Annotated in this window: 122 protein-coding genes and 4 pseudogenes (2 of these 126 cut by a window edge); 32 read left to right on the forward strand and 94 right to left on the reverse strand. The window is 39.1% G+C overall.

Annotation, left to right across the window (positions count from 1 at the left end; genetic code table 11):
* On the reverse strand, positions 1-621 hold the 5' portion of the coding sequence (locus ACFVS1_RS11090) for a LysR family transcriptional regulator (protein ID WP_034313052.1). The gene continues 243 nt to the left of window position 1, outside the view; only the first 621 of its 864 coding nucleotides appear in the window; it begins with the start codon at positions 619-621; its stop codon lies off the left edge, out of view.
* A gap of 145 nt (positions 622-766) precedes the next feature.
* On the opposite strand from ACFVS1_RS11090, the gene ACFVS1_RS11095 reads away from it, so the two are divergent.
* Complete coding sequence (locus tag ACFVS1_RS11095; protein WP_352924538.1) at positions 767-1,894, forward strand: 2-methylaconitate cis-trans isomerase PrpF family protein; 1,128 nt, start codon at positions 767-769, stop codon at positions 1,892-1,894.
* Between the two features lie 51 nt (positions 1,895-1,945).
* Positions 1,946-2,092: a hypothetical protein gene (locus tag ACFVS1_RS11100; RefSeq protein ID WP_352924536.1), complete on the forward strand. Its 147-nt coding sequence runs from the start codon at positions 1,946-1,948 to the stop codon at positions 2,090-2,092.
* Between the two features lie 629 nt (positions 2,093-2,721).
* On the opposite strand, the gene tcuA is transcribed toward ACFVS1_RS11100, so the two are convergent.
* Positions 2,722-4,233 carry an FAD-dependent tricarballylate dehydrogenase TcuA gene (tcuA, locus tag ACFVS1_RS11105; RefSeq protein WP_352924534.1) on the reverse strand — a complete coding sequence of 504 codons (1,512 nt, stop codon included), beginning with the start codon at positions 4,231-4,233 and terminating at the stop codon, positions 2,722-2,724.
* A gap of 266 nt (positions 4,234-4,499) precedes the next feature.
* Here tcuA and ACFVS1_RS11110 point away from each other — a divergent pair, with 266 nt between their 5' ends.
* The 3 genes from ACFVS1_RS11110 (at position 4,500) to ACFVS1_RS11120 (ending at position 8,255) form a co-directional block, all read left to right on the forward strand.
* Positions 4,500-5,360, forward strand: coding sequence for a LysR family transcriptional regulator (locus tag ACFVS1_RS11110; RefSeq protein WP_352924532.1), 861 nt, complete (start codon positions 4,500-4,502; stop codon positions 5,358-5,360).
* A 51-nt stretch (positions 5,361-5,411) separates the two neighbouring features.
* Entirely contained in the window at positions 5,412-6,539 is a 1,128-nt protein-coding gene (locus ACFVS1_RS11115) for an AbrB family transcriptional regulator (RefSeq protein WP_387547287.1), read from the forward strand.
* A gap of 393 nt (positions 6,540-6,932) precedes the next feature.
* Positions 6,933-8,255: a CitMHS family transporter gene (locus ACFVS1_RS11120; RefSeq protein WP_352924529.1), complete on the forward strand. Its 1,323-nt coding sequence runs from the start codon at positions 6,933-6,935 to the stop codon at positions 8,253-8,255.
* A gap of 662 nt (positions 8,256-8,917) precedes the next feature.
* On the opposite strand, the gene ACFVS1_RS11125 is transcribed toward ACFVS1_RS11120, so the two are convergent.
* Positions 8,918-9,238, reverse strand: a complete 321-nt coding sequence (locus ACFVS1_RS11125; protein ID WP_352924527.1) for a hypothetical protein — start codon at positions 9,236-9,238, stop codon at positions 8,918-8,920.
* A gap of 233 nt (positions 9,239-9,471) precedes the next feature.
* Between ACFVS1_RS11125 and ACFVS1_RS11130 the strand changes: the two genes are divergently transcribed.
* Positions 9,472-9,954, forward strand: a complete 483-nt coding sequence (locus ACFVS1_RS11130) for a DUF456 domain-containing protein (RefSeq protein WP_387547291.1) — start codon at positions 9,472-9,474, stop codon at positions 9,952-9,954.
* Between the two features lie 205 nt (positions 9,955-10,159).
* On the opposite strand, the gene ACFVS1_RS11135 is transcribed toward ACFVS1_RS11130, so the two are convergent.
* From ACFVS1_RS11135 to ACFVS1_RS11180, 10 genes are all read right to left on the reverse strand, one after another.
* A complete protein-coding gene (locus ACFVS1_RS11135) occupies positions 10,160-10,939 on the reverse strand; it encodes a sulfite exporter TauE/SafE family protein (RefSeq protein ID WP_352924524.1) in 780 nt (259 codons plus the stop codon).
* Positions 10,940-10,990: 51 nt separating this feature from the next.
* On the reverse strand, positions 10,991-11,218 hold the full coding sequence (locus tag ACFVS1_RS11140) for a sulfurtransferase TusA family protein (RefSeq protein WP_241588927.1): 228 nt from the start codon (positions 11,216-11,218) through the stop codon (positions 10,991-10,993).
* A gap of 42 nt (positions 11,219-11,260) precedes the next feature.
* Positions 11,261-12,388, reverse strand: coding sequence for an MBL fold metallo-hydrolase (locus ACFVS1_RS11145; protein WP_387547294.1), 1,128 nt, complete (start codon positions 12,386-12,388; stop codon positions 11,261-11,263).
* Between the two features lie 47 nt (positions 12,389-12,435).
* Positions 12,436-12,699, reverse strand: coding sequence for a DsrE/DsrF/DrsH-like family protein (locus ACFVS1_RS11150; RefSeq protein WP_387547297.1), 264 nt, complete (start codon positions 12,697-12,699; stop codon positions 12,436-12,438).
* Between the two features lie 11 nt (positions 12,700-12,710).
* Positions 12,711-13,283 carry a sulfurtransferase TusA family protein gene (locus ACFVS1_RS11155; protein ID WP_387547300.1) on the reverse strand — a complete coding sequence of 191 codons (573 nt, stop codon included), beginning with the start codon at positions 13,281-13,283 and terminating at the stop codon, positions 12,711-12,713.
* Between the two features lie 55 nt (positions 13,284-13,338).
* Positions 13,339-13,635 (reverse strand): rhodanese-like domain-containing protein, encoded by a 297-nt coding sequence (locus ACFVS1_RS11160; RefSeq protein WP_241588932.1) that lies wholly within the window; start codon positions 13,633-13,635, stop codon positions 13,339-13,341.
* Between the two features lie 17 nt (positions 13,636-13,652).
* On the reverse strand, positions 13,653-14,012 hold the full coding sequence (locus ACFVS1_RS11165) for a rhodanese-like domain-containing protein (RefSeq protein ID WP_387549306.1): 360 nt from the start codon (positions 14,010-14,012) through the stop codon (positions 13,653-13,655).
* Positions 14,013-14,045: 33 nt separating this feature from the next.
* Positions 14,046-14,525, reverse strand: coding sequence for a DsrE/DsrF/DrsH-like family protein (locus tag ACFVS1_RS11170; protein ID WP_352924510.1), 480 nt, complete (start codon positions 14,523-14,525; stop codon positions 14,046-14,048).
* Positions 14,526-14,642: 117 nt separating this feature from the next.
* Positions 14,643-14,939 (reverse strand): monooxygenase, encoded by a 297-nt coding sequence (locus ACFVS1_RS11175; protein ID WP_387549308.1) that lies wholly within the window; start codon positions 14,937-14,939, stop codon positions 14,643-14,645.
* Between the two features lie 48 nt (positions 14,940-14,987).
* Positions 14,988-15,248, reverse strand: a complete 261-nt coding sequence (locus ACFVS1_RS11180; RefSeq protein ID WP_352924506.1) for a metal-sensitive transcriptional regulator — start codon at positions 15,246-15,248, stop codon at positions 14,988-14,990.
* A 665-nt stretch (positions 15,249-15,913) separates the two neighbouring features.
* Here ACFVS1_RS11180 and ACFVS1_RS11185 point away from each other — a divergent pair.
* On the forward strand, positions 15,914-17,548 hold the full coding sequence (locus ACFVS1_RS11185) for an acetolactate synthase large subunit (protein WP_387547304.1): 1,635 nt from the start codon (positions 15,914-15,916) through the stop codon (positions 17,546-17,548).
* A 28-nt stretch (positions 17,549-17,576) separates the two neighbouring features.
* The gene (locus ACFVS1_RS11190; protein ID WP_352924502.1) at positions 17,577-19,010 is read left to right on the forward strand and encodes an aldehyde dehydrogenase family protein; all 1,434 of its coding nucleotides are present in this window, start codon (positions 17,577-17,579) and stop codon (positions 19,008-19,010) included.
* A 472-nt stretch (positions 19,011-19,482) separates the two neighbouring features.
* On the opposite strand, the gene ACFVS1_RS11195 is transcribed toward ACFVS1_RS11190, so the two are convergent.
* From ACFVS1_RS11195 to ACFVS1_RS11245, 11 genes and pseudogenes are all read right to left on the reverse strand, one after another.
* On the reverse strand, positions 19,483-19,962 hold the full coding sequence (locus ACFVS1_RS11195) for a hypothetical protein (protein WP_387547307.1): 480 nt from the start codon (positions 19,960-19,962) through the stop codon (positions 19,483-19,485).
* Positions 19,963-20,078: 116 nt separating this feature from the next.
* On the reverse strand, positions 20,079-20,216 hold the full coding sequence (locus ACFVS1_RS11200) for a hypothetical protein (RefSeq protein ID WP_387547309.1): 138 nt from the start codon (positions 20,214-20,216) through the stop codon (positions 20,079-20,081).
* Between the two features lie 20 nt (positions 20,217-20,236).
* A complete protein-coding gene (locus ACFVS1_RS11205; RefSeq protein ID WP_387547312.1) occupies positions 20,237-20,443 on the reverse strand; it encodes a hypothetical protein in 207 nt (68 codons plus the stop codon).
* Between the two features lie 36 nt (positions 20,444-20,479).
* The gene (locus tag ACFVS1_RS11210; RefSeq protein WP_387547315.1) at positions 20,480-20,920 is read right to left on the reverse strand and encodes an alpha/beta fold hydrolase; all 441 of its coding nucleotides are present in this window, start codon (positions 20,918-20,920) and stop codon (positions 20,480-20,482) included.
* Between the two features lie 276 nt (positions 20,921-21,196).
* The gene (locus ACFVS1_RS11215; RefSeq protein WP_387547317.1) at positions 21,197-21,658 is read right to left on the reverse strand and encodes a pyridoxamine 5'-phosphate oxidase family protein; all 462 of its coding nucleotides are present in this window, start codon (positions 21,656-21,658) and stop codon (positions 21,197-21,199) included.
* 26 nt (positions 21,659-21,684) lie between these two features.
* Positions 21,685-22,319 (reverse strand): annotated as a pseudogene (locus ACFVS1_RS11220) (UbiX family flavin prenyltransferase).
* A gap of 124 nt (positions 22,320-22,443) precedes the next feature.
* Positions 22,444-23,580, reverse strand: a complete 1,137-nt coding sequence (gene menC / locus ACFVS1_RS11225) for an o-succinylbenzoate synthase (protein WP_387547320.1) — start codon at positions 23,578-23,580, stop codon at positions 22,444-22,446.
* A 96-nt stretch (positions 23,581-23,676) separates the two neighbouring features.
* The gene (locus ACFVS1_RS11230) at positions 23,677-24,507 is read right to left on the reverse strand and encodes a GNAT family N-acetyltransferase (protein WP_387547322.1); all 831 of its coding nucleotides are present in this window, start codon (positions 24,505-24,507) and stop codon (positions 23,677-23,679) included.
* A gap of 145 nt (positions 24,508-24,652) precedes the next feature.
* Positions 24,653-26,137, reverse strand: coding sequence for an amino acid permease (locus ACFVS1_RS11235; RefSeq protein ID WP_387547325.1), 1,485 nt, complete (start codon positions 26,135-26,137; stop codon positions 24,653-24,655).
* Positions 26,138-26,173: 36 nt separating this feature from the next.
* A complete protein-coding gene (locus tag ACFVS1_RS11240; RefSeq protein ID WP_387547328.1) occupies positions 26,174-27,307 on the reverse strand; it encodes an amidohydrolase in 1,134 nt (377 codons plus the stop codon).
* 31 nt (positions 27,308-27,338) lie between these two features.
* On the reverse strand, positions 27,339-28,193 hold the full coding sequence (locus ACFVS1_RS11245; RefSeq protein ID WP_352924465.1) for a MurR/RpiR family transcriptional regulator: 855 nt from the start codon (positions 28,191-28,193) through the stop codon (positions 27,339-27,341).
* 717 nt (positions 28,194-28,910) lie between these two features.
* On the opposite strand from ACFVS1_RS11245, the gene ACFVS1_RS11250 reads away from it, so the two are divergent.
* Positions 28,911-29,327: a PaaI family thioesterase gene (locus ACFVS1_RS11250; protein ID WP_352924464.1), complete on the forward strand. Its 417-nt coding sequence runs from the start codon at positions 28,911-28,913 to the stop codon at positions 29,325-29,327.
* A gap of 158 nt (positions 29,328-29,485) precedes the next feature.
* Here ACFVS1_RS11250 and ACFVS1_RS11255 read toward each other — a convergent pair whose 3' ends face one another.
* Positions 29,486-30,061, reverse strand: a complete 576-nt coding sequence (locus ACFVS1_RS11255) for a hypothetical protein (protein WP_387547332.1) — start codon at positions 30,059-30,061, stop codon at positions 29,486-29,488.
* 473 nt (positions 30,062-30,534) lie between these two features.
* On the opposite strand from ACFVS1_RS11255, the gene ACFVS1_RS11260 reads away from it, so the two are divergent.
* Positions 30,535-31,299 (forward strand): hypothetical protein, encoded by a 765-nt coding sequence (locus ACFVS1_RS11260; protein WP_387547335.1) that lies wholly within the window; start codon positions 30,535-30,537, stop codon positions 31,297-31,299.
* A 94-nt stretch (positions 31,300-31,393) separates the two neighbouring features.
* Here the strand turns inward: ACFVS1_RS11260 and ACFVS1_RS11265 are convergent, their stop codons facing one another.
* The 7 genes from ACFVS1_RS11265 to ACFVS1_RS11295 all read right to left on the reverse strand — a co-directional run bounded on the left by ACFVS1_RS11265 (position 31,394) and on the right by ACFVS1_RS11295 (position 40,329).
* A complete protein-coding gene (locus ACFVS1_RS11265) occupies positions 31,394-33,004 on the reverse strand; it encodes a long-chain-fatty-acid--CoA ligase (RefSeq protein WP_387547337.1) in 1,611 nt (536 codons plus the stop codon).
* Between the two features lie 58 nt (positions 33,005-33,062).
* On the reverse strand, positions 33,063-33,467 hold the full coding sequence (locus ACFVS1_RS11270; protein WP_352924448.1) for a PaaI family thioesterase: 405 nt from the start codon (positions 33,465-33,467) through the stop codon (positions 33,063-33,065).
* Positions 33,468-33,554: 87 nt separating this feature from the next.
* Positions 33,555-34,739 (reverse strand): thiolase family protein, encoded by a 1,185-nt coding sequence (locus tag ACFVS1_RS11275; protein WP_387547339.1) that lies wholly within the window; start codon positions 34,737-34,739, stop codon positions 33,555-33,557.
* Between the two features lie 60 nt (positions 34,740-34,799).
* Complete coding sequence (locus tag ACFVS1_RS11280; RefSeq protein ID WP_387547342.1) at positions 34,800-35,948, reverse strand: acyl-CoA dehydrogenase family protein; 1,149 nt, start codon at positions 35,946-35,948, stop codon at positions 34,800-34,802.
* Positions 35,949-36,093: 145 nt separating this feature from the next.
* Positions 36,094-37,266, reverse strand: coding sequence for a thiolase family protein (locus tag ACFVS1_RS11285; protein ID WP_387547344.1), 1,173 nt, complete (start codon positions 37,264-37,266; stop codon positions 36,094-36,096).
* A gap of 102 nt (positions 37,267-37,368) precedes the next feature.
* Positions 37,369-38,637 (reverse strand): MFS transporter, encoded by a 1,269-nt coding sequence (locus tag ACFVS1_RS11290; protein WP_387547347.1) that lies wholly within the window; start codon positions 38,635-38,637, stop codon positions 37,369-37,371.
* Between the two features lie 93 nt (positions 38,638-38,730).
* Complete coding sequence (locus ACFVS1_RS11295; protein WP_387547350.1) at positions 38,731-40,329, reverse strand: long-chain-fatty-acid--CoA ligase; 1,599 nt, start codon at positions 40,327-40,329, stop codon at positions 38,731-38,733.
* A 698-nt stretch (positions 40,330-41,027) separates the two neighbouring features.
* On the opposite strand from ACFVS1_RS11295, the gene ACFVS1_RS11300 reads away from it, so the two are divergent.
* From ACFVS1_RS11300 to ACFVS1_RS11310, 3 genes and pseudogenes are all read left to right on the forward strand, one after another.
* The gene (locus tag ACFVS1_RS11300) at positions 41,028-41,150 is read left to right on the forward strand and encodes a gamma-type small acid-soluble spore protein (RefSeq protein WP_387547353.1); all 123 of its coding nucleotides are present in this window, start codon (positions 41,028-41,030) and stop codon (positions 41,148-41,150) included.
* A gap of 345 nt (positions 41,151-41,495) precedes the next feature.
* A pseudogene (locus tag ACFVS1_RS11305) lies at positions 41,496-41,642 on the forward strand (IS5/IS1182 family transposase); the annotation flags it as partial.
* A gap of 151 nt (positions 41,643-41,793) precedes the next feature.
* Positions 41,794-42,201, forward strand: coding sequence for an Hsp20 family protein (locus ACFVS1_RS11310; RefSeq protein ID WP_387547355.1), 408 nt, complete (start codon positions 41,794-41,796; stop codon positions 42,199-42,201).
* A gap of 64 nt (positions 42,202-42,265) precedes the next feature.
* Here ACFVS1_RS11310 and ACFVS1_RS11315 read toward each other — a convergent pair whose 3' ends face one another.
* From ACFVS1_RS11315 to ACFVS1_RS11350, 8 genes and pseudogenes are all read right to left on the reverse strand, one after another.
* Complete coding sequence (locus ACFVS1_RS11315; protein ID WP_387547358.1) at positions 42,266-45,397, reverse strand: SbcC/MukB-like Walker B domain-containing protein; 3,132 nt, start codon at positions 45,395-45,397, stop codon at positions 42,266-42,268.
* Complete coding sequence (locus ACFVS1_RS11320; RefSeq protein WP_387547361.1) at positions 45,394-46,539, reverse strand: exonuclease SbcCD subunit D; 1,146 nt, start codon at positions 46,537-46,539, stop codon at positions 45,394-45,396. The genes ACFVS1_RS11315 and ACFVS1_RS11320 overlap by 4 nt, the downstream gene beginning before the upstream one ends.
* Positions 46,540-46,701: 162 nt before the next feature.
* Entirely contained in the window at positions 46,702-47,130 is a 429-nt protein-coding gene (locus ACFVS1_RS11325; protein ID WP_048685984.1) for a DUF2621 domain-containing protein, read from the reverse strand.
* Between the two features lie 80 nt (positions 47,131-47,210).
* On the reverse strand, positions 47,211-47,516 hold the full coding sequence (locus ACFVS1_RS11330) for a DUF3219 family protein (protein WP_352924433.1): 306 nt from the start codon (positions 47,514-47,516) through the stop codon (positions 47,211-47,213).
* Between the two features lie 127 nt (positions 47,517-47,643).
* On the reverse strand, positions 47,644-47,871 hold the full coding sequence (locus tag ACFVS1_RS11335) for a sulfurtransferase TusA family protein (RefSeq protein ID WP_387547365.1): 228 nt from the start codon (positions 47,869-47,871) through the stop codon (positions 47,644-47,646).
* A 41-nt stretch (positions 47,872-47,912) separates the two neighbouring features.
* A pseudogene (locus ACFVS1_RS11340) lies at positions 47,913-48,308 on the reverse strand (YeeE/YedE family protein); the annotation flags it as partial.
* Between the two features lie 34 nt (positions 48,309-48,342).
* Complete coding sequence (locus ACFVS1_RS11345) at positions 48,343-48,819, reverse strand: CcdC family protein (protein ID WP_352924430.1); 477 nt, start codon at positions 48,817-48,819, stop codon at positions 48,343-48,345.
* A gap of 391 nt (positions 48,820-49,210) precedes the next feature.
* The gene (locus tag ACFVS1_RS11350; protein ID WP_352924429.1) at positions 49,211-49,918 is read right to left on the reverse strand and encodes a cytochrome c biogenesis protein CcdA; all 708 of its coding nucleotides are present in this window, start codon (positions 49,916-49,918) and stop codon (positions 49,211-49,213) included.
* 255 nt (positions 49,919-50,173) lie between these two features.
* Between ACFVS1_RS11350 and ACFVS1_RS11355 the strand changes: the two genes are divergently transcribed.
* Positions 50,174-50,347, forward strand: coding sequence for a Spo0E family sporulation regulatory protein-aspartic acid phosphatase (locus ACFVS1_RS11355; RefSeq protein ID WP_352924428.1), 174 nt, complete (start codon positions 50,174-50,176; stop codon positions 50,345-50,347).
* Positions 50,348-50,533: 186 nt separating this feature from the next.
* Here the strand turns inward: ACFVS1_RS11355 and ACFVS1_RS11360 are convergent, their stop codons facing one another.
* Complete coding sequence (locus ACFVS1_RS11360) at positions 50,534-50,746, reverse strand: DUF4183 domain-containing protein (RefSeq protein WP_387549310.1); 213 nt, start codon at positions 50,744-50,746, stop codon at positions 50,534-50,536.
* 303 nt (positions 50,747-51,049) lie between these two features.
* Between ACFVS1_RS11360 and ACFVS1_RS11365 the strand changes: the two genes are divergently transcribed.
* The 4 genes from ACFVS1_RS11365 (at position 51,050) to ACFVS1_RS11380 (ending at position 53,670) form a co-directional block, all read left to right on the forward strand.
* The gene (locus ACFVS1_RS11365) at positions 51,050-51,406 is read left to right on the forward strand and encodes a DUF4183 domain-containing protein (protein WP_387547370.1); all 357 of its coding nucleotides are present in this window, start codon (positions 51,050-51,052) and stop codon (positions 51,404-51,406) included.
* 324 nt (positions 51,407-51,730) lie between these two features.
* Positions 51,731-52,129, forward strand: a complete 399-nt coding sequence (locus ACFVS1_RS11370) for a DoxX family protein (RefSeq protein ID WP_241594264.1) — start codon at positions 51,731-51,733, stop codon at positions 52,127-52,129.
* 738 nt (positions 52,130-52,867) lie between these two features.
* The gene (locus ACFVS1_RS11375; protein WP_387547373.1) at positions 52,868-53,044 is read left to right on the forward strand and encodes a hypothetical protein; all 177 of its coding nucleotides are present in this window, start codon (positions 52,868-52,870) and stop codon (positions 53,042-53,044) included.
* 41 nt (positions 53,045-53,085) lie between these two features.
* Entirely contained in the window at positions 53,086-53,670 is a 585-nt protein-coding gene (locus ACFVS1_RS11380; protein ID WP_387547376.1) for a hypothetical protein, read from the forward strand.
* Between the two features lie 489 nt (positions 53,671-54,159).
* Here the strand turns inward: ACFVS1_RS11380 and ACFVS1_RS11385 are convergent, their stop codons facing one another.
* The 6 genes from ACFVS1_RS11385 to ACFVS1_RS11410 form a co-directional block, all read right to left on the reverse strand.
* Positions 54,160-55,281 carry an NADH-dependent flavin oxidoreductase gene (locus ACFVS1_RS11385; RefSeq protein WP_387547379.1) on the reverse strand — a complete coding sequence of 374 codons (1,122 nt, stop codon included), beginning with the start codon at positions 55,279-55,281 and terminating at the stop codon, positions 54,160-54,162.
* A gap of 69 nt (positions 55,282-55,350) precedes the next feature.
* Complete coding sequence (gene trxA, locus ACFVS1_RS11390) at positions 55,351-55,665, reverse strand: thioredoxin (RefSeq protein ID WP_387547382.1); 315 nt, start codon at positions 55,663-55,665, stop codon at positions 55,351-55,353.
* 51 nt (positions 55,666-55,716) lie between these two features.
* Positions 55,717-56,100: an IDEAL domain-containing protein gene (locus ACFVS1_RS11395; protein WP_387547385.1), complete on the reverse strand. Its 384-nt coding sequence runs from the start codon at positions 56,098-56,100 to the stop codon at positions 55,717-55,719.
* A 100-nt stretch (positions 56,101-56,200) separates the two neighbouring features.
* Entirely contained in the window at positions 56,201-56,620 is a 420-nt protein-coding gene (locus ACFVS1_RS11400; RefSeq protein ID WP_101221650.1) for an RrF2 family transcriptional regulator, read from the reverse strand.
* Positions 56,621-56,799: 179 nt separating this feature from the next.
* Positions 56,800-57,078, reverse strand: coding sequence for a spore coat protein (locus tag ACFVS1_RS11405; protein ID WP_387549312.1), 279 nt, complete (start codon positions 57,076-57,078; stop codon positions 56,800-56,802).
* A 16-nt stretch (positions 57,079-57,094) separates the two neighbouring features.
* Positions 57,095-57,301 (reverse strand): hypothetical protein, encoded by a 207-nt coding sequence (locus ACFVS1_RS11410; protein ID WP_352924415.1) that lies wholly within the window; start codon positions 57,299-57,301, stop codon positions 57,095-57,097.
* A gap of 184 nt (positions 57,302-57,485) precedes the next feature.
* Here ACFVS1_RS11410 and ACFVS1_RS11415 point away from each other — a divergent pair, with 184 nt between their 5' ends.
* The gene (locus ACFVS1_RS11415; RefSeq protein ID WP_387547389.1) at positions 57,486-57,671 is read left to right on the forward strand and encodes a spore coat protein; all 186 of its coding nucleotides are present in this window, start codon (positions 57,486-57,488) and stop codon (positions 57,669-57,671) included.
* A gap of 75 nt (positions 57,672-57,746) precedes the next feature.
* Positions 57,747-58,438, forward strand: a pseudogene (locus ACFVS1_RS11420) (zinc-binding dehydrogenase); the annotation flags it as partial.
* A 323-nt stretch (positions 58,439-58,761) separates the two neighbouring features.
* Here ACFVS1_RS11420 and ACFVS1_RS11425 read toward each other — a convergent pair.
* The 6 genes from ACFVS1_RS11425 to yneA all read right to left on the reverse strand — a co-directional run bounded on the left by ACFVS1_RS11425 (position 58,762) and on the right by yneA (position 63,298).
* Complete coding sequence (locus ACFVS1_RS11425; RefSeq protein WP_034312934.1) at positions 58,762-58,977, reverse strand: YneF family protein; 216 nt, start codon at positions 58,975-58,977, stop codon at positions 58,762-58,764.
* Between the two features lie 84 nt (positions 58,978-59,061).
* Positions 59,062-59,502, reverse strand: a complete 441-nt coding sequence (sirA, locus tag ACFVS1_RS11430; protein WP_352920891.1) for a sporulation inhibitor of replication protein SirA — start codon at positions 59,500-59,502, stop codon at positions 59,062-59,064.
* Between the two features lie 280 nt (positions 59,503-59,782).
* On the reverse strand, positions 59,783-61,786 hold the full coding sequence (tkt, locus tag ACFVS1_RS11435) for a transketolase (protein WP_352920893.1): 2,004 nt from the start codon (positions 61,784-61,786) through the stop codon (positions 59,783-59,785).
* Positions 61,787-62,008: 222 nt separating this feature from the next.
* Positions 62,009-62,245 (reverse strand): DUF896 domain-containing protein, encoded by a 237-nt coding sequence (locus tag ACFVS1_RS11440; RefSeq protein WP_387547394.1) that lies wholly within the window; start codon positions 62,243-62,245, stop codon positions 62,009-62,011.
* A gap of 65 nt (positions 62,246-62,310) precedes the next feature.
* Positions 62,311-62,967 (reverse strand): YneB family resolvase-like protein, encoded by a 657-nt coding sequence (locus tag ACFVS1_RS11445; RefSeq protein ID WP_352920897.1) that lies wholly within the window; start codon positions 62,965-62,967, stop codon positions 62,311-62,313.
* A gap of 19 nt (positions 62,968-62,986) precedes the next feature.
* Complete coding sequence (gene yneA / locus ACFVS1_RS11450) at positions 62,987-63,298, reverse strand: cell division suppressor protein YneA (protein ID WP_101221644.1); 312 nt, start codon at positions 63,296-63,298, stop codon at positions 62,987-62,989.
* A gap of 155 nt (positions 63,299-63,453) precedes the next feature.
* Between yneA and lexA the strand changes: the two genes are divergently transcribed.
* A complete protein-coding gene (lexA, locus tag ACFVS1_RS11455; protein ID WP_101221643.1) occupies positions 63,454-64,077 on the forward strand; it encodes a transcriptional repressor LexA in 624 nt (207 codons plus the stop codon).
* Positions 64,078-64,302: 225 nt separating this feature from the next.
* Here the strand turns inward: lexA and ACFVS1_RS11460 are convergent, their stop codons facing one another.
* A complete protein-coding gene (locus tag ACFVS1_RS11460) occupies positions 64,303-64,917 on the reverse strand; it encodes a glucosaminidase domain-containing protein (RefSeq protein WP_352920899.1) in 615 nt (204 codons plus the stop codon).
* A 363-nt stretch (positions 64,918-65,280) separates the two neighbouring features.
* On the opposite strand from ACFVS1_RS11460, the gene ACFVS1_RS11465 reads away from it, so the two are divergent.
* On the forward strand, positions 65,281-65,568 hold the full coding sequence (locus ACFVS1_RS11465; protein WP_387547400.1) for a hypothetical protein: 288 nt from the start codon (positions 65,281-65,283) through the stop codon (positions 65,566-65,568).
* Positions 65,569-66,063: 495 nt separating this feature from the next.
* Here ACFVS1_RS11465 and ACFVS1_RS11470 read toward each other — a convergent pair whose 3' ends face one another.
* Positions 66,064-67,596 (reverse strand): esterase/lipase family protein, encoded by a 1,533-nt coding sequence (locus ACFVS1_RS11470; RefSeq protein ID WP_387549314.1) that lies wholly within the window; start codon positions 67,594-67,596, stop codon positions 66,064-66,066.
* 757 nt (positions 67,597-68,353) lie between these two features.
* A complete protein-coding gene (locus tag ACFVS1_RS11475) occupies positions 68,354-68,578 on the reverse strand; it encodes a helix-turn-helix transcriptional regulator (RefSeq protein WP_101221641.1) in 225 nt (74 codons plus the stop codon).
* Between the two features lie 134 nt (positions 68,579-68,712).
* On the opposite strand from ACFVS1_RS11475, the gene ACFVS1_RS11480 reads away from it, so the two are divergent.
* Complete coding sequence (locus ACFVS1_RS11480) at positions 68,713-69,351, forward strand: LexA family protein (RefSeq protein ID WP_387547402.1); 639 nt, start codon at positions 68,713-68,715, stop codon at positions 69,349-69,351.
* A gap of 571 nt (positions 69,352-69,922) precedes the next feature.
* Here ACFVS1_RS11480 and ACFVS1_RS11485 read toward each other — a convergent pair.
* From ACFVS1_RS11485 to ACFVS1_RS11495, 3 genes are all read right to left on the reverse strand, one after another.
* Positions 69,923-70,612, reverse strand: coding sequence for an N-acetylmuramoyl-L-alanine amidase family protein (locus ACFVS1_RS11485; protein WP_387547405.1), 690 nt, complete (start codon positions 70,610-70,612; stop codon positions 69,923-69,925).
* A gap of 313 nt (positions 70,613-70,925) precedes the next feature.
* Positions 70,926-71,333 carry a hypothetical protein gene (locus ACFVS1_RS11490; protein WP_387547408.1) on the reverse strand — a complete coding sequence of 136 codons (408 nt, stop codon included), beginning with the start codon at positions 71,331-71,333 and terminating at the stop codon, positions 70,926-70,928.
* A complete protein-coding gene (locus ACFVS1_RS11495; RefSeq protein WP_387547410.1) occupies positions 71,333-71,569 on the reverse strand; it encodes an alpha/beta fold hydrolase in 237 nt (78 codons plus the stop codon). Before ACFVS1_RS11495 ends, ACFVS1_RS11490 begins: the two co-directional genes overlap by 1 nt.
* Positions 71,570-71,820: 251 nt before the next feature.
* On the opposite strand from ACFVS1_RS11495, the gene ACFVS1_RS11500 reads away from it, so the two are divergent.
* Together ACFVS1_RS11500 and ACFVS1_RS11505 are read left to right on the forward strand one after the other, a co-directional pair.
* Entirely contained in the window at positions 71,821-72,741 is a 921-nt protein-coding gene (locus ACFVS1_RS11500; protein ID WP_387547412.1) for an aminoglycoside phosphotransferase family protein, read from the forward strand.
* A 199-nt stretch (positions 72,742-72,940) separates the two neighbouring features.
* Complete coding sequence (locus tag ACFVS1_RS11505) at positions 72,941-73,174, forward strand: spore coat protein (RefSeq protein WP_260357963.1); 234 nt, start codon at positions 72,941-72,943, stop codon at positions 73,172-73,174.
* A 70-nt stretch (positions 73,175-73,244) separates the two neighbouring features.
* Here the strand turns inward: ACFVS1_RS11505 and ACFVS1_RS11510 are convergent, their stop codons facing one another.
* Positions 73,245-73,706 (reverse strand): GNAT family N-acetyltransferase, encoded by a 462-nt coding sequence (locus ACFVS1_RS11510; RefSeq protein WP_352920910.1) that lies wholly within the window; start codon positions 73,704-73,706, stop codon positions 73,245-73,247.
* A gap of 251 nt (positions 73,707-73,957) precedes the next feature.
* Between ACFVS1_RS11510 and ACFVS1_RS11515 the strand changes: the two genes are divergently transcribed.
* On the forward strand, positions 73,958-74,449 hold the full coding sequence (locus tag ACFVS1_RS11515; protein WP_352920912.1) for a DEAD/DEAH box helicase family protein: 492 nt from the start codon (positions 73,958-73,960) through the stop codon (positions 74,447-74,449).
* A 322-nt stretch (positions 74,450-74,771) separates the two neighbouring features.
* On the opposite strand, the gene ACFVS1_RS11520 is transcribed toward ACFVS1_RS11515, so the two are convergent.
* Positions 74,772-74,951 (reverse strand): hypothetical protein, encoded by a 180-nt coding sequence (locus tag ACFVS1_RS11520; protein ID WP_387549317.1) that lies wholly within the window; start codon positions 74,949-74,951, stop codon positions 74,772-74,774.
* 287 nt (positions 74,952-75,238) lie between these two features.
* Here ACFVS1_RS11520 and ACFVS1_RS11525 point away from each other — a divergent pair, with 287 nt between their 5' ends.
* Together ACFVS1_RS11525 and ACFVS1_RS11530 are read left to right on the forward strand one after the other, a co-directional pair.
* On the forward strand, positions 75,239-75,565 hold the full coding sequence (locus ACFVS1_RS11525) for a DMT family transporter (protein ID WP_352920915.1): 327 nt from the start codon (positions 75,239-75,241) through the stop codon (positions 75,563-75,565).
* Between the two features lie 25 nt (positions 75,566-75,590).
* The gene (locus tag ACFVS1_RS11530; protein ID WP_352920916.1) at positions 75,591-75,938 is read left to right on the forward strand and encodes a DMT family transporter; all 348 of its coding nucleotides are present in this window, start codon (positions 75,591-75,593) and stop codon (positions 75,936-75,938) included.
* A gap of 105 nt (positions 75,939-76,043) precedes the next feature.
* Here the strand turns inward: ACFVS1_RS11530 and treR are convergent, their stop codons facing one another.
* From treR to treP, 3 genes are all read right to left on the reverse strand, one after another.
* Positions 76,044-76,757 carry a trehalose operon repressor gene (treR, locus tag ACFVS1_RS11535; protein ID WP_352920918.1) on the reverse strand — a complete coding sequence of 238 codons (714 nt, stop codon included), beginning with the start codon at positions 76,755-76,757 and terminating at the stop codon, positions 76,044-76,046.
* Between the two features lie 31 nt (positions 76,758-76,788).
* Complete coding sequence (gene treC, locus ACFVS1_RS11540) at positions 76,789-78,459, reverse strand: alpha,alpha-phosphotrehalase (protein WP_387547418.1); 1,671 nt, start codon at positions 78,457-78,459, stop codon at positions 76,789-76,791.
* A gap of 80 nt (positions 78,460-78,539) precedes the next feature.
* Positions 78,540-79,991, reverse strand: coding sequence for a PTS system trehalose-specific EIIBC component (gene treP / locus ACFVS1_RS11545; RefSeq protein WP_352920921.1), 1,452 nt, complete (start codon positions 79,989-79,991; stop codon positions 78,540-78,542).
* A 302-nt stretch (positions 79,992-80,293) separates the two neighbouring features.
* On the opposite strand from treP, the gene ACFVS1_RS11550 reads away from it, so the two are divergent.
* Positions 80,294-80,878: a CGNR zinc finger domain-containing protein gene (locus tag ACFVS1_RS11550; protein WP_387547421.1), complete on the forward strand. Its 585-nt coding sequence runs from the start codon at positions 80,294-80,296 to the stop codon at positions 80,876-80,878.
* A gap of 117 nt (positions 80,879-80,995) precedes the next feature.
* Positions 80,996-81,550 (forward strand): HPP family protein, encoded by a 555-nt coding sequence (locus ACFVS1_RS11555; protein ID WP_352920925.1) that lies wholly within the window; start codon positions 80,996-80,998, stop codon positions 81,548-81,550.
* Positions 81,551-81,681: 131 nt separating this feature from the next.
* On the opposite strand, the gene ACFVS1_RS11560 is transcribed toward ACFVS1_RS11555, so the two are convergent.
* The 8 genes from ACFVS1_RS11560 to ACFVS1_RS11595 all read right to left on the reverse strand — a co-directional run bounded on the left by ACFVS1_RS11560 (position 81,682) and on the right by ACFVS1_RS11595 (position 87,998).
* Complete coding sequence (locus tag ACFVS1_RS11560) at positions 81,682-82,806, reverse strand: DNA alkylation repair protein (RefSeq protein WP_387547424.1); 1,125 nt, start codon at positions 82,804-82,806, stop codon at positions 81,682-81,684.
* Between the two features lie 83 nt (positions 82,807-82,889).
* Complete coding sequence (locus ACFVS1_RS11565; RefSeq protein WP_387547427.1) at positions 82,890-83,603, reverse strand: YjjG family noncanonical pyrimidine nucleotidase; 714 nt, start codon at positions 83,601-83,603, stop codon at positions 82,890-82,892.
* 68 nt (positions 83,604-83,671) lie between these two features.
* Complete coding sequence (locus tag ACFVS1_RS11570) at positions 83,672-84,127, reverse strand: DMT family transporter (RefSeq protein WP_387547429.1); 456 nt, start codon at positions 84,125-84,127, stop codon at positions 83,672-83,674.
* A gap of 31 nt (positions 84,128-84,158) precedes the next feature.
* Entirely contained in the window at positions 84,159-84,857 is a 699-nt protein-coding gene (locus tag ACFVS1_RS11575; RefSeq protein ID WP_387549319.1) for a Crp/Fnr family transcriptional regulator, read from the reverse strand.
* A gap of 44 nt (positions 84,858-84,901) precedes the next feature.
* Positions 84,902-85,327 (reverse strand): DMT family transporter, encoded by a 426-nt coding sequence (locus ACFVS1_RS11580; protein ID WP_387547432.1) that lies wholly within the window; start codon positions 85,325-85,327, stop codon positions 84,902-84,904.
* Between the two features lie 928 nt (positions 85,328-86,255).
* Positions 86,256-87,392, reverse strand: a complete 1,137-nt coding sequence (locus tag ACFVS1_RS11585) for a zinc-dependent alcohol dehydrogenase (protein WP_352920933.1) — start codon at positions 87,390-87,392, stop codon at positions 86,256-86,258.
* Positions 87,393-87,407: 15 nt separating this feature from the next.
* Positions 87,408-87,770 (reverse strand): spore coat protein, encoded by a 363-nt coding sequence (locus ACFVS1_RS11590; protein ID WP_241589722.1) that lies wholly within the window; start codon positions 87,768-87,770, stop codon positions 87,408-87,410.
* 12 nt (positions 87,771-87,782) lie between these two features.
* Positions 87,783-87,998 carry a spore coat protein gene (locus ACFVS1_RS11595; RefSeq protein ID WP_352920935.1) on the reverse strand — a complete coding sequence of 72 codons (216 nt, stop codon included), beginning with the start codon at positions 87,996-87,998 and terminating at the stop codon, positions 87,783-87,785.
* A 175-nt stretch (positions 87,999-88,173) separates the two neighbouring features.
* On the opposite strand from ACFVS1_RS11595, the gene ACFVS1_RS11600 reads away from it, so the two are divergent.
* Together ACFVS1_RS11600 and ACFVS1_RS11605 are read left to right on the forward strand one after the other, a co-directional pair.
* Positions 88,174-88,377, forward strand: coding sequence for a hypothetical protein (locus ACFVS1_RS11600; protein ID WP_352920937.1), 204 nt, complete (start codon positions 88,174-88,176; stop codon positions 88,375-88,377).
* Complete coding sequence (locus tag ACFVS1_RS11605; RefSeq protein WP_144529305.1) at positions 88,377-88,676, forward strand: spore coat protein; 300 nt, start codon at positions 88,377-88,379, stop codon at positions 88,674-88,676. Before ACFVS1_RS11600 ends, ACFVS1_RS11605 begins: the two co-directional genes overlap by 1 nt.
* A gap of 205 nt (positions 88,677-88,881) precedes the next feature.
* On the opposite strand, the gene ACFVS1_RS26885 is transcribed toward ACFVS1_RS11605, so the two are convergent.
* The 22 genes from ACFVS1_RS26885 to ACFVS1_RS11710 form a co-directional block, all read right to left on the reverse strand.
* On the reverse strand, positions 88,882-88,992 hold the full coding sequence (locus ACFVS1_RS26885) for a DUF8096 family protein (RefSeq protein WP_483878257.1): 111 nt from the start codon (positions 88,990-88,992) through the stop codon (positions 88,882-88,884).
* Between the two features lie 373 nt (positions 88,993-89,365).
* On the reverse strand, positions 89,366-90,748 hold the full coding sequence (locus ACFVS1_RS11610; RefSeq protein WP_387547436.1) for a sigma-54 interaction domain-containing protein: 1,383 nt from the start codon (positions 90,746-90,748) through the stop codon (positions 89,366-89,368).
* 166 nt (positions 90,749-90,914) lie between these two features.
* The gene (locus ACFVS1_RS11615; protein ID WP_387547438.1) at positions 90,915-92,690 is read right to left on the reverse strand and encodes a sigma 54-interacting transcriptional regulator; all 1,776 of its coding nucleotides are present in this window, start codon (positions 92,688-92,690) and stop codon (positions 90,915-90,917) included.
* A gap of 408 nt (positions 92,691-93,098) precedes the next feature.
* On the reverse strand, positions 93,099-93,890 hold the full coding sequence (locus tag ACFVS1_RS11620; RefSeq protein WP_101225175.1) for an enoyl-CoA hydratase/isomerase family protein: 792 nt from the start codon (positions 93,888-93,890) through the stop codon (positions 93,099-93,101).
* 21 nt (positions 93,891-93,911) lie between these two features.
* Positions 93,912-94,397 (reverse strand): (2Fe-2S)-binding protein, encoded by a 486-nt coding sequence (locus ACFVS1_RS11625; RefSeq protein ID WP_352920947.1) that lies wholly within the window; start codon positions 94,395-94,397, stop codon positions 93,912-93,914.
* A gap of 4 nt (positions 94,398-94,401) precedes the next feature.
* Positions 94,402-95,277 carry an FAD binding domain-containing protein gene (locus tag ACFVS1_RS11630; protein ID WP_144529309.1) on the reverse strand — a complete coding sequence of 292 codons (876 nt, stop codon included), beginning with the start codon at positions 95,275-95,277 and terminating at the stop codon, positions 94,402-94,404.
* Positions 95,278-95,328: 51 nt separating this feature from the next.
* A complete protein-coding gene (locus tag ACFVS1_RS11635) occupies positions 95,329-97,749 on the reverse strand; it encodes a xanthine dehydrogenase family protein molybdopterin-binding subunit (RefSeq protein WP_387547442.1) in 2,421 nt (806 codons plus the stop codon).
* Positions 97,730-98,371 (reverse strand): nucleotidyltransferase family protein, encoded by a 642-nt coding sequence (locus ACFVS1_RS11640; protein ID WP_387547445.1) that lies wholly within the window; start codon positions 98,369-98,371, stop codon positions 97,730-97,732. Before ACFVS1_RS11640 ends, ACFVS1_RS11635 begins: the two co-directional genes overlap by 20 nt.
* Positions 98,358-99,416, reverse strand: coding sequence for an XdhC family protein (locus ACFVS1_RS11645; RefSeq protein ID WP_387547447.1), 1,059 nt, complete (start codon positions 99,414-99,416; stop codon positions 98,358-98,360). Before ACFVS1_RS11645 ends, ACFVS1_RS11640 begins: the two co-directional genes overlap by 14 nt.
* A gap of 31 nt (positions 99,417-99,447) precedes the next feature.
* Complete coding sequence (locus tag ACFVS1_RS11650) at positions 99,448-100,215, reverse strand: response regulator transcription factor (RefSeq protein WP_352920956.1); 768 nt, start codon at positions 100,213-100,215, stop codon at positions 99,448-99,450.
* A gap of 137 nt (positions 100,216-100,352) precedes the next feature.
* Positions 100,353-101,912 (reverse strand): class I adenylate-forming enzyme family protein, encoded by a 1,560-nt coding sequence (locus ACFVS1_RS11655; protein WP_352920958.1) that lies wholly within the window; start codon positions 101,910-101,912, stop codon positions 100,353-100,355.
* A 928-nt stretch (positions 101,913-102,840) separates the two neighbouring features.
* Complete coding sequence (locus ACFVS1_RS11660) at positions 102,841-104,238, reverse strand: UbiD family decarboxylase (protein WP_387547450.1); 1,398 nt, start codon at positions 104,236-104,238, stop codon at positions 102,841-102,843.
* Between the two features lie 73 nt (positions 104,239-104,311).
* Entirely contained in the window at positions 104,312-105,724 is a 1,413-nt protein-coding gene (locus tag ACFVS1_RS11665) for a sodium:solute symporter family protein (protein WP_352920962.1), read from the reverse strand.
* A 174-nt stretch (positions 105,725-105,898) separates the two neighbouring features.
* A complete protein-coding gene (locus ACFVS1_RS11670; RefSeq protein WP_387547454.1) occupies positions 105,899-106,117 on the reverse strand; it encodes a flavoprotein in 219 nt (72 codons plus the stop codon).
* Positions 106,118-106,222: 105 nt separating this feature from the next.
* Positions 106,223-107,071 carry a R2-like ligand-binding oxidase gene (locus ACFVS1_RS11675; RefSeq protein ID WP_352920966.1) on the reverse strand — a complete coding sequence of 283 codons (849 nt, stop codon included), beginning with the start codon at positions 107,069-107,071 and terminating at the stop codon, positions 106,223-106,225.
* A gap of 62 nt (positions 107,072-107,133) precedes the next feature.
* Positions 107,134-108,285: an iron-containing alcohol dehydrogenase gene (locus ACFVS1_RS11680; protein WP_387547457.1), complete on the reverse strand. Its 1,152-nt coding sequence runs from the start codon at positions 108,283-108,285 to the stop codon at positions 107,134-107,136.
* A gap of 13 nt (positions 108,286-108,298) precedes the next feature.
* Entirely contained in the window at positions 108,299-109,756 is a 1,458-nt protein-coding gene (locus ACFVS1_RS11685; protein ID WP_387547460.1) for an aldehyde dehydrogenase family protein, read from the reverse strand.
* Positions 109,757-109,774: 18 nt separating this feature from the next.
* Positions 109,775-111,109, reverse strand: coding sequence for an MFS transporter (locus tag ACFVS1_RS11690; RefSeq protein WP_144529319.1), 1,335 nt, complete (start codon positions 111,107-111,109; stop codon positions 109,775-109,777).
* 82 nt (positions 111,110-111,191) lie between these two features.
* Positions 111,192-111,779 carry a UbiX family flavin prenyltransferase gene (locus tag ACFVS1_RS11695; protein ID WP_387547463.1) on the reverse strand — a complete coding sequence of 196 codons (588 nt, stop codon included), beginning with the start codon at positions 111,777-111,779 and terminating at the stop codon, positions 111,192-111,194.
* An 826-nt stretch (positions 111,780-112,605) separates the two neighbouring features.
* A complete protein-coding gene (locus ACFVS1_RS11700) occupies positions 112,606-113,880 on the reverse strand; it encodes a benzoate/H(+) symporter BenE family transporter (RefSeq protein ID WP_387547466.1) in 1,275 nt (424 codons plus the stop codon).
* Between the two features lie 100 nt (positions 113,881-113,980).
* Positions 113,981-114,772 (reverse strand): enoyl-CoA hydratase/isomerase family protein, encoded by a 792-nt coding sequence (locus tag ACFVS1_RS11705; protein ID WP_101225186.1) that lies wholly within the window; start codon positions 114,770-114,772, stop codon positions 113,981-113,983.
* A 31-nt stretch (positions 114,773-114,803) separates the two neighbouring features.
* Positions 114,804-115,343 carry the 3' portion of an AMP-binding protein gene (locus ACFVS1_RS11710; RefSeq protein ID WP_387547469.1) on the reverse strand. 1,029 nt of this gene lie beyond the right edge of the window, so the window shows 540 of its 1,569 coding nt (coding positions 1,030-1,569); the start codon falls outside the window, past its right edge; the stop codon is at positions 114,804-114,806.

The raw sequence follows: 115,343 nt of genomic DNA on the forward strand, positions 1-115,343 counted from the left end.
TGGTGGCTCAGGGAATCTATCATGCCACCAGCCATTTATTAAGTTCTTTAAAGAACTGTCGGTCTTATAATTTATGAATGGAAGCTCTGGCAAATTATCCAAATCTACCTCTTTCTTAGAAATTAAACAAAGTCTTTCTTTATGCAGTAACGATTTGATTCCATACCATTCATAATTTCCACGCAGAATGCCTAATTGAACACTAGAGGAATCCAGAAGATGCATGATTTCGGTACTCCAGCCCGTATTCACATTAAATTGTACATGAGGATATTGTGTTGAAAACTTTTTCAGTATTTCTGGTAGTTTATATTGGGCAAAGTTGCTGGAAACGCCAAGCCTTAACGTTCCTCTTACCTCATTTTTCATATTCAGCATATAATCTTTCGTTTTTTGCAACTTTTTCACCATTTCTTCCGCATAGCCCGCTAAATGTATCCCTTCTGAAGTGAACTCAATGCCCCCTTTTATTTTGAAGAATAGGTTTGTGCTAAATTCTTTTTCTAAATTCTTAAGCCGGTACGTTAACGCCGGCTGCGATATATATAAACGCTCTGCGGCACGGCTAATGTTTTTTTCTTCATATAGTACCCTTATCGCAATCCAATCTTTTTCGTCCACTTAAGCATCTCCCGTCTTTGGATTATAAGTTTTTTTATCATTTTTATTAAAAAAATATGTATTTTACTTATGATTAAACTTATCATACTATATTTTCAAAGGGAACGGTAGTGCTATTAATTGGTTGAGAAAGGGTGGTTATACAATGAAAGTACCAGTAGTTGTAATGCGCGGCGGGACAAGTAAAGGTGTGTTCCTTAACTTTGAACATATGCCTTCGAATCCCTCAGACTGGGAAAGTTTCTTACTTGACGTGATGGGCAGTCCGGATCGGAGACAGATTGATGGTCTTGGAGGAGCGAATTCATTGACAAGTAAAGCAGCGATTATCAAAAAATCAGATTCACCAGAATTCGATGTGGAATATACATTTGCTCAGATAAGCATCGATAATCAAATGGTTGATTTTAAAGGAAATTGTGGAAATATTTCTTCTGCTGTAGGACCTTACGCCATTGAGCAAGGTTTAGTCCCTGTAAAAGAACCTGTTACAACGGTGAAAATCTTTAACGTGAATACACAAAAACTGATTATTGCAGAAGTAGAGGTTGAAAATGGACAAGTGAAATCAGAAGGCTGCTGCTCAATTCCTGGGGTACCAGGTAAAGGATCACCTATTTATCTTTCTTTTACTCATGCAGAAGGAGCAGTTACAGGAAAACTTTTTCCTACAGGAAACCCGATTGACATGATAAAAACCAAGGATCGGCTGATTCAAGTTTCAATTATAGATGTTGCCAATCCACTTGTTTTCGTAAGGGCACAGGATATTGGTTTAAGCGGAAGCGAATTGCCCTCTGATTATTCACAGGAAAAATTAAATGAACTAGAAGAAATCCGGTCGATTGCAGCTGAAATGTGTCAATTTTCCGATAAGAAATCAGCTACTGTGAAATCTCCTGCTGTGCCTAAAATGACCATAATTGCTCCTCCTATGGATTACGTCGATCTAAACGGAGCTAAAAGAAAAGCGTCAGAGATGGATCTGATGATCAGAATGATGTCGATGCAAAAGCCCCATCAAGCGCTTGCTATTACAGGGGCCATCTGTGCAACAGCAGGGGCTTACTTACAAGAAACGGTTTTATCTGAGATGGTGAACATTAAACACGAAATTTTCCGATTAGCCCATCCTGCGGGGATAATGGAAACAAAGGTTGATTTCTTGGCAGGACACATACGTGCTATTAAAGTGGTACGCACAGCAAGAATCATCTTGGAGGGATACGTGTATACGAAAAAAAATTACGAGCATTCCTATCAATTAGCTTGATTTGAATTGATCTACAGCAAAAAAATTTTCTATCTCCTGGAGGCTTGTCAAATGTGGGTCATCACTGTCTTTTTAAAAGGAAATATTAAAATATTTGAATTTGACACAGAAAAAGAAGCGAAAGAACTATACAAAAATATAAAAGGCACTAAAATTCTTTCCGAAATTGTTTACTTCAATGATCCTTGCTTTGTATAAATGAGTTTTCAATAGAGCCCAGACTTTAATGTACTTAACCTAATCAATGTCTTAAAAATGCAATAATAATCTATGAATGAGAATAAAAAATTTTCCTAGTAAAGCCAAAACTCTTATACAAATTAGGGTATAAATACTGAAACCAGATTTTTAGTGTTACTATGGTATTTAAGAAAAGCTCATTACTATCTATCATCTTGTTTAGAGAAAATACCAATACACAAATCCACTACCCTTCTTCATGCTGAACTTTAGCATCGGAGTGATAAACAGCAAAATATAACTGGTAAATTGATAAGTTAGAACTGATTTCATTCACGTTAATGCCCATCTGATCCATTCCTGCTGGTACTGAACTCGTTTAAAGCTAGTAGTTAAGAATCTTATTGTCTGCCATCAGGACGCTTAAAGCTATACAATCACTCATCTGAAAAAACTCCAATCGATAAACGGTTACTAAGTTTCTATATGATATGAGTTTTAGTCAAAGCATAAAGACTTTTAATCTGTTAAAATAACAAACAGCCAAGGACTTTTTTAAGTCTTGGCTATTTTTCATTCTTCTACTACACGTAACTCGATTATTTTTTGGACACACTCTTATCTAGTAAACCATTCAAGGAAAAGACTCAATGATTATGGATCGTTTCAACCTTTTCTTGAGAATAGCGTGCTGAGGATGATCCAGCTAATTTTCCAAAGACTGCTCCAGACATTAACCCGGATCCACCAGGATAGTTTTCATAAAAAATCCCCCCAATCATTTCACCAGCCGCAAAGAGACCTTTTATCGGTTGTTCTTCTTTGTCTAACACATGGCCCGTAGCATCTACATGCAAACCACCGAACGAGAAAGTGATTCCGCACGTTACAGGAAAAGCATAGAATGGACCTTGCTCAATTCGAAGTGCCCAGTTGGATTTAGGAGGAGTAATTCCTTTCGTTCCTTTGCCATCTTTCTCTGCGGGTCTATACTCGCCATCTTGTACCGCATTGTTATACTCTTCGATCGTTTTAAGAAATTGTGTTTGATTGACCGGCAGTAAACTAGCCAACTCTTCAAGCGTATCTGCTTTATAAATAGTCGCCTCTTCAAGGTCATATTCTTTACGCAGCATCGGGCGTACCTGCGCATCATAAATTTGATAGGCCACATGTCCAGGCTGTTTTAATACCTCACGGCCGTATTTGGCATAGGTGTAATTTCGCAAATCTGCTCCTTCATCAACAAACCGTTTCCCTTCATTATTAAGCATGACGCTGTACGGATAAGAATGCTTTTTAAAAATATCTCCCGGCTTCGTGAAGTCTCCTACTTTTGGGGCATTATAATCTGTTCCAATAGAATGACATCCAGACCACTGCCCAAATTTTTGAGCACCCACTGCCAAAGCCATGGAAATGCCGTCTCCTGTGTTGAACTCGGTTCCACGAACAATAGCCGCTTCCCATTCTTCACCAATATTTTCACTTCTCATTTTCTTATTGGCTTCAAAGCCTCCACAAGCCAAAATCACACCGGATGTCTGAACAGTTACCATTGTATGATCCTTCTCAACAACGATGCCAGTTATTGTGTTATGCTCTGAAACAAGCTCCACAGCACGTGAATCGTACCAAACGTCGATGCCGATTTCTTCAGTCCGCGCGAAGAGCTGTCTCATTAAGCCAACGCCTTTATCCTCCGTTTTGATAGGCAGTCCTCCCCAGAAATTGCGCTTGCCATCTTGTACGAAGGATTGATTTTCATAATTCAATTCAAATTTTATTCCCTGATCACGCATCCACGTAATTGTTTCATACGATCTAGAAACCAGCTGTTTGGCTAACTCTGGATTACTTTGTCCACCTGTTACTCGCATTAGATCATTGTAATAATCTGATTCCGTGTATTCAGGCATTACAAGTAACTCGGATTCTTCATCTGTTAATGCAGGTATTATATTTCTGATTGCGTCTAAATTATTGTATGCAACACGAATGGCCCCATCCGTAAAGAAAGAGTTCCCTCCACGCTTTTCCACTGGTCCCCGTTCTAATACAAGAACTCTAGCACCTCCCTCTTTTGCTGAGATTGCGGCACACAAAGCTGCGTTTCCTGCCCCTACTACAACTACATCATAATTTTGTGTATTTGACATTTTTACCCCTCCTGTTTAGTAGTGATAACTCTTATGTAAATAATAAGTGAAAATAAAGAATAAAAATAATATTGTTTTTTTATTCATTGCCATAGAAAAATTTTATGAAAGAACGTTGAAAACGTAAAATATAGTGAGTCTGTTGATTTACATAAAAAGATAGATTTCTTTTTTCAATAGTTGTATGATACTTTTAGAAATCAAATAAATTATCATTTTTTATAATTAACCATAAATATTTTTTATGGTTAAAGGAGAAAAATTTTATGGATGAAAAAGACTGGCTTATATTAATTACTCTTTACGAAGAAAGAAATATAACAAAGGCAGCACAACGACTATTTATTTCTCAGCCAGCTTTATCCTATCGTATAAAACAGCTGGAAAAAGAGTTCAAAACAAATTTAATCTCTAGAGGCAAAAGAGGGGTCGAGTTTACAGTTGAAGGGGAATACCTCGTTCAATATTCGAAAAATATGCGTAAGCAATTAGGAGCTGCAAAAGAACATATTTCGAATTTGGATAAAAAAGTAAAGGGAACTTTGCGATTGGGTGTATCTGGCTTGTTTGCCCGATATAAACTACCAGTATTATTAAAAGAATTTTTAACCCTATATCCAGAGGTTGAAATCAGTTTGAAAACTGGATGGAGTTCTCAAATTCATCAAATGCTTCAAAAGGAAGAAGCACATCTCGGGATAGTTAGAGGTCCTTACAAATGGCAGGAAAATAAAGTGTTATTTCAAGAAGAAAAGATTTGTATTGCCTCCAGTAAAAAAATTGAATTAAAAGAACTTCCTTTTCTTCCTAGAGTTAATTATCAGACAGACCAATCGTTAAGTAATACTATTGAAAACTGGTGGCAGGAAACATTTGCGTTACCACCTAAGATTTCAATGGAGGTAGATCGGATTGAAACATGTAAGGAACTGGTTCTTAATGGTTTAGGATATGCCATTTTACCAGAAATCTGTATTAAAAATGATGATCCACTGTATACTTTCCCCATTGTATTAAGCGATAATAGTTATTTGCTAAGAGAAACATGGGTTTTTTATCGGGATGTGACTATGGATTTGGCACAAGTAAAAGCATTTATTGATTTTCTTAATGATACTAAACAATGAAACAAGACAAGACGAAACGAAGTAAAACTATTACAAAGGAAGAGAATTATTATGAAAAAGTGGGATTTAAATAATGCAAGCAAGTCAATCCAATTTTCGGCTGCACTTCTAACTGCTTTTATTGGAGGCAGCCTTTTCTCTCTTATCAGGTTTCCAATCCCCTGGCTTCTTGGTCCAATGGCAGCCCTATTAATTGCATCACGCTTCAAAAATGTTAAATTAATTTGGCCCGTTTCGATGAGAAATACTGGGTTAATTATTGTCGGTTATTCAATAGGCATCTCCTTTACCAAGAGCTCACTGTCTGATATGATCAGTCACCTTCCCTCAATGTTGATCCTTACAACCTTAATTGTCCTTGTGTGTGCATGTTCTGCTTTTGTTATGTCAAAATATTCCGGCATTGACTTTCCTACCTCCTTAACGAGTAGTATTCCTGGAGGTTTATCACAAATCGTTGTGTTTGCAGAAGAAATGAAAGGTATTGATATTACGACAGTAACCTTTTTCCATGTTACAAGAGTGATAATGGTTGTTTTCTTAGTTCCCCTTTTAATTATCAGTCCCATTTTTGCAGCGAATAGTACCAATGGTTCCTCTAAAATAATGGATAACGTTATTCCAGAGTGGAGTGATTTATTTCCTCTTATCTTTCTGTTCGCCCTTATTTGTTTTCTCGGAGCAAGAATAGGTAAAATATTCAAATTACCAGCTCCTTATTTTTTAGGACCAGTAATCGTTTCTGCTGCAATAGGTCTTTTAGGTTTGCAGGGACCACCACTTCACCCTACGATTCTTGATATATCTCAATTTATGGTTGGCGGTTATATCGGGTTACTATTAAAACCGGAACAACTTGACAACAAAAGAAAAACCTTACTATTTGCTTTGATGAACGGTCTAATTTTGATTCTTGCCACAATGTTTTTTAGTTTTCTACTGACCCAGTATTATGATTTATCGACTATTACGGGTTTTTTAAGTTTAGCCCCTGGTGGAATGGATCAAATGGGAATCATTGCACAAGAAGTAAATGCTGATGTATCTACTGTTACCAGCTATCAACTATTTCGGATGGCTTTTATTTATGCCGCAGTGCCTCCATTACTAAAATTGGTATTAAAATTAAGTTTAAGAAAAAAAAACAAGAACAGTCATGTAAAACTAAATGTTAAATAAAAAAAGGAGGAAGCTTTGCTCAAGGACAAAGAAAAAGTCTTATCGATAAAGAAAAGATGGTTATCATACACAATATTTAGATGATGACCTTCTTTTTAACACTAAAAATAGCATTGAATTTTTAACAATTTCTTTATTGTATCAATGATCCCTTGGCTTTCTTTGCTCTCCTCCGCAATCTTTTTTTAAGAATAAATTATTTTGATACCAATACAAAAAAAATATGTATTTAACTTATTGTTCTCCCTGTATTACCTTTAATAAAGAAAAGCGCATAAGCACAGTGTAAAACTTATTAGTCTACCAGTTAATTTTTCTGAAGAGTCACAAAATGATTTCTTACATCCAGAAATCATTTGAAAGCGCATTCAAAATATGGGAGGGGATTTAATAATGTTTCTTACAATTTTAGGCATCTCCATGGTTACCGTTTTTACCTATTTAATTATGTCCAAACGTTTATCACCCATTGTTGCTTTAACTTTAGTTCCGATCGTTTTTGCAGTGGTTGGTGGTTTTGGAAGTAAAATTGGCACTATGATGATGGAAGGCATTAAGCTAGTCGCTCCTTCTGCAGCTCTATTATTATTCGCCATATTGTTTTTTGGTATTATGATAGACACGGGCTTATTTGACCCACTTATCAAAAAGCTATTAAAAGTCGTCAAGGGAGATCCTGTCAAAATTTCGATAGGTACCACAATACTTGCCTTACTCGTGGCCCTAGATGGAGATGGTACAACAACGTATATCATTACTGTTTCAGCTATGTATCCACTTTATAAACGAATCGGTATGAATCCATTGGTTTTAGCCACAGTAGCCATGCTAGCTTTAAGTGTTATGAGTGGTATGACCCCCTGGGGTGGACCTGCTACCCGAGCAATAGCAGTATTGGGACTTGATGCATCCGAATTTTTTGTTCCACTTATTCCTACCATGATCGGTGGTGCTCTTTGGGTTATTTTCGTCGCATTTATTTTAGGGAGAAAAGAACGTAAACGACTGGGTGTAATACACATTGAAGAGTTGAAAAATGAAATTGCTGCTACTGTAGAAAATGAAGCCACTGATTCATTTCCTCATATTGACATTAAACGCCCTCGTTTTTTGTGGGTAAACTTACTACTTGTGGCAGGCATTATGGTCATTCTTATTATGGGATTGGTACCCTCCCCTATTTTATTTTTGGTCGGTTTCGCTATTGCTTTAATGATTAACTACCCTAATCTGGAAATGCAAAAAAGACGTATTTTAGCACATTCTGGAAATGCTCTAATTGTTGTTCTACTAGTTTTTGCGGCTGGAGTATTTGCAGGAATCTTTTCCGGTACAAAAATGGTTGATGCTATTGCTAATGGACTGGTTGCGATAATACCTGCTTCATTCGGACCGTTTTTCCCTGTCATTGTTGGCATTACAAGTATGCCATTCACTTTCGTTTTATCGAATGATGCCTATTATTTTGGAGTTCTCCCCATTCTTGCAGAGGCAGCTTCTTCCTATGGTATTAGTCCGTTAGAAATTGCAAGGGCTTCTATATTGGGACAACCCGCTCATTTAATGAGTCCACTTGTTGCATCAACCATTCTATTAGTTGGCATGGTTGATAAAGACCTTGGAGAATATCAGAAATTCGCATACAAATGGGCCATCTTGACATCGTTAATCTTAACTGTATTAGCTATAATCAGTGGCGCTATTTCTTTTTTGTAAATTATAAAAGTTTTTGTAAACTTGTTTGCTAGTAAATATCCACAGGATCCTTTCCAAAAACAAAGACTAAGGATTTTTGATCCATTTCATAATGATGAGGAACTAACAACTCTTGAAAGAATAACTCGGTGGCTTATCAGCAGATACTTACATATTTCTCATTTGGCAACTCTAATACCGCATTTAAAAGACCATGAAGAAGATGAAATTAAACCCACTCTTAAATAAAATAGCCTAAATAGATATAGCATCTAATCATGTTTGGGGTTACTACCTATGGAGGTTTTAAATAATTTAATGGAGGAGCTTTGGGATCGTACGAATGACTACCCAAATATTGAGCATGAAAGCTACTCAATCAAGAATAACCAAAAGAATTAATTGGGAAGAAGCTGTTAGTATCATACAATCCTTCCTTTATTTTATTATTCATGCACTATAAATATTATATTGTTTTGTTATGAAACTGCCCTGAAAGTTGCATAAGGTTGAAGCTGCCTTAAAGACAAGACAGCTTCAACCTTATTGATTGCTCTCAGATGACAACAAGTTGTATTTGAACTATACCGTAAAAAAATTTTTCAAAAGCTAAAAGCAGTTGTGTTTCTTAGATGAAAACAACTGCTTTCATTGTAGTTTTTTTATTTTCCCATATGGAAACCTTACTTAATAAATCCATTAAGAAATTGATATAACTCTTCTAATTCACTTTCTTTTGCCACAATACAGTTAGGGTATTGTTTTATCTCTGCTACGCTGGATAATTTAAAATCATTGGGAGTCGGGAGTCCAGAAGCACAAATCATTAAAAAGTCAGCAAAGTGAATTAACCCAGTCACTGATGACGTTTTTATGGTCATTTGCCCCATTGCTCGCCCTGCGAACAAACCCTTCATTGCACTTTTTCCACTTGTTCTTTCTATTACTATTCTACTTTCGTCTATTATTACTTTTGTTCCTGATTTTAAATCAAAAATCTTCATCTTCTTAAACTCCTACTTTTCCTTTAATATTACAACATCCTTAACTAACCTGCCCAGTTTTTTGAATAAGAAAAAGGATGCCGCAACAACCCTAGTTAAAGTGTTATTATAAGAATTGATCAACAAGTTCTTTTTGGCAATTCACTCAAAAAAAGAATGAATGGTTTTTGTCCCTAAATAGAAATATAATTTAGTAGATATATGATAAGTAAGTAAGAAAAGGTGGAGTTTTATTGGATATTTTATGGTGGGGGTTAACGATCGTCTTATTTGCTTTAAGTTTTGTAGGAATTATTTATCCTATTATTCCTTCGGTTGTTGCTATTTGGGGAGGATTTGCAGTTTATCAATTCCTCATCAATTCTGATGGGTTATCGTTATGGTTCTGGATCAGTATGGTTGTGTTGAGCGGTGTATTAATCGCGGCCGATATTATCGCAAATAGTTATTTTGTTAAAAAGTATGGGGGGTCAAAAACATCCGAGACAATAGCCGCTATTGCCACGATTGTTGGTTCATTTGTCTTCCCTCCTTTTGGAATAATTCTCGTACCATTTTTAGCGGTCCTCGTTTCGGAATTAATCATTCAAAAAGATATAATGAAGGCTACTAAAGTTGGGTTTGCAACTATCATCGGTTTTTTAGGCGGCAGTTTAGCCAAAGTAGTAATTCAATTATTGATGATTGTTTGGTTTATTTTAGCGGTAATTTTTTAATTATTTGTCAACGGCTACAATATGAAAAAGCTGACTTTCTACAGTCAGCTTTTTCTATTAACAGAAGTCCCATTGACTTATCTGGTACAAGTTAATAAGAAAAAAAGTGATGGAGGAAAAGGAATTAGTGAACAATTCTTTAGCGATAGAATTCTTTTTAGAATACTAATATTATTTTCACACCTGCTTCCTTTCGGGTCAAAACTCAAGACATGATCCCCACCCAAGTTTTCACAGCCGTCGCTAATATCAATAAAGCCAGTATGACTTGCAGCACTTTTACATTCATTTTTTTACCAGCCATCGCCCCAAGCGGAGATGCCATTAAACTAGCAACTACCATGATCAATGCCGGATAGAAGTCAACTTGACCCGTTGAGATTTTCCCTGCTGTTGCACCAATGGATGAAATGAAAGTGATTGCTAATGATGATGCAATCGTTACCCTGGTTGGAATTCTTAAAACGATAAGCATGATCGGAACTAATAGAAAGCCCCCTCCGGCACCGACTATCCCGGCACCTAAACCAACGATTAAGGCAAGGATGGCCGCAAGCCATTTGTTGAAGGTTACTTGATCCAAAGGGATATCATCTATCCCTTTCTTAGGAATGAACATCATGACAGCAGCTATCAACGCCAAAATGCCATAGACGATATTCACACCGTTTTCCGACATCGATTGTGATCCGAAACTTCCAACCACGCTTCCGATTAACACACTGATCCCCATATAAAGAATCAGCGTTTTATTTAAATGTCCGCTCTTACGATAGCTCCATATACCTCCGATGGAAGCAAATAAGACTTGTACAGCACTTATACCTGTCACTTCATGGGCACTAAATGCCGCTAAACCGAAGATTGGGGGAATAAACAGCAGCATTGGATAATTTATTATCGAACCGCCGATGCCGAGCATTCCTGAAACGTATGAACCTATAAAACCAATCAAAAAGATGGTCATGATAAAGGTGATATCCATTGTAAGTGCCTCCCTTAAAAGAAGGGAACCCTAATGGTTCCCTTCTCTTTATCAACCTTTTCTAATCCAAAATTTCAGAATATCATTTTCTTCTGCCGTTTCCACCAGTTCATGGCCACCGGATTTAGACCAAGCGGCTAAGTCGGCTTTAGCTCCTTTATCGGTTACATGTATTTCCAGCACTTGCCCGGTTTGCAAATCATTCATCGCTTTTCTCGTTTTAACGATCGGCATAGGACAAGCTAGTCCCTTAGCATCTAACACTTTATCTGAATTCATATTTCATTCCTCCTATTTTCTTCGCTTCTATTTTTATCGGTATTAACGAACCGCACAGCGATTTGGCCCGATTTCCATTTCACGCTGTTTTTCATCATCAGGCTCGATTTTCCCCATATTGGTTTCACGAATTTCTTGATAAGCGTTTGGTTGAGGCGGTAAATTACCTGTTACCAGCTCTCTAAATTCCGCTTCATCCGCAATGTTCAATCCGTGATTTTCAGCAAACAGCGCATCCAACTTTTTAGCGACACTTCCATCTTCATTCAATTCATCAATGATCATGAAATGTGATGGCAATACGATTAACTCGTCTGATAATTCTCTATAACGTGTATACAGTGTTTCTCTCAAGTCGCCGACCCAATCCTCAGCCAGCCCTGCTAGGTCCGGTCTGCCAATCGAATCAATGAATAGTATATCCCCGCTTAGCAAGTATTTTTGATCGACCACAAATGAAGTGGATCCAATGGTATGGCCCGGGGAGTATAATGCTTGGATATCAATTGCTGTATGACCGATCGTTATGACCTTACCGTTTTCTAATGGCTGATATTCATAAGTCACTTCAGCCGCATCTTTTGGCGGCAGCCAGTAAGTTGCATTTGTTACTTCCGCTATTCGTCTTCCACCTGAAATATGATCGGCATGTAAGTGCGTATCCAGAACATGTGTAATTTTCACCCCGATATCATCGGCGAAATCAAGGTAGGCATCAATCATTCTAGTAGAATCAATAACCGCTGCTTCACCATTGGACACGACCATGTAAGATAAACAGCCTTTACCAAGTCGAACAAATTGGTGAATTACGCCCCCGTTGGTCAATTCACCGATTTTCACTGGTTCCAAATGTTCACTCCATGCTTTCATGCCGCCCTTTAAATAAGAAACATCCAATCCAGCTTCAGATAACATTTCAGCTACCATAACGGAAGAGCCTTCCTTTGCACAAACTACCAGTATTTCTTTATTGTCTGGGATTTGATCGAGAATTTCTTCCACGCCTTCTAGTAGATCAAAATAAGGGATATTAATGATTTCAAAATTTTCCCCTTCAATTTTCCAATCATTGTAGTCACTTTCATTTCGAACATCCAAAATAAATAAGTCGGTTTTATTGATTACTTTCTTTGAAACCTCAGCGGCTGTCATTTGCTTATACGCCATTCTATATACCCCCTACAGTATTTGTGATTTCAAAATTTTTTCCTTCATTAAAAGATTAATGTAACATCTGCATTTTTGGCAAACTCCAAAATTGTGACCGTTCCACCTACTTCAATACCGTTAACGAAAGCTTCTTTTTCGATGCCCAAAACGTCCTTGGTCATTTGACACCCTAAAAACTTGACGTCCATTTCCTGTGCCATGAAAACTAATTCTGGTATGGAAGGAACATTGGCCTTTCTAAAGCCTTCGATAGTAAAGAAAATCGCCACTTCTTGATCTGTTGCTGCTGCCGTTGTGATGTTAAACACTTTATACTTTTTTATTCATTCAAAGATTTTTGTGAAGGCCCGTTCCATTGGCTCATGCCTGGTACAACATTGAATACCTGTTCAAAACCGGCCGCCATCAGTTTTTGTGCAGCAAGATCACTTCGGCTGCCAGAACGGCAAATCACGAAAATCTCTGACTCTTTATCAAGTTCATCCATACGTTGTTCCAATTCACCCATTGGAAGGGATTTAGCTTCTGGAATATGATAAAAAGCATACTCTGCCGCTTCTCGTACATCCAGGATAATCATATTCCTGTTTTTTTGCATAAGTTGATGAAGTTCTTCATTTGTAATAATTTTTTCATGCTTCTTCACTGCTGTTTCTTCTCCGCTTGCTTTCCGAAGATAATGTTTTAGTGTGGTTCCTTCTTCAACCGTACCCAAGTATTGGTGACCTGAACTTTCCGCCCAAGCTTTCATATCGGCGGTTGACCCTTTATCAGTTGCTTGAACCTCGAGTACTTCCCCCGCTTCCAAGCCATTCATGGCTTTTTTCGTTTTTACGATTGGCATTGGACAGGCTAAACCTTTAGCATCTAAAACGGAATTTGTTTTAATCATTTTACTTCCTCCTCTTGTATCTTTTATAGGGATGGGGGTATAACTGGATATAAAATTATTCTGTGGGACCTTCCCATTCATTCATACCACCCATCATGTTCAACACCTTATATCCATGATTCTCAAGTAACTGGGCTGCCCTTGAACTTCTGCCCCCTGAACGGCAGACGATGATATATTCTTTTGATTTATCCAAATCCTGCATTCTAAATTCCACCAGACCCAACGGGATGTTCAAAGCATTTGGTATTTTCCCTGCCTTTACTTCATCCACCTCCCGCACATCAATAATATGAACTGGCGAGTTTTCCTTCAATAATGCACTCACTTCATTCGGTAAGATTTCTTTCATTTTTTATAGACCTCCTTTTATTCGCTCCAAGAACTCATGCCGCCTTTTACGTTGGTGACTTCATTAAACCCGAGTTTCTTCAAGACTTTACTCGCATTACTGCTCCTCATCCCGCTTTGGCAGATTACAACCACTTCTTTATCTTTTGAAAGTTCATGTGCCCTTTTGCCAAGTTCGTTTAGAGGTATATTTTTAAAGACCTTAATGTGATTGCCCCTATATTCATTAGGAGTACGGACATCAATGAATTGCTTATTTCCTTTATTATTCAACAAAGCTTTTAACTCCGTCGCATTTATATTTTTTATCCCCTTTGCCGGGACAAAGCGCTTATATAAAAACCAAACGATGAAACCTAATATGATGAGATTAAATATAGTTCCCAATTGGACTCACTCCAGTAACCAAATTTATATAAATAAGTTTACATTTCCATCCTCTGCTTCAGCTAAATAAGCGGCAACACCTGCATACTCAATTCCATCCAATAATTCCTCTTTCTGCAAGCCCAATAAATCCATTGTCATCGTACAGGCAATAAGTTTGATATCCTGTTCTTGGGCCAACTCAATTAAATTTGGGAGTGACATGGCGTTATGCTTTTTCATCACATGTTTGATCATTTTAGGCCCCATCCCAGCAAAGTTCATGTTTGATAGACCCATTTTATCAGAACCACGCGGCATCATTTTTGCAAACATTTTTTCAAGAAAACCTTTTTTTAATGAGTTCGGCTCATCCTTCCTTAAAGCATTCAATCCCCAGAATGTATGGAAGATGGTCACTTCATGATCGTAAGCCGCAGCCCCATTTGCAATGATATAAGCAGCCATAGCCTTATCATAATCACCACTAAATAATATGATCGTCGTTCTTTTCTTTTCAGTCATTATGTTTTCCCCCTGATTTATTTTTATTTCTCCAAAATACCCTACGGGGTATATATTATTCTAAAAAATATAGTTCGTCAACCCACTTCGCTAAAAAAGAATGGAATGGGTTATTCTTTATTTAATTGGTCCATGATTAATTGAAGTCAATCCTTCATTCACTTCGAATATTTTTCCATTAACCTTCTCTATACCAAAACCATTTAACCGAGCTGTGTGCATTTTCAAGTACTTACATGCGGATTCCTTCGTTTTAAACAGGTAAATGCCACCTGTTTCATTTGCCTCACTGTCTTCGGTCCAAATCTTCCAGATCAAGCCTTCTTCATCATTAATACCTTTTGCTAAATCAGTAAATTCATTGACCATTTCGTGGCCAAATGGCCCCTCCATTTTAAAATCCACTTGTAAAATTTAAGACATGAAAAACACTCCTTATTCTACAGTTCAGGTCAAATTCGTTTACCTGCTTTTAATCAGTAAATTAACCGCTTCCTTGACTAAATGATCAGTGCCTTCGCCTTTCTCGACGTTTTCCCGAACGCATTGCTCAAGATTGGCACTTACGATAACACCCATGGTCCTATCGATGGCATTACGTGCAGCCGACAACTGAGTGACGATTTCCCTGCAATCTTTTCCCTGCTCCATCATTCCAAGAACACCCTTGATTTGTCCTTCAATCCGCTTCAAACGATGAATGCTGCTTTTATTATACTCCATAGTCCGCCTCCCATCTATTTACAAATAGTCATAATGAATATTCATAACCCTCATTATCAACAACATTATCGTTCATAAGATTATAAGCCCATTGCCAAATAAATCGCCTTTTACTCGTGAGTTTGAGCATTTTACTCGCGAGTTTGCACGTTTTACTCGTGAATTTGAGTGTTTTACTCGTGAGTTTGTGTTTTCTTAACTTGTGAGTTTATAGTATACCTATGGGGGTATATTGTCAAGCCGTTTTATTCACACTTTCATTTAAAAACAAACGCCACCAAATACCCAAAACAAAACACAAAATGATTTTTTTAAAAACACAAGTTTACAAATACATTCAACTAGTGAAAGCCAAATATAAAAACGTACACATTATTGTTCGAAGTCATCTCTTGAAAATGGCTTTGCTTCAGTTTCCAGATAAATAAATATTGCTGAAATCCGGGCCGGATTTTTAGCGCATCAGTAGTATGGCGTGATGCTTCTGATTTCGGTCAAATATTATTATATAGATTAGAACCGGCTTTCATATTCCCCCCTACTAGTTATGACAATTGTAGAGTTGTAAATGTTCGAAATGGTTTTAATACAGGCATGTACATAATTTCTCATAGGCAAAGCCAACATATAGGAAAGAAATTGTAATGATCCAAGGAGGGAATAAATTGAAGGCATCTGATTTGTTTGTAAGATGTTTAGAGAATGAAGGGGTTCAGTATATTTTTGGGATACCTGGTGAAGAAAATACGGATCTTATTGATTCTCTAATAAACTCTGATATTGAATTTATCTTGGTTCATCATGAACAAGCTGCAGCATTTATGGCAGATATATATGGCCGGCTAACTGGTAAGCCTGGCGTCTGCTTGGGCACATTGGGACCGGGTGCAACTAATTTATTGACTGGAATAGGAAATGCTTATCTGGATTATTCCCCTGTTGTCGCGATTACAGGGCAGGCGGGCCTTGATCGCATTCATAAGGAGTCGCATCAATATGTGGACATTATTGGCGTTTTTGAGGAAGTAACGAAATGGAATCAACAAATTAAGGTACCAAATACTATTCCGGAAATTATCCGTAAATCATTTAAGACAGCTGTCATTGAAAAGCCGGGAGCGGTACATATCGAGCTCCCTGAAGATGTGGCGATGATGGATACAGAAGGTGAACCACTAAGGGTTACTCCAATCCCAAGATCTCGCCCTGCCGAGGAAGAAATCAAAAAAGCCGTAGAATTAATCAATCGCGCTAAAAAGCCGATTATTCTAGCTGGTAATGGCGTAGTTCGCGATGAAGCTGCTGAGGTATTGCGGAAGTTTGCAGAAGAGAAGCAAATTCCCGTTGTAAATTCGTTCATGGCCAAAGGAGTTTTACCTTCTGACCATCCATTGACCCTTTTTACAGTAGGGATGCAAGCAAGGGATTATGTTCTATGCGGGTTTGATTTGGCTGATCTCATTATCACCGTCGGCTATGATTTCGTCGAGTACTTGCCAAAATATTGGAATGATGAGGCAAAGAATCCGATTATTCATATTGATGCTCGACCGGCTGAGATTGATGCTTATTACCCGGTTCAAGCCGAATTGGTCGGTAATGTCACAGAGGCGCTAGAAGCCTTGACTACTGGTGTAGAAGAAAAAGAACTTTGGCCAGAAGTTAAAAGGTTAAGGTCTCAGATTGTTGAAAAGCTTCATTCTTCGGATGAAGTATCAGGAAGCCCTATCATCCCTCAGCGAATTATTGCCGATATAAAAAAGGCGGAAAAAGGGAATGCCATTGTCATTTCGGATGTGGGCGCCCATAAGTTGTGGATTGCCAGGATGTATCAGCCGGAAAAGCCTAATCACACGATCATTTCTAATGGCTTTGCATCAATGGGCATTGCGGTTCCCGGTGCCATTGCGGCCAAATTGGCAAAACCTGATAAACCTGTCATTGCGGTTACAGGGGATGGTGGATTTCTGATGAATGGGGTTGAATTGGCAACTGCCAAACGTCTGGGTCTTGCCTTCGTTATCGTCATTTTCCACGATTCAAAATTTGGCCTTATCGAGTGGAAGCAATTGAATAAATTTGATCGAACGAATGCAATTGAATTTACAGACCCAGACTTTTTAGGATTCGCAAAAAGTTTTGGGGTTAAAGGAGTGAAAGTGACCCACTCCGATGAATTGCTTCATGCATTAGAAGAAGCGATTTCGAGTCAGGAAATTGTCTTGATTGATGTGGATGTGGATTATTCGGAAAATGTAAAGCTATCGAAAACACTAGGTGATTATATTTGTAAACTATAAAGAGCATGTATTATTGGAGGAATGTCAAATGAAGAAAAAGTGGCAATTGTGGATCGGTGGCAAATGGCGGGAGGCTAAATCGTATGAGCCTTTATTCAATCCCCATACAAATGAAGAAATTGCACAAATCGGACAGGCTGAACCAGCGGATGCCATTGAAGCGATTGTTGAGGCAAATGCCGCTTTTCAGAAATACCGATCCTACCCGGCTCATGCACGAGCAGAAATTTTATTTAAAGCTGCAGCAATCATGGAAGAACGCAGTGAAGAACTTGCGAAAATCATTTCTCTAGAGGCGGCGAAAACGATTCGAAATGCTCGTGAAGAAATGAATCGTACGGTTCAGACCTATCGTTTTGCTGCAGAAGCGTCCAAGAACAATTATGGAGAACAAATCCCGATGGATGCGGCAGTGGGCGGGGTAAACCGCTTTGGCTTCACGGTTCGCACCCCGATTGGCGTCGTTACTGCGATTACCCCATTTAACTTTCCCTTTAATCTGGTGGCACATAAAGTTGGGCCAGCTATTGCAGCTGGAAATTCGATTGTGTTAAAACCTGCCGAACAAACCCCGTTGAGTTCACTGGTTCTTGCCGATATTTTTAAAGAAGCAGGGTTGCCAGACGGAGTATTGAACATCATACCGGGCAAAGGGGATGTTTTGAGTGAAGCATTGACCACCCATCCACATGTAAAAAAAGTGACTTTCACAGGCAGTGTAGAGGTCGGACACCTTATTCAGCAGCAGGCAGGCTTCCGTAAGCTCACCCTTGAACTCGGATCTAATTCGCCGTTCATCATTGATGAAGGAGTCGACATCGATAAAATCATTCAAAGAAGTGTAATGGGTTCATTTACGAATAATGGACAGGTATGTATCTCGATTCAACGAATTTATGTCCACCAATCACTATACCAACAATTTTTAGATCGATTCGTCAGTGCAACAAAACAGCTTGTCATCGGCTCACCCCTGGAGGAAGATACAAATATTACTGCGGTTATTTCAAAAAAATCATTGGAGCGGTTACAAAGTTGGATTGACGAGGCAGTACAGGAAGGAGCAAAAATTGAGTGCGGCGGTACAGTGGAAGGCAATGTACTATTGCCTACCGTCTTAACCAATGTAAATCGTGACTCTAAGGTATTTCGTTTCGAAGTATTTGGTCCAATTGTCTGCATTTTCCCATTCGATACGCTGGATGATGCCATCAACGATGCAAATGATTCACGTTACGGATTGAACTCAGGAGTGATGACTCCGAGTATAGAACGAGCTTTTTATGCAGCGGAGCGCTTGGAAACAGGTGGAGTTGTAATCAATGATATCCCAACTTACCGGATTGATAATATGCCTTATGGTGGCTGGAAGGACAGCGGAGTTGGCCGAGAAGGCGTCAAATATGCGATGAATGAAATGATGGAGCAGAAGTTTATCAGCTTTAAAATAAGCGACAATTGAGGAATATTAACGCGTAGTAAATGAGACGGCGATATCTTAAGGATTTCGTCTTCTTGTTTTGTCGTAAAATACTGTTTTTATTGTAGTCTTTGTTCTTAATGGGCGCAATCAGCAATTATTATTCTGAAGTTCTGCACGATCTCGGTCTCAATATGTACTATCGATAAAGATTGGAGCACCTGATTTCAATTTATCCTTTATGGTTCGAGTAGTATCTGCTTCTCTCATTTATCAACAATGAAATGAAGAACCAATATACAACTTGCCGCGTCGAACTTCAAATCCGAAAGTGGTAAGTTTTAAATTATTCCTTGAATGAGTTAGAAGTATTTATATAAACAAGTTATAAACTCTAAAAAATAGGACTCAACGAATGCTGATTCTGAATATATCTTACAAAAACGCTCAGAGTAATTTGTGTACTCTAAGCGTTCTATTTAAGCCCTGGTAGCTGAATACATTGAACTAATTATTAATGATTTAAAGATACGGTTTCTTTAAGCTGCCACCCAAAATAACTATACTTTATATGCACCTCGTGTATTGGCTCAGTATGAACGATACTCATTCCATAAATCTTGTCCTTTTTAGTTGCAGTACCGCTATCCATCTTTTCATACTGTGTTTTTGGGGATGTATTAGTCTCTATAATTACATCCTCTATATTATTTAATCCATATTCTCTTGCTTCTTTATTGAAATTATCTGTTATAACAAAACCTTTTAAGGGATTGCTAACCTGTACTTTTTGATACAAGGGCATTTCATTATTATTTACCAGCACCCTTTTAATCCGGATTTTACTAAAACCTTCATTTCCTATTCCGATCACAACTGCTTTATTCCCACTAGCCGTAGCAACTGTACCACAAACCAAGGGTGGATTTAACTTAGTAAAAATGATAATTCCGATAAATACAATCACTAAAATAAAAAACAATTTCTTCTTCATCATAAAATCCCCTGCCAACGCATTTATGAAATGCCCCTTTATTGAATAACATTTTCTTGTACATATTTTACCATAAAATACTAATTGTCGGGTGTAGTCTACTTAGCAACAATCTTTTAGAAAATAGCCTTTCCATTAATATCCATACCAGAACTTATCAATTTTTCTATTTTTTCTACTTGACCACCATAAATAGCCCATATCATTTCGTTTCTTTCTTTCTTTTTTACTTTTTTTCTTAATCGTTTATTCATTACGCGACCTCCTGTTCAACTCACCAGGCATTAGTAGGTATGGACGGAGATTCAAAGGCACCCAGTCCTATGCGATATGTAATAAGTGACGATATATTGGCGCCAATCATCATGCCGAATAAGGAATAAATGCTATCTTCTGATGATTTATTCTCCCAGTGACCATCCACTTCATGAACCTCATACTCCGCCACTCTTTGCAGGTGATCCGTCCATTTGATACCCAAACGGCTATAGATTTCCTTAATTTCTGCAATATAACTTTATTGAGATTCATATTCTTTACTTAATCGGCCTAGTGATGGTTGTACTATGTCCCTTTGCTGTTGAGAGGAAATGGCCGCACCATCCAATAATATCAAGGCCTGTACCGAGGTTAATTTGCTGGCTACAACGCTTGAGATGAAAGCTACCATTGAATACCCGATCAAAATCGGATTTTTAATCTTTAACTCTTGAATTAACTCAATTACATCTTCTGCATGTTTAAAAAGAGAAGTCTGCATATCTGCCCTCGAACTATTTCCCCTCCCTCTTAAGTCAATCGAGATGACTCTGTACTCGCCTTTTAACATTTCTGCATAATAATGCATTTGCTTATGATTACCCGTTAAACCATGTATGGCGATGATTGGCCCTTTCCTTCCAGGATAATCTGCAATTTGAATTCTTCGGTTCCCCAATTCCTTTACATACATTTCCATAGTGACACCCCTCCATTTCCATGATTATTAACATAAACCAACCAGCATATTTAATAAAAAAAGCTATCTTAACTTCACCATCAAGGCAACTTGATCGAGAAATAAAGATAGCCAGTCCGTTCATTAATTTTCATAAAAAAAGGTCTTTTTTTAATGGTTAATGAATAGGCAAGTTATAAATACATGTAATGATTCCATTTTAAATGAACTTCTATTTATTTCAATCATAATTTGAAAATTTAGATTTCTCATAACTAAAAGTGGTACCTGGGAATTTTATTGAAGGAGATCCTCTATGGTCTCACTCCAACGTTCAACAACTTCTTTAGGGTTTTTCAAGTCGATTTTAATACCAGAGGTTATTTCAGCATACTTAGCCATATCCTCCCGTGCCTCTACTATTTGGGCGTGGAATCTTTCTCTTTTGTATTGGACATTTGGCAGCTCTTTTAATCTCTCTAATGAAAGGCGAATATATTGTGCTTTACCTTTCCAAAACAAAACCAGTGTAGCTTTATGGGTACGAATGACATTGGCTGTAGTCGAAGTATCCGGCCATAGGCCGATCCTTAATTCGTTCCTGCTTACCGCTACGATCTCACCCACGCTAATCATTGCAGTATGTGGCCATCCTTCTTCACTTACCGTCAACAGCATCATGGCTTCATGCTGCTTGTCGACAAGTTCTTTACCATTTAACAAGTCGAATATCTCTTTTGGCATTTTCATCCCATTCATTTTTTCACCTTTTCCCTAGTAATCTGTTATATTTTGGTGTGATATTTCATTCCGTCCCACCGTTGCGCACCGTGAGTATCGATTTCAAATTGATCTAACGCCTGATAAGCAAGATGATCAATGATATCATTAACATTCTCAGGATGATTATAGAAGGCTGGCATCGGAGGGAATATAATGGTCCCCATTTTGGAAAGCGCCGTCATATTCTCCAAATGAATCGTATTCAGAGGGTTTCTCTTGTCATTAGTAATAATTTTTTTCTTTCTTTCAACATGACGTCAGCAGATCGCGTTAATAAATTATCTGCTAGTCCCATGCGAATGGAAGCTAGTGTTTTCATACTGCAAGATGCTACGATCATGCCATCAACCCGGTATGATCCACTTGATATTCTTGCTGCTTGATCTTTGTAAGAATAGAAATGATTAGCTAATCCCTCCACGTCTTTAACTGAATATGATGTTTCATGTTGAATGGTGGCATGTGCCCACGGGGACATGATTAAATGGGTCTCCACTTCACTGCTTTTAAGCATCTGAAGAATCCTAATTCCGAAAATGGCCCCAGTGTCTGAATCGGAGGCATAGCACATGCCTATGGTGATATACGGACCTGCATCTTCCTCTGTATTCGTGGGTGCAGGTATTAATTTTCTGATATCGAAATCGGGATCTTCTGCAAAGTGAACCACTTCTTGAGATTTCGCTTTATCATTCGAAATGGTGATTGGTCAATTGGATTTTTTACAGCTTCATTTAAAAGGAACCCGAGCTCGTAGTACCCTATCCGTTTCTAGCAACATTCTCACTTAAATGATAGGTTTGACTGTGTATAGTATACTTATTGACTTTTTCCATGCTTGGTTCATAGCCGATTCCAGGCAATTCTGGAACACGGATCATTCCGTTTTCCACAGTAACTTCAGCGTCAGTTATATCTTCTGCCCAATAGAGGGAGGAAGCTGCGGTATCGCCGGGAAGAGTGAAGTTCGGCAGTGAAGTGATGGCGATATTATGAGCTCTTCCAATGCCTGATTCCAGCATACCCCCACACCATAGCGGAATGCCATGTTCAAGACATAAATCATGGATTTTCCTGGATTCAGTCAAACCTCCGACACGGCCAATTTTGATATTAATAATTTTACAGCTGCCCAATTTAATAGCTTTCCTTGCATCCTCTAATGAGTGAATGCTTTCGTCCAGGCAAATAGGTGTTTTTAACCTTGACTGTAAATCTGCATGGTCAATGATATCATTATAGGCAAGCGGCTGCTCAATCATCATTAAGTTAAAATCATCCAAGGCGGATAACCGGTCTATATCTTTTAAGGTATAAGCTGAATTTGCATCGGCCATGAGCGGGATTTCAGGATATACTTTTCGTACCTTGTCTATTAATTCAACATCCCAGCCCGGTTTGATTTTTAGTTTAAAGCGTTTATAGCCTTCACCGAGACGGGCTTCAATTATATCCAGGGTCGAATCGATTGAATCCTTTATTCCGATGCTTACCCCCACTTCAATTTTCTTTTTTGTTCCACCTAACACATTTGAAAGAGAAGTACCTTGCTTTTTAGCATACAAATCCCAAACAGCACCCTCTAAAGCGGCTTTTGCCATATAATTTCCGCGAATATGGGTAAAAAATTTTCCGGAAATTTCATCAGGATGCTTGATTTCATTTTTTAGGATTATTGGAATTAAGTAGTCTTCCAATATATGCCAATTTGTTTTTAAGGTCTCTTCATTATACAGAGGGTCGAGCATCGCAACCGATTCAGCCCAGCCGGAAATGCCATCATCGCTTATGGCTTCCACAAGAATAAAATCCCTATCGTATTCCGTCCCAAAGCTAGTTGTAAAAGGTTCAAGCAAGTCTAGCTTAAGATGCCTTAAAATAACTTGTTTAATTTTCACTAGTAGATTCTCCTTTTGGGGATAAACTATTTACCCCAGTCTTTTTCAATAGCTGACACCCGCTTATTGTTAATTCATATTTAAATATAAACTTGCTTATTTCCTTGATAGCACATAAAAATGAACGGGAATTTCCGTCATGGTATTCTTAATAAAATCTGTTACCTGCCATCCTTGCTGAAATAATCCGGTAAAAATGTGCCTGGTTTTCATCCGCCACTCATTGGCAGCTTGAATATTTGTGACTCTTATTGTTCGGAAGTCCTTTGGAAGGGCCACAAAAGCTGTTTCACATTCTTGTTCAGGCAGCGGGCGAGTGAAAGATGGAACAGGCAATCCCTTTTCATTGGTATCCCATTGAATAAGCGAGTTTTCCATCACAAAGTCCAGCGACATTCTCCGTCCGCTAGAAACCGTTTTCTCCTTTTTACCGATATGCCATTCTATAAGAAAGCGGTCAGAAGGAATTCCGCTGTTTAAAAGATCTTCCATTTCACCATAGCAGTTTGCTATATATGTGGAGCATACCCCACCGAGCTTGGCTATATTTAAATACCCATTAACACTTTCTAAAGGATCGTATGTCCAGGTAATAAGGGAATAGCCAAGCTTTAGCGCTTCCTCACGTTGTGCTGACTTTAACTTCTCCCCTATACCTTTGTTGCGAAATTGCTCATCCATGCCTAGTATATGTGAACAAAGATAGGCTGTTTGCCCATTGAAACCCGGAAAGCTGTACTGAAATCCAATCAACTTATCCTCAAAATAAGCTCCTAGAACCAAACCACCGTTTTTCACGGCTGTTAAAGTTTGGTGTGTGGGGATTGAGTCTGTTTCTCCCCAAATGCTGGACTCTAGCTTTCTTACATCCTCCAGCTCTTCAATTCGATGAATAGAACGAATTGCAATTTCCTGTGATTTCATCATGGTTAACCTCCTAGGAATAGCACAAGTGCCTTGATCGACCCAATATAAGATGGGGAAGTCCACAGCTGACTGCTTGTCGTTACGAGGCACCGGAGCTATCATGTTCGTAAAATGAAATACTTTCCTGCTTTTTTTACAAAAGAGGTTATTCCACTTTACTGAAATCAGCCTCTTGCAATGGGGTCATTTTTGTTTTCTTCACTATTTTATAACCTAGAAAAGCCAGTAAAAATAATGGGAGCCCGATATAAGAAATTAAAATTCCATACCAGTCAACCTCAGGACCGAAAAATGCAGAGTAATTTTGTCCCACGATAGCGGTAACACATAAAAATGTCGCTAATATCGGACCGAATGGATACCATTTTGATACATAAGGCAAATCTTTTAAATCCCTTCCTTGTGCTATATATGCCTTCCGGAATCGATAATGTGTAATCGAAATTCCTAGCCAGGATAAAAAGCCGGATAATCCCGCAGCATTCAATAACCAAGTATAAATCGTGCCTTCACCGAAAAGAGAGGTCAGGAAAGCTGCCATTCCAACGATTGTCGAAAAATATACAGCATTCACTGGAATGCCTCCTGAATTCACTTTTTTTAGGAACGAAGGGGCTTTGCCTTCTTTCGCAAGCACCCAAAGCACGCGAGAAGCTCCGTACATGGCGGAATTTCCTGCAGAAAGAACAGAAGTAAGAATGACCACATTCATAACGGATGCAGCGATGGCAAGCCCAGCATTTTGAAAAACTAGTGTAAAGGGACTTACCGCAATATCTTCAATATCCGAGCTTAACAAACGCGGATCATTATAGCTTATTAAAAATCCAATCACGATTATTGCCAATACATAAAACAAGAGCAGTCTCCAGAAGATTTGCTTAATGGCCTTTGGGATATTTTTTCTCGGGTTTTCACTCTCGCCGGCTGCAATTCCTACTAACTCGGTGCCTTGAAAGGCAAACCCGACCACCATAAAGACACTTATAATGGATAAAAAGCCTCCCTTAAACGGTGCCTCCCCTTTGGTGATATTTTCAAAACCTACGGCATCCCCTCCCATGATTCCTACAATCATTAATATCCCTACTGCTATAAAGATGATAATCGTCAAAACCTTTATAATGGCAAACCAGAATTCTGATTCTCCATATCCTTTTACCGATAAAATATTCAGGCCAAATATGAGTGCAAGAAATAATGCGCTCCAAATGATGCCCGGAACAGAAGGCAGCCAATATTTCATAATAAGGGAGGAAGCTGCTAATTCCAACGCGACTACGATTGCATTGTTATACCAATAGTTCCAACCAATCGCAAATCCTAAAGCCGGATCGACAAACCTTGATGTATAGGTACTAAAAGAGCCTGTGATAGGAATAAGGGCAGCCATTTCGGCTAAGCTAGTCATCAGGAAGTAAACCATGATTCCGGCAATGATATAGGCAGCTACAGCTCCCCCAGGACCCGCAGTATGTATAATGGAACCGCTTGCTAAAAATAGCCCTGTTCCAATGGTTCCGCCGATTGCGATCATGGAAAGATGCCTTGGTTTGAGTTTTCGCTCCAGTTGTTTTTCTTCAGCAGCTGTTTGGTCCCCGGTTTGTGATGTTTGTGCGGTATTTTCCATAAAACACCCCTTCAATAATTTTTTTAGTGAAAAATTTTATTCTCCATCCGCCATCATTACTGTGTTAATTAATATTTTCGTTCCATAAATAAGTGCTCTTAAATTAAACATCATATCCGGATGGTGCAGACCGGGCGTTAAATCACAGCCTAACCCGATCATGGTTGCAGTTAATTCAGGATTTTTAGCTGTATAAAAATGAAAATCCTCGCCGCCTTGAGAAACGCAGACCGGAACGACATTTTCCTCCCCAAGGATATCTTCTATTGCGGCCTCAGCCAGCTTTATCGCTTTTTCATGCAAGGTCGCCGCGGGGACATATTCTTCCGCAGACCAGGAGATGGATGTTTCAGTTTGTTCCATTGTCTGGTCAATAGCATCCTTCGTTAAGCGATTCAGTTGATTCATTACATCATTTGACTGGGCTCTGGCATCAATAGCAAAGACAGCTGTTTCCGGGATGACGTTTGATGCTTTATTGTTTGTTTCAAATTGAGTCATTTTGATGGAATAAGGAGTTTCAGTTTCCAGATTAATCTGCTGTAATTTTTGGACAAGCAAAGCTGCTGCCTCGATTACATTTATTCCATCTTGCGGACGGGATGCATGGGCCTGAATGCCTTTGATTGTTCCCCTAATTGTTTCTGCTGAGCCATGGACAATGACGGGGGAAGCCTTCATATAAGGCACCTCTGTACTGGGTCTTACATGTATCCCGAATAAATATGTAACATTCTCCAACGCGCCATCATTGATCATTTGAAGAGCGCCTTCCCCTTTTTCTTCCGCAGGCTGAAATATAAATCGGAGAGTATGTTTAGGCCGGATTCCGCTGGAGGCAATGGCCAATGCTGTATATAAAACCATTGTGCTATGTGCGTCGTGTCCACATGAATGATTTGCCTTTACAACTCCATCTACTTCCTGAACAAGCGCATCCATATCAGCCCTTAATGCCAAAACCTTTTTTGAGATGCCTGGAATCTCGGCAATGATTCCATAATGGCTCTGAAATGTTTTGACGGTTATTCCCGCTTCCCTAAGACATTTTAAAATATAGCTAGACGTTCTTTCCTCCTGCCAGCTTGGCTCGGCCAAGGAATGCAGGTCATGATAGGACTTTAACAATAATCCTTGTTGCTGATCAATATATTGAATCGGGTTCATCATTATCCACCTCCCCTTTTACATGAATTTAAAGTCATTCATTAAACACTTCATAACTTGAATATAGGCCTTCTAATTTTTGCTGATGGGTATATATCCGTTTTGCGTCTTTTTGATGTATGCCTGCAATAACCAAGTCCAATAAGCTAATGACGGAAGCGATTGAATTCGTTCCGGTTTCTGCGTTTTCTTCAGTTGTCAGTGCAATATCAGAGATGCGGCCAACAGGTGACAGGAGGCGGTCTGTAACTGAAATTAAACAGACTCCTTGTTCTTTTGCACACTCCGCAGCTTTTAATGTTTCATTCGCATATCTTGGAAGGGAAAAAACAACTATCACAGACTTGTTAGTGAGATTACAAAACTTTTCATAGAAGTCACCTGTTGGAGAACATAAACTTACATTTTCCCTTAATGAACTTAGCGTATAGGAAAACCAATAGGCAGCGGCATGGGAAATCCGGTGACCTACAATTAATATTTGGTCAGCCTGTATCAGTACATCGACCGCTTTCCATATATCCTGAACGTTCGTATGATCTAATAGATGTCTTAAAATATGAACTTCGTTTTCTATCACTTTGGTAAATGGATCTTGCTTGTCATCAATGCTAAGAGTGGAATCACTATTGGATATATCCGTTTGATTTTGGTTCAGCAGCTGTTTTTGAATTCTGTCCTGCATTTTACTAAACCCTTCAAATCCTAATGAATAGGAAAACCGAATGACAGTCGTTTCACTGACCTCCGCTTCCCTACCAATTTGAAAAGCCGTTTTAAAGGCAGCTTGATCCAAATTTTCAATCAGGTAAGCGGCAACCTTTTTTTGACCTGTGGATAGATGGTCAAATCTTTCTTTCACTAATGATTTAAATGGAAGCTGTTCCACACTATCACTCCTTTCTGATGAATCAAATACTTCTTTTTAATAAAATGACGAATGAAATACTTCTTTGTTTTATACACTATCACAATTTAATTAGAAAAAGAAGCATATTTTTTGATTTTTTTGATAATTATAAACTTCAAATTTCAGCAGCAATTTGCCGTTCAGATATTAAGAAAAAAATTCACGCTGATTTCAGAAATCCGCTCCCTTTCCGCCGACTGTCTGCCGAGCATCCTCGACGCAAACGCCTGTGGGGTCTCGGCTAGCCAGTTTTTCGGCAGGAGTGTCGCAAATTTCTTCAAACTAGTAAGGATTACATAATAACATTAAGGATAATCTAGTCTTGTTTTAAAATCATGGTTCGAAATGAGCCTGATCTGAACCCCCTTTTTGGACAAAAGGGTTTCATCTGGTTTTGGTCAAACGAAGTTGATGGAAACGGAAGGTACGAGACTCCTGCTTAGAAAAGCGCGTCTAGGGAGACCCCGGAGGCACAAGCCGAGGAGGCTCCCGGGATCGCCCGCGGAAAGCGAGTACCTTGAGTGGAAATAACGTTCATATTTTACAAACCTTCAAAAAACATGCCCGTTGAGTTCAGATAATCCGCTCCCTTCTTCAATCTTTAATTACGTTATTTGTAAAGTTAACAACTTCATTGACAACAGGTTATATGTTAGAATATTCAGTAGTTTCAACTTATTCAAGGGGGGCCATTTAATGGGAAAATCATTTAAAGGACACGAACTTTTACAAGTTATAACAGAGGGGAAACAGCCTCCGAATTGTGATTTAACGTTACAGATAGATGCAAATTATGCCCAGGATGGAATTGCAAGGGGACTATGGAAAGTAGATGATAAATTTATAAACGGAAATGGTGTAGCAATGGGGGGATTTGTCACTTCTGCAGCTGATATTATAATGGCTTATGCGATCTCATCTAAATTAAGCATCGGACAATCCTTCGCATCGATTGATTTACATACTACCTTTCATCGACCAGTAAAATTAGGAGACGTACAAGTTGAAGCAAAAGTAGACCGAATCGGAAAAAAAACAGCTTATGTACTGGCAGATTTATTTCAAAATGACAAAAAAGTGGCAAGCGTTGTGTCATCAGTTATGGTCCTTTAAACCGGATAAAAAAGCATGTTGCACAAAAAATGCCTTCGTAACATGCTTCTTTCAATTAAATAATTTGGTAAATCAAGAACAGCTCACAAGATTTACCGCTTCTCCTAATCACTTCATTGTGAGCTCCATTATATATTTACTTAAAGATATCCCCATCATCAAACAAACCATCGCAGCACATGGCCTTTGAGATCCATGGTGAACAGACCGTAATCAATGACGACCATTTCGTCATTCTCGTTATATCCGACATTATCCAAGCGTAAATCTATTGGGATAATCCCGTAAGTCAGGAGTTTTAATTCCAACTTGATCAGTTTCGTATATTCCTTGATAGTAAACGGCACTTTCGTATCCACCTTCTTCATGATAATCCAGCCCGTACCATGCTCCTCAACCGGACAAATATACTTTTTGACTTTCTCATTACAGTTATTATATATATAAGCTTCATTTTCATTGCTTAATAATCCTATTTCCGAAAATGCAACTTTTAATATATATCCATTATTTAAATCATAGACAACTCGGTTAAATCCATGCCCAATGATTTTATACTTGAACTGTAGCGTTTTTTTGGCTGAAGTCATTTTTTGTCCAGATGTTTCAAAAAATTGGAATTTCCCCATTTGAGATATCCAGGACTCAATGGCTTTTATCTCTTGCCGGGACAGCATTGTACTCTTATTCGTCTGATGTATCCTTGCCTTACTATTGTTAATAGGCCATAACATTCCCTAAACGTCTCCTTTTTCAAAATATTTGTTAATAGAGAGAAGGGTTTCCAGGGATGAAAAAACAAGTACATAGAAGAATCAATAATAAGGAAAAGATATTTTATTTGCAGCAGGTTCATGAACGGCAAGAAGTTTCATAAGTAAGGGTATGCTATTTGTCGTTCCTAAACCATATCCATCATCCATGGATCCGTTACCGATCATATTCTCAGTTTTTCAAGATTCCCCTTCGTTATATAGTATGACTTTATTATAAAACGGCTTGTACTGTAGCTGAGAAATCATTATCATGGACAGGGACTTTGAATTATTTGGATAAAAATAGAAGTTATTCTAGTGATCAAAAAAGGTTCAATCTTCAGGCACTCCCCTTTCCTTCTTTTGCAAAAAAAATGGTATATTATCCTTTGACAACAATGGTTTAAGACAAGGAGTGATGAAGTATTCGTAAACGGTGGATCATTTCAGCAATGGTTGGATTATTGCTTATTTGTTTAAGTGTACTTGCCTTCAATTATTTCAAGAGCGATAAAACCGAAAAAGGGAAAAATGCGGAAACCAAGGAATCCAAAATTCCTGAGGTGGAGGACTATGGCGGGATCCATCTTAAAAAAGTCGGCGATAAGGTTCGCCAAAAAAATTGGGGAACATTCATATTACAAGAAACGAAGCCTATTAATGAGTCATTTGAATTGGCACCCATGGTCATCACAGTCAAGGATATCCGTAGGATTCAATTATCATCACTCACAGGTGAAGCAAGGGAGGAGCTCAAGTCCTATACGGGATTGAGTTTTGAAGAGGCCTATTCGATATATTATAAAGAGAATTTATCCATGGAGGAAATCGATCAACAGGCGGCGTTGTCTAAAACGGATATCGATGAAGAGGTTTCTTATCTAGAGATTACTTATTCTGTCGAAAATAATGATTCGAAGGAACTTCAGTTCTTCAGCATGGAAAATGTTACTTTCAATAATGATCTTACATATGATGTGCCTTCTAAAAATTTCATCCATTCCGGGGATACTTTTATAGGGACAAAAAAAGTAAGTCGATCAGATTACCAACCAGGAGAATTGAGAAAAGGCACAATTGGTTTATTGGTTGATCCCGGGGCAAACATAGATCGGCTCGATTCCTTTTCATTCACTACCGATGATATTGCGGATGGTGAGTCTCATGAATTATTAGTGGATGGGACTTCATTTGAAATTCCCCTAAAAGGAAAGTAGTTTAATAGTCTATAAACCCTAAATAAGGGGAACCTCGAAAAAGGTTTCACTTATTTAAGGTTTCATCAGAACTCCCATATTATTACTGATTTGCTTATCTCCCCCCGACAGTAGGGCTCTGCGTTGCTTCCTCCATTAATATTCTGCGCAATATTTTCCCGACAGCTGATTTTGGCAGTTGCTCCCTGAACTCAAAACTTCGCGGCACTTTATATCTGGCCAATCGTTGCATGCAAAACTTCCTGATTTCATGCTCCGAGACTGACTCCTTTCCTCTCTTTAAGACTATAACCGCTTTTATCGTTTCCCCTCGGTAAGAATCCGGCACCCCATATACACAAGTCTCTTTTACGGCTGGATGCTGATATATAATATCCTCGACTTCAATTGGATAAACATTATAACCGCTTGCAATGATCATATCTTTCTTCCTGCCTACGATATAAAAATATCCGTCTTCATCCATCTTCGCGATATCCCCAGTGTAAAGCCATCCATCCCGCAAAGCCGTTGCCGTTTCCTCTGGATTTTTCCAATATCCCTTCATTACTTGGGGACCTTTAATGATCAGTTCACCTGTTTCTCCTGCTGGCAATTCATCGACACCTGTTTTCAGGTCGACGATTTTAGCGTCGGTATTTGGATATGGGATTCCGATACTTCCTGGTTTTTTCTGTCCTATGACTGGATTTCGGTGGGTAGTGGGGGAAGTTTCAGACATTCCAAATCCTTCAAATATAGTAACCCTTAATTTTTTTTCGAACTGTTGAATGATTTCTATCGGGAGCGGGGCAGAACCACAGCTGCAGTACGTTAAGCAGCTTAAATCGTCCGCCGTTAAATCCGGGTGATTCAGTAAAGCAATATACATGGTCGGGACACCAGGAAAAATGGTTGGCCGATGTGTTCGAATCAAATCTACCACTTTATTTATTTCAAATTTCTCTAATGTGATAAAGGTCGATCCGGCATATATGGCACTATTCAATCGTCCATTACCAAACACATGGAATAATGGAGTCAATCCAAGCATCCGTTCCCCAGGCCTTTGGAGTTGATGCGCATTTGCCGTGAAGGCAAAGTCTTGAAATACATTCGAGATCAAATTAAAATGCGTGAGCATGACCCCTTTTGATTTCCCAGTAGTCCCTCCCGTATATTGGAGTACAGCCACAGCTTCCTTGGGGTCGATAGCCAGGGCAGGAAGTTCCTTATCTTTCCTTGATAAATCCGTTCCAGTTTCCATTAATTGCTCGGCTGATATGAAGGTTAACCTATTGGAAAAACTTGTTAGCAATAATTTTCCCCGCTGTTCCTCACGCCCAATGAACCAATTGGCTTCTGAATCCCGTAATATATAATCCAATTCACACGACTGATACAGTGGGTTCACTTGAACAACCATACCTCCCAAACGATGAATGGCGTAATAGGCAATGATATATTCTAGACAATTTGGCAGCATGATTGCTATACGATCGTCTTTTTGAAATCCACGGTTGTCTAAATTCACAGCAAAACAATCTGAGGCATCCTTTAATTCCATAAATGTCATTTCCCGATCCCCATCTATTACGGCTTTGCAGGTTGGGTAAAGTTGGGCTGAACGTTCAAGGAGTCCATATAATGACAATGTTGGAATGTCAATTTCAGCAGGAGTTTCTTTCGGATAAAATCCATGCCAATTTTTAGTCAATTTTTTCACACCTCATTCTTTTCTAATAAAATGGAACATAGGCAAGCCAACTTTGGTCATCCTTTCCTCATTTATCACGAATGATTTTAAAAATCCCCGTGCCCTTTGCAATGATGTTGCCTTCAGTATCTTTTATTTCTCCTTCAGTAAAGGCAATTTTGTATCCTTTTTGAAGGACTTTTGCTTCCGCGAATAGTTCCCCGCTTGAAATGCTGGCTAAATAATGTACAGTCAAGCTTGTCGTCACGACTTTACATTTGGTAACGGAACGAGTCACCATTCCTAGAATGGTATCCAGCATGGTGGCATGAATGCCCCCGTGCAGTGTTCCATTAACATTAAGCAAATGTTCTTCAATGTTGAGCTTTATTGTTACATTCCCTTCTTCAAACCGAATGATTTCAAACCCTATATGTGAAAAGAATGCACTACTTTCGAATTGATTCCGAATATCCTCCACTTCAACTGGCAACCTTTCTCCCCCCTCATATATGCGCGATTCAACCTATATACGGAAAGGAGCAGAAACGTATAGGGTTTCCACTCCTTTATCGTTGGCCTATATCGTTTCAATCATGATAGCCATTCCCTGTCCGCCGCCAACACATAGTGTAGCCACTCCGTATCTTTCTTTCCTTCGAATCAGTTCATATATTAGCGTTGTCACGATCCTGGAGCCCGTCGATCCGACTGGGTGTCCAAGTGCGATCGCTCCCCCATTTACATTCACTTTGTTTTCATCTAGCGATAAATCCCGGATTACTGCCAATGCCTGTGAAGCGAACGCTTCATTTAATTCGAAAAGCCCGATTTCCTCTACTTTTTTCCCGGTGCGCTCCATAAGTTTTCCGACGGCTGGTACTGGACCAATTCCCATCACTTCAGGGGAAACACCCGCGGTCGCCCATTCGACGATCTTTGCAATTGGTTTTATTTGTAACCGTTTCGCTTCACTCGCTTTCATCAATACCAATGCAGCCGCCCCGTCATTACGGCCACAAGCATTCCCTGCAGTGACGGTTCCGTTTTCCCTGAATGCCGGTTTTAAGCTTGAAAGTTTTTCCATTGTGGTTTCCGGACGCGGATATTCATCCGTTTCAATGATAATCGTACTCTTCCTGTCAGAGACCTGAACAGGAACGATCTCAGCTTTGAACTTTCCTTCTTCTATCGCTTGCGCCGCTCTACGTTGACTTTCCACTGAAAAGGCGTCTTGTTCTTCCCTGGAAATGCTGTATCGTTGTGCGACATTTTCAGCGGTAATCCCCATCCCCAAACTTTTTCCGTAAATTTCTTGAGGCTGCTGTCCTGCTTCAGTATTAGAATCCACTAACTTAGTCCTGTCTCCCCCAAAACGGGCACTTCTTAAATAAAGCGGTGCACGGCTCATGTTTTCCGTACCGCCGGCAACGACAATATTTGCTTGACCTGAGCTTATCTGCTGTGCTGCTGAGGTGATGGCCTGCATTCCGGATGCACATAACCGGTTTACCGTAAAAGCCGGTGCAGAATCGGGAATCCCTGAGCGCAGAGCTGCCACTCTCGCGACATTCGAGGATTCGGTCGTTTGCCTAACCTCCCCGAAAATGACTTCATCCACTTGTTCTGCTGCAATATTCGCTCGCTTGATCGCTTCTTTGATGGCTATGCTCGCCAAATGACCGGAACTAATCTCTTTAAATGCTCCACCGTATCTTCCAATCGGTGTTCGAACAGCACTAACGATTACAATATCTTCTCCCATTTTGTTTCTCCCCCTTGAAATTCCAGATTCATACCTGCCCGAATCAAAAAGTTTAAGAAATTAACACTCTTCCAAGACATTCCTTGCTATGATTAAACGTTGGATTTCATTCGTTCCTTCATAGATCTTCGTTATGCGAGCATCCCGATAAAAACGTTCAACTGGATATTCAGCCATATATCCCATTCCGCCATGAATTTGAACCGCTTTATCCGCGACCCGATTAAAAACGTCTGAAGCGAACAGCTTTGCCATTGATGCTTCCTTGATCACTTTTTTTCCTTCATCAATCTTTTGTGCCGCCATCATCGTCAATGCTCTTGCGGCTTCCGTTTCAGTTGCCATATCAGCAAGCATCCATTGAATCGCTTGGTTGTCCGCAATTGGTTTGCCGAATTGAATGCGCTCTTTTGCATATTTTGCTGATAATTCAATCAATTTACCGCTTGATCCCACTGATCTTGCAGCTAAACCTACACGCCCTTCACCTAAAATTTTCAGAGCAGAGATATATCCCATTCCAACTTCGCCGATAACATTTTCTTCAGGTATGATACAATCCTCGAAAATGACCTGTGAGGTATATGATCCCCTTAACCCCATTTTTTTGTCCTTTTTGCCAACAATTAAACCAGGAAAATCTCTTTCTACTAAAAAAGCTGTAATCCCTCCCTTTGCCCCTTTATCTTTATCCGTTAAAGCAAATACGGTATAAACATCAGCTATCGGCCCATTCGTGATGAAATGTTTCGTCCCATTCATCACCCAGTAATCACCCTTCTTTTCTGCACTTGTTGCTAAATTGGTTGCATCCGATCCCGCTCCTGGTTCAGATAAAGCAAAGGCGCCAATTTTCGTGCCTGCTGCCATTTCAGGCAAATATTTATTTTTCAAATGTTCGGATGCAAGCTTAACAAGACCTGTACTGCCAATCCCGGTGTGGGCACTTATTAATGAAACAAATCCATTATGGGTCCTTCCTAACTGCTCTAATACGGTAGCCTTTCCAACAGCATTCAAGCCAATCCCACCGTATTGTTCGGGAATGCTTATTCCGAATAAGCCAAGGTCTTTAGCTTTTTCCACCAAATGCTCCGGGATGGCATCTTCTTCTTCAATTTGTATGGCGAACGGCTCGACTTCCCTTTCAACAAAATTACGGATCATTTCCTTCATTTGCTGCATTTCCTTGGTTAAAGTGATTGTCATGAGTTTATTCCTCCTTAGGTCTGTTCATGAGTAGCCATATACAGGCTTCTTCATAGGGCATATAGGGCATATAGGACTGTTATCATTTAATCATGCAATGGAATTCATTGTATTCTGGTAAATTAGAGTCCTCACTCTTACAAAATCAGGCTTCACGTTCAATTATCGTAGCAATTCCCTGCCCGCCACCAATGCAAGCCGTAATAAGAGCAAACCTTCCGGCAGAACGCTTCAATTCATAAACCGCTTTCGTAATGAGGATGGCACCCGTCGCACCTAGTGGATGTCCATGTGCAATGGCTCCCCCGTTCACATTCACTCTGGCGGGATTCATATCAAGCTCCCGATTGCAAGCAATGACTTGGGCGGCGAATGCTTCATTAATTTCAATGATGTCCATGACATTTAAGGAAAGCCCCGATTTCTCCATTACCTTCCTTATAGCGGGAACAGGTCCTATTCCCATATAATTTGGATCTACCCCTGCAACGGCCTGGGCCCTAATCGTAGCTAAAGGCTTAATCCCCAATTCCACCGCTTTTTCCCTCGACATGATGACCAATGCTGATGCGGCATCATTCAATCCCGAACTATTGCCTGCAGTCACGGACCCGCCTTCTAAAAACGCAGGTGGTAATTTGGCTAGCCCTTCTTTCGTTATTAGCGGTCGTGGATGTTCATCCAACTTAAATTCGATATCGTCCCCTTTTCTGACGGGAATGTAAATAGGCGTAATTTGCTCACTGAAACGGCCCTCTTCCACGGCTCTGGCCATATTTTTTTGGCTTTGCAGAGCGAATTCATCTTGTTCTTCCCTACTGACCTCATATTTTTCCGCTAAGTTTTCAGCCGTGATTCCCATCGGGGGATCGCCGATCGCTTTCGGGGACAACTGGGACTTTCTGAACTGCGGTGGTATTGAACTGTATGGTTTTTCCGGTCGGTCCATCAAGTATGGCGCCCTGCTCATGCTCTCTACCCCACCGGCGATATAGACATCGCCTTCGCCAGCCCAGATCGCTTGTGCAGCCAAGTTGACAGCATTTATTCCCGAGCCACATTGACGGTCGACAGTCAGTCCTGGAAGATGAATCGAGAGGCCAGTTTCGAGTGCGGTTAACCTGGCAATGTTTCCACCCCCGCTTAACACATTCCCCATGATTACATCGTCTATCATTAGAGGTTCGACATTCGCTCGTTTCAAGGCTTCTTTCATCACTTCTGCTCCAAATACATGGGCAGGAACCGATGCAAGTGCACCTCCCTGCTTTCCAATTGCTGTTCGAACTGCAGAAACTATGACGGCTTGTCTATTCATTTCCCATCCGCTCCTTTTCCTTATATTCACACCATAATTTGAAGGCATCCCTTCTCTATTCACTTCACTAGTTTCATTGAATGTAAGCAGGTCCGACCCTGCTTATGAGGACTTAAGGTCAAGGTTATCAGAACTTTTATTTTTAAGTTTCCCGGCCGGTTTAACGAATATCGCAAACAGGATGCCAAAAGCAAGTACAAGGATGGCCATGAACAATATCGATAGGTTATATCCCAATAGTTGATTTCCTCCAGCTAAACTTATGATATAGCCAGTTAATAGAGGTGCAACAATGCCCGCTAGATTTCCTGATGATGTTAAGATGCTTGTCATCAATCCCCCCCGCTCCTGCATTTCATTGATCATGATCGTTGGTCCGATCGGTAGAATGGCATATGTAAGGCCCTTTGCCAAACACATGGCGACTATCACCCAGATTGGATTTTGAAATACCATGATTGAGGAGAAGAACAATGCACCAAGAATCATGGCGCCCGCGACGACGAATACCCTTGATGATCGCCAATTCTGGTTTTTCTTGAATAAATGATCGGACGCCATCGAAACACCCATATAAATACATACGGAAACGACTCCGATTATCGCAATGCTGGTTCCCATTTGACCTGGAGTCATTTTTACGGCTTCCACTAAATAAATCGGGAGCCAAACAGAAAACCAAACAACTAAAATATACGTTGAAAAATAAGCGAGCGTAGTAAACAAAGCAGTAGGTGAAGCCAATAGCAGCAAAAAGTCTTTCACTTTTATTTTTTCCAGTTTTTGTTTCTTTTTCTTTTGTACATTTTCGTATACTTCAACCGGATTTTCCTTTGTTAAAAATTGAAAGAGGAAGAACCAAACAAGGCTTGCTGCACCAAGTGCTGCAAAGGCAACCTTCCAGCCAAATATCGTAATTAAGGAAACGAGGATCGGTGCCACGATCATCGCACCAACGGTTCCTCCGCCAACAACCACCGAATTGGCAAAGCCTTTCAGTTTCGGCGGAAACCACTTATCGGCATGACTGTAAGCAATCGGGCTATAAGGCCCTTCGAATGCACCCAGCAAAATCCTGTATAGAATTAATAATGGAAGAGCGGTGATGGCTAAGACCCCGAATTGCAAGACGGTCCATGTCAGCATTATGAACCCCAGCACTTTTTTAGCCCCCAGCCGATCAGCCCATGCTGCCCCAAAAATCCCTGTTACTGGGTAGAGCCAATAATAACTGCTTCCAACAAGACCCCACTCCGCATAGGTAAGATTGAATTCCTTCATGATGGGAACAGCTGCGAGACCCACGATCGATTTATCTGCAAAATTGATGACGGCTCCAAAGAATAATAGAATGAGAACAACCCAACGCATATGAATCCCTCCTCTTCTTTATTTTTGTTTACAAACTGGCATGACTTCCAACGTAAGCTTCAACTTAGATGTTTGAACCACATTCCCCCTCTTTCAATCCTTTTCTAATTCCTCTTTAATTAACAATCTTTTTAAAAGTTTACCCACTGTATTTCGCGGTAGTTCCTTTCTCAATTCAAATACTTTTGGTACCTTATAAGGCGTCAATTGGGAATAACAATATCCTTCTATTTCTTCAAGATCCACGGAAGCGCTTTCTTTAGGTACGATGAATGCTTTCACTATTTCGCCTTTTTCTTTATGGGGGATGCCAACCACAGCTGCCTCTTTAATGGCCGGATGTTCATACAGAACCCCTTCTACCTCCTGCGGATAAATATTGAATCCGCCGACGATGATCATTTCTTTTTTCCTGCCAACGATATAGAAATATCCTTCATCATCCATCACAGCAAGATCGCCAGTATATAGCCAATCATTCTGTAAGGCCTTTTTGGTTTCCGCTTCGTTATTCCAATAACCCTTCATGATTTGCGGGCCTTTTATGAGCAACTCCCCGACGCATGAGTTAGGCACTTCATTATTTTCATCGTCAATGATCATACAGTCCGTGCCTGGAAATGGGATGCCAATGCTTCCTATTTTCCTTTTTCCGAAGGGCGGATTACGATGAGTGGAGGGTGAAGCCTCCGACAAACCGAAACCCTCTCCGATTTTGGCACCGGTCAGATCCTCAAATCGCTTAATTACTTCAACCGGCAGGGGCGCCGATCCACAAGAACAACTTTTCAAACAATTCAATCCATAGTTTTCAATTCCTGGATGATTGACGAAAGCGTTATACATCTTTGGAACCCCTGGAAAAAAAGTCGGACGATACTTTTTTATTTTTGCAAGTACATCTTCAAGTTCGAATTTAGGAAATAAGAGGATGGCAGCTCCAATATAGATACCTAGATTCATTGCACTTGTCATGGCATAAACATGGTAAAGAGGGGTAGCTGCCAAAATGATTTCTTCCCCAGGCTTCAGGGAATCCCCATACATTTCATAGCTCTGCACGACATTGGAGGTTAAATTATGGTGAGTAAGCATGACACCCTTCATTTTCCCAGTGGTGCCTCCAGTATATTGGATGACCGCAGTATCTTCATGGGGGCTTATCACTACGGGCTTCTTAATCGCATCCCCGGTTTCAATCATCGTTTGAAGGGAATAAGAACCATTTTGATCATTTTCCGCATCAATGCAAACATCAAATTCATATATCGCTTTCGTTTCTTCGATTGTATTTGCAGCTGTTTGGTCAAATACAATATTCTTGGTATTTGAGTCTATTAAAATTTGCAATAGTTCCCGCGGTTTATACATGGGATTAATTTGTACAACCAACAGACCCAGTGCCTGGGCAGCGTAATAACTGATAATGAAATAAGGATGGTTAGCCATCATCAGACCAATCCGTTCACCTTTAACAAAGCCCATTTCTCTCCATTTACCAGCAAGTTTGTCTACCTGCTTTTTTAAATTCTCATAATCCATTGACTGATCTTCATAAATGATGGCTGTATGGTGTGGAAACTTACTTGCTGTTATATCAAGCAGTGAATAGACGGATATTTCCGGTAGCTTCATAGATTTCATACTTTTAACATACCATTGCTCCCATGGTTTATTTATCGTTTTTCGCACCATTATCCCTCCACACATAAACGAATTTCATATCGTGCATGTTTGTTTTATACTTATATGATTATGCAACTAGCATGCCAAGTCCTACTTTTGTGTAAAATCGCTTAGTATCAAAAACATTCAATTCATTAATGAATTTTATTAGCATATAATGCCTTTCTGTAGGGGATTCATCGAAATGCCAATAAATCATTTTTGAATTAAATCAGGCTTTTATAGATTTTCTAACGATTTTTAAAATAGGTTTTTACCATAAAACGAGTACGTTACATGCTTGGATTGAACTCCTTCCGAACATGTAAATGAATTTTTGAAGGACTAGAATCCATGCGTACGATAAAAAGTGACAAACTCTCAGTGGGAATCTGTCCGTCTCTCCCCTAAAAATGGAATTCTGTCAGGGTTTTAGATTTTTATTTTCAAACTATTCTTTTCTTAAACCAGAATCACTTTTGAAACTTTGCAAAACTTTTTGTTTCTTTAACCTTTATTATATTTTTAATTCTAGTTAAGAATTGATATTACAGTATTGTAAAATGAATTTTTTTATCAACAAGGTCAAGATTTTATTAAACACATAATCTGCCCGATAGATAATGTAGAAAAATTCCCAACCCCAATAGATTTATTAAAGGAAAGCTATTTCCGGATACCACCTCAGAATGTTGGTTATGTTACTATCGTGGAGGTGAATTCAAATGCAAAAGAAAAATCAAACAGGTAACTTTAGACAAAACGCTGCTCAATCTGAAACTGAATTTGCAAGTGAAACCAATGCTCAGGAAGTAAGAAAGCAAAATAAACAATCAGAAAGCAGATAAAACAATAATACATGAAATCAGCTCTTCAAATGCTTCATCTGAGTATAAAAAAAGGAAGCCTAGGCTTCCTTTCAGACTGTAGACAAACTCGATGAAAATCGAGTTTGTCTATTTTTATGAGTTGGACAATGTGGCCGTTGATTTCCACTCCAGGCACTCGCTTTCCGCGGGCGGTCGGGGAGCCTCCTCGGCTTTGCCTGCGGTGTCTCCCCTAGACGCGCTTTTCCCGCAGGAGTCTCGTACCTTCCGTTCCTATCAACTTTGTTTTACCTTTTAGATAGAACCCTTTTTGCCTAGAGTCCTTTTTGTTTTAAAATAGAAGTACTAAAACTTGAGGTGATGAGGATACTTTCTAAACATGACTCTATTTTGCGAGATCAACTTGAAATGATTACGTTAGATCAATTAGTGCCGCCGAACCATTTGGTTCATAAAATGGAGGCTGCCATTGACTTCACTTTCATGTATGACTTGGTGAAAGATATGTATTCTGAGGTAGGACGCTAAAGTATTGTAATGCTATTTTCATTTTTTCAACCACGTTTTCGGAAAACTTTTTATCATCATCCATTTTCACTTTTTCATTCACCATTCTTCATGCTCCTAACATATAATACATCAAAGGAAAACCGGGGGTATCAACATGCAAGACAATCAATATGGATCGCAAATGAATGAGGTTGAAAAGTTTGATGAATGGGTAAAAAGTTTTTTTCTGGATCCGGAAACTTGTGCGCTGGATCATCAACTTTTTTCAATTGATATTTACGAAAGTGACGATGAGTATATGGTGGAAGCGGTTTTGGAAAATCATGATGTGAAAGATATAAAAGTTTGCCTATGTGATAATGAGCTATCGATCATCGTTGACGATACTGATAAGCAAATTCTTGAAAAAAAAGAAGATAAACTGCCCACACAGAGAAAAATCCCTTTCCCCTTTTCGATTTGCTCACGCAGAATTACCGCTGAATTCTCGAATCCGATTTTGGTGATTCGCATCCATAAGTTTTCCCCCGGAAAAACAGCTGAAGATATTAACATTGAGTAGTCCGTTCATTAAAAATAAAAAGAATGGCGTGGGGAACCTCCCCTTAGCCATTCTTTTTTCTTGATTACCCAGCAAAATAAAAGGACGTCCGGCTTCCTTTTTGTGTCGAAATAACTTGAAGCTGGGCATCGATTCTTTCTTTCAATTCCGGGACATGGGATATTATCCCGACCAATCTCCCGGTGCTTTGTATATCCATTAATGCTTCAATTGCATGATCAAGAGATTCAGGGTCGAGCGTACCGAAACCTTCATCGATGAACATCGTTTCAAGTGAAATTCCGCCAGCATTCTGCTGAACAACATCCGCAAGACCCAAGGCAAGTGCAAGGGAAGCCTTAAAGCTCTCTCCTCCCGAAAGGGTTTTGACATGCCTCTCTTGTCCAGTATATTGATCATACACAGATAACTCCAGACCGCTCTGGATATTCCTGCGTGTAGGATCAAGCTTTCGCAATAACTGATATCTTCCGCTTGTCATTTTCAGCAGCCTTGAATTGGCTTGTTTTAGGATATCATCTAAAAAGGCTGCCAGTACATATCGTTCAAAAGTTATTTTGAAGGAGTTTTGACCTTTGGAAATCTCAGACAGATGACCAACGATACTGTATCTTTCATCCAAACTTTTCTGTTCTTCCCTAATTTGCGCCAATTTCCCATCGATTTCTTCGTTAGTCCGTTTTTCAGCCTGCAACTCATTCTGATTTAGGCGTAAAGACTCCAATTCTCCATCTATGAAATCGAAAGTCTTTTTCAATCCTTCAAGATCCGGTTTGGTCACATCTTTTAATTTCATTTCCAAATCATGAAACAGACTTAAAACACTTTGCCAATTTTGATTATACTGCTGAACTTGGTCCTCCAGATTTCCAAGAGCTGCTTCCGATTTTTTTGCTGCCGTATATTCTTTATAATTGGAAAAGCCTTGATTGGTCATTTCCGTAATGAACTTTTCGCGCTCCTCTTTCAATTCTGTCTTGAAAGCCTCTATATTTCCACTCAAGGATTCTGTTTTTGCAATGATGGCCGATTCTCTTTCCTTCACCAGTTGAAGGTTTTTTTGTGCATCTTCCAAGGCCGATTGTAAGCGTTTCTGTGTTTTTACAGCCATTTGGTAAGCAGCATTATATTCTCCCTCTGTCCGTATTCCGTCTGGCAGGGAATCGGTTAATCCTGTTAGTTTTGTAGAGTTTTCAATATACCTCGTTTTCCCTTCGTCCTCTTTTCTTTCTAAAGAGATCAGATTCTCCTTAAGCTGGGATGCTTTCTCTTTTAAATCCAGCAACCTTTTTTCCAGATCATTGAATACAGACTTTTTCCGCATCAATTCTTTAAGATGCTCTTGCAGCACTTTTCCTTTTTGTACAAACTGTATCAAATGCTCTTCAATATCCTCAGACCTAAACTCCGGCATGTCATTTTGTAAGTCACTAAGCTTTTCTTGTAAAGACTCTTCCAAAGCATCATATTTGGATTTCGCTTGATAATATTCACTTTCCGCTTGGCTTTTTTGTTGTTCCGCAGACTTCAGTTTGTTTTCTTGCTCTTTCAGTTCCAAATCTGTCGGCATATGCTCATGCATTTGCGCAGGTTTTGGATGACTTTGCGAACCGCAAACAGGACAGTTTTCTCCAGAGTGGAGCATGGAGGCAAGCATCCCCGCTTGGCCTGATCGCCAGTTTCGATTCAGGGTTTCCAGTTTTTCCTTCTCCTGATTTTGTATTCTTTGTAACTCATGGAACCGATTATTCTTTTCATCCAGAACCTGTTTCGTATTAGTGATTTCATTAAGAACTTCTTGAAGCTTTTTAATTTTCGATAACGATGAATTATTTCTTTCTGCTTCAATTTCCTGCTCACGATAAAGGACAGCGGCTTTTTCCGCTTCTGTTTTTTCTTGAGCGACTTTCTCTGCTTCCGCTTCAATCGACAGATGTTCCGAAACAGTTTTTTCACGAAGTCGTTTACTGGTTTGCCACTCTTTTTCGTCTAAAGTAACCTGTGCTTTCAAGCTTGCAAAAGTCATGACAGCCTCTTTTACCTGCTCAAGCTGATGAACAGTTCGGATTGCCTGCTCTCTTTCATTTTCCTTCAGCATTTCTTTATCATAGGAATCCTGCTTCTCAATGCGCTCAGCCCGTAACTTATCGGACTGCTCACTTAACTTTTGAAGTTCGGCATTAGCATCTTGTACTTGTTTGCCGATACGCAAATAGTATTGTTCCTGCTTTTCAAGCGATGCCGCTTTGTGTGCCATTTTTATTTGGACCTTCACTCGTTCCATTTCTGGCAGCTTTGCTTCAAGAGCTTCCTTTTCTTTTCGCAGTGTTTCTTTTTCCGAAAATCGATTTAATAAATCGACAGCTTTTGAAAGTTCTTGATTTACTTGATCACGAGCTTTTTGCTTTTCCTGTATTTGTTTATTTATATACTCATTTTTTTCTGTTGCTTGCAAAATGACTTCCTGTAACAAAGGCAATACCTGCTGTTCATTAGGCTCTTCCCCTTGTAATTGCGCCAGCAATTCTCCATGATTGCCAGGCTGGATGCTTTTCATTAATTCCATTCTTCGTTGAGCACTTTTTTCACTTTGCTTTCTTAGGACGGAAGCTTCTTCTTTTAATTTTTCTTCTATTCGTTTATAAAGTTCAGTATGAAATAATTTCTGAAGAATCTGTTCCTTATCCTTGCTGTCGGAAGTTAACAGTTTTCGGAATTCATTCTGAGGAATCATCAGGATTTGCCGGAATTGATTCGCATCAAGACCAATGAGTACCTTTATTTTTTCTTCAACTTCTCGCACATTTGCACCGAGCAATTTTTTTCCTTCTGCCAATATCTCATATAATTCTGCCTTCGCTCCAACCGTAGTTGTTCCTTCACCTGCCTTTTTCTTGCGTTCCTGCTGCGGCGACCGGGTCACCAAATACGTTTTTCCACGCAGGGTAAATTGTAAGGAGACTTCTGTCAACATATCATCTTCTGCAAACTGACTTCGCAAATCTTGTCCGCTACGATCTTCACCGCTGGCTTTACCATATATCGCAAAACTAATCCCATCAAATATCGTTGTTTTCCCTGCGCCTGTCTTTCCAGAAATGACAAACATGGTCCGTTCTCCAAGGGAATTAAAATCAATGGTTTCCCTTCCTGCATATGGCCCGAATGCCTGCATCGTTAAAATATCCGGTCTCATTTTAAAGCCTCCTCTTTCTTAACAGCTTCAATTACCGAAACCATCAAATCCTGCTTTTTGGAATCAAAGTCCCGATCTGTCATTTCTTGATAAAACGTCTCGAACAGGTCCAATTCTGATTTCCGTTCATCTTTTACAGAAGAGAAGGAATTTTTTCTCCTAAGGTCGGTCAAATCCCATTTACGTTCTAGATGTAGTACGTTCGGATAAATCTGGCGCAATCGATTAATGGGATCGATGAGTGCCCCCTCATCATTTAGTGTTATTTTTAAATAGTCATCCATTTTTTGCGATTGATAAAAAGCGGGATCAAGCAACTCTTCCATCGATCCGGATATTTCCCTCATATCGAACTTGGGTTCCAAAGAACGATAGCGTAAATCAAAGCTTCCATCTTCTTTCATATCGACGATGGAAAGCGACTTATTCTGCTTGGCCTCGGAAAAAGAATATTTTAATAGTGATCCAGAGTAAAACACCTTAGGATGACGTATCGCGTCTGGACTATGTAAATGCCCAAGTGCGGTATAATCGAACGCATCGAATAAGTCGGATGAAACACAGCCAGAACCACCCACCGACAAGACCCTTTCCGAATCGCTCGTTTTTCCGCCTAATACAAAAGCATGTCCTACGAAGACATTCGGCTCATCCTTATTGAAATTCTCAGCAATCGTTCCGGTTATCCGCTTCATCGCTTCTTGATGGGAATGGATACGATCATCTTCAAAAAGATGGCGAACCGTTCCGGGTTCTGCATATGGAACACAATAAAAGTTCACTCCCTTGATGCGAACCGGCTCACAAGTTTTTGTCAATTTCCCATGAATGTATAACTGACTATGACGATACCATGATGAACCGAATGAAAGTCTTTCCGCAGAATCATGGTTTCCCGATATCGCAACGATCGGTGTATTCATTTTCACATTAATCGTATAAAGGATTTCATCAAGAAGTTCCACCGCTTCAGTCGGCGGAACGGACCGATCATATAGATCACCGGCAATCACAACGGCATCCGGTTTTTCTTCTTCGACAATTTCTATGAATTGCAAGAGCGCATGCCTTTGGTCATCTGTCATATGTACCCCGTGAACGATTTTCCCTAAATGCCAATCAGCCGTATGGATAAATTTCATAGTTTCACTCCGTCCTAATTTTTACTTACTATTATTATATCAAAAATTTTACGAATAGCATGGTTTGGGTACAGACGTTCTAATTTTTACCACACTGCACCTTTCTTTTGAAAGATTCAGAATAAAAAAAGCAAACTCCAAAAGAGTCTGCTTTTTTCATCATTAGCTGAATAAGTGTTCATATGGAACCATATTCACCTTTCTTTCAGCTAATTTTTTTTGTAAAAATTTATGGTCACGTTTTGGTGTGGCTATGATATAGCCGCGTATCACTAAATCTTCCGTAATATCGCCCGCTTTTTCCTTTAACGCCAGCTCTCCGATTTTCCCTGCGATTTTATGACGTGCAACGTCACGAAAAAGTTCTGGCACAGGGCTCACTAAATCCTCTAATAATTCCTTTTGCTGCTTTGACCATAAGTGCTTTGTTTGCTCCAAATAGTATTCTTCCCAATCCATATCGGATTTCCCATCTTCTTTGGGAAATCTTTTCAGGAACTTTCGAAACATGAAAAAGCCACCTATGCTCATCAATATAATTAAAAGGGCTACCCAAAATAGAATAAACCATAAAAACCATCCGCTAAGCAAAGTACCACCTCTTATGTATAGAATGATCGTCACTATCATTATAGACAGTAACCCATATCTTTACAAGACTGGCAATGCAATCAATCCTGACCGTTCACTTCCAGCAAGACAAGCGAAAAATCCCCCACCGCATTTTCTTCATATAGATTCGTGACCGAAGTTGCATAGTTAAAGATCTCTGCACGAAACTCCTCGTTTGACTGCGGAATCTTTAAATCAAATACCATTTGATAAAGCAGTGTTGTAATATCATGATATTCACTATGTGTAACCTTGAAATTAAAACTGACTTTTCTGCTTTCCTTACCTTCGGAATCCTTTACAGTTTCAGAAACAAAATCAGTAACATGCAGTGGAACATCGTTTAAAATGACCTCGTCTACCATTATCAACATCTCCTTAATAAAGTGGTTAAAGATATGTTATCACTAGAAGCTTTCAGAGCCAATCATTCAGCTTAAAAAAATGAAAAAACATGCAAAGGAAACCCGAGCACGTTTTCTTCGTATCAATTTACTTTCCCTTTTTCACGATTATACGCCATTTAGCGTCATCGATTTGCTCAAACTCCGTGATTTCATGACCTTCAGTAGCAGCCCAACGCGGAATGCTCTCCGTTGCTTGTGTGCAATTGAAATTAATGATCAATTCCTCTCCTTTTGCCATGTCCACTATCGCTTCTTTTGCTTCCACTAAAGGGAATGGACATACCATCCCAGTCGTTTCCAATACCTTTGCCATTTATATTCCACTCCTTGATTAAAAAGTTTTTGACTCGTATCTTAAGCCGCTTTGGGTGCAGCGGCTGTTTGTTTTTGCTTACGGATAATCGTGAAATAAGTTGCTACCCATGTACCCAGCAGGAAAAAGACAATCGCGATCCAACCCTGCCAAGCAAATAGTGCCGAGTTCACCAGACCATTTCCGATTGTGCATCCCCCGGCAACACTTGCACCGAATCCCATGGTAACACCGCCAATTGCATTGTTACGTAACGTCCTCATATCTGGCAAACGCCAACGGAATTCCCCGCTCCCCTTGGCAGCAATGAAAGCACCGAGGAAAATGCCCAATACTAAAAACGTTCCCCAATCGATTAACGCATCATCACCTGTTATTAGGAAAGTTAAAATGTTCGCGGAAGGCGCTGTAATTCCCCAAGCAAATAAAAAACCCGAGTCTCATGAATGTCGACTCGGGTTTTTTAGATTATCACACCATACTGCTTCCGCCGAAACTGGCTGCTTTAACTTTTTTATATTGGTATAGCATGGCAATTCTCCACGGAACGATCATCGCAAAAGCTAGTAAGAAAAACATACCGCTCAACACACCTATTTCAATCGTGCTTCCAAGCATCAGTTTTGCCACCAGTCGAATTACCATGAGACCAATCAATATAAATATGAACGCCTTAGAGCGCAGAATATAAATTTTTTCATCTCTTACTTCAAATTTAGATGTTTTAATCAATAAGATGGAAAATAGCATCCCTGCAACAATAGCCTCCAGCAATTCGTATCGAGTCACACGGAACATCGGGAAAATAAACATTAAAGCACCCGTACTCATAAACAGCGGCGGTAAGATGATTTTTTTTTCATTCACCGGTTTTTTCGTTTCCTTCATCCGTAATATAAAAACACCTATAGCCATCACAATCGCTATACCTGTTGATAAATATATCATCTCTTAACCATCCCTTTTAACTAAAAATAGGTAAGTACCATTAAAAATTATATATGACTTCAATTTATAAACAAAGTATATATTACCTATTTGAGATAAACAAGGTGGTGTTATTAATTAAGCTCCCTATTGATGCTTCCACTGCCCCGTCCTCATTAAAAGGCTTGAAGAAAAATCTTGCACCCCAGCCTCTATAGACTTCGATAACCCTATTTCATATTTATGCTGTCCATCCGGCCTGAAATTCCTTATTAATTTCTTTGGTCAGGATTTAATTTTGATATACCGACAACTTAGTGACTGACCTTCGATCCAAAATCAACGAAATTGACACCCTCAGACCTAATAGTAGGCAATCAACTAGAATATTGAAAAAATAACTTATTATGGACTAAAAACCCGTGAAGCCACCGAATAGTCTAGACAGGACTGCAATTATTTTGGTCATCCAATCAAAAAACAAAATCACACCCATTACAATCATTAAATATCCGCCAGCCTTCATGATGTATTGGCTGTACTTTTTGATCCATTTCAATTTTCCGACAAAGAAGGATAATATGAAAAACGGTATAGCAAATCCTAAAATATAGGCAGTCATATAGCTCATGGCTGCACTAGGATTAGTTGCACCCAGTGAAATGACAGCGCCTAATAGAGGACCAGCACAAGGGGTCCATCCAGCCGCAAAGGCAAGTCCGATAAGAATGGAACCTATATATCCGCTAGGTCGGTTCTTGAATTCAAAGCGGCTGTCTTTCATCAAAGATTTCGGCTGAAAGATTCCTACAATGAATAAACCAAAAATGATAATCAGGATGGCGCCAATCTGACGAATTAATTCTTTGTAATCCGAGAAGAAAGAACCTAGGTATGATGTGCTAAAACCTATTGCAATAAAAACCAGAGAAAACCCAAGCAGGAAGAATAAAGTATGCAGCATGCTTCTTCTTTGGAGCATGGCGTTATCGGATTTGATTTCACCAACACTCATACCAGTGATATAAGATAAAAAGGCCGGATATAGCGGTAAGCAGCATGGCGAAATAAAACTCAGGAATCCCGCACCAAAAGCTAAAAACATATTAATATCATTCAAATAAGCTCACTCCTATGTATGTCAACCTATAAACATTGTAACAAATAAGATAAAAAAATACATTTATGGAACTTTGAATATTTCATGACAGCCAATTACTAAAACGGAATGGGGCGAAGGTTTAATGTTCCATAAGATAACTTATTTGAATTCATTAGTCCAAGCCGATATAATTGTTATATTCATACAGATTTTACAACGAACACATAAATTAAGGGTACCATAAAAAAATGTTGGGGCCAGAAAGGAAATATAATGGCTAAAAAGAATGAATTTCTCGAACAGATTGAATTGAAGAGAAATGAACTTATCAAGATTGTCGCTAAAGATGGTTTGAACTCACATGTTGCCGTTGAATACAGCCAGCAACTTGATCAATTATTAAATAAATATAATGAACTTTTTTATAATACCGGTACAAATTTTTAACCCAGTACCTCCCCCATTGATAACCACATATGTAATTATATGATTTATTTATGCTGTCAATCTCCCCTTTATATATTCTTTCTCAATTAGAATACATAGGCATGACTTTTGCTATATAAAAAAACAGGCAAGCGCTTTGGGCACTGCCTGTTTTCCTGTTTTTTCATTTAAAGTAATGCATAGAAATCACGTTGCTATATCAACATCGGATGTCGGTGCAAAGTTTGTCACAACAAGAACAATAGGAGATCCAGCTAAGATGGAAGAACCGTCCGGAACAGTGATTACAAGACTTCCTACCCCAGTGGCACCTGGTGTGTATGCTGTTAAATCCTCCATTTGCAGCACCCCATTAATAAACACCTCATACGAACTGTTTTCAGCACTTAATGCAGGCAGTACAGTTGCAGGATCACCAGTATCCGAGAAAAGCTTGCTGGATCAATTGAAAGCGTGGTTGGACCAGTCGATGTGGCAGTCGCCTCATAAAATAATCGGGTGACCAATGGATTCACATTGATCACCGAGGTAGCCGCAATCGCTAACTTCATTATTTTTAACGGCAAAATATTTACCTCTCTTCTCTCCATGCTATGACTTTGCGAAAGGAATTGTATAGACAATTTCCAAAAATGCTCCTCACGATAATCTGTACTTTTTATAAAATGTATAGGAGATAAGAATAGGGGAGAGTTTTTAGAAATGGACAATAAATATTGCCGATTCAAAGAGGATACTGAAATCCCGAGACCTTTGTTGTTTTTCCCTATGTGCTCTCCCAACGAAGTTCGCACAAGAATCCCCAAAAGAATCATTTCTTATGAATTTTACGCCATTGCAAATGGCTGCCAACGGATCTATGAAGAAAAAGACGGAATAACTGACATAGAAAATCAGGTAATACTGGATCGATCAAAGGTATCCTATATGAATTTATTCATAAATGGCGTATTGCAGCCCCATGATAATTACACCGTTGAAAAAGGAAAACTTAAATTGAATACGATTGATATCCCAATAAAAGGGACACCAATCATACTGCAAATGTTCATTATTTAAATGAACTGCCTGTTCCTAAACGATTCCTTAATTCCAGGTCGACTCCTTCAATATAAGTGAAATTGAATTTCATATACAGATCTTGTTAATTTGAGTAATTTAGAGTAATTGCGACTGTGAAACTCATGCTGAATCTCACCTGTTTTCTAAACCCTCCCTATTGAAATACGCCTTAAGAGATAAAATTATGTTTGACAAATCACTAAAATTATATTATCTTTAATTAAAGATAAATTAATTCGAGATAAAACCTCTTGTTTTTTTGGCATGAATCTCGAATTAAAGATATCTAAATTCAAAATAAAATTCCAGGAGGAATCATAAATGATTGGTATAGGTTTATTAGTTATACGTGTAGTAATCGGGTTATCGTTTGTTGGTCATGGGGCTCAAAAATTATTTGGATGGTTTGGCGGCCATGGCTTGAAAGGTACGGGAGGCTGGTTTGATTCGATTGGCATGAAGCCAGGAGTTACCATGGCCCTATTTGCTGGTCTTTCAGAGCTTATTGGCGGAGCTTTATTTGCTTTAGGACTCTTTACACCCCTTGCAGGTATATTAATTGCACTTACAATGCTCGTTGCGATCGTTAAAGTCCATGGAGCTAATGGCTACTGGGCAACTCAAAACGGTTATGAATATAATCTTGCCATTCTTGCAGTGGCGATTGGCGTTGCTTTAACAGGAGCTGGCCCATACTCACTTGATTCCTTTCTATTTTAAGGAAATCGCTTGGGTTTGCTAAATCTATACATTACGGATAACACGGAGTTGGTTTAATCCACTCCGTGTTTTTTTTGATCAGAAATCTTTATATTGGTTATCAAAGCTTAAAACTCGAGAAATGGATATTTCGATTATAGTGTTGAGGAAATAGGAACATAAGTTGTCCCATCTTTAAATAAGATGGTTTCAATATTGAAATGCAAACTACCCGTGATATCACTGCTGCACAGTAATTTTCACAAATGAGTTGGAAAAATGCCATTAAATTATAGAGTACCATCGAATCCTATTCTTTCTGTTCCTCCAAAAGAAAATTTTGGACGGAAAACAATATGTTCCTAATTTGAAATATCATGTCTAAAAACTAAGACTCATAATCAGGAATAATAGAGTAGTAATAATGAGAATGATCATAACCTCATGTTTTTTGTGTGTCCTCAATGAATCAAAAGAAACGCTAATTTTATAGAACTAAGTTATTTATATTCCCTCAGAGACCGTTAAAGTGCTCCTATCCCATCCTGAAGATAATAGAAATGGTAATTCAATTCACTCCTATGGCTTTCAGTATACAAACGATAGATATTTTGACTCTAGTACCCCGAGTGATGACATAATCATGTACTCTCTCATAAACCTTACTTCGATGAATATTCCTTAACACTTGAAGACAGAAAAATACTGTAATAAAAAGATCAATGAAAAAGGGGGCAAAATAAATGAGGTTTTTATCTTTTGTGTGACAGTATTTTTATTTCTTTTAGTCTTGCTGCAACAGGATTTGCCGAGGAAAATAGTACAAACGTTAGCGAAGAAAGACTGACACCAGAAGATTTGGATTATCTTGTAAATGAAGTCGGCAATACTCAAGAAGAATCCGAGATTTACCTGTTGAAGTTTCAAGACGATTAATTGAAGAGGAGGCTAAAGTTATAGATTCTGGATCGGAATTTATGGCTATATTTGATTCAGAAGTTACTAAACCAGGGCAAATCAGCACTTTTGCATCATTTGCTGCAACAACTTTAAATATGGGGGGAACTGTATATAAAGTAAAAAGTGATCGTTCAAAAGAAGATAAATTTTATATATACGGTAACTTTCAATGGCTAAAAACACCTTCATATACATTAGTTGATAAAATGACGATTGGTTTCCCTTCAAGTTCAGGACTGTACCTGCCAACTAGCGGAGGGAAAGTAAAACAACACCAGCATAGATATTCTCAAGATCAACAAGGAAATGGACGTTGGATTGATTATGCAATCAAGTATTCTCCAAGTAATTGGGAACCAAGTGCTGGTGTGGCTGGTTCATATGATATTAGGGCTTCTACTAGTAAAACCAAGCATAAAGGGTATAATGGACAATATGTATATGTTCCCACATCCAAAAATGGTAAAATAAACATTAAAATAACGTATGGTCATAGAAGAATTGCTGGTACGCCTTCTGTGTCAGTTTATCCGGCCGGTTTATCTATTACACCAACAACAGCTACAGATACAAGGTCATATGCATTGACGCTGACTTATTGATCTGTTGTTAGAATGGGGGGGCCATGAGGCAAGTCATTATTAATTTCATTTGCATTCTAATAATATCAGTGATCTTATTTTTTATCCTTAGCTATGATGCATCTTTAGATGAACATTTTATATTGTCTCTTTTACTTATCATTTCTCTGCAAATATCTTTGATATTAGCAATTCTGTTAAAAAGAAGGTAACATCAGAAAGCAGCCTTTAATTCATGATTGCTCTTTTGGCGTTACCTAACGTCCTTCCTAACCTTTTTCACGCGTTCCGTAAAGAAAGCCCCTTTCCTAACCAAAATTTCCGAATGTATCTGCCGTCGAGACTTAATTGTTGGTCAATGAAAATCCTTAATCTTTCTCCTGTTTTATTTTCCAAAAAGCTTAGAAATAGAATCATGCCACTTCCATTAACATAAAAACCCCGGTTAAGGAACACTTTATATGTGTTCCTTAACCGGGGTTATTTGAAAACCATCATGCATTTTTTACTTTATTCGACCCCTGGAAACCATCCTGGAGTGTGGATGATCGCTTGCCATAATGGATCTGGAATATCAAGTTGCAGCTGTTTATCTTTGTTAATTTTTGTCACGATTTCTGCTTCCCTGCCTTGTTCCACTTTTTGTACCCATTCAGGATCGATTATGATTTCACGCCCTAATGCGATTAATGGAATCCCGGATTGCAGTGCCTTGATCGCATCATCCGCTGTATAGATGGAACCAACACCAATTAAGGGAACTTGCTCTCCGATACGTTCTTTAATAATTTCCATTCGAGGTCGGTCAACGTCAGCTCCCCGTCTTGCTTTTGACCAGAAATCCATTAGTGAAACATGAAGATAATCCAAATCCTTTGTTACAAGACCATCAATTAATGCTAGTGTATCATCCATGGTGATTCCTGGTGTTTCCGGCTCCTCCGGTGAAAAACGATATCCTACGATGAACGGCTCCTTGGCATGTTCAGCAACAGCCTTTTTCACTTCATCCACAACCGCTAATGGAAAGGTCAGGCGCTTTTCAAGGGAACCGCCCCACTTGTCTTCACGACGGTTTGAATGAGGCGAAAAGAATTGCTGAAGCAAGTAACCATTAGCACCGTGAATTTCTACACCGTCAAATCCAGCTTCAATGGCACGTCGGGTGGTTTCACCAAAATCGAGAATGATCGATTCTATTTCCTTTTCAGAAAGTTGGCGCGGAACTGCTTTCCCTTCGCCTTCTGACGGGATATTGCTCGCACTGACAACATCGCCATTAACTAATTCCGGCGGAACCTCTCGGCCGCCATGAAAAATCTGGAGAATTGCCTTTGCCCCTTTCGCTTTAATCGCTGATGCCAAACGACTTAGACTAGGTATCAATTCATCCTGATCTCCGCCAAATTCCCCATGAAAACCTTTTCCATTTGCCGTCACGTAAGTACAAGCCGTTATAACCATGCCGACCCCGCTTGACCGACGTTCATAATAATTAACCTCTGCGTCGGTGACAGTTCCGTCAGGATTTGAAGAGAAATTTGTCATGGGCGCCATCACCAATCGATTTTTCAATTCTGTTCCTTTTCCTAAATTGAACGATTCAAATAATGGTGTATAATTAGAATTCATTTAGTAATCCTCCATTTTGTAACCCTCAGGTTTGTATAATAAATCGAAATCCGCAAACTCATTTAAATATCATGCATACTTTGTGATTAAGGCCGAAATGGCTTCTTTGGGCTGGAAACCAATAGCTTGATCTACCTTTTCTCCATCTTTGAATAAAATAAGTGCTGGAATTCCCATCACTCCATATTCGCTTGTTGTATTTGAATTTTCATCCACATTAAGTTTTACGATCTTAACCTGATCACCCATTTCCTCATCGATTTCATTAAGAACAGGGGCAATCATTTTGCACGGACCGCACCACGGTGCCCAAAAATCAACCAATACCAAACCTTCCTTGATTTCACTAGCAAAATTATCATCTGTAACATGTTCTATTGTCATGATCATTTCCTCCTTATATTATCCGAAATATTTATGGTCTTTACTCACCTTCTATTTAAAATCAAGTTTTGCGATTCTATTTCCCGGGATAAAAACCTCAGATTTCCTCGCATTCATTTTCGGATGGATTTTGATGGATTCCAATTTACCGGATAACTCCATAAACCATGTTTCATCTTTAGAAAGTAAAGCCAAATCAATTAAGGCCAAAAGATGAGTTTCGTTACTGATTTCTAGATCCGGCAGTTTTTCAGTCCATTTTCTTGGAATCCAAATCGATTTCCCAACCGCTTTTTCATTATCACTTTCCACCACGTTCACTTTAATAATTTCACGATTATCGCTCACATTTTCAACGAAGCCATGGATAAGTTCTCCATCTCTTGATTTTCCTTGTACCCAATCGCCATTTTTGAACAGATTGTTTTCAACCATTTCCTTAACACCCCGTTTATGTTCATTTAATATTAAAACTATAGTTATTAACTGTATTAATAAAATATACATTTTGTGTAAAGAAAAAACTAAATCAATATCACGGACATTGTTTAATTTTTTCCAAAAAGGTGCTGAGAGTTATATCTTCCAAATATTTTTCAAAATACAATTCTGCTTCATCGAATATTTGATCCATGACTACCTGGGTATTGGAAGATATGACACATTTTTTCTCCGGATCACCTGTACACCATTTCGGTTTCAAGGTTCCATGTGAGACCGTTATATAAATATCTGCCAAACTTACCTCTTCAGGATTACAGTCTAGAATATAGCCTCCGCCCACACCTTCTTTCGTTTTAACAAATCCCTTTTTTCTTAAGCAGCTCATCATTTTCCGAATCCTTGCCGAGTTTGTACAAACGTTTTCTGCGATGGACTCACTGCTTGCCATATGATCTGGTAGATAAGCTAAATAGACCAAACTATGCACAGCTATTGTAAAATCACTATTCACTTTTCGCATCCTCCTCAAGGAGATTACTGTAATTTTAATGTTTACAGTTGATAAAGTCAACTCAAAAAACTCAACAGAGTCCTCCACTTTGTTGATTACTTTATGATTGCAATGAAATTCCCTCCTATACACAAACGATTGAGGGAATTTCATTCATCTAATTTTGCAAACCGATAATATCATCGTTGAGAGAGATTCAAGGCCGTATTAGCTGCTTTCAGATTCACTTTCGATTGCTCACTTATATCCAGAGGATGATAATAACCTTTTGAAACCATGTAATCACTTATTAACCCATGTGTTTCTACAGCTGACCTCAGCTGTTCCCGTAATACAGCCCTCAATTCAGGAGAAGCTGTTTCTGTTATGGCGAAAGCCGTATTTCTTATTCCTGATTTGGCAGAATTCAGAAAGTCAGTAGCAATCACTTGATCGGTCATACCACCCACACTTGCCATATTTTGCAAAAATCAGTCATTGTCCTCCCTCCCCTTGGTTTACCAGGATTTCCTGTAATTTTTGAATATGCTCTCTTCCGTTGCTCATGTCTTGTAAAAGAATGTTTTTTAATTCCGTATCTTGGACCAACCCATTCATTGTAGAAGCTTTTGATAGACAAAGGCTTTTGAAGTTCAATATTTCATGCAGTTCTAACGTTTCATGCAGTCCCAACTTTTCCACTAGAAGCACCTCTCCTTTCAGTAACAATCACTTACTTATCTTTCGTTGTTCAAAAGCTCTTATTCATTTCTTTTCATTTTTTTCGAAGGTTAAAACCATTTGGAAAGCAACATGTAGTCCCCTGTATACCTGATTGCTGAATAGGGAAAATTACTTTTGTTACCTAGACTTAGGAGGTGAGTGAATGGAAAATGAAAAACTCGCATTTCACGAGACTATGGAGACGCATGAAATAAAAAATTTTAAGACAATATGTTGTTTTGATAATGATTTGAAAGCATTAATGGAAAAAGACGTACAGCAATCCATAGTAGCCACTAATGGACTAAAGACTTTTTACGATGGTGCCCGAACAAACTTTAAACAATGAGGTAAGCTTTCATGGAAATGGACTTTTTAGATCCCCAAGGTGCTGAACATATGCCTACATACGGATTACTTATGGAATTTCACTCCTTTTAAGATTCCAGAAGACTGTGAGATTGAAGATGAAAAATTGATATTACTCGCCGATGCAGCTTCAACCGCATTTTGGAGCGTTGACCATGCAGGAGTAAAACCAGGTGATACTGAAATCATCTTAGGCTGCGATCCCGTTGGATTACTCGTACAAAAATTCGCTTGGTTCAAAGGAGCGAAAAGAGTCATTGCCGTCGATCATCTCAACTAGCGTCTGGAACATGCAAAACGGGCAAATAAAGTCGAAATTGTAAATTTCGAACAATATGAAAACGCAGGGAATTATCTCAAAGAAAGAATTAAAGGCGGAGCCGATATCGGAATTGATTGTTCAGGCATGAGCGGTAAAATGACAACGGGGCTTAAGCTTCATGGCGGTGCCATGGGTAATGCCTCCCAAGCGGTCCGTAAAGCAGGAACCATTCAAATAACTGGTGCTTACGGAGGGCGTTATAATGGCTTTCCGCTAGGAGATATAATCAAAGAAACGTGGATATCAAGACCGGGCAAGCTCCCGTTATCCCTTATATGGCATATCACTATAATCTAATATCTGAAGGAAAAGTTGATCCTGGCGATGTCGTTACCCACATACTACCATTGGATCAAGCTAAACAAGGTTACCAAGTATTTGATACAAGGACAGACGGATGCATTAAAGTGGCGTTAAAGCCGTAAGTATTATTTAGAAAATTGAATGGCCAGGCACTCAAATTCAGAAACCAAACATGAATGATAGTAAGTTTCTGAATTTGATAAATCCTATGTAGTATCTTGAAAGACACATGTACTAGAATCCCTATAAATGAAACCTTTAAGCCCCATGATTGCGCTCTTGCTTATCCCCTACCAACACAAAAAACCCCTCTCTCTGATCTAGTTTCCACCAGAGAAAGAAGTTTCGGATTAGTAATGAAAGATAAAGCAAAAATAATGAAAATTTATGATGAAAGATTTACTCTTCACGGTAGTTATGATTTGCTTATCTTATAATTGCTATCTTATTTTGTTTGTTGTTTATTCATGGCGCTCATCATTTGATTAATCTTCTTTTGGGATGGTTTCATACCCATTTGCATCATCATCATTTTCAGCATCTGTTCGTTAATTGGCGGATTTTTCTTTAAGTAATCCATCATGTATTTACGAGCGATGAAAAATCCCAGCACTACTCCAGCAATCAATGCCAGTACGCCAACTAGAATGTAAACCCACATACTATTTCCTCCTTCGTGTTGTCTAACATCAGTGTACTAGACCAAAGGTTATTATACAATACCCGCTACTGAAAAGTCCCCCATTTAGACAAATTTTCTTTCTTTTATCGGTTTTAACCAACCGTATTTTTCATGTTCAAAATCAATGGCCAGAAAACTCGCTTCATATTTTCGAATACTTTCAAAGAAAGCCGTCTCCGCTTCATAGTCTCCTTCAGCTTTTAGAGTAATGGAATCTTGCTGAATGATTAAAACGGCTTTACTCGATCCGTTTGTTTTTTCTAAATAGTATTTTCCATTTTGATTCCCATAATTCATCTTTTTTTGCAAACGTTGTTCAATAGCTACCTGCAACTGGATAATCGGGACTGTTTTGGTGACATATTCGATTTGTTTTTGCAAAATACTCTTCAGTCTGCCCTTTGCTTGAATATACTCCAAAAACAAATTGAAAAATAGCTTTTCTCTTCCATAATAATGATGGGCAAATTCATCTTCGATTAAATAAATTTGATAGGTTCTCATCAGCCAATGCCTCCTAGCTTTCCTATTTTGGACTTACCACCAGGACCCTCTCCACTATTTTCCACTATTGATAACTTTCCCCTTTAACTGACACATTTAAACGAAATTTATTTATTCTCATTATATATTGACAAACTAAAAAGATATGTTGTTTGCTGGAGAAATTTTCTTCTTTTTTTGTCGAATGGAAGATTTCCATTTAGAAAAGGCAATATAAATCAGGATTGTTTTTGATAAAAAAACTGACACCAAACTAGTTGGTGTCAGTTTTCCATTACGATTAGTTAAGCATTTCCTTAACACGAGCAACTACATTCTCTACAGTGAAACCGAATTCCTCCATGATTTTACCGCCTGGTGCAGAAGCGCCGAAATGATTGATGGCCAATATTTCACCCTCATCACCTGCATAACGATCCCAACCAAACGGTGAAGCCACTTCGATAGCTAGACGTTTCTTCACTGCCGGATTGATTACGCTTTGTTTATATTCTTTAGATTGAGTTTCAAATCGATCCCATGATGGCATGCTGATAACAGAAACATCAATTCCTTCGTTCGCTAAAGCTTTCTGTGCTTCCACAGCCAAGTTCACTTCAGAACCAGTCGCAAGAAGTAATGCATCGGCTACTTCTTTCTTAGAAGCAGAGATGATGTAAGCACCTTTTGAAACACCTTCATACGCAGTTTCGGAAGTGTCTTTAATTGTTGGCAATCCTTGACGAGTCAATACAAGGGCCGTTGGTTTATTTGTAGACTCCATAGCCACTTTCCAGGCTGCTGCCGTTTCATTGCCATCAGCTGGACGGATTACCCCTAAGTTAGGCATTGCACGCAATGATGCCAATTGTTCGATTGGCTCATGAGTCGGTCCGTCTTCTCCTACAGCAATGCTGTCATGAGTGAATACATAGTTTACAGGCAGTCCCATTAGTGCTGCCATTCTTATGGCAGGACGTAGATAATCAGAGAATACGAAGAATGTTCCTCCGTATACTTTTAATCCACCATGAAGTGCCATTCCATTTAAAGCCGCACCCATTGCGAATTCACGTACACCAAACCATATATTACGGCCGCTGTAATTACCAGGTAATAGATCAGTCTCACCTTTGATGGCAGTATTATTAGATCCGGCTAAATCCGCAGAACCCCCTATGAAGCTAGGGACCCGTTTGGCAATTGCATTTAACACTTCTCCACTTGAAGCACGGGAAGCTAATGTTTTACCTTCTTCATAGACCGGAATTTCCTGATCCCAATCAGCAGGCAGTTCTCCTTTGATGGCCAGCTCCAATTGCTGTGCTAACTCAGGATGTGCTTCTTTGTAATTTTTGAACAATTCATTCCAAGCTTCTTCTTTTTGAGCGCCTGCATCAACAACAGCTTCATTGAAGTGTGAATACACTTCTTCCGGAACATGGAAGTCCTCTTCGAATGTCCATTTATATGCATCCTTTGTCAATTTAAGCTCATCTGCACCAAGCGGAGCGCCGTGAACAGCGGATTTACCTGAACGGTTTGGTGAACCGTATCCAATAACCGTTTTCACTTCGATTAATGTTGGACGTGCATCGTCGGTTTTCGCTTCTTCAATCGCTTTAGCAATTTCCTGAAGATCATTTCCATCCTCAACGCGGATATATTGCCATCCATAAGATTTGAACCGGTCTGCTACGCTTTCACTAAATGATTGACTTAAGTCGCCGTCAAGGGAAATATCATTAGAATCATATAAAACAACAAGTCTTCCGAGTTGTAGATGTCCAGCTAATGAAGCCGCTTCTGCAGAAACACCTTCCATTAAATCTCCATCTCCACAAATGCCATATGTATAATGATCGACAACATTATAAGAATCGCGGTTATAGCTTTCTGCCAAGTGACGTTCAGCCATTGCCATTCCGACTGCCATTGCAATACCTTGTCCAAGCGGCCCGGTAGTTGCGTCTACACCAGCCGTATGTCCGAATTCAGGATGTCCTGGAGTTTTACTGCCCCATTGACGGAAGCTTTTCAAATCATCGATAGATAAGCCATAGCCTGATAAATGAAGAAGGCTGTATAACAGCATAGAACCATGTCCAGCTGAAAGAACAAAGCGATCTCTATTAAACCAATCTGGATTTTTCGGGTTATGATTCATATATTCGGTCCATAGTTTATACGCCATCGGCGCTGCACCCATTGGCATACCCGGATGGCCGGAATTAGCCTTTTCAATTGCATCAATTGATAATGTACGAATCGTATTGATTGAAAGTGCATCTAATTTATCTAACATATTGTAAAAACATCCCTTCCTGTAATGTACCTCTTTATATTATAGTGACAAGCATAATATCACAACTAAAATCACTATTTACTGCCTCAATATTAAAATTTTCTAGAAATAAGAGAATCCCCTATTTAGATTAAACTAAATAGGAGAATACATACATGCATGCACTCTCTTTTTACTCCTAAATGCTAAGAGGATCCTCGTTCCATGAGAGGAATTCAAGCATTAATGTAAGTTTCTTTTTTTTTCTTTTATATTTTTTATCTTTTGAGGAGTGACGTCATTACCTTCTGGATCAACGACTTTCACATGCTCCAACGTATCGGTCATGGACTTTCTGAATGTTTCCAAATACTCACTTCTCAATTGGGTTTGCTCTTTCGCCTCAACTTCCGTCAAACCTTCAGTCCTTGCCTTTTTAGAAAGTTCATTAATACGGGTTAATTTTTCTTTTGATAACATAATTACGCTCCTTCATAATCTCCGGATATTGTCATGGTATTAAAAAAAAAGCGAAATTACAAGTTCTAAGATTGACTTTCCTTTTTATTCAGTTGATGTTCGAGAAAACGCCTGTTCACAGTAGCCTTGGAAACATTGTATCCAAAGCCCCTTAAAGTGGCTGCGATTTCTGCAAATGTCAATCCATTGGCCCGAAGTTTAATAATTTCTTCAATAGGAATTTCCATACGTTCCCTTCCAGTGGAATTCCTTTGATTCTGAAGGTTTTTTTGAGGACGGTACCCTTTTTCAACGGCTCTTATCATCCCGCGCTTTATTTTAAGATTATGTAGTTTCCTTTGGTATTCTTCTACAATACCGACTATCTGGATGACCATGGCATCCGAATCCGATAACTCAAGCTCCCCGTCATGTGAGAGCGTATAAATCTTCACATCTTCTTTAAGGATGACATGGAAAAGGGCTATTTTGGCATTCCCTCTTCCCAGCCTTGTTTCATCCTGGATGAATAGTACATCAGCTTCTTTAGTTTTAAATAGTTCGAGCATTTCAAAAATGCCATCCCGATTCAACTCATAACCGCTTGCCTGTTCTTTTATTATGGAAATGACTTCAATGTCCATCTTTTCTGCCAATTTGACTAACTCATCTTCCTGCCTTGCCAATGATGTTTCCTGTGACTCTTTTTCTGTGCTGACCCTACAATAGATTACCGCCTTCATAATACCCTACCTTCACTACTTACTGCTCACTGGCCAAATTCTGGACAAGCTCTTCCCCTTTAACCGGTATGACGATGACTTGACCAGGTTTAATTGTATCCGCCCTGACTCCATTATGCTCTTCTATCCAACCAATGAATTCTTTTTTTGTCAAATTTGCTTCTTCATATTCTTCGGCAATTCCCCATAGGGTATCACCTTCACTTACTTCTATAGAAAGGAAATCCTTTTTTGGATCATTGTTCAATGTACAAGAGAATAAAATTGAAAAGATGAATACTGATCCCGCTAATAGAATCGTATAAATATAATTTTTGTATAAATTTTTCATCAATATCCCTCCAAAGCGAATGTTCGTTCGTATGTTATGTCCAAATTATAATACGAACGTTTGTTTCAGTCAACAACAAAATTCGAACTTATGTTTGTATAGAGTTGGGGGCCATGCTATAATGTAGCAAAGAACATTGGGGAAGAGGTGCACAAATGACTAAACTATCAAAACGGCAGCAAGATATTCTTGATTTCATTAAAGAAGAGGTCCGCCAAAAAGGGTATCCACCTTCCGTACGGGAGATTGGCGAAGCAGTGGGACTTGCTTCAAGTTCAACAGTACACGGACATTTATCACGTCTGGAAAGCAAAGGCCTGATTAGACGTGACCCTACCAAGCCAAGGGCCATTGAAATAATGAATTTGGAGGAAGCGAACAATATTCCCAAAGTCAATGTCGTGAACGTGCCGTTACTTGGAAAAGTAACAGCGGGTATGCCGATAACGGCCATTGAGAACATAGAAGAATACTTTCCGCTTCCCGAAAGCATGGTTCCACATGATGACCATGTATTCATGCTGGAAATCATGGGTGAAAGTATGATCGAAGCAGGAATTCATGATGGGGATTATGTCATCGTGAAACAACAAAGCAATGCCAATAATGGAGATATCGTCGTGGCCATGACGGAAGATGATGAAGCCACTGTAAAACGATTCTTTAAGGAACCGGATTACATAAGGCTTCAGCCTGAGAACTCAAATATGGAACCAATTATTTTACGAGATGTTTCGATCCTTGGAAAAGTAATAGGCTTATATAGACAAATACACTAAAAGCGCTAACGGCGCTTTTTTTGTTTGTTTAATCTATGTCCTGAATTCTCTCAATATGCATATGGAAGAGTGGATATTGATATATTTATTAATAGAATCAGATTTTCTTGGGAATTTAAACATCCTTTTTTACGGATGGAAGTTATACGATGGCCTAATATTTACTTTGGAAACAATCTGATTACAATAAAAAAGAGAGCTTCAATTACCGCTCCCAGTTAAAATTCACTTCACTCTTAATCTTTGGTTCACCTTTATGAGGTTAAGGTCGACCAAGCCATTCCACTGTTGAATCTGCACTTGTGTAGAACCGTATGCTTTTGCAAGCGCAGAGACGGTATCCCCTTTTTGGACAATATGATAAACCTCTTCAATGCTTGCATCATATTTTGTTAAATTGCTTGTTTCGATAAGGTTCACCAGTTTTTCAATATATTGGGGATCCGATGCGTACCCCGCATCGAATATTGCTTTAAGTGCTTTTCTGTAATCTTTTTCTCCAATGACAGCTGTATAAAGACTTCTATTCCACGAAGTCCCCTTTACATATAAAGTGGCAAGATCTCGAAGACTTTCTTCCCAAGATGGATATTTTCTGAATTTGTTCCATACTTGAACAGGCACACCATTGACATATTCCATTGTCTGAATAATGACAGACTCACCCTTGAAGTCACCTTTTGTACCGAATATATTTTTACCTTTGCTTGCTAATAAACTTGTCCCATATCCACTCTCCAAACAAGCTTGTGCTATGACAACCGAAGGTAATATTTTAAATTCCTGTTGAATTTTCTGGGCATAGGGAGCAATTTCCTTAATAAATGTTTCTTTGCTCATTAGAACCTCCCACTAATAGGCATTACTTCATTTTTCACTGTTTATCTTCATTCTTATCGTATTCTCATCTATGAAAAAGGTTACAGCTTGTCCTGTACAAAAGGTTCCGATGATCTGGCTAATTTTTAGATTACTTACCTCGAATAGTTCGCTCCGCGTACTATTTATCCATTTCCCCACCAACAAGGAAAAGCCGCCAATCCATATATTCAAACGGATTGACGGCTTTTTAAATTGAACACTGGAAATCTTCAAAACTTGTCTAAAACTTTTAATAATTCATTTTAAATTTTAATCAGTGTATAAAAAATTGATGAAAAACAAAAAATAATTTTGAAAACTTCAATTTAAGGTGGTGAAATCATGGACTTCCCGACCATCCATACAAACTTTTGGGATGCAGTGATAGCCATTCCTACCATCATGATTCTTACTCAACTTATTAAGGTCATGTTTCATATTCATCCAAAATTCATCCCTGCCATCGCTTTGGCCCTTGGCTTGTTCATTTCCATTTTCATCAGTCATCGTCATCACTTCGTTTCAGGAATTTTCATGGGCTGGTTTTATGGCTATGCAAGCATAGGCAATTATGCTGCACTCAAAACTGGTATTTTGTCTTATAGAGAATCCTATAAAAAGACGGATTAAACCTATACAGGTTGTCTCTCGCTGCCACTAACACCCATGTTACATCCCATTACACACATCCAAAAAACCCCTCCTTAATTAAGAGAGGGGATCAATTTGTCGGGAAAAGTAAGTTATCCTTTTAGCCGAGCATGCTTGGCAGACCATCGGCGAAAAGAAAGCGGATTTTCTGCAATCGACTGAATCTTTTTTTAAAATAAAAGAAACTTAGAATATGTCTATAGTCTGATACCCTTTTTAAGAAAGGCTCTTTTCGTAAAGATTGTTGTTTTTAAAACAAAACGATTTAAGGTTGATTGGAGCGGAAGTGCGAGACTCCTGCGGGAGCAGCGGGACAGGTGAGACCCCACAGGCGTTTACGCCGAGGAGGCTCACCGCCCGCCCCGCGGAAAACGAGCATCTGGAGGGGAAATCAACCACCCCGCACTACTTGGTAAATCGCAGTAAATAGCAACAAAGTATGCGAAAACAGCCTTAAGAAAAGAAAGGATTTCACTATTTCTCAATATAGACCGAACGAATCAGCGTCCGGGTTCTTTCAGTGCCATACACATTTTTTTCCTTGACATCTATTGTTACGTTATAAACCCCTGACTTAGGTACTTCTGGAAGGGTGCCGGTAAAATTTTCAGTATCCATTGCCTTAATTGAGCTTTTTTCACGAATTTCATTACCGGTTTCATCTATTAGATGAACCGAAAATGTTGTGCTGATTGGCCTTTTTTTATCAATCATTGGGTTCTTTATTAAAAATTTTGCATCTTTTTGCTTAACTTTACCTGCCATACTTAATGTAATGGGATTCTTTTCGTTAAATTGTGCCGTGAGCAGGTAGGCGTCTTTTGACGATTTAGTCTTCATTCGCACTTTCCAATCACCCATTTCAAGGTTGTTTCTATTGAACGAGTGGATCGTTGCACCATTAAAAAAGGAAGTTTCATTTTTGGCTGAATGCGCCTTTAAGGAAGGTGAATACTTTTTATTGGATGGAGAAATCAATTCAACCTCGACATCATTTGAGGCTGTATATATGTTTATATTGCCTGGGGCTGCTTCATTTACATGGAAGCTTCGTTCGATCCAGACATTTTGTTTCAGGACATCACCCAAAACGGTTTGAGCGAGTGCGGTTGTAATGACATCATCTTCAACCCGTTCTTTATAATTGACATTATATTCAGGGATTCCAGCGGCGGAAGTGCTTCTTAAATATGGTTCAATTCTTGAAAATACGGCTGAGCCAACTCGTATATTGTCGTGATCAAAGTTGGGATCTGAAAATAAATGTGTTGCATAGGGTATTTTTGTACTCCATACATTCACTAGACCATCATTTTCCCCATATGAAGATAAATATTGTCCACCCATAGATAAGGCTGATAGAACCGGGCCTCTGTTCATGCCTGCCACAGTGAAATACATGTTTTTACGAGAATTAACATGGTTATCCGTGACAGAACGAAATTCCGCCATTTTACCAACTTGTAAAGAATAAGTTCCCTCATCTTTTTGACCTAATAGGGAACCAAGCCAGCCCGCATACCAGCTATAAGCCAAATCGGCTAGGTGAGAACCATGATGAGGGGAAGCTAAAGTGATCACCCTTCCAACATATTGGTGTGCTCCATAGTGCACTAGAGCCGCTTGGGTATCTGGGCCCCCTTTGCTGTGAGCTATAATATTTACTTTTTCGCCCCCGAAATGGTTACTGATTTCTGCAAGCATTTGAGCTAAAAGCCTTCCATTAGCATATTGGCTCACTGATCCATTTCCAGCTGAATCATGAAGCTGAACAAAAACAGTTTGGTAGCCTGCTTCATACGCTTTGGTATACATATCATTGACACCATGATAATCCGTTTCACCGTACCAGCTGGTTGAACTGCCGTTTTTCCCTTGAACAAACACGATCGGTGGTTTCTTTGTATCAAGATTGGGAGGAATACTTCCAAGAAACCAATCTCCTGGACTGAACGTTTCGGAAGGAGGCTTTAATTTTCCTGCTGAGGAAATGTCTGGCTTAACCATAATTAATATGGTTAGAATGAGGACAAGAAAAACGACATAATTGATTACATTCCTTTTCAATGGTTATCTCCTCCAATATCAAGTGGAATTTCTTCGAACTCATCCTGTTATCAACGCCCTCCTTCCAGGCCTTTCATAGCCTTCATTAGTATATATTTGTACTTTTGCATACCATTACCTGCTATTTTCATAAAGATGGGAGAAAAAAACTAGAAGAATTCATAATAGATGGAGATATAGTATGATGGTTTGATTCGTTTATGTATACAGTCATTTTCCATTTATGAAATGATCCTTATAAAGTACATCCATATATCGACTGCCGTAAGTTCACAAAAAAGAGAATAAGCCCTTCTCCTGTAAAGGATATAGGGCTTGACTTTTTTATGATCACCCATATATTATTCTTCGAATTTGCCAAGTTCCAATTACTCCTATTCATGGTGTTTTGAAGTCCATCCTAGACATTAAGTAAATTGTTGAAAAAAATTCTTTCACAGCAATTGCCTGTCATTCATAGGGATCTCAGTATCAATCGTCTATTTGGACTTTTAACTCCTTAAAGCCTTCCCTCAACCCCACATACGCCTATTTCACAAATGAGAACTGGATGAATAATTTCAGGGCCATGCTGTTCTTCCGATTGTACAATATGTTTATCTGATTTCCCTTTCCTCTTTTTTTCTTTCGATCATTTCTTAAATCTTGCTCCAGGAATGGTTACTTTGGTGAAGAAATGGTTGATGGTCTTGATCCTTTAACTACATTTGAAGTGTAGGTGGGGATCAAAAAAAATGATGTCGTCGATCGAGAACCCTACACATTCAGCAAACAAATAAGCCTTATCGATTCGCAAAGGAATCTTATATTGCTCATAGTCAATGTAAGTCCTTTTGGCCATTTTCAGCACTTTAGCCATTTCTTCTTGTGTCAAACCTTTATACTTCCTCGCTTGTTTAAGTGTGAACTTAACGTTTGTCATATCTTGTCACCACCTATCTAAAAAAATGATATCACACTTGAAGTATAGTTACCAACAATTTTTCGCAAAATTCACGCACTTTAAGTTTACTCACTTTCACTCATGGTGTATATTCTAGTAAGAGGTGAAGAAATATGCACATTGGTGAACGGATTAAAATGTTAAGAAAAGAAAGAAAAATGACACAAGAAGATTTGGCAAATATATTAAAAGTGGCGCCAACTGCAGTATCAGCATGGGAATCCGGACGGAATAAACCTTTAATGGATAAATTGAGCATGATGTCCGCATGCTTTGAAATACCGCTATCCCACCTCATTGAAGGAGCACCCATCTTCAGAAATGCTCCTGGAATGGAATTTCTTAATGAAAAGAATGTAAGATTAATTGGAGTCTATGGCAATATTCCTGCTGGAGATCCCAATTTTACCAATGAATATATAGAAGCCTATATGCCGACATTAAATTCGATGTTAAAAACGAATAAAGAATATTTTTTCCTGAGAGTGAGTGGCAATAGCATGAACAAAGAATTCAGTGACGGTTCATTGATTCTCGTTGAAAAAACAACCTACGTCGATAAAGGAAAAATTGGAGTTGTCTTGGTAAATGGTCACGATGCTACGGTCAAAAAAGTGAATATCGATGAAGAAAACATCACACTCTCTCCCTGCAGCACAGATCCTTTTTATGAAGAAAAAACCTATAACATCAAAAATGATAGAGTTCGAATTTTAGGAAAAGTGGTTCAAGCCATTAAATTATACGATTAATATCCATTTAGAGTTTCTTTACGGAAAATTACTTCTCTTTATTGACTGATACATATTAGGTATAAGCCATCATGGTTTGTGCTTTTTAGTATTGTTCTGAAATGTCTTTGCAAAATATAAATTTGTGTCAGCCTATAAAAAAATCATATCCGTTTTCCCTGGATTACTTATTTCATCGAGTGGATTTTTTTGGAACGATTTGCTTCATAGGACTCTTATTTCAGTAAAATTCCCTTTCATGCAGAATGAATATAATTGTCTGTATTAGGCAATCAAATTATCATATTTTTATTATTCGGATAAGAATCTTATAATGGGGTGATAAGCATTTGCCTCTGCAGCTAGAAGCCGTCAGAGGCATGTTTCCTGGAAAATGCGAGTATATATCAGATTCCTCTTTTGCCTCCTGAGCCAAATTATTTATTTTTCCCTTTCACTTCTTCCGCTAATTTCCAAGCATTCATTTAGGACAAAGTATGTACACGATTATTTTATTCCTGAACGAGGAAAAGCCCCTCTCTTTTTAAGAAGGGCTTCCTGTGTGGTGTGCTGCCAGGCAACTATTAATGATTCATTTAACCCGCAATTTCTGGTTTACTGTAATGGTGTACTGACTGTCAAGATCGTTCCAATCTTTAATTTGCTGAACCGTACTGCCATAAGCAATGCTTAAAGAGTATACGGTGTCACCACTAACGGCTGTGTGGTATACAGCTGTATTTTTCTTTTTAAGATTGAAGCATTTAACTAAACCGTTTACATGTCCGCGAGCCAGTGATTCGATAAAGGATGCCGTTTTCAATTTGTCTGCGTCATTGACATTATCGATAAATCCATTTTCAGTCAGGAGTGCAGGCATGTCCGTTTCACGGAGCACATGTAAATCTCCTGTTTTTTGTCCTCTGTCTTGGATATTGATAAGCTTCATGACCTCTGAATGAATATGATCTTGATACGTTTTCGTAATCTGATTCGTAGACGTATAAACGTAATCCTCATACCCAGTGCCGCCGCCAGCATTTATGTGAATGGAGAGATAAAAGTCGGCTCCCCACGCATTCGCTGCATTCGTCCTATCGTTTAAAGAGGGGTACGTATCTTGGTACCTGCTCATTTTTACAGAAACGTTATTATATTCGATTAATAAGATGTCTTTGATTCGAGTTGCAATGGATAAAGTTAAATCCTTTTCTCTCAATCCATTCCCCACCGAGCCTGGATCCGTACCGCCGTGGCCGGGATCAATAAATACTTTTACCATTTCTATCACCTCTATTAATCTTATGTTACGCATCAATAAATGCTTGTACACATAACTATCTGATTAAAGAAATTTCAAACTAAGAATTCATCTTCTCGGCTACAGGTCCAAAAAAAATACACCCTAAAGGTGTCATGGCATTATATGATGACATTCGCAAAATGGTAGGAAAATTTTTCATAAAGCCTTCCTCCATTTGTATACTATTCTATCAGGAATTATTGGGCATCTATAAAATAAAGTGATAGAAGGAGACAGAGAGATTATTAAAGTCAACATTAACAAAAATACTCTAAAAAATGTTTGCATTTATTTAGTTATGGTTTGTTTTATTTAATTGTTCTGCACAATCTTTGATTGAGTCAATCACTCTAATTGGTTCTGACAATTGCGGGAAATGCCCACTTTTTTTTGCGACAATTTGTTTGCTATTTCTTGACAATGAAAGCAATTCCAATTGGTTCTCAAGTCGTTTTTTTCGAATTTCCTCTGGCATCATTCGATTTTCTTGTCCACCAGTAATGATAAATACAGGTATTTCGGGAAATGTAGCAGTTTGCTGGATTTGATCCACAATTTTTTTCACAAAATTAATTTCATTGAATTGTTTATGCGATGATAAGGAATCAAACACCTTGAACAACCTATTAATGGTTTTTACAGCCTTGCCTTGATATTCATTAAGGCTAATATCTTTCGTTGTACTGGATTCTAAAAACATTATTCCCCCACTTCATTTGGGTAAAGTCGGGCATATAAATTAGCATATAGGCCGCCTAGCGAATGTCCGACCAATAAGTATGGAGGTTCAAACCCCACTGTTGTTAATGCCTCACGTAAAGGATTAACCATACTTTTCCCGTCTTGGCTTTCCTTCGGTTTATCGCTGCCAACAACACCAAAGCGATTATAGGAAAATACAGATGCTGTTTCCGAAATTGCCGGCAGTATTTTCATCCAACCTTCTATCGGTCCAGAAGCACCGTTAATCAAAACTATATTTGGTTTGCCTTTTCCACTAATATGTATTGTAATGTCCCTTTTGATTTTTCCACTTTATATTTTTCTATTTTCAATGTCAGCGCATCTCACTTTGTTTAGATTACTCTACGTGTGTATCAAGCTATTGGTTTCATTTATTGAAGGTCTAACATAATGCTTTAATTCGAAAACTTATCCTATAGCTTAAATTTTAAAAGGAGAGTTGTATGATGAATGAATTTGGTAAGTTTGAACGATTGGTTCAAAAGTTTGATCAAGGAAGCAAGCTGATTCGCGCATGGGAATTAAAAGGCGGTATTTCTGCACAGATTACAGGCCTTGAAGTATTATATCCTTCAGGGCGGATTATGAAAATGATCGTTCGTCAGCATGGTGAAGATGACCTAAAACGGAATCCAAATGTTGCAGCAGATGAACACAAGCTATTAGGGATATTGAAAGCTGCTGGTTTGCCTGTACCGATGTCATATCATCTTGAGCAATCGTGCGAGATTTTTTCCAAGCCATCCATACTTATCGAGTTTATTGAGGGCAAGACAGAATTCACTCCCTCAAATCTCAAAGATCATATCTTACAATCAGCAATCAATCTAGCAAAAATCCATCGTGTTGATTGTGCAAATCTATCTTTATCCTTCCTGCCTAAATTAGAAAATACATATACCGAGATGTTAAATAATAACGATAGGGTAATCCTGGACGAAACATTAAATCTGAGCTTGATTAGGGATTTATTAAAATATTTCACGCCTTTACCATCCATGAATAAGGAAGTGATCCTTCATGGTGATTATTGGCCAGGAAATCTATTATGGAAAGAGGATAAACTCGTTTCCATAATTGATTGGGAAGATTCAGGCATAGGGGACCCTTTGGCGGACCTTTCCAATAGTCAACTTGAAATCTTATATCATTTTGGAATGCAGGCGATGAATGACTTCACCAATCAATATAAATCCATGATGCCTGAGGTGAATTTTACAAGCTTACCCTACTGGCAATTATTTGCCGCATTAAGGTTATCTTCATTTCCTGAGTGGGGCTTCGAAAAAAGCAAGGAAAATAACTGGCGAAAAAGACACAAGTCATTTGTTCGTCAAGCGATTAACCGAATTCGTTTAAATTAATGTTTTTTAAGATGAGTGAAAAATCTGATATGCCCAGGATATTTTTGATAAAGGCATTTATACTAGTCCCTTTATCATTTATTTTCATAAACTAATAATGACTTTCAAAAAAGAACCAGGAGGTGTTTACATGTATAATAAGCCCTGGGGGCATCCGAAAGGCGGTCAATGTCCACGACAATATTGCCCACCTCACAGAATGCCTACCCAGTATAATCCACCACAAATCTCCCCCGCAAAGCAATATGTAAAAACTAATGTCATTAACACGGTGATTCCGGTTTTTCACCCGACACATACAACTACCGTGAATAAACACTTCAACACATATATACCGCATACCCGAAGTATCGTGAAAGAGTGCTATTCCCAAAGCTTTATTTGTGGAGTTCCTCAACCCCCCAGTTTTTCAAGGAGAATGGTAAGATACTAATTAAAAAAACCCCAATTCGGGGTTTTTTTAATTCCTTCCTTCAACCTTTGAATATTGACAGTCAATGGATTTACAACTGTCTAAATGCAAATTCCCTATACTTTTTAAAGTTCTGTTTCTCGTAAAACTCTTTTGCAGCTTTGTTTTCAAACCAATAATCCAGTTCAATTAAATCTATATCATTCTTTTTGGCAATTTCATAGACCTCATTCATTAGTATTTTACCGTAACCTTTTTTGGTTTGATTTCCAACTATACTAAGCTGATGCACATATACTGATTTATACGCATTTTTAAAAGCACTTTCTGGATAGTTTTTAATTTCAATCCATACGTAACCGACCGGTTCTTCATGTTCTTTTACAACGAGAAAAACAAAACTGTTATTCTCCACCAAACTTTTGAAAGATTCTTTCATTGCACTATAATTATATTCCTTAAAATGCTTAGGATAGAGTTTTGCATGCAGATCGTGAACATTTCGATTTAATTTTGCAATTACTTCATGATTCCTGGTTTGACTAACATACATAATTATCCCCCTTTCTAAATCCTGTGATTTCCTTATACCAGTAATGTCCACATTCAAAGTACGATTATTTATATAGGCCAGTCAATAGCCGTAAAGAAGAATCGCGTTCCTAAAGAGGCAGGCAAAGTTCTTTTTTCATTCTGGGTAATAAAAAGACGCAAATTAACAGTTTGAACATACTAATAAATAAGTGGAATATACCATTAGGATATTAGTAATCTATTTCCTTAACATACTGGAAGGTGATGATCATGACTTACCCTCTTTTTATTGTGACTGGCATTAGTGGCTCAGGTAAATCAGCAACTTCACTGGAATTGCAGAAAATCATGGTGGATTTCAATGTATTTGATATGGATCTTATCGTTAACAATGACGACTATCAAACAGCATGTGATAATTGGTTGAAAGTTGCCTATTATAGTGCTTATTCCGGACGTAATTCCGTATTATTCGGCAATGTACCCGATCCGTATAATGTTGAAATTTGCGACCATTTCCCTTTATTTAATCCAGTTCATTACCTACATCTTTATTGTAACGGTGAAGCACGTACACAACGATTATCGGCTCGTGGCAAATGGACGACTGACAGCATCAATTATATGAATGTACTATCTGAGAAGTTAGTTCAAGAAGCCAAAACATCTGTTCCACCAATACCCACTTTAGACACTTCTACCACTTCGCCGCCCCAAGTCGCAAAGTTAATTAAACAATGGATAATGGAGAAGCTTGCCTAAATAAAGGAACATTATTTTTATAAATGCAGATATGGGGAATTTCTGATGAAATACGTACGTTTATTCCAAAATCCACTATTGTCTGCTGCTGGCTTTCTTAGCCAAATAAACTTACTGGTATAACCAAGGCCTTTTTGTTTTGCTTTTGATTTAAGGGTCGTTAGTTGAAGAAGTAGTAAAAAGGGATTCTCCTTTAGAAAATCCCTTTTTACATCCCGAAAACATCTGAATATATTAACTAGTTTTGAATTGATGGACGGACACATTTTTTTATCAGTTATTGCCGTTCACCCTGTTGTTCGTTTTTTATAGCCTTTGTTCTTTAATATGTTCTCACTGGTGATATAAGATGACGATAAGAAGAATTATCGCTTGGCTCGATTAAGACAGGCCTCATTGGACCGCCAAAACTTAGCTTTACCTCTTTTTCCTTTATCGCTTTTAAGGCATCCAATAAAAAACTTCCATCCAGTGATATTCTTAACCCCGCATCACCTCTGATTCTTTATTTATTATAAATTCCATGAAATAAGTTCACCCCAATATAATCATTAAAGGAATAATTCGACAAAATCCCTAAAAACCCCTGTTCACCCTTCTTATATGTTCCTATCAGGTTCGAAAAAGCAGCTTTTTGTATCACTTTCAGCCTAATACTGAGCGTGAAATGCAGTGACAAAAAATTTGAAATTCACTATAGGTGGTATTAGTTTTATATGAGTTCTTTAGATGATAAGATTCTTGGGGGAAGTGATTGAAAAATAGATCAATATTTAGGAGGAGTTCTTCTTGAATCCATATGCATTTTTGGCAATAGCCATCCTAAGTGAAGTGTTTGGCAGTTCGATGTTAAAAGTCTCAAACGGGTTTAAAAGGTTACTCCCTTCCATTGGAGTGGTAATTGGAATGGGTTTGGCTTTTTATTGCCTATCGTTATCATTAATAACCATACCGCTTGGAACGGCTTATGCCATTTGGTCGGGAATAGGCACAGCTTTAACGGCTTTAGTCGGAGTTATCGTTTACAAAGAGAGCTTTAACATGAAAAAATTTTTAGGTTTGGTCCTGATCATTGGAGGAGTAGTGGTTTTGAAGCTCTCGAGTGGGGGCAATTAACAAGTTAGTAATTGGAGGTAATAGTATGAAAGGATACATAGCACTAGGAATATCCATCATAAGCGAAGTATTTGGTACGACCATGCTTAAGTTGTCTGAAGGATTCACGCATTTATTCGCTTCATTTGGGGTTATAATAGGATTTGGAATTGCATTTTATAGCTTATCTATATGTCTTAAAACGATTCCGTTAAGCTTAGCTTATGCCATTTGGTCAGGAATAGGCACAGCTTTAACGGCTTTAATTGGCGTACTATTATGGAGTGAACCATTTAGTATCACTACATTAGGCGGCTTAGTATTAATCATTGGCGGAGTGGTTTTACTTAATGCTACCCATACGACTAAACAAGCGGGAGGAGAGTCAAACTAAGTTTGTCTCTCCTCCTCTCCCCGCTCGTTCAAAAATAAAAATGTCTTCAACGCCTGCCACGTCGGCGTTCACATTTTAAATGGAGCTGAACTTTCAAGAGTTTTCTCACCAAGTCCTTCTTGCAAAGTCCGTGAACTTGAATTTATCGGGTCTATGCCTGGATTCGCTATATTGAAACAAGCTTCCATCGATTAAATGGACCGTACTTTTTACAACTGCCACCATATCGAAGTCTTCAATGTCCAATAATTGTTTATCTTCCTCACTGCATGGCTCCACGGTAATTTCCTTGTTGGAAAAACCAATCTGGAGCCCGAGTTCCTTTTCGATATATCCATAAATAGAATCCTCACAAATTTCCTTGGTCAGGTTAGTTACGAATTCGCTCTTGAAATAGTCTTTGTCCAGTATGATTTTCTTCCCATTGATTTGTCGTACCCGGAAAACTTTCCACATTTTTCCACCATCATTCAAATCTAAAAGCTTGGCCATTTTTGAATCGGGAGTCTCAAGCTCCAACTTGTGGATGATCGTTTTGGAATGCAAATTCAACTTTTCCACCATTTCTTTATAGGAAATCAACCCTGCTACAGGAAAATTAAATTTGCTGAAATCCAAGACAAAGGAACCCTTGCCTTTGATTTTATGGATATATCCATTTTGTTCTAGCAATTGTAAGGACTTTCTCACAGTATCCCTGGATATATCATACTCATCCATAAAGCTGCTTTCAGATGGTAGCTTTGAATTTGTCGGAAAGATTCCTTCTTCAATTTTTGAAACGATATCGCCATATAGCGATAGATATTTGCTGTTCATTTCATCACCACAATATATTTTTCTTAGTCTGCTACTCGTCCTTTTTCAACAAATAGACAACCGATTCATAGGGACGAAGGATAACATCACCTGCAAGTTTTTTCGAATTGATATAGTTTGAGAGCAGGAGCTCTGAGTTGTATCCGGATAGGTCTATATCTTTTGGCATTTCGAAGGACGCTTCTTTTGCATAAAAGTTATTGATGACCAAAAGTTTCTCGTCTTCATAACTGCGTACATAGGCGAACATTTGGTCATGGTCGCCAAGAATTTGCTGATAGTCCCCATACGCAATGATATCATGTTTCTTGCGTAAGGATATAAGTTTTTGGTAATGATGAAAAATGGAATCCTGATCCATCAGTGCGTGTTCAGCATTGATGATCTTGGCATTATCAGGCACTGTAATCCATGGATTCCCTTTTGTAAAGCCTGCATGCTCCGCATTTTCCCACTGCATGGGAGTTCTCGAGTTATCACGGGATTTAGCTTGAAGGATTTCGATTATTTCCTTTTCATCCTTGCCCGCCTCTTTTAATATATTGTAATAATTAATCGATTCCACGTCCCGATATTGTTCAATATCATTGAATTTCGGGTTGGTCATCCCTATTTCCTCCCCTTGATAAATATAAGGGGTTCCCCTAAGCATATGAATGGCTGTTGCCAGCATCTTGGCCGATTCCTTATGATACTCTTGATCATTCCCGAACCTTGATACGATCCTCGGCTGGTCATGGTTGCACCAGAACAGCGCATTCCACCCATTTCCTTCTTGCATCCCATATTGCCAGCTGCTCAGGATTTCCTTTAACTGCCTGAAGTCAAAATCTGCTAGTGACCACTTTTCCCCATCCTTATAATCCACCTTTAGATGATGGAAATTGAACACCATGGACAGCTCCTTTTCAACTGGAGATGAATATTTGATGCAATGGTCAATGGTCGTCGATGACATTTCCCCTACAGTCATCACCTCTTCATCCTTCCCGAAAGTTTCTTCATTCATCTCTTTAAGGAATTGATGAATTTTGGGACCGTCTGTATAAAAGCAACGTCCATCTCCATCTTGGTCATTTTCAAAAATGTCAGGTTTCGAAATAAGATTGATGACATCCAAACGGAATCCTTTGACACCTTTATCCATCCAGAAGTTTACTACATTGAAGATTTCCTGCCTCACTCTGGGATTTTCCCAGTTAAGGTCAGCTTGTGTCCGATCAAACAAATGGAGGTAGTATTCATCATGTTCCGCTACATATTCCCATGCAGGGCCTCCGAATTTTGAAATCCAATTCGTAGGGGGCTCTCCATTTTGCGATTTCTTGAAAATATAATAGTCCTTATATTCTTTCTCTCCAGTCAATGCTTTTTGGAACCATTCATGCTCTGTTGATGTATGGTTGAATACCATATCCAGCATGATTTGAATATCCCGAGAATTAGCTTCCTTCACCAATCTCTCAAAATCATCCATCGTCCCAAAAACAGGATCAATGGATGTATAATCCGCAACATCATAGCCATTATCATTTTGCGGTGAACGATAAAAAGGGGTCAGCCAAATATAATCCACTCCCAGTTTATTCAGATAATCAAGTTTTTCAATAACACCATTAATGTCCCCGATGCCATCACCGTTCGAGTCCTTAAATGACTTCGGATAAATTTGATAGATGGTACTTTTTTTAAAATCCTTCATTGTAATTCCTCCCCTGCTATCCCTGCTGTATCTTTTGCCAGTATGGTAAAAAAGAGGGAGAATGCTCTCCCTCCGCGTTATTAAGCATTTAATTTCGTTGTTTTCGTTCTTGTTTTCAAGTTCATATTAGGACGCTTGGAGAATGCGATAGTCAAAATGAATGGCACAACGAATGCAACCATCATCGCGAGTGCAAACATTCCCATATGCTGCGGCTGGATGGATAGGATACCTGGAATCCCTCCAACACCGATGGAATTTGCCATTACTCCAGATCCGACTGAAACGATTCCTGCGAAAAGTGAACCGATCATACCGGCTAAGAACGGAAAGCCGTATTTCAGGTTAATCCCGAACATGGCTGGCTCGGTTACACCGAGATAACATGAAATCGTAGCAGGTATGGAAACCTGTCTTTCCTCCTGGTCTTTTCTGTTGATATAAATCATTGCTAGCACTGCCGTACCTTGTGCAATATTGGATAATGCGATCATCGGCCATAGGTTCGTACCGCCAAGTTCACTCATTAGCTGAAGATCGATTGCGTTTGTCATGTGATGCAGGCCTGTGATGACAAGCGGTGCATAGGCAAAGCCGAAAACGGCAGCAAATAGCCAGCCAACTGAAGAAGTCAATCCGGAATAAACAACCGTAGAAATGACAGAACCGATTTTCCAGCCTATAGGCCCCAGAATGGTATGGGCAATGATTACTGTTGGAAGTAAAGCGAAAAATGGAACGACGATCATGGAAACGGAATTGTGCACTTTATCTCTCAAGAACCGTTCTAAATACGCCAAGACGAACCCTGCCAGTATCGCTGGGATGACTTGGGCCTGGTAGCCGATCATATCGACCTGGGCAAAACCAAAATCCCAAAAAGGTATGTCACTTGCCTTTGTGTTTGCCACTGCATATGCATTAAGAAGCTGTGGGGAAACCAGGGTCAAACCAAGGACGATGCCGAGAATTTGTGTCGTGCCCATTTTCTTCGAGATCGACCATGTAATCCCAACAGGAAGAAAATGAAAAATAGCTTCACCTATCAACCATAAGAAGGCGTGGACCCCTCCCCAAAATTGTGAAATATCCACAAGGGTCTTTGTGCTATCATCGAACATTTTTATATCCCCAATAATATTGCGGAATCCAAGAATGAGTCCGCCAACGACTATGGCAGGAATCAGCGGGGTGAAAATGTCCGCAAGATGGGCAATCATACGCTGCAGCCAGCTCATATTCTGTTTTGCTGCATTTTTCACATCTTCTTTTGATGCTTCCTGAAGTCCAGCTATGGAAACGAATTCATTATAAAACGAAGATACTTCATTCCCGATTATGACCTGAAACTGGCCAGCTTGTGTAAACGTTCCTTTCACAAGCTTAATCGATTCAATATTCGTTACGTCCGCCTTAGCGGGATCTTTCAACGCAAAACGCATTCTTGTTGCACAATGCGTAACCGTCGCAATATTTTCTTTCCCTCCGACATGTTGGAGCAAATCCGTTGCTGGTTCTGTGTATTTACCCATTTCACTACTTCCTTTCCCTAGAAAGCAAAATATAGTTGTTTTTATAACCTGTACGTATAGGTTCTGTATACGCTTTCATATTATCCTGTACGTACAGGTTTTGTCAATAACTTTTTTCCTCACTTTATAAGTGATTGAGTATCATGTACTTTCATTTATTATTCTATAACAATCATGTTAACCCGTAATCTCTCAAGACAGACGAGTAGCTGAGAAATTCCGAAATAGAGTATAATGATAAAATAACCTCTCAATCAACACTTTAATGGTTAGAATTTATCAGGGAAATGGGAGATGAATTCATGTCTAAAAACAATAAATTTCCACTTATATCAGGTCATCCATCTCTGGATTTAGTGAATACGGAACTAGTCAGTCGTGGTCAGCGCCAAGACTTATTTCTTTCAGAACGGGATGTGCTGGACTGGATTTCTGTAATAAGAAGGGAAAACCCATATTGGGATAGTCAGCCATCCTTAAAAATGAAAGAAAGAATTCAACAGGTATTTGTAGGCGTTCTAGAAATGCGTACTATTTTAAGAAAACAATTTGAATCAATAGCAGCTGGGAATCCGATTCCTGCTGAGTTTATCGCTTTTTTAGAAAATAAAATTGAAACATCACCTTTCACTTATAAATTAAGTGATCAAAAACTGGTTCCCATACCTGTTGGAGAAGCTGAAGATATCCTGCAATCTTATATTGCTTTTGACACATTAACATTAATCGAAGAAAATAAGCTATCATCACTAAAGCGATGCTCGAATGATGATTGCGTACTGTTATTTATCGATGAAAGCGGAAGACGCAAGTGGTGTTCAATGAAAATATGCGGGAATAGAAAAAAGGTCGCCCGATTTCAACACCGGAAATCTGATGATGAATGAAGATCCCTTATTAAAAGAGTTGGTTTTTTTACGACTTTTTTAACTAACCATTAAAATGATTTTGACAGGTTATTTCGTTTCGTGTAAAGTCTAATTATATAAAAAAGGAGGGGGATAATGGACCGCATAACAGTAGCTAGACAACAAGAAACACGCTCATTTCATATACGGTTTTTAGCTAAAATGAAGGGACAAGGAAGAAGTCCTTTACAGATAAATGTAAAAGACGCACTAACCGGGCTAATCGGTGGATTTTTAACTATTTTCGCTTTAATTCTTTTAACAAAAATGACATCGGCTTTGTGGTTAATGGCTCCATTTGGTGCCAGTTGTGTACTGGCGTTCGGTCTATGGAACGCGCCGTTATCACAGCCACGGAATATTATTGGGGGCCATTTTGTTTCAACATTCGTAGGTTTAGCTTCTTATCATTTTTTGGGTGATGAGCCTTGGGCAATCGGCTTAGCAGTCGGATTAGCAATTGCCGTCATGATGATGACAAAAACGACACACCCACCAGCAGGGGCAGATCCACTTGTAATTATGCTTGGTCATTATAGCTGGAGCTATTTATTTACGCCTGTGTTAATTGGTTCCGTGATAATCGTTTTCCTGGCATTGTTAATTAATAATTTGCGCAGCAATCGGAGCTATCCAACTTTTTGGATTTGATTGCTTTTTTATGAGTTAATTGCAAGGTTTCACTATCATGAAATAATTAAAAACGAGGAACGCTCAGGCTCTCCTCGTTTGTCAGCTATAAGTGCTGCTCATCTTGTAATTAATCAAGATCTCCCAAACTTTTAAAAAAATCCATTACATTCATTGTTTAGTTTGACATGCGTTTCTGCAACTTCCACTCCATTTACGAGAAGGGAGATTCGATGGATTCCCGTGTAATGACGACGTGTCGTCAGGTCTTTCCAATTGTGGAATCTCACTCTCTCAACTTGTTCTCCATCCGTGAAATTCCTATCTGCCAGCAAGAATATTTTGCGAGACGTTTTCTGATTGGCTTTTACAAAATCGATGGCGTACTCAATACGAAGCTTCGCTATATTCTTCACATGCACTTGAAACCCGAAATGAAGTTCACTGGTTTCCCCAATAAAAATCGAGTCTGGTTCATTTCTAATAAATGCTTTTGTAATGATACTCGGATTATTCAATACATCCATGTATCCAAATAAGGAAAGGACCTCAGGATCTGCTTGACGAACTAAGGTCCTGCATCCCCGTCGGACAATCCAAATCGTGTTGGGTTCTCCGCTTTCATGCCAACGCTTGGCAGTTTCTATGACGACATTTGGATTATCTCTTGCAATATCATTCAAGTTATTGGCCACACTTTTGCGAACATATAGGGACGGGTCGTTTTTCAGGTTCTCAAGTAATTCCAATACTGGTGCCGGATCTGATTTGAACATCGGTAAAGCTTGCCCCCAAGGTAACCTGGGCCTGCATCCCTCACTAGCCAGCCTCCGGACATGCTCATCTTCATGCTTGGTCCATTCCTTCATCTTCTCGATCATTACAACGGGATCAAGCAAGATAAATGCACGGATGGCAAATTCGGAAGACGATCTTGCAGTAAAACGCTCCAACGCATCTATCGATAACGCCCAGTCCCCCTTATTCAATCCATGTACCTCTACAAAATCCGGAAAAAATAGATATCTAAATCCTTCACAATCCTTATCAATTCGATATAAAATATTCAAAGCTTCTTGGTAATCACTTGGAAGATGCTTTCCAAGGGTAATCGAAATATGTCTAATTCGTTCTTTTAATTTCCTCTCGTCCCAATGCTCATCAATCACTTCTTCTACAAATAAATCAGTAGAGAAGGACGGATGGACACTGCTTACTTTTTCACCGAATTCACGAATGAATGTTTCATTATATAAATCCTTTAAGGGCTCAGCCATTTAATTCACTTCTTTTCATCAGGTTATACTTGATTATATAGCATTTCCTTTATTATATAGTATTGAACGGAATGAAAAAGCAACTAACTTTTGTAACTCAAGTCACATGCTTTGTTTATTATGGAATATAAATCACTAAGCTGCTGGATTTCATAGGTTGGCTCAATTCCCGTTTCATTCTGCTTCCATTCAGGATTAAACCAGCAGGTATCCATGCCGGCAAGTTGGCCGCCTCTTATGTCTGCACTTAATGAGTCCCCAATTATCAATCCTTGTTCCGGTTTAAAATAAGGAATACTGGCAAATACGTAATCGAAGAACTCTTTCATAGGCTTTTGATATCCAGTATCCTCTGAAATGAAAATTTGTTTAAAATAAGCATGCAAACCTGAATCTCTCAAGCGTTTATCCTGGGTTCTGGAAACCCCATTTGACACAATATATAAATCATAGTGCAGCTCTAAAATCGCAACCAATTCATGTGCCCCATTAACCTCATGGTGCCCTTGTTCCAAGTAACGACGATAGGTTTTCTCCAGTACAACCCCGTCTACCGCCCGGCCATATTCTTTAAAAAAAGTTAAAAATCGCGTATTGATTACCTCATCCCGTGATATTTCCCCCTTTTCAAATGACTTCCACAGGTTTTGGTTGATTGTTTTATAATGCGCCTCCGCTTGCGGTGTATACAACATTTGTTGCTCCTTGAAAAGTAAGCGCAGTGCATCACTTTCTGCCTTCTGAAAATCTAAAAGTGTATCATCCATATCAAAAAATAAAGCTTTGTACCTGTTCATGTGTATCGCTCCATTCAATGTTTCCATCCAACTTTGAATACCCGTGACCAAACCATGTTCTTTCTAGTTCATATCAAAAGCATTTTCCTTTTCCCACCTATTTTGAATACTATCATCCCGGCAATGATAATCAGGATACCCCCCAACTGCTTCAATGTAAAGGGAACCTTCTCCAGCCCCAACAAACCTGTAGAATCCCAAGCCAGAGCAAATACAAGCTGTGCCGCCATCACGATTGAAATGGCGAAGGTAGATCCCAGCAACTTAACTCCCTGTGTCACACAAATGACCACACCTATGCCAACCAACCCGCTGAACCAATACCAGGGCTTCATATTATGCAGTTGAAAAAGCTCTATTCCCTCAAATGCGAACCCGCTGAAAAACGAAGCAAGAAAGCCCAACCCTAATACTAGTGTCGTCGTTGACCAAGGATTGACATGTTCATTTACTTTACTATTGAAAACGTTTTGTAAACTGACCATTGAACCCGCGAGGATTGCCCAACTTAATCCAATCAACATTGTAACGCCTCCTTCAAATCATATAAACCTTCTACTCATAGATATTATGGCTGGACAGTGCCTTTAACCCTTCCCAGTCCTTAACTTGGATGAACCCATCGGACCGATCAATCAAACCATTCTTACAAAGATTCAGGATGACTCGATTCAGGTGCCTATAACTTGTCCCAATAAAGTTTGCAATATCCTTTAAGCTCTCTGTATTCAGCATTCCAGTGATATGGGCACTTGTTTCATCGAACGAAACGGATAGGAGGTAACTTGCAAGCCTTACTTCGACTGGATGCATTAAATTGAAACTAAGTGACTTGGATTTAATATAAAACTTCTGGGTGATGACCCTTAGTAAAAATTGCAGGAAGGCCGGTTGACCTTCGGCATACTTTTTTAACCATTGATGCTGTATGCCGATTACATAGACATCCGATACCGCTTCAACAGTATTGATGATTTCAATTCCCTGTATGTATTCAATATCTCCAATTACTTCAAGTGGGGTCTTGAATGACAAAATCAGATTCTTGCCTTCAACTGATGTCGTATACACTTTAACTTTCCCCTTAACCAGGACGTACAAATAATTCACTCGATCGCCTTGGGAGCAAATGCATTCACCAGGCTTAACCCGGTATAGAGATAAATAGGGCATCAAGGCTCCTTTAAAAATGTTTTCCAACTGATGGGCCTTCAAATAGTGATTGAGTTTTTCCGAATTCATTATTTCTTTCATCTGATTAAGATTCACTCACTTCCTGCCTATTATTATCCATACAATTATACCGCTAATAAAAGGATTCCTGCCATCATCAAGCCAAGCCCAATGAACTGAGGTAATTGCATCTTCTGTTTTGTTACCCCAAACCATCCATTGCTATCTATGACAAAGCTTAGACTTAGCTGCGCCAGCAATAGAGCTGACACCGAAAAAGTCACTCCGATTTGTTTATAAGCCGAAATATTACTGAAAATAATCACCGCTGCAAAGGTTCCACCCGACAAAAACAACGGTTTAACTTTTTTAAATTCAAGAGAATCCCCTTTACGCATCATAAATAAAATCAACCCAGCAATGATGAAACCAGTGAACTGTGTAATTGTTGCGACTTGCCACGTGCTAAGGTCCCGGCTGATTTGGGAATTGGCTACACCTTGCAACGTTAGAAAAGCTCCGCCTAAAAATGATAAGAAAACCCCTTTCACTTTTTCTCCACCCTTCTTTCTTTCCATTATTAAATACTAGATAAAAGATTCCTGAAAGGACATATGTCCCGCTGTTCGACTCCAGACTTCCTAATTGGAATCCGGTGTAGGTCGAATAATGTGCGGTGTAGATCGAATAAGGTACGGTGTGGGTCGAATAAAGTATGGTCTAGGTCGAATAAAGTGGTGTAGGTCGAATGAAGTGCGGAAAGGAGTTTTGGAATGTTCTCACCCCAACCACGATTTGTTATATGTTTTTTACTTTTTGGGAAATAACAAAATATTCTCTGCCAAGATCAATCAATATTTAGCAATGTCACTAATTAATTAGTGGCCTCGCTTGTTTACCATTAACTTGAATAATCGCAATTATTTTTTAACACAAAAAAGAATGGAACCCCTATTGGAAGTTCCATTCTTTGTGTTCAAAGGTAAGGAGCATTACGGGATCTCATGTCCCATCGAGCTTGTTGAAATGTTACGCATATTGGTTAATATTCTTTTTTGAGGTACATTCGGAAAAGAATGAGGTTTTTCAGTGGAATTAGTCGGATTGTCATTCGATAACCACAACTTGCTTCTTCAAGGGACATTTAATAATATCTAACTAATTTGCCCCTTATAGTTATGAGGTCGTGGGTTTTACTTAATGAAAAAAACCTCTTTGAAAAAAAGATAGCTTAGAGCACCAGAAAAAACGATTTTCCATTAACGTGGGCAAAATCGTCTTTTCTGGTGCTTAATTTGAATAAGGTAAATGTAGCTCTCAAGACAGGGGTGTTCACTTTTCTAAAATCTTCTATGCGTATTTCATCCAGAAGTGAAAATTACACCAAAAAGTAAAAAAAGGGTTTGATACCTTCTCTTCTTACTCATAGTCCATATACATAGTTGTAAAATCTATTTTTCCAAATGAAAACAACCATCTTTATGGCTTAAGGACCACTTTAATACATCCATCTGTCCTTGTATCAAATACTTCATACCCATGCTTTGCTTGGTCAATTGGAAGTACATGGGTTACAACATCGCCAGGATCTACTTTTCCTTCTGATATTAGTTTATAAAGGTAGGGCATATATGGAATAACAGGAGCCTGTCCGGTTTTAATATCCACGTTTCTTTGGAAAATATCTCCAAGAGGGAACCCATTATAACGGCCGCCATAAACGCCTGTTATCTGTATGGTTCCCGCCTTACGCACTGCTTGGGACGCAATTACAATCCCTCCCATGGCTCCCCCATGTAATTTAAGACCCGAAGCAAGATATTCCATCGGAGTCATTTTGCCACTCATCCCGGAACAGTCAATAACGATATCTGCACCACCTTTAGTGATTTCTTTAAGGTATTCGCCAGTGTTTTCATACTGTGCAAAATTTACGGTTTCGACTTTATTCGTCCTTTTTGCATGTTCTAAACGATAATCGAGATGGTCGACAGCAATCACCCTTTTCGCCCCTTTAAACCAAGCGAATTTTTGAGTAAGTAGACCTACTGGACCACAGCCTAAAACGATAACCGTATCGCCAGGTTTGACACCTGCGTGATCTACACTCCAGAATGCTGTAGATGCTGCATCAGCGAGCAACACCAATTTTTCATCTTCTACCTCGCAGTTTTCTGGGATTTTGAACGGAGTAAAGTTTCCATAAGGAACACGCATATATTCAGCTTGCCCGCCTGCATACCCACCAGTTGTTTCTGAGTATCCAAAAAAACCACCCATTTCCCCATGAGGATTTGAATTATCGCACTGACTTGTAAGGTCGTGGTCGCAATACCAGCAGCTCCCGCAGCTAACGTTAAAGGGGATAATGACCCGGTCTCCCTTCTTTACCTTAGTTACCCCTGGTCCAACTTCCTCAACAACCCCCATCGGCTCATGACCAATCACATAATCTGTAGGCATATTGGGAATCATTTGATGAATTAAGTGCAAATCGGAGCCGCAAATCGCTGAAGTAGTGATTTTTACGATAATATCATCCGAATTTTTGATGTTAGGGTCTTTAACTTCTTTAACCTGTACATTTTTATTGCCCTGGTAAGTTACGGCTTTCATGATGCTTTTCCTCCTTTATTTATTCGGCGTTGCAAACATGCCGAGTCTGTCAGTATCATTCGGGAAAAGATTCATTCCAGCAATACTAACCGCCATATCGGCTGATTTCAAATCTAATTCCACCTGTTTACCTACATCGTTCGGATAAAGCCAGCCCTTACTGATCATTAAATCGGATAACTCACCATGTAAGTCAATAGATTGCTCCATTTGCTGGTACAGTGCTTTTCTCAATGCGGGATTCGCTGTTTCAGATAATGCAATACCATAAGTATGAATCCCACTTTTGATAGAGAGTAGAAAATCTAGCGCGAAAGAGGAATCAGCCATTTCCGGCATATGTTCAGCACCTTGAGGATCTAAAAAATCCATTTCCATTTAAATTTCACCTCATTTTTCATAGTTTGTTCGGGCTTCTGTATAAAAACCCTTTAGCTCGTTTATAGCAGCTATGGATTGTTGTACGTCTTTTTCCATTAATGCTTTTAAGTCATTGTCAAAGCAAATTCCTTGCATTAATTTAGATCTCATTAAACCTATTGTTTTAACATTTAAAATTTCATGCGTTTCCATGGTTTCATGAAATGCCAAGCTTTCATTTTCCATACGGTTCACCTCCCTAATCCTATAAAATACCTTTCCCTGTTCATCTGTCTGTTATACGGACCGATAGGTAGTTTTTTCGCAAAATACACATTACCTTTGTAAATGATAATGTATAAAAACTTTTGTTTGACGAAAGATATGTAAGTGAATTCTCAAAGAAATGGAGTGAAAAATCATGACGAAAAATTTAGGACTGCATGAAACTTTAGAGGCGCACGAAATTTTATCTTTCAAGAGTCTTTGTCTAACAAAGTCCTCTACAATGAGCAGTTTAGTGCAGGATACAGAACTACAAAATATTCTATTAAAAGACATGAGCACTGGGACACAAGATATTCAAAAACTGCAGGAAATTCTGACGAATCGAGGGGAACAGTAATGACAAATTTTTTGCAAAATATGGCGGGTATGGGTGGCATGACTGATCAGGTGATTGCAACGGACTTCTTAATATCCGCAAAAACAGGAATAAGAAATCTTGCATTTGCCATTACCGAAACAAAAACACCTGAATTGAAAGCAGCCTTAAGAGAACAGCTTCGTGTCGCTGTAGAAAGACACGGAGAGATAAGCAATTATATGATTTCAAAAGGTTACTATCATCCACATGATTTAAGTGAACAATTACAAGTTGATTTAAATACAGCAAATACAGCCCTAAACCTTCCTCAACAATAAAGTCAACTCATGGTTGTGAAATCAGAAAGATTTCACAGAGGTACGGGCAAATGGTAAAAAAGCAATGAATTTCTCTGAAATACATTGCTTTTTTTAGGGGTATATTATAGCAAGTTCTTAGCAAAACGGGGGAATAAAGGTCGTGTAGATGATCCAATCTATAAGCTGTTGTGTTTTAACTAATTTGACTTCTTTCTTAATTGGGTTAAATCGATTTCTTCATGCCACACTCTTTGCATTTACGAATATATACATAGTTCTTAACCGAACTTTCAAACTGAGCTTTACCGCAATTGTCACAGCGACCACTAACGATATTATCAAGACCTTAATTGAAAAAAGCTAGATAAATTAAAGGACATAACATCTTAAATATGTTATGTCCTTTCTTTTTACATACTTAGTTGATAGTTATTCAATAAAAGGATTTTGCTACGGTTCATCTATTCATTAGTTAAAATAATTAATTCCTATTGCTTCTCTTACTTCTAAAAGTGTTTCTGCTGCTACTGAACGTGCATTTAGACTGCCTCTTTTTAATGTTTCAAACACAAAATCCAAATGTTTTTCATAATAATTTTATTTATTTCTAATGGGCTCTATTTCTGCTTGAAGTATATCATTCAAATATCTTTTTACTTTTACATCTCCTAAACCACCTCTTCTGCCTCTTCTATAATGAGTAGACGTTATAGACCATGTTTTTTCATTTTCCGGATTAAGGTCGTATGCGAAACGCCCAATACTTTGGCAGCCTTGCGAATACTCCCTTCCTGCTGAATCATGCTCTCGATTAGATTTTTCTCCACTGACTTAAATAAGTTACTTTTGGTATCCTCATTTCTTAAGAGTTTTGATAGACTGACTCCCGTATGTTGTTTTGCAATAGGCAAATCCTTCGGTTCTATTACATCGTTTTTAGTGGTTAGGACAAGTCGCTCTATAATATTTGACAATTCTCGGATGTTGCCTGGCCAGTGATATGCGCAAAGAATATCCATAGCATCCATCGTAAATGATTTATTCTTATTATATTCCTTATTAAAATTTTGGAGAAAATGGCCGATTAACAAGGGGATATCGTCCTTTCGTTCCCTCAATGCTGGAGTCTGGATAGGGATGACATTCAATCGGTAATATAGGTCTTCCCGAAATTCTCCTCTCAGGACCATAGATTCTAAATCCCTATTGGTCGCTGCCACAATTCTTACATTGACCTGAATCACCTTCGTTCCACCGATCCGGGTAAACTGCTGGTCTTGTAGCACACTTAAAAGTTTTGCCTGAAGATATAAGGGGAACTCCCCGATTTCATCCAAAAATAAGGTTCCTTTATCAGCAAGTTCAAACAATCCTGGCTTCCCATCCTTCTTTGCACCGGTGAAGGCACCGGTATCATAGCCAAAGAACTCAGATTCCAAGAGATCCTTAGGGATGGCCCCGCAGTTCACTTTGATGAAGGCCCCGGAATCCTTCCGCTTACTTGTTTCATGAATTTCCCTAGCCAAGACATCTTTTCCTACTCCAGATTCACCCAACAGGAGTACAGTTGAGTCAGTTGGACCGATATGGTGAATAAGGTCGAGAATTTCCTTCATCATCCGGTTAGCGGTGATAATTCCCCTTTTGGAATGATGCTGTCGAAGTGATAAAAGTTCCATATAATAATTTGCTGAAAGTCTCTCTATTTCTTCTACCTTTTTCTTCATAACTATCTGATCGGTTATATCATGGGTGATGGATAACACCCGAATCAAACGGTTTCCTCCATCAAAGATAGGAATTGCAGTAACCAAGACAGTCCTTCCGTTCTGATATTGTTGGAAATCGGTCACCGTTTGTTTTTCCTGAATAGCCCTCAATGTGACAGATTCTTTTTGGAAGATCCCACTTTCCACAATATCCCTTATATACCGCCCAGCATAAGCTTCGAGAGGTAAACCGCTTAATTTAAGCATGGACTGATTGACCAATAGAATTTTCCCTTCCTGATTCATTGCCAAAATTCCATCTTGAAAATTTTCCACAATTGTCCGATATAATTCTAAATCAGGTATCCTTGTAAACTCCATGTGCTCCTCCTACGATCCAAATTGTATAGATATAAACCATTTCCAGTAACTCTATACAGTACAAAAGAGATGTACGATAAGCAGAACAAACAACGACGAATATGAATCTCAATATATAACCGGATCCAAAACGAACCATAATTAGAATAGTAATGTTCATAGTTCTTTAGCGAATCGCATTGAGGGTAATCCCAAACTCTTTCATCTTTTTGAGAACCATTGTATGAGTGACACCTATGGCCTTACCAGCTTTTCGCACTGATCCATATTTTTTCAGGGCTTGGATTAGCGCTTCCTTTTCCAGATCGACCAGGTTGCCTCCTTCTGCAGGACCGTAACAAGACGGCTTGAGGATTTGCAAGTCTACCTCAGGTTTACCTTCTTGAATCTTCAGTTTATTTTCAATCTCGTTACATTCACTTGCTATATTGGGAAGATGCTTCAATTTAATGACCTTGGCACGGCAGGTAAGCACTAGTCGTTCCACTATATTGGATAACTCCCGAACATTCCCGGGAAATTTATACATTAACAAATGATCCACAACTTCTTTTGATAAGCGTTTTGAATATTGATGTTTCTCATTAAATTTCTTCAAAAAATAACCAAGTAGCTGAGTAATATCATCCTTTCTTTCCCTTAGTGGCGGAATTGTTATTGGTATGATATTCAATCTATAATAGAGATCTAGCCGAAATGTTCCTTCCTCCACCATTCTTTCCAAGTTTCGATTTGTTGCAGCAATAACCCTTACATTAATTTTAATTGTTTGTGTTCCTCCAACTCGGATAAGTTCCTGTTCCTGAAGAACCCGCAGGAATTTTACCTGCATATCTAATGGCAACTCTCCGATTTCGTCAAGGAAAAGAGTTCCGTTATTGGCCAATTCAAAAATACCCTGCTTACCTTCCTTTTTTGCCCCTGTAAAAGCACCCTGTTCATATCCGAACAACTCTGCCTCTAATAGGTTAGGAGGAATCGCTCCACAGTTTACTTTCACGAATAATCCTTTTTCAAAACGCAAGCTGTTTTCATGTAGCACTTTGCCAATGACCTCTTTCCCAACTCCAGATTCCCCCAGCAATAATATAGTAGAATCGGATGATGCAACATGATAGACAAGGTCAAGCACATCTAGCATTTCTTGGCTATTGGCTATCACTTCTCCTGAACTTTTTATATTTTGAATGCGCACTTGTTTGAGCTCTTTTGGGTAGCGCGAAGGTAAATTCTTGGAATCAGCAAGTTGCTCCTGAAGTCTAGTTAAGTCCGAGACGTCCCTGACGTTTGCCAGAACCCGGATCAATTCTCCTTTTTGGTTGAAAACCGGCGTAGCTGTAACCAGAGTATATATTCCAGTATTTTTATACTTCTGAACGTTGGTATATGATCTTCCCGATTGTAGCGTCTTCATCACCACAGAATCATTCAGAAATAGGCCTTTATCCACCATATCGTTCATGTGCGCCCCGACCATTACCTCCTTGTTCAGTAAAGTGATCTGTTCAAACTCCTTATTGATATGCAGAATATAACCTGTCTCATCTGTTATCAATATTCCATCATAAGAATTGTCTATAACGAGCATCAACTGATTTAATTCATCCTGCAGGCAACGATGAATCTCATTCCATTTGATACTGCCGTAATAAATTCCATCCTTTACAACAGGAATAATTTGGTGGGTGTTGAAACACGGTAAGCCGTAAATCACTTCCGTCCCGTCGACTGAAACACAGTCTTTATCAATGTACTCTTCGACGAATCGGTTTGTATCAGTATTTAGTAAATCCCTTGCATGAATTATTCCTATGAAATTTTGACCCGACAAAACAGGAATCTCATTTAATTGTGAAGACTTCATGTATTCAATGGCTTTCCAGATAGGATCTGCACTTTGAATGACAGGAACATTTTGTTCAATACGATCTAACCAGTTCATGTATATCACCTTTTTTATTCTTTTCGAACAGATTAAGGATATTTGGAATTGTTTTTTGTTATATAGATATGTAGAAATGAAGCTCTTATAAATGAGGACGGATATGAAAATTAACCTAATAAACACCATCGTGAATACTATCAGTTGAGTAAACAACCTCTTAAACAATAATATTATTACTCTTCAAATAGGTATAACTGTATATCATTCGATAGTTCATTGGTCAACTAAGGATAGAAGATTTTTCTTTTTGATTATTTTAAATATCCAAAGGTGTAAGTCCTTGTAAGGAAGTCAAAAGGAACAAAAAAAAGATTGTAGAGAGAGTAATACCACGCTTTCTCTACAAGCTGGGAAAGGACGAATTCAGGGGTTTCTCAACACCTCAGTTGACTTACTATCCATTATTTACTTTCCTTTAAAAATAGGTTTTCTCTTTTCGACGAACGCATCTACGCCTTCTTTAAAGTCTTCTGTTGTGCGAAGGAGGCCGTAGGCTTTCCCTTCCATTTTCAATCCGACTCCCAACGGACTTTCTTCAGAAGCGTTCAACACTTCTTTTGCCACACGCTGAGCAAGTGGAGAAAATTGAACAAGCTCCTCAACTAACGAATCCACTGTTTGTTGAAGGTCCCCTTTAGACACTACTTGTGTTAATAGACCCCATTGATACGCTTCATTTGCAGGAATTTTTCTGGCACGCATGATCATGTCCTTTGCTCTTGTTAAGCCCACAATCTTTGCAATTCTCTGTGTACCTCCGCTCCCAGGAATCATTCCTAGATTCATTTCCGGAAGGGCAAGCAGGGTATCTTCCCGTGCAATCCTGAAATCACAGGCCATCGCAAGTTCTAGGCCTACACCGAACGTATATCCCTGCAGCTGAGCGATGACAGGTTTTGGAGAGCGTTCAGGAGCAGCCACGTTTTCGGCTAAATGGGAAAGCTTTTCTTGATGGGTCGCCATAAATTCCGGGATGCTTCCTCCTGCACTGAAGCATACATCTCCTGCTCCCTTGAGGATAATGACACGCACTTCATCATCTTGATTCAAACCATCAAAAATCTCTGTCAGCTGTTCTCTGCCGAGCATACTGATATAATTCATTTTCTCTGGACGATCGAATACGATTGTTGCTGTTTGTTTTTCTGCATTTTTCTCTACCCGAATATGGTCATACGTTTGCTCTGTTATAGTCATATGTTATTTCCCCTTTTCTATTTAAGATGAGATCGCTGTTTTTTTATTTACAATCGTTTTCTCGATGGCATTAATGATACCTTCATATCCCGTGCAGCGGCATAAGTGGCCAGAAAGCATTTCTTTGATTTCCTTGGTAGAGGGATCTGGCTTTTTTTCAAGATAATCTGTTGTAGACATTAAGATACCAGGTGTACAAAATCCACATTGAAGACCGTGGCATTCGACAAAGTTTTTCTGTAGATCTGTCAACTCACCATTATTCGCTAACCCTTCAACGGTTTTAATTTCGTCTCCATCTATTTGTACAGCAAACATGAGACAACTTCTCACAGCCGTGCCATTAACGTGTACGGTACAAGCACCACAAACACCGTGTTCACATCCAACATGTGTTCCAGTCAGTCCGCATACATCTCGGATAAAATCACTTAATAGCATTCGTGATTCCACTTCTTCTTGATAGACTTTGCCATTAATAGTTACTTCCACTTGATGACGTCCCATTTCTCTACCTCCTTGCCCTTTCATAGGCTTGTGTTAACGTACGCTTCGTTAAAACTTTAGCAAGATGTGTTCGATACTCTGCTGAAGCATGAAGATCTGATTCGGGCTCAACTGCTAATTCTACACTTTCAACTATTTTTCCTAGCAAAGAATCGGACAGTGTTTCCCCTATCATGAAGTCTTCTGCATCCTCTATTAACAAAGGAATGGCCTCCACTCCGCCAAGGGCTAATCTTATGGATGAAATCTTGTCATGATCATCAACTGTCATATAGCAAGAAGCAGCAACTAACGCGAAGTCTCCATGCCTCCTGGCAATTTCCTGAAACGAATACCCCCGTCTACCTCCAATGATTGGAATATTAATCTCCGTTAAGATTTCTGTAGGCATAATATCTGTCGTCAAATAAGTAACAAAGAAATCTTCTGCACTAACGTTTCGAACCTCATCCTTTGATGCTATTTGCACTGAACCGTTCAGTGTTAGCAAGGCAAGTGGGAGCTCGGCACTTGGATCGGCATGAACAATGCTTCCGCCTATAGTTCCCCTATTCCTTGTTTGCACATGACCAATTTGGGTAATTGCTTCGGTTAATAGACCGCAGGTATTGGCTACCATTTCAGATTCTTCTACTTTACTTTGTCTTGTTAAAGTTCCTATTTGAAGCAGATTTTGATTTTCATCATTTTTAATATAATCAAGTTCTGATAAACCATTTATATCAATTAAGCACTTGGGTGATGCAAGGCGCATATTCATGATGGGAACTAAGCTTTGCCCACCGGCAATGATTTTTCCATCTTCACCGGCTTCTTCTAAAAGATTCAATGCTTCATTTAGTGTGGTAGGTTTATAGTATTCAAACTTTGGTGGTTTCATATTTCCCCTCCCCTTCGGCAATCCTATTTTTATGAGATTCAGAAAATTTGTTTAAGGAGCTGTCACTTTTTCCTTTGCCTCATTGAGTAACTTCCAAATGCGATTAGGACTTAATGGCAGCTCATCGATCATAATATCTAAATGGGCTAAGGCATCACTTACGGCATTGGCAATCGCCACCGGTGCACTCATGGTATTCCCTTCACCCAAGCCTTTGGCTCCTAATGGAGTAAGAGGGGATGGAGACTCCGTATGTTTAATCGTTACATTAGGGATTTCCGGAGCAGTTGGGCATAAATAATCCATAAATGACCCCGTTAAGAACTGACCATTCTTGTCATAAGTTAATTCCTCGTATAAAGCGCCACCAACACCATGAGCCAGACCACCCATGATTTGTCCATCTGCAATCAACGGATTTAAAAGCTTTCCAGCATCATGAACTGTGAAATAATCTATTATTTTCACTTCTGCTGTATCCGGATTAATTTCAACAGTCACCATATCTGCAACAAATCCGTATGTGACAGAGGAATTGATCAGGTCGTTATCATCCGGTGGTTCTGCAGCCTGTGGAGTATAATAATGAGTTTCATAGATTCCTGGTTCCATTCCTTCAGGTAATGCAAGCGGATTCCAATGTGCTAGACCCGCAAGGCGCTTGATAGGAAACTTTTTAGCAGGATTATCCCTTACGTAAATGAAACCTTCTCCCAGCTCGAGCTCAGAGACGTCTACACCAAGTTGAGAGGCAGTAATGTTAAAAAGTTTTTTCCTTACCTTTTGGGCTGCATAATAAATAGCGCTTGAACCTAAAGAGGCAAATCGACTTGAATAGCTTCCTGAAGCGATGGACCAAGGACTGGTCGCTGTATCAAGTTCAGCGATTATATTTATTTGTTCCCTTGGTATCCCTAAAACTTCAGATACGATTTGGGCTGCCACGGTTTCGTGTCCTTGACCTGTTGGTGCAGTGCTAATTCTCACGTTTACACTTCCTAATGGATCCATTGAAACAGTAGCCGCTTCAGATGCACCTGACTTCGGTAAGGATTTCGCTCTTTCTTCTGGTGTTAAGGCAACCGTGATATATCCCATATTTGATCCGGATGGTTCGACGATACATGCAAGGCCGACGCCTAAAATTTTTCCATTTTTACGCGCTTCTGCTTGTTTTTTTCTAAAGTTCTTATATTCCCCCGTTAAAAGAGCGAGTTCAAATGAATTCTCATAATCCCCACTGTCGTAAATTCCACCCGAAGCTGTTGTGAATGGAAATTGTTGTTTTTTAATCAGGTTTTTTCTAATCACATCAGAGTGGTCCAAAGAAAGTTCTTTTGCAATAAGCTGCATCATTCTTTCGAGGGCAAAGTAATGCTCCTGTCCCCCGTAACCACGGATTAACCCGGTAGGTGACTTGTTTGTCATGACTGCAAACGCTTCTATATCTAAATTTGGTATATCGTATGCCCCGGTTGAGTTAGCATGGTTACGGTATAAGCAGGCTGGTTCTGGTGCGCGAATATAAGCACCAACATTATCCATCAATTTCATTCTTAAACCGGTGACCTTGCCATCATTTTTGACGGCGGCTTCAATGTAGGTCACGCGATCTGTTCCGCTCGCACTTGATGAAAGATGTTCCTGTCGATCTTCTATCCATTTAACTGGACAGCCGAGAAGTTTACTTGTGATGGAACAAAGAACGATATATGGGAAAAGCCCTGCCTTTATTCCATAACTTCCCCCTATATCCTTTGGAATGATCAGTCTTAGTTTATTGCTGGGGACTTGTAAGGATTGAGCCATGATTGCCTGAATAATAAAGGGTCCATGAAAATTAGCATGAACGTTATACTGATTATGAGCAGAATCATAGTTTGCAACCACACCATATGTTTCAACAGGGGTAGCCGTATATTTCGGAAACTTATATTTATGCTTGATGATATGATCTGCTTCTTTAAAGGCTTTATCTACATCTCCATAATGGAATTGACGATGATTGGCAATATTCGACCCAACATTTTCATGTAAGATCGGTGCATCCTCTTGTACCGTTTTCTCAATATCTACAATGGCTGGTAACTGTTTATAAGAAACTTTTATCTTTTCCATTGCGTCTTCGGCAGTATAACGATCCTTGGCAACTACAATAGCAACGGGTTCTCCAACATACCTCACCTTTTCGATAGCAAGAGGAAAATACTTAACTGGTGCCGTAACCCCAACACTAAATGGTTTTACATGGTCTTTTATGTCTTGACCGGTTACCACTCCCTTTACTCCCTGCATTTTTTCCGCTTCGGTTGGGTCTATGGATATTATATAAGCATGAGGATGTGGACTACGTAAAATTGCCGCATAGCCTGTATTTGTTGTGTTACCAAGATCATCAATATAAGTTCCTTGACCGGTTAGTAGCCGTTTGTCCTCCACCCTCGTAGCAGACTTACCTATTACCTTTGTCATGTACAACCCCCCTCTTTTTAATCAATCTTTGATAATCGTCTATTGTGTCAACATCCGGAATAATGGGCTGATTCATTGGTGCATATACAACTTCCCTGTAAAACTTTTGAATGACGGACTTTCCACCACTATCTCCTTCAACCTGTAAAAGATGATGAAACATATCTCGTTTGAATAAAACAGGATGCCCCTTCTCGTTGTTTAAAAAAACCGACTGAACGATGGATGGCCTATTCTTTACTTGGTAGGTTTCAACAATTCTGTTTATTGAGCCTTCATCCATTTCAGGCTGATCGCCTAAAAGAATAACCATGGCCTCTACTTGTTGGGGTAATGCTGCTAGTCCGACTTTAATCGAAGTAGACATACCTAAATGTGAATCATGATTCTCTACCACTTGTTTTATACCAGGAACAGATACCGCCTCTACCAATCCATTCACTTTTGGATTTACCACAACAACCACCCCATCAAGTACTGAGTGTAAACACGTTTCGATAACATGAAGAACTAGTGTTTTTTGTTGATAGGGCAAAAGCATTTTTGGAGTACCCATTCTGGTAGATAAGCCCGAAGCTAAAATGATCCCCCAGACTTCATGATTCTTATCATTGATAAGCAATCACTCTCCTATGATCTCTAGAGGTGTTCAATAGTTCCTTACCCTTCGTTTGTTTTAAATGCATCGAATTACCACCACGATGAACATTAACCAATTCTGCAGCAATACTGATAGCAATTTCCTCAGGAGTTTTTGCACCAATATCAAGGCCTATTGGACTATAAATACGGTTTAACTGTATTTCATCAATAGTGAAACCATCCATTATCGGTTGGAGCAACTGATTTGTTCTGGTTGTTGGTCCTAACACTCCGATATAGGGTACCGATGAATGTAACAACGATTTTAGAACCAATTGGTCTTGAGTAAAATTGTGGCTCATCACAATAGCATAACTATGTTCACTTGATAGAACGGAAGTGGGGTGGTCTCGTTCATAGCATATTAATTCATCGGCTAAGGGAAAATTTCTTTTATTTACAAAGCCCGGTCGGTGATCTAATACATTTACATTCCAGCCTAAGTTTTTAACCGTCTTCACCAATGGAACAGCGTCTGGTCCTGCACCAAATATGTATAGGGTAGGAACCGGCGTAATATGATCATAGAAGACTTCACTGTTATCTATCATCTTGAGATCCATTGGTTTCCCAATTTGTAAATTGGAGTGAACCCATCTCTCACCGATCATAGATTCTTCTTCATCACTAGTTATGGTTGCTATGATAATGGGCTGACTTGTTGTAAAAGCTTCTCTCATTAACTTGCTTCTTTCATGGTGACCAACAGGATCAAATAGCTCTATAAAAATCTCAATGGCTCCATTACACCCTACACCTAAGCCCCAAATTTGGTCTTCTTCGCCCCTGAAATCGTAATGGATTTTTTTGGGTTTTTCTGTTTGTAAAACTTCTTTTCCGTGCTCAAGGACATCACCTTCCACACATCCTCCACTTAACAAGCCTATTAACTCTCCATCTTCAGCAAAAAAACATTTTGCCCCTTCTTTCTGGTAGGTTGAACCTTCGACACGTATGACAGTGGCCAGAATTCCTCTTTTCTTTTCTCTGATACACCTGTCCATCTCGTTTATTATGGTAATCATAACCACCCCTCCCAAAGTGAAAATTTTTTTTTCAATTGATATCTTTTTTTCTTTCCCAGAAAAAATGCTCTCGATACTGAGTTGGAGTTTTTCCTTCTATTTTCTTGAATGTTGTTGCAAAGTAACTGGAATTTGCAAAACCGGTGTTATTAGCAATAACATCAATTGGTAGTGAAATCATTCTCAACATATTTTTTGCCTTCTGAACACGAATCCAAGATAAGTATTCTACAAATGTCATTCCTATTTCTTCCTTAAAAGATTTACTAAAGTAGGATGGGCTTAAATAAACCTTATCAGAAATATTTTTAAGAGTAAGACATTCATTGTAATGTAACTGAATGTATTGAACGGCACTTTGAATTGGTTTTCTTAAATCTAATTCGAATTCACCTTCATTTTTAACCGTCTGACTTATTTCCATTTTAATTATTGGTTTTAAAACACGATCGAATATGTTCAAAAGCTGGTTTTTGGTAAGCGGTTTCAATAAATAACCTGAAAAACCCGCATTAATGGCTGATTGGACGATTTCAAACATTTTTAACCCTGTAATTGCAATGATGGGTAAGTCTGGATAGATAAGCAGTACGTTTTTCCCAAAATCTATGCCATCCATGTTCGGAAGCGAAACATCCATTATAAGCGCACTTGGACGGGATTGTTTAAGCATCATCATGGCCCGTTGTGCGTTATTAGCTTCATAAATACGAAGAAAGTTATAGTCGCTATTTTCAACAATATGACGAATATTGCTTATACAGCTTTGGTCTGTATCAACAATTAGCAGCTCTGCCATAGGACACCTCTTTGCTTCTATATAAATCTATTATAAAAATATTCAGAATTAATTAGTTTTAATTTTTTAAGATGAGAGTTATAAAAATTTAACATACATTTTTTTCAACACTCTCAGCTAGAGAGATTTATTTTGTATCAGACTACAGAATCGCTTTGATTTTGTAGTGCCTCAAAATCACCCTCACGTAATTTTCGGCGTAGGATTTTTCCAACCGGACTTTTTGGCATTTCCTTAACAAATGTATACTTTCTTGGTCTTTTATAGTTCGACATGTTAGGATACCTTTTACAAAACTCATCTAACTCTTGTGCTGTAACCGTTTCGTTTTTAGAGACAATATAGGCGGATACAATTTGTCCCAATCGATCATCCTGCTCTCCAATAACGATAGCTTCCAAAACGTTTGGATGTTGGGACAGACAATCTTCAATTTCTAATGGATGAATATTTTCTCCCTCAGAGATAATCATATCGTCAAGCCGGCCAACAACGAATAAATCGCCGTCTTCATCTAGAAAACCAATATCTCCTGTAAAATACCAACCATTGCGCATCGCTTTAACAGTAGCATCCGGGCGATTCCAATACCCCTTAAATGCTTCAACTGAATCTAAATTTGAAATTATTTCACCAATTTCTTTTTTCCCAACTATATCTTCGGGAGTAGAACGACCGTCGGGATCTGCTTTTACAATACGAAGATTTTGGTGAATACCTGGTTTACCCACACTGCCTGGCTTTTCAGATACATTAGGACAAATAGAAAACGTATATACTTCTGTACTGCCGTAATGATTTACAAATACCTTTGGTTTAAGTAACTTCACACATTGATTTACTAATGTAGTGGTCATTGCAGCACCTGCATATCCAACTTTTTCAAGCTTGGATAGGTCATATTTATTGAAGTCTGGATGTGTTAGCATATCATGATAAAGCGTAGGGATTAAATAAAGGGAAGAGATTTTTTCTCTGTAAATAATCTCAAGAGCATCTCCAGAATCAAAGTCTGGCAAAATAGCAATTTTTCCATTTAATAACGCCATGGTAAGCAGTGAACGAACGCCCATTGTATAATAAAGCGGCATTACTCCTAGTGTACTTTCCCACAACTGGTACTGGTTTTGGACGATATGTGCCATCGCTGAGGCATATTCATTCCTATGGGTACGTGGTACTCCCTTTGGACGTCCTGTTGTTCCTGACGTGTATAACATGATCGAAATATCATTTTCATCTAAAGTAGGCTTTTGATAGCTACCTGGGCTTCGGTCTACTAGTTCAGGATAAGAAATATCTACACCAATATAATTCTCATCACCTATCAAAATTGGCCTTTCAGAAAAGTTCGATCCTAATACGGCATTTTGACTGGCTGATTCATAGACGACAGCTTTCGCTTCAGCATCGTTTACACAATACTCGACCTCTTTAGTGGATAATCGGTCATTAAGCGGCGTATAGATCGCACCAAGTTTTTGTAATGCCCAATAAATGATTACATTTTCAACTCGGTTCTTTAAGATGACTACAACACGATCCTGCTTCTGAATGCCTAGACGCTGCAAAGAGGCTGCAATTTTTTCTATTTCCTGTTGTAATTGGACATATGTATAGCGTTTTTGGTCTTGAACTAAAGCAATATGGTTGGGGTAGCGCCCAACTGCAAAATCGAATAATGTACCTAAATTCATTTTACATCTCTCCTTTTCCCCTTGAGTTGTGCTTATCTTATCTCAATCACTTTTTACTCGTTTTTTAATTGTAAGAAAGGCCAGTTGCGGGTATTATCCTTGAGTCAGTTGATTCCAAGGCCCCCACACCCTTAACGATTATTCGATAAGATATAGATTTACAATCGAGTAGTCACCCTTCACTGCTACACAACTATAGAAATATCAGCTTCATACATATTTTCTATTCTCTTTAACAAGCTCTATTTTATTGCATCCCATGATGCCTATTTTAAACACCTCTGAATCTACTCCCTAGACTGTTCAATTTCTGCTGACAATTTTAAACTCCCTATACCTTCCATCATGAATACCCCCTCGCTTTATATTACTTTACTAAAATAACATATGATAGAAGAGTTATGTTTCAAAAAATGATTTTAAAATGAAGAATGCATGTTTAAATTTATTAATAGACATAATAATCGATAACTTACTTTTGGTATTCAATATTTCACTTTCCTCATATCAATATTTTCTTTAGTACAAACAGTGTATCTATTGCATCTATTAAAACTGCTAAAAACAAGCCAAGTTCCATTTATTAAAGAACTTAGGCTTCCTGTCCCTTATAATTCCATCTAGAAAAGGTAGTTTAGTTGTTTGGATAGTGGTTTTAAAGGAAAAAAATAAAGCATGAAGCCGTTTATTTTACAAGAGACTTTGCAGGTCTTTTTTACCCAGTGAATCAAAGGCTCAACATGAATTCAAAAGTTTGACTAATACTTTTTGTACAGGTTTGCTTACAATCACATTGAATAGAGGAGAATATGAAGGATAACTTGTAGGAAATGAGCGAAGTGTTTTTTTGATTACCCATGTTGAAAAGGCTGACACCAAAAGGTCATGCACTAAGCCTTTTGAGTCAGCCACAATTTTTTCATATTTTTTAAAAGTCTATAGCTCCTTCAAGATGAACTGATTGAATCAATTTATCAGGATTTATGTAATCATCTAGATTACATTCATTGTAGCCGGGAATTTGAACTCGCAAGTATTGCATTTCTTCACTGTCTAAGGGGATTGTACAGTCAAATCCCATTTTCGAGCCCACTCCATCGCGTGTTGACGGGTCAAGCTTCGAACTTTGTGCTTCATGAACTACCACTAAGTCTCTGTCTGCTTGAAAGCGGGTTGCGATTGCCCATTCCACTTCTTCCATATTAAAAATATCAACCTCTTCATCCGTTACGACGACATGTTTAATATCAAAACTGTTAGCAAGTGCTGCTAAAATTGCATTTTTGGCTTCACCCTCATTTCTTTTTTTAATGGAAACAATGGCATGATACCGACATGTACCACCAGGGCTCATATGAACCGCTTTTACGGATGGAACGGTCTGTCGAATGCTCTGAAAGAGACTTGCCTCACGAGGGATGCCACCAAGCAAAAGATGTTCGTAACCCGCAGGGACAATGGTATAAAAAATCGGGTTGTTACGGTGAGTGACAGCCGTAATCTCAATCACCTCTTTGTCACTGCGTGGTCCATAGTATTTTGGGAATTCTCCAAAAGGGCCTTCAGGCTCTCGAACATGTGGAAGAATTTTTCCTTCTAACACTATTTCCGCATAGGCCGGTACATCGATATCTACCGTCTCACAACGAACCACTTCTAAAGGTTCTCCACGGAGAGCACTTGAAATTTCAAGTTCATCTACTCCGAACGGAGTGCTAGCTTGAGACGCCAGTAAGGTCACCGGATCGACGCCAATGGCGATTGCACATTCCAGTGGTCTCCCCGCCTCTTCAGCCTGCTTATACAAATGAAAAGTATGACGAGGCAAAATTAAGGCTCCTATCTTATTTTTCCCAGAAATTTGGAGACGATGAATCGAAACGTTCTGCTTCCGAGTAACTGGATCCCGAACAATAAACAACCCTGCTGTGATGTAATTACCTGAATCTTTCTCGTGGTGAACCGGAATTGGAAACATCTTCATCAAATCGATATTTTCTAGAATAATATTTTCTTTAATAGGCGCTTGTTGTTTGTTTAGTGCTCGACAAGGAACAGGAGATGCAACTGCTTCGGTAAATTTTGAAATAACGCCATATTGGTCTGTTTCCAACGCCTCTGCAAAATCTTCACGTGTTGAACAAATTCCTGATACAACAGGAACCTGATAATCTTCTACGCTAGTAAAATAGGTAGCCTTTTTTCCATCTAATTTTTTCGCAATAGCAGCAACCTCATATTCTAAACTGACATTTTTATCAATTGTCGCTAAACGACCCGTTGTTTGCAGATGTGTAAGCCATGTCCGAAACGTCTTTGATCTCATAAATTGAATCCTCCTGATTTTTTTAATAGTTATTATTATTTATTCATTTTAGCTTCAATTATAGCGATCATCCCTATAAGATTTCCGTCTTGACCTTCGGTTCGTTATACGAAACTCTATTATTCTTATTGATGAAATGATCAAACAACATGACAATTAATGGAGTAACTGCAGCGACGTAGATATTATCTATCCCTAATGGATCACCGCCAAGATACCAGACAGTTGTCGTAATCACGGCAAAGACCATTCCCAATACTGCTCCTCGTCCACTACTAAAACGTGGGAAATAGAACATCAAAACGACAATAACGGCTAAGGTGGTTCTTAAAGCTCTAGCAAAAAAGACAGTGCTTAATATTTCTGGTGCAAAAATCGCAAATGGAATCGGAATCAGTCCCATAACAATTGTTGCAATTCGGGCAAACCGCAGCGATTTCGTGTCAGAAGCATCTTTATTAAAAATGGGATTGTAGAAATCTTTCAATAGAAGAGCAGCCGACCCAATAGTTGAAGCTGCAACTGTACCAAAGACAGCGGCAATTAATCCAGCTACAACCAGTCCCGCCAGAAATGGATTCATTAACGTTGTCATCATAGGGAAAGCTTCTGCTGGCGCGATGTTCGGAAAAACAATTGAGGCAGTCATCCCAATCAAAGATGCAATGATACCAACGGGAATTACAAGGAAACCGGCATAGATGCTCGCTTTCTTGGCCTTAGCATCATCTTGTGTTGAAGATATCGCCTGGATAATATATTGAGTTGAAAAAATGGAACCGATATTAGCTATTGTCCAAGCAATGATTGTTGACAAGCCGATTCCCGTCCAGTCAAACATCTCAGACTCTAGATTCAAGGATAACCCGGAAAGTCCCCCCGCTGCCGCCAAACCAAATGCAAGCGCCAGTATCAAACCCAAGTACTTGATAAAGGCGTGAATTAAATTGGTATATGCAACGGCAAACATTCCACCTAATGAGACATATACTACGGTTATCACCCCAACAATTATTGCTGCCATTGTATGTGGGACATTAAGAATTGCTGATAATGTAGCCGCTCCGCCAGCGTACATTGAAACATTAACTACCGCCAGGGCATAGATCATAATGAGCGAGGTTATAACACGTGCACCATTCCCATACGTTTTAGCAATGGCTCCCGAGATTGTATACTCTCCCCGTTCATGAAACTTTTTTGCCATAGTGTAAGCAAATAACGCAAATGCCAATGCAAGTGTAATCAAATTCCATGCTGCCGAAATACCTGTGCCGTAAGCAGTTTGGGCTGTTCCGATCGTTGATCCGGTACCAATAAACTCTGACATCATTAAAACTCCAATAATAAAAGGCCCAAACGCCTTTCCGCCTGTCATGTACTTATCGGAACTTTTTGAGAATTTTTTTGTATATAAACCAAAGAAAGCAGTAAGCAAAATATAAACGACGACAATTCCTAAAATTATTATATGACCATTAGTCACAGTAACTCCCCCATTTTAATCTAGAATGAATTTATGAAATTATGAATTTTCATTTATTCATGTTAATCTAGTCCTCAACGTTCAAAGAGTCGGGCATCAATGACAAACTGATCTCTAGTCTTTCCTACGCTTTGATTAACAATATCTTCGATTGATTTTGGTTTATAATAAAAACTAATAAAAACTAGGTACAGGAGGGAGGATTATTGCACCACGCTCTGTTATGGATTGCATATGCCGAAAATGTCCTAAATGAAAGGGCGTTTCCCGAACCATTAATACCAATTTCCTTTGTTCTTTCAACGTTACCTCGGCCGCCCTTGTGAGTAAATTATCATTAAAACTATTAGCAATTGATGGTAGAGTTTTGATCGAACATGGGGCAATAATCATCACTGTAAACTAATTTTGCGTTCAATTTCCGTTAAACGGTCAGTCGTTTGAAGATGCCCTAGCCAGGTACGCAATGGCTATGCTTTCATAATAAAAGAATCCTCATTAAACGGTAACTGATGAACCTAATATGTCTTTAAGTCTGCGTTCTAACATTTTAGACACTCTTTCACGGCCTCGAACTTCAGGTGGAGTTGGGTATTCCCTACCATCTACAATGACAGGTTGATCATATCGAACCAAGATAAGAGGAAGGTATTCTTCGTATAACGCACGAATTCTCTTGGCATGTTCTGGTTTACGGGCAAATAGCTTTAGCATACGAAGTCCAAAGCCTACATGCCGTCCTTCGTCTTCCTTGATTCGGGCAAATCCTTCACTCAAACCAGGCAATAGGCCCTTACTTCCGTATACACCTCGAAACACATCATATCCAGTCATCGCTTGAACACCTTCTATTATTCCTTGGTAATGGGTTAACCCTTCTACAAGTGCAACCTCACGTTCCTCTTCTCCTTGTTCAAGAGCATTCAGCATTACTTTTACACGATTATCAAGTTTCTGCTGAACCATATTTTTCACTGAAGGAATTCGCTCACGACCAATTACTTCTTTAAAATAGCGCATAAAAAACTCAGTATGTTTAAATTCTTCGAGCAATTGAGTACTAAGGAATGCCTGTTGTTCTGTAGAGGAACCTAACATGATCCAGGGACAAAACTTTAAGGCAACATTTTCTTCAGCATCGAGAAATCCTGTACAAAAATGAATAAGATATCCTTTAAGGTCTTCATCAAGCGCTTCAAAATCCCTTTTATCCTGGCTAAGATCGATAGCAGCAGGATCCCAAGTCCCAAAACGAATCGCTTTTCGATATAAGTCCCATGCCACTTCATCCGTCGACTTATCAACACTAGGGATTAGCTCTTCAGTCTTATTTACATTTTCAGTCATCATCATTTCCTCCTAAATATTTAATGTGAATTTAAACACTTTCTTCAAAGGCTTTATATTTTCTAAAAAAGTTGTTTGAGCAGCCCCAAAATCTCTTCTTCTGTCGCTCGTCGAGGATTGAATTTCCACATTCCACTTTTCACAGAATCATTTGCAATCGCCTTTAGCTGCTCTTCTTTAACCCCTGCCTGTTGTAATTTTTGCGGTAGTCCAACATCGTCACGTAACCTCGTTACCTCTTCTATTAATTGGTCTGTAATCTTCCAATCAGGTAACGATAGGTCGATGTCTCGAAAAACGCTGGCCATTTCAACGTACTTATCCATTAAGGATATCGAATTATAACGAATAACTCCCGGTAACAGGAGACCTATCGCCACACCGTGACTAACATGGGCATGACCGCTTACTGCACTGCCGATCGCATGTGTCAAACCTAGGAAGGATTGATTGAAAGCCATTCCTGCTAAAAGACTAGCCTCTGCCATTTTGATCCGTGCCTCAACATCCTCCCCATTATAAACGGCCCGACGAAGGTATCTGCTGACAGTGCTCATGGCTGACAGTGCAAGCACATCACTGGCAGGCTGGGATATCCGTGACACAAATGACTCTGCCCCATGTGCAAAGGCATCAAATCCTGAGGCTGCTGTAATTTTCGTTGGTGAAGTCATCGTCATTTTAGGGTCCACTATACTTAAATCCGGTGCGATGAATGGGCTCGTTACCGTGACTTTTCGATTCTCCTCCCAATCCGAAAAAACAGCAAACATGGTCACTTCACTTCCGGTGCCGGATGTCGTAGGTATTGCAATGAGAGGAATATTGGATGATTGCTTGATAAGATTTACTCCAGCATAATCACGAATACTCCCTCCATTTCCAGCTATTACACGAACACCTTTGGCTGTATCGATCGGACTGCCCCCGCCAATGGCGATTAGAGCATCGCCTTCTTCCTGTTGAAACACTTGAGCTACTTTGTCAACGGTTTCAACACTCGGGTCCGGTTCCACTTCATCATAAACAACAAAAGAAATTCGGTTGTCATTTAATATCTTTGTTACATGCTCAATTAGACCCGAATTTAACACACCTTTATCGGTAACGATAAATGCACGTTTTACTTTAAAGGGTAAATTGCCAAGTTGTTTGATCTTGTTATAGCCAAAATGAATTTTCGTTGGCAGATGAAACTCAAATGAAGGATACATAGTGAATTCTCCTTTATTCTTCAATTTCGATATTAATATGTTTGGTTTCGGTGTATTCCATTAATCCTTCTATTCCCCTTGTGCGCCCAATTCCGCTCTCTTTATAACCCCCAAATTCTGCTTGTGGGTAATTCTTGTTATAGGTGTTAATCCAAACCGTTCCGGCCTCCACCTTTTTCGCAATTCTCACAGCTCTGTTGACATCCTTTGTCCAAACGCCAGCAGCTAAACCGAAAATTGTTCCATTAGCAAGTGAGATCGCTTCTTTCTCGTCCTTAAAAACTTGTATGGCCAGAACGGGCCCAAAAATCTCTTCTTGTGCTATTCTTGATTCAATTGGCACCTGATCAAAAATGGTTGGCTCAATATAATACCCTTTATCGTAATCTCCACCGGTCAACCTATTACCACCCGTAATAAGATTTGCATCTTGTCTTCCAATTTCGCAATATTCCAAAATTTTATTAAGCTGTTCTTCCGAGATGACAGGTCCCATATCGGTTGTTTCATTTAACCCGTTACCAACTTTCAATTTTTCAGCCTGTTTACGCAATCCTTCCACCACTTCTTCATGAATCGACTCATGAACAATCACTCTTGATCCAGCAAAACACATTTGGCCGGCAGTAATAAAGGCTGATTTTGCAACGGCTGGAATTGCTTTGTTTAGGTTTGCATCAGGAAATATTATATTAGGAGATTTCCCCCCCAGTTCAAGAGCAAGTTTCTTCACCTTTTCTGCTGCTTTTTTCATTAAGTTTTTGCCAGTAGTCGTGTCACCTGTAAAGCTGATGGCATTAACATCGGGATTTGTAGTCATTTCATCTCCAATAACCTTTCCCGGACCAGACACGATATTCACAATTCCTGGTGGAAAGTCGCTATTATCCTCGATTAATTTGACAATGGCAGTGCTGATAAGTGGGGTCCGACTTGCCGGTTTTAAAACCACTGCGTTTCCTGCAGCAAGGGCTGGAGCAACCTCTCGAATCATTAGCATAGCCGGCCAGTTCCAAGGTGAAATAATCCCTACTACTCCAATCGGCTCTTTGTCAATGATGCCATATGACGTGGGGGAAAGATTTATCGACCTACCGAATATACTTCGAGCCATACCTGCAAAATATTTTAACGTATCAATACAGGCGTCCAATTCTATACGAGACTCCTTTATCGGCTTTCCGTTCTCTATGGTTAAAATTCTAGCAATTTCTTCTCTATTTTCCTTCAATTTATAAGCCCATTGCATTAAAGCATCAGAACGTCGCGAAGAATTTGAACGCCAGTCGGATGTATGAAATGCTGCCTTCGCCAATTTAATTGCCAATTTAATATCTTCTAATCCCGATTTCTGTGACTCTCCAACGATCTCACCTGTAGCAGGATTTACGGATGTCATCGTTTCCCCAGTTTTGGCTTCTTGCCAATCTCCATTAATATAATTTCTAGTAATCTCTAATTTTGTAATCACTATTTACCCCCCTAGTTTCTATTTGAGATTGCCTTTTGTTTCTGGAACGATGAGGCTTCCAATAATATAGACAAGAAAAATTACAATCACAAAATACATTAGTGTGTACGGGATATTTTCAATCGAACCGCTTGCTAATGTTACGAAAGTTGGCATCATACCGCCAATTGCAAATCCCATATTCCATGAAAGTCCTGTACCCGTAGACCGTATTGATGTAGGAAAGCGTTCATTAAGAAAAATTAACACAGGTGCATAAGCAGCATTTCCTAAAAACACTAGACCCATCGTATTCAAATAAATCGAAGTCGTTGTAACAGAATCGGCTAATGCTAGATAAAAATATGGAAGTCCGACGATATTTAAACATCCAATAACTAAAAAGGTCTTTTTTCTTCCAAAAATTTCACTAAGTTGTCCGAACAGTAAAGCCGAAATTATCGTGACAATACTTGAGACAATGAGAACACCTGATAAAACTTCTGAAGATACATTGTTAACTACTTTTAGAAATGTGGGAATAAAACCTGCTGTAAGGTAATAACCTGAACCACCACCAATAACAATCATTAGATTCACAGCTATAACTCTGAAATATTTTGTAAATAGGGTCTTAATAGGAGACTGCGGTATAACACCCTCTTGCTCTTTTTCTTCATTTTCTTTACGTAATTGTGCCCAAAGCGGAGACTCGTTAAGTGTTCTAAATACAAGTAGACCAGCTACTGCACCTAAAATCCCTGTAAAGAACATGACTCGCCAACCCCAATCATTAAACGCTTCACCAGGAAAAAACGCAGAAACGATGGTAAACGTTAGTGAAGCGAATAATGCTCCTAACCCGGCTCCTCCCCCACCTATAAGACCAGACATCAATCCGCGCCATTTAGGCGACGCAGATTCTGTTCCAATTGTATGTGTAGATGCCACAACACCGCCGACAAAGACCCCTTGAACTAATCGTAGAATTAAAAAAAGGATTGCAGCCGTCACACCAATTTGTGGGACAGTAGGTAAAAGACCAAAGGCAGCTGTACTAACACCAACCCCTACCACAGAAACAATCATTGCTTTCTTTCGCCCGTTTTTATCTGCATAAGATCCAAATATTGCCGACCCAAGAGGCCTCATCAAAAGCGTTACCCCAAAAGAAGCATAAACAGCAGCTAAAGAAAGCGTAGGGCTGGTTGTAGGGAAAAATAGTACACTAATTGTGGGAGCCACAAAAAGTAGTAGAAAAAGATCATACAGATCAAAAGACCACCCTAATAGTGACGCTGTCATTGCAGAGACAACCTGACGTCTGTTAACGGTTACATTTTCTTTTACAGAATGAGCGACTACATTAGACATTAGAGGACCTCCATTTTTTCATATCATATTCTGAGTCATGTTAAACCGGAAAATAGTATTTTAATACCTAAAAAGATAATGATTATAGATTGGTTATTATTTCATCTTTCTTGAGTCCCGACCACCTGTCAAACAGTCGAGCATCAATACCAAACTGATCTAACGCCTTCCCGACACTTTGATTAACAATATCATCTATTGATGTTGGCTTATGATAAAAACTAGGAACAGGCGGGAGGATTACCGCACCATTCTCTGCAGCTGATTGCATTAGCCGCAAATGCCCTAAATGCAATGGTGTTTCACGTACCATTAGAACCAACTTCCTTTGTTCCTTCAAAGTTACATCAGCAGCTCTAGTGATTAAATTATCATTAAAACTGTTTGCGATAGATGATAGAGTTTTAATAGAACACGGAGCAATAATCATCCCGTCAACATGAAAGGAACCACTTGAGATGCTTGCACCTATATCATATGAGTCATATACATAACTGCACAGTGATTTTACTTGTTCCACCGAGTATTCTGTTTCATATTCGATGGTTTTTTCAGCAGAGGAACTAATAATTACATGACTTTCAATTTGAAGTTTGTTCAATGTCTCAAGACATCTAATACCGTATATGGATCCACTTGCCCCTGATATACCTATAACAATTTTTTTCACTCTGTTTCCTCCTATATTTGAAAAAAACTTTTTGGATCATGCACTTTGCAGCAGGTAATCCATCCACTTTTGTTCACTCCACGCTTTTCAAAGTTCCCCCCTTTCAACTTTCCATATTCATCTCTTAATATTTGCAAGATTCATGCCATTAAAAAACAGTTTAAAATTCACTCTTTCCTACCCATGAACCATCCAACTGGAACGAATGGCGTTACAACTGGAACGCCTGCAGTTCCGCTTGTTGATTAAAGATTATAAGAAAGCTAGTTCCATAGAAATAACTAGCTTTTGAGTTGGAAAAAATTCAAATGAAACACACTAATTCCTTTCTTGAAGACCAGGGTAAGGCTCGAACCTTACTGGATGGCAAATTTCAAATAAACAAGGCTGTTTTCGCATACTTTGTTGCTATTTACCAAGTAAAGCGGAGTGGTTGATTTCCCCTCCAGATGCTCGCTTTCCGCGGGGCGGTCGGTGAGCCTCCTCGGCGTAAACGCCTGTGGGGTCTCACCTGTCCCGCTGCTCCCGCAGGAGTCTCGCACTTGCGCTCCAATCAACCTTAAATCATTTCGTTTTAAAAACAACAATCTTTACGAAAAGAGCCATAAACAAAAAACGTTTGCTCCATTCTTAAACATAGACCCCGTTCAGATGAGCAATGATTTTACCTTTTACACCTTGTGAACTGCGTAATATATAGTACTGATTCCGATTAGGTACCTTTCAAAATTGAAGGAAAAAGGATATCCTACTGTGATTGTTAAATGTAAAAGCCCTTCTCTTAATCGAGAGGGCTTTTATTAGAGATGAATGTTTATTATTTATTTCAAGCTCCTTGAGAAACGTTAGAATCTGTACTTTTTTTACTTTGTTGAACAATGATCGTTTTAAAATCATGCTTTTCAATAATTAGAGAAACAGCAACACCACCCAGTATCGCCCAGAATGGAGAGCTTATATCATAAAAATGGACTCCTGACATTGCAATGATAAGGGCAAAAAATGAACCAAATTGGAATTGAGGTTTAGAAAACGCTTCCTGTAATGAACTTAAAAGCACTCCCATCATAGCCAGTCCTGCAACAGTGCTGATTAATACTTTCGGCATTGCAGCTACAAAAGGCATGACTGTACCTGCAAACAATCCAAAGATAGAAAATAACACACCACATACAACCACTGCTGCATATCTTCCTTCCATTTGACCAGCTTCTTTTGATGCGCAGATTGCTGTCATTGACCCCGCAATATTCGCATTATGACCTCCAAAAAAAGACGTAATAGCCCCGCCAATTCCGCTTAAAATCGTCATCTCGTTAACCGGTGGTTTATATCCTTGGGTGTTTAACACACCTGTAGCCTGGGCGTTTTCAGCACCAATTACTAAAAGTGCAAGTGGGATGCCCATTGAAATAATCGCATCAATACTGAATGATGGAGTCACTAGTTGAGGAACGACAAAATCAAAACTCACATCTTTCGCTTGGAATTCTCCCATCCAAACCGATAAAATGATAGCAACAGCAAATGATAGTAAAATAGGTGGAAAATTTTTTATATAACGGAATGAAAGAAGATACACGAGGATGGATGAACCTGCAATTATTGGTGCTTTTTCGAGGGATGCAATCATCTCAGTCCCAAAACTAATCATTGTTCCAACGACCATCGACATAACAATTGGAATCGGAATCCAGTCCATAACTTTACCAATAACCCCTGCTATCCCTAACATAAAGACCATGAGACCTGCTGCCAAATAAGCACCAGCAGCTTCATTTAAAGAATAGTTTGACAGTGAACCTACAACAAGTACTGCACCTGGAATTGAATAAGCGCCAGCAATCGGCTGCTTATTTCTTACGGAGATGATTATTCCTAATAACCCACCAAAAAAATATATGGCAAATAACCAAGAAACCACTTGTGTTTGAGTTAATTCGCCATTTGATGCTCCGTTTATTATAATTAGCGACGGACCAGTACAGCCAAAAATTGCTGCCAGCGTTCCTGCACTAACCGTTCTTACATTTAAATGACTTAATAAACCTTTCTTGTTTTCAGAACCTTTTTTTAGCTGCATACCTTCAATCCTTCCCATATCGTTCTATTAACTTCCCTGAATCAAACATGATTTAAAGCGACTTTTCTTAATCTAAAATGAGAATCACCGGCAGAGGCTGCCGGTGACTCTCATTTTATTACTTACCTGTAAAAACTGGTTTTCTCTTTTCGACGAACGCATCTACGCCTTCTTTAAAGTCTTCTGTTGTGCGAAGGAGGCCGTAGGCTTTCCCTTCCATTTTCAATCCTACTCCCAGCGGACTTTCTTCAGAAGCGTTCAACACTTCTTTTGCCACACGCTGAGCAAGCGGAGAAAATTGAACAAGCTCCTCAACTAACGAATCCACTGTTTGTTGAAGGTCCCCTTTAGACACTACTTGTGTTAATAGACCCCATTGATACGCTTCATTTGCAGGAATCTTTCTGGCACGCATGATCATGTCCTTTGCCCTTGTTAAGCCCACAATCTTTGCAATTCTCTGTGTACCTCCGCTCCCAGGAATCATTCCTAGGTTCATTTCCGGAAGGGCAAGCAGGGTATCTTCCCGCGCAATCCTGAAATCACAGGCCATCGCAAGTTCTAGGCCTACACCGAACGTATATCCCTGCAGCTGAGCGATGACAGGTTTTGGAGAGCGTTCAGGAGCAGCCACGTTTTCCGCTAAATGGGAAAGCTTTTCTTGATGGGTCGCCATAAATTCCGGGATGCTTCCTCCTGCACTGAAGCATACATCTCCTGCTCCCTTGAGGATAATGACACGCACTTCATCATCTTGATTCAAACCATCAAAAATCTCTGTCAGCTGTTCTCTGCCGAGCATACTGATATAATTCATTTTCTCTGGACGATCGAATACGATTGTTGCCGTTTGTTTTTCTGCATTTTTCTCTACCCGAATATGGTCATACGTTTGCTCTGTTATAGTCATTTGTTATTTCCCCTTTTCTATATTAAGATTTTTATTGGCTGATAACTTCACTTTCATTGTGAGGTGCATCAATATCACCCTCGCGCAATTTACGGCGAAGAATTTTCCCTACAGGACTTTTTGGAATCTCTTTTACAAACGTATACTTACGAGGCCTTTTGAAATTTGATAAACTGGGTAGACTCTTGCAAAATTCATCCAGTTCTTGCTCTGTAACAGATTCGTCTTTAGCAACAATATAAGCGGTAACAATCTGCCCCCAGCGATCATCAAGCTCCCCAATTACGGTAGCTTCCCTAACTTTTGGATGTTGAGTCAGACAATCCTCGACTTCTAATGGATGAATGTTTTCTCCCCCAGAGATAATCATATCGTCAACACGGCCAACAACGAATAAGTCACCGTCTTCATCAATAAAGCCAATATCTCCTGTAAAATACCAGCCATCTCGGATAGTTTTTTCCGTCGCCTCCGGGCGATTCCAATACCCTTTAAAGGCTTCAACGGACTTCAGATTCGCAATAATTTCGCCGACTTCTCCTCTCCCAACAATATCATCAGGAGTAGAATG

This window comes from Peribacillus sp. NPDC058075 (genome assembly GCF_042885195.1).
GTDB lineage: Bacteria > Bacillota > Bacilli > Bacillales > DSM-1321 > Peribacillus.

What these genes read in the sequence shown, in the direction of transcription:
- ACFVS1_RS11095 (WP_352924538.1), top strand. Translation starts at nt 767, where the DNA reads ATGAAAGTACCAGTAGTTGTAATGCGCGGCGGGACAAGTAAAGGTGTG.
- ACFVS1_RS11100 (WP_352924536.1), top strand. Translation starts at nt 1,946, where the DNA reads ATGTGGGTCATCACTGTCTTTTTAAAAGGAAATATTAAAATATTTGAA.
- tcuA (WP_352924534.1), bottom strand. Translation starts at nt 4,233, where the DNA reads ATGTCAAATACACAAAATTATGATGTAGTTGTAGTAGGGGCAGGAAAC.
- ACFVS1_RS11110 (WP_352924532.1), top strand. Translation starts at nt 4,500, where the DNA reads ATGGATGAAAAAGACTGGCTTATATTAATTACTCTTTACGAAGAAAGA.
- ACFVS1_RS11115 (WP_387547287.1), top strand. Translation starts at nt 5,412, where the DNA reads ATGAAAAAGTGGGATTTAAATAATGCAAGCAAGTCAATCCAATTTTCG.
- ACFVS1_RS11120 (WP_352924529.1), top strand. Translation starts at nt 6,933, where the DNA reads ATGTTTCTTACAATTTTAGGCATCTCCATGGTTACCGTTTTTACCTAT.
- ACFVS1_RS11125 (WP_352924527.1), bottom strand. Translation starts at nt 9,238, where the DNA reads ATGAAGATTTTTGATTTAAAATCAGGAACAAAAGTAATAATAGACGAA.
- ACFVS1_RS11135 (WP_352924524.1), bottom strand. Translation starts at nt 10,939, where the DNA reads ATGGATATCACCTTTATCATGACCATCTTTTTGATTGGTTTTATAGGT.
- ACFVS1_RS11140 (WP_241588927.1), bottom strand. Translation starts at nt 11,218, where the DNA reads ATGAATTCAGATAAAGTGTTAGATGCTAAGGGACTAGCTTGTCCTATG.
- ACFVS1_RS11145 (WP_387547294.1), bottom strand. Translation starts at nt 12,388, where the DNA reads ATGGCGTATAAGCAAATGACAGCCGCTGAGGTTTCAAAGAAAGTAATC.
- ACFVS1_RS11155 (WP_387547300.1), bottom strand. Translation starts at nt 13,283, where the DNA reads ATGATTAAAACAAATTCCGTTTTAGATGCTAAAGGTTTAGCCTGTCCA.
- ACFVS1_RS11160 (WP_241588932.1), bottom strand. Translation starts at nt 13,635, where the DNA reads ATGAAAGAAATCTTACCGAATGAAGTGAGTGCATTATTGAAGGAAAAC.
- ACFVS1_RS11170 (WP_352924510.1), bottom strand. Translation starts at nt 14,525, where the DNA reads ATGACTGAAAAGAAAAGAACGACGATCATATTATTTAGTGGTGATTAT.
- ACFVS1_RS11180 (WP_352924506.1), bottom strand. Translation starts at nt 15,248, where the DNA reads ATGGAGTATAATAAAAGCAGCATTCATCGTTTGAAGCGGATTGAAGGA.
- ACFVS1_RS11190 (WP_352924502.1), top strand. Translation starts at nt 17,577, where the DNA reads ATGAAGAAAAAGTGGCAATTGTGGATCGGTGGCAAATGGCGGGAGGCT.
- ACFVS1_RS11195 (WP_387547307.1), bottom strand. Translation starts at nt 19,962, where the DNA reads ATGAAGAAGAAATTGTTTTTTATTTTAGTGATTGTATTTATCGGAATT.
- ACFVS1_RS11200 (WP_387547309.1), bottom strand. Translation starts at nt 20,216, where the DNA reads ATGAATAAACGATTAAGAAAAAAAGTAAAAAAGAAAGAAAGAAACGAA.
- ACFVS1_RS11210 (WP_387547315.1), bottom strand. Translation starts at nt 20,920, where the DNA reads ATGGAAATGTATGTAAAGGAATTGGGGAACCGAAGAATTCAAATTGCA.
- ACFVS1_RS11215 (WP_387547317.1), bottom strand. Translation starts at nt 21,658, where the DNA reads ATGAATGGGATGAAAATGCCAAAAGAGATATTCGACTTGTTAAATGGT.
- ACFVS1_RS11230 (WP_387547322.1), bottom strand. Translation starts at nt 24,507, where the DNA reads ATGATGAAATCACAGGAAATTGCAATTCGTTCTATTCATCGAATTGAA.
- ACFVS1_RS11235 (WP_387547325.1), bottom strand. Translation starts at nt 26,137, where the DNA reads ATGGAAAATACCGCACAAACATCACAAACCGGGGACCAAACAGCTGCT.
- ACFVS1_RS11240 (WP_387547328.1), bottom strand. Translation starts at nt 27,307, where the DNA reads ATGATGAACCCGATTCAATATATTGATCAGCAACAAGGATTATTGTTA.
- ACFVS1_RS11250 (WP_352924464.1), top strand. Translation starts at nt 28,911, where the DNA reads ATGGGAAAATCATTTAAAGGACACGAACTTTTACAAGTTATAACAGAG.
- ACFVS1_RS11255 (WP_387547332.1), bottom strand. Translation starts at nt 30,061, where the DNA reads ATGTTATGGCCTATTAACAATAGTAAGGCAAGGATACATCAGACGAAT.
- ACFVS1_RS11260 (WP_387547335.1), top strand. Translation starts at nt 30,535, where the DNA reads ATGGTTGGATTATTGCTTATTTGTTTAAGTGTACTTGCCTTCAATTAT.
- ACFVS1_RS11275 (WP_387547339.1), bottom strand. Translation starts at nt 34,739, where the DNA reads ATGGGAGAAGATATTGTAATCGTTAGTGCTGTTCGAACACCGATTGGA.
- ACFVS1_RS11280 (WP_387547342.1), bottom strand. Translation starts at nt 35,948, where the DNA reads ATGACAATCACTTTAACCAAGGAAATGCAGCAAATGAAGGAAATGATC.
- ACFVS1_RS11285 (WP_387547344.1), bottom strand. Translation starts at nt 37,266, where the DNA reads ATGAATAGACAAGCCGTCATAGTTTCTGCAGTTCGAACAGCAATTGGA.
- ACFVS1_RS11290 (WP_387547347.1), bottom strand. Translation starts at nt 38,637, where the DNA reads ATGCGTTGGGTTGTTCTCATTCTATTATTCTTTGGAGCCGTCATCAAT.
- ACFVS1_RS11300 (WP_387547353.1), top strand. Translation starts at nt 41,028, where the DNA reads ATGCAAAAGAAAAATCAAACAGGTAACTTTAGACAAAACGCTGCTCAA.
- ACFVS1_RS11310 (WP_387547355.1), top strand. Translation starts at nt 41,794, where the DNA reads ATGCAAGACAATCAATATGGATCGCAAATGAATGAGGTTGAAAAGTTT.
- ACFVS1_RS11315 (WP_387547358.1), bottom strand. Translation starts at nt 45,397, where the DNA reads ATGAGACCGGATATTTTAACGATGCAGGCATTCGGGCCATATGCAGGA.
- ACFVS1_RS11320 (WP_387547361.1), bottom strand. Translation starts at nt 46,539, where the DNA reads ATGAAATTTATCCATACGGCTGATTGGCATTTAGGGAAAATCGTTCAC.
- ACFVS1_RS11330 (WP_352924433.1), bottom strand. Translation starts at nt 47,516, where the DNA reads ATGGTAGACGAGGTCATTTTAAACGATGTTCCACTGCATGTTACTGAT.
- ACFVS1_RS11335 (WP_387547365.1), bottom strand. Translation starts at nt 47,871, where the DNA reads ATGGCAAAGGTATTGGAAACGACTGGGATGGTATGTCCATTCCCTTTA.
- ACFVS1_RS11345 (WP_352924430.1), bottom strand. Translation starts at nt 48,819, where the DNA reads ATGATATATTTATCAACAGGTATAGCGATTGTGATGGCTATAGGTGTT.
- ACFVS1_RS11355 (WP_352924428.1), top strand. Translation starts at nt 50,174, where the DNA reads ATGGCTAAAAAGAATGAATTTCTCGAACAGATTGAATTGAAGAGAAAT.
- ACFVS1_RS11365 (WP_387547370.1), top strand. Translation starts at nt 51,050, where the DNA reads ATGGACAATAAATATTGCCGATTCAAAGAGGATACTGAAATCCCGAGA.
- ACFVS1_RS11370 (WP_241594264.1), top strand. Translation starts at nt 51,731, where the DNA reads ATGATTGGTATAGGTTTATTAGTTATACGTGTAGTAATCGGGTTATCG.
- ACFVS1_RS11380 (WP_387547376.1), top strand. Translation starts at nt 53,086, where the DNA reads ATGGCTATATTTGATTCAGAAGTTACTAAACCAGGGCAAATCAGCACT.
- ACFVS1_RS11385 (WP_387547379.1), bottom strand. Translation starts at nt 55,281, where the DNA reads ATGAATTCTAATTATACACCATTATTTGAATCGTTCAATTTAGGAAAA.
- trxA (WP_387547382.1), bottom strand. Translation starts at nt 55,665, where the DNA reads ATGACAATAGAACATGTTACAGATGATAATTTTGCTAGTGAAATCAAG.
- ACFVS1_RS11395 (WP_387547385.1), bottom strand. Translation starts at nt 56,100, where the DNA reads ATGGTTGAAAACAATCTGTTCAAAAATGGCGATTGGGTACAAGGAAAA.
- ACFVS1_RS11405 (WP_387549312.1), bottom strand. Translation starts at nt 57,078, where the DNA reads ATGGCAAGTGTGGGTGGTATGACCGATCAAGTGATTGCTACTGACTTT.
- ACFVS1_RS11415 (WP_387547389.1), top strand. Translation starts at nt 57,486, where the DNA reads ATGGAAAATGAAAAACTCGCATTTCACGAGACTATGGAGACGCATGAA.
- ACFVS1_RS11425 (WP_034312934.1), bottom strand. Translation starts at nt 58,977, where the DNA reads ATGTGGGTTTACATTCTAGTTGGCGTACTGGCATTGATTGCTGGAGTA.
- sirA (WP_352920891.1), bottom strand. Translation starts at nt 59,502, where the DNA reads ATGAGAACCTATCAAATTTATTTAATCGAAGATGAATTTGCCCATCAT.
- tkt (WP_352920893.1), bottom strand. Translation starts at nt 61,786, where the DNA reads ATGTTAGATAAATTAGATGCACTTTCAATCAATACGATTCGTACATTA.
- ACFVS1_RS11440 (WP_387547394.1), bottom strand. Translation starts at nt 62,245, where the DNA reads ATGTTATCAAAAGAAAAATTAACCCGTATTAATGAACTTTCTAAAAAG.
- ACFVS1_RS11445 (WP_352920897.1), bottom strand. Translation starts at nt 62,967, where the DNA reads ATGAAGGCGGTAATCTATTGTAGGGTCAGCACAGAAAAAGAGTCACAG.
- yneA (WP_101221644.1), bottom strand. Translation starts at nt 63,298, where the DNA reads ATGAAAAATTTATACAAAAATTATATTTATACGATTCTATTAGCGGGA.
- lexA (WP_101221643.1), top strand. Translation starts at nt 63,454, where the DNA reads ATGACTAAACTATCAAAACGGCAGCAAGATATTCTTGATTTCATTAAA.
- ACFVS1_RS11460 (WP_352920899.1), bottom strand. Translation starts at nt 64,917, where the DNA reads ATGAGCAAAGAAACATTTATTAAGGAAATTGCTCCCTATGCCCAGAAA.
- ACFVS1_RS11465 (WP_387547400.1), top strand. Translation starts at nt 65,281, where the DNA reads ATGGACTTCCCGACCATCCATACAAACTTTTGGGATGCAGTGATAGCC.
- ACFVS1_RS11470 (WP_387549314.1), bottom strand. Translation starts at nt 67,596, where the DNA reads ATGGTTAAGCCAGACATTTCCTCAGCAGGAAAATTAAAGCCTCCTTCC.
- ACFVS1_RS11475 (WP_101221641.1), bottom strand. Translation starts at nt 68,578, where the DNA reads ATGACAAACGTTAAGTTCACACTTAAACAAGCGAGGAAGTATAAAGGT.
- ACFVS1_RS11480 (WP_387547402.1), top strand. Translation starts at nt 68,713, where the DNA reads ATGCACATTGGTGAACGGATTAAAATGTTAAGAAAAGAAAGAAAAATG.
- ACFVS1_RS11485 (WP_387547405.1), bottom strand. Translation starts at nt 70,612, where the DNA reads ATGGTAAAAGTATTTATTGATCCCGGCCACGGCGGTACGGATCCAGGC.
- ACFVS1_RS11490 (WP_387547408.1), bottom strand. Translation starts at nt 71,333, where the DNA reads ATGTTTTTAGAATCCAGTACAACGAAAGATATTAGCCTTAATGAATAT.
- ACFVS1_RS11495 (WP_387547410.1), bottom strand. Translation starts at nt 71,569, where the DNA reads ATGAAAATACTGCCGGCAATTTCGGAAACAGCATCTGTATTTTCCTAT.
- ACFVS1_RS11500 (WP_387547412.1), top strand. Translation starts at nt 71,821, where the DNA reads ATGATGAATGAATTTGGTAAGTTTGAACGATTGGTTCAAAAGTTTGAT.
- ACFVS1_RS11505 (WP_260357963.1), top strand. Translation starts at nt 72,941, where the DNA reads ATGCCTACCCAGTATAATCCACCACAAATCTCCCCCGCAAAGCAATAT.
- ACFVS1_RS11510 (WP_352920910.1), bottom strand. Translation starts at nt 73,706, where the DNA reads ATGTATGTTAGTCAAACCAGGAATCATGAAGTAATTGCAAAATTAAAT.
- ACFVS1_RS11515 (WP_352920912.1), top strand. Translation starts at nt 73,958, where the DNA reads ATGACTTACCCTCTTTTTATTGTGACTGGCATTAGTGGCTCAGGTAAA.
- ACFVS1_RS11530 (WP_352920916.1), top strand. Translation starts at nt 75,591, where the DNA reads ATGAAAGGATACATAGCACTAGGAATATCCATCATAAGCGAAGTATTT.
- treR (WP_352920918.1), bottom strand. Translation starts at nt 76,757, where the DNA reads ATGAACAGCAAATATCTATCGCTATATGGCGATATCGTTTCAAAAATT.
- treC (WP_387547418.1), bottom strand. Translation starts at nt 78,459, where the DNA reads ATGAAGGATTTTAAAAAAAGTACCATCTATCAAATTTATCCGAAGTCA.
- treP (WP_352920921.1), bottom strand. Translation starts at nt 79,991, where the DNA reads ATGGGTAAATACACAGAACCAGCAACGGATTTGCTCCAACATGTCGGA.
- ACFVS1_RS11550 (WP_387547421.1), top strand. Translation starts at nt 80,294, where the DNA reads ATGTCTAAAAACAATAAATTTCCACTTATATCAGGTCATCCATCTCTG.
- ACFVS1_RS11555 (WP_352920925.1), top strand. Translation starts at nt 80,996, where the DNA reads ATGGACCGCATAACAGTAGCTAGACAACAAGAAACACGCTCATTTCAT.
- ACFVS1_RS11560 (WP_387547424.1), bottom strand. Translation starts at nt 82,806, where the DNA reads ATGGCTGAGCCCTTAAAGGATTTATATAATGAAACATTCATTCGTGAA.
- ACFVS1_RS11565 (WP_387547427.1), bottom strand. Translation starts at nt 83,603, where the DNA reads ATGAACAGGTACAAAGCTTTATTTTTTGATATGGATGATACACTTTTA.
- ACFVS1_RS11570 (WP_387547429.1), bottom strand. Translation starts at nt 84,127, where the DNA reads ATGTTGATTGGATTAAGTTGGGCAATCCTCGCGGGTTCAATGGTCAGT.
- ACFVS1_RS11575 (WP_387549319.1), bottom strand. Translation starts at nt 84,857, where the DNA reads ATGAAAGAAATAATGAATTCGGAAAAACTCAATCACTATTTGAAGGCC.
- ACFVS1_RS11585 (WP_352920933.1), bottom strand. Translation starts at nt 87,392, where the DNA reads ATGAAAGCCGTAACTTACCAGGGCAATAAAAATGTACAGGTTAAAGAA.
- ACFVS1_RS11590 (WP_241589722.1), bottom strand. Translation starts at nt 87,770, where the DNA reads ATGGAAATGGATTTTTTAGATCCTCAAGGTGCTGAACATATGCCGGAA.
- ACFVS1_RS11595 (WP_352920935.1), bottom strand. Translation starts at nt 87,998, where the DNA reads ATGGAAAATGAAAGCTTGGCATTTCATGAAACCATGGAAACGCATGAA.
- ACFVS1_RS11600 (WP_352920937.1), top strand. Translation starts at nt 88,174, where the DNA reads ATGACGAAAAATTTAGGACTGCATGAAACTTTAGAGGCGCACGAAATT.
- ACFVS1_RS11605 (WP_144529305.1), top strand. Translation starts at nt 88,377, where the DNA reads ATGACAAATTTTTTGCAAAATATGGCGGGTATGGGTGGCATGACTGAT.
- ACFVS1_RS11610 (WP_387547436.1), bottom strand. Translation starts at nt 90,748, where the DNA reads ATGGAGTTTACAAGGATACCTGATTTAGAATTATATCGGACAATTGTG.
- ACFVS1_RS11615 (WP_387547438.1), bottom strand. Translation starts at nt 92,690, where the DNA reads ATGAACTGGTTAGATCGTATTGAACAAAATGTTCCTGTCATTCAAAGT.
- ACFVS1_RS11620 (WP_101225175.1), bottom strand. Translation starts at nt 93,890, where the DNA reads ATGACTATAACAGAGCAAACGTATGACCATATTCGGGTAGAGAAAAAT.
- ACFVS1_RS11625 (WP_352920947.1), bottom strand. Translation starts at nt 94,397, where the DNA reads ATGGGACGTCATCAAGTGGAAGTAACTATTAATGGCAAAGTCTATCAA.
- ACFVS1_RS11630 (WP_144529309.1), bottom strand. Translation starts at nt 95,277, where the DNA reads ATGAAACCACCAAAGTTTGAATACTATAAACCTACCACACTAAATGAA.
- ACFVS1_RS11635 (WP_387547442.1), bottom strand. Translation starts at nt 97,749, where the DNA reads ATGACAAAGGTAATAGGTAAGTCTGCTACGAGGGTGGAGGACAAACGG.
- ACFVS1_RS11645 (WP_387547447.1), bottom strand. Translation starts at nt 99,416, where the DNA reads ATGATTACCATAATAAACGAGATGGACAGGTGTATCAGAGAAAAGAAA.
- ACFVS1_RS11650 (WP_352920956.1), bottom strand. Translation starts at nt 100,215, where the DNA reads ATGGCAGAGCTGCTAATTGTTGATACAGACCAAAGCTGTATAAGCAAT.
- ACFVS1_RS11655 (WP_352920958.1), bottom strand. Translation starts at nt 101,912, where the DNA reads ATGAATTTAGGTACATTATTCGATTTTGCAGTTGGGCGCTACCCCAAC.
- ACFVS1_RS11660 (WP_387547450.1), bottom strand. Translation starts at nt 104,238, where the DNA reads ATGAGATCAAAGACGTTTCGGACATGGCTTACACATCTGCAAACAACG.
- ACFVS1_RS11670 (WP_387547454.1), bottom strand. Translation starts at nt 106,117, where the DNA reads ATGATTATTGCCCCATGTTCGATCAAAACTCTACCATCAATTGCTAAT.
- ACFVS1_RS11675 (WP_352920966.1), bottom strand. Translation starts at nt 107,071, where the DNA reads ATGACTGAAAATGTAAATAAGACTGAAGAGCTAATCCCTAGTGTTGAT.
- ACFVS1_RS11680 (WP_387547457.1), bottom strand. Translation starts at nt 108,285, where the DNA reads ATGTATCCTTCATTTGAGTTTCATCTGCCAACGAAAATTCATTTTGGC.
- ACFVS1_RS11690 (WP_144529319.1), bottom strand. Translation starts at nt 111,109, where the DNA reads ATGTCTAATGTAGTCGCTCATTCTGTAAAAGAAAATGTAACCGTTAAC.
- ACFVS1_RS11700 (WP_387547466.1), bottom strand. Translation starts at nt 113,880, where the DNA reads ATGGGAAGGATTGAAGGTATGCAGCTAAAAAAAGGTTCTGAAAACAAG.
- ACFVS1_RS11705 (WP_101225186.1), bottom strand. Translation starts at nt 114,772, where the DNA reads ATGACTATAACAGAGCAAACGTATGACCATATTCGGGTAGAGAAAAAT.